The 115,343-nt window shown below is 61.5% G+C and carries 95 protein-coding genes and 1 tRNA gene (2 of these 96 cut by a window edge); 56 read left to right on the top strand and 40 right to left on the bottom strand.

Annotation, left to right across the window (positions count from 1 at the left end):
- Nucleotides 1–32: the 5' end (the start) of a LysE/ArgO family amino acid transporter gene (locus N8H74_RS10770; RefSeq protein ID WP_217832765.1), read on the bottom strand. 571 nt of this gene lie to the left of the window's left edge; 32 of the gene's 603 nt are visible here — the first part of the coding sequence; it begins with the start codon at nucleotides 30–32; its stop codon lies beyond the left edge, outside the window.
- Nucleotides 33–37: 5 nt separating this feature from the next.
- Nucleotides 38–439 (bottom strand): ACT domain-containing protein, encoded by a 402-nt coding sequence (locus tag N8H74_RS10775; RefSeq protein ID WP_262147458.1) that lies wholly within the window; start codon nucleotides 437–439, stop codon nucleotides 38–40.
- Between the two features lie 96 nt (nucleotides 440–535).
- On the opposite strand from N8H74_RS10775, the gene N8H74_RS10780 reads away from it, so the two are divergent.
- From N8H74_RS10780 to N8H74_RS10795, 4 genes are all read left to right on the top strand, one after another.
- Nucleotides 536–1,429 carry a LysR family transcriptional regulator ArgP gene (locus N8H74_RS10780; RefSeq protein ID WP_217832767.1) on the top strand — a complete coding sequence of 298 codons (894 nt, stop codon included), beginning with the start codon at nucleotides 536–538 and terminating at the stop codon, nucleotides 1,427–1,429.
- Between the two features lie 54 nt (nucleotides 1,430–1,483).
- Complete coding sequence (locus N8H74_RS10785; protein WP_262147460.1) at nucleotides 1,484–2,476, top strand: NAD-dependent epimerase/dehydratase family protein; 993 nt, start codon at nucleotides 1,484–1,486, stop codon at nucleotides 2,474–2,476.
- Nucleotides 2,477–2,596: 120 nt separating this feature from the next.
- Nucleotides 2,597–3,457: an ATPase gene (locus tag N8H74_RS10790; RefSeq protein WP_262147462.1), complete on the top strand. Its 861-nt coding sequence runs from the start codon at nucleotides 2,597–2,599 to the stop codon at nucleotides 3,455–3,457.
- A gap of 116 nt (nucleotides 3,458–3,573) precedes the next feature.
- A complete protein-coding gene (locus tag N8H74_RS10795) occupies nucleotides 3,574–4,422 on the top strand; it encodes a cache domain-containing protein (protein ID WP_262147464.1) in 849 nt (282 codons plus the stop codon).
- Nucleotides 4,423–4,447: 25 nt separating this feature from the next.
- On the opposite strand, the gene N8H74_RS10800 is transcribed toward N8H74_RS10795, so the two are convergent.
- Together N8H74_RS10800 and pobA are read right to left on the bottom strand one after the other, a co-directional pair.
- Nucleotides 4,448–5,965 carry an MDR family MFS transporter gene (locus N8H74_RS10800; protein ID WP_262147466.1) on the bottom strand — a complete coding sequence of 506 codons (1,518 nt, stop codon included), beginning with the start codon at nucleotides 5,963–5,965 and terminating at the stop codon, nucleotides 4,448–4,450.
- 79 nt (nucleotides 5,966–6,044) lie between these two features.
- Complete coding sequence (pobA, locus tag N8H74_RS10805; protein WP_262147714.1) at nucleotides 6,045–7,229, bottom strand: 4-hydroxybenzoate 3-monooxygenase; 1,185 nt, start codon at nucleotides 7,227–7,229, stop codon at nucleotides 6,045–6,047.
- A gap of 187 nt (nucleotides 7,230–7,416) precedes the next feature.
- Here pobA and N8H74_RS10810 point away from each other — a divergent pair, with 187 nt between their 5' ends.
- Nucleotides 7,417–8,301, top strand: a complete 885-nt coding sequence (locus N8H74_RS10810; RefSeq protein WP_217832772.1) for a helix-turn-helix domain-containing protein — start codon at nucleotides 7,417–7,419, stop codon at nucleotides 8,299–8,301.
- A gap of 99 nt (nucleotides 8,302–8,400) precedes the next feature.
- Here the strand turns inward: N8H74_RS10810 and N8H74_RS10815 are convergent, their stop codons facing one another.
- Together N8H74_RS10815 and N8H74_RS10820 are read right to left on the bottom strand one after the other, a co-directional pair.
- Nucleotides 8,401–8,577, bottom strand: coding sequence for a hypothetical protein (locus tag N8H74_RS10815; protein WP_217832773.1), 177 nt, complete (start codon nucleotides 8,575–8,577; stop codon nucleotides 8,401–8,403).
- A 126-nt stretch (nucleotides 8,578–8,703) separates the two neighbouring features.
- Complete coding sequence (locus N8H74_RS10820) at nucleotides 8,704–9,609, bottom strand: LysR family transcriptional regulator (RefSeq protein ID WP_217832774.1); 906 nt, start codon at nucleotides 9,607–9,609, stop codon at nucleotides 8,704–8,706.
- 115 nt (nucleotides 9,610–9,724) lie between these two features.
- On the opposite strand from N8H74_RS10820, the gene N8H74_RS10825 reads away from it, so the two are divergent.
- Nucleotides 9,725–10,603 carry an MBL fold metallo-hydrolase gene (locus tag N8H74_RS10825; protein ID WP_262147469.1) on the top strand — a complete coding sequence of 293 codons (879 nt, stop codon included), beginning with the start codon at nucleotides 9,725–9,727 and terminating at the stop codon, nucleotides 10,601–10,603.
- Between the two features lie 52 nt (nucleotides 10,604–10,655).
- Nucleotides 10,656–11,270: an NAD(P)-dependent oxidoreductase gene (locus tag N8H74_RS10830; RefSeq protein WP_217832776.1), complete on the top strand. Its 615-nt coding sequence runs from the start codon at nucleotides 10,656–10,658 to the stop codon at nucleotides 11,268–11,270.
- 199 nt (nucleotides 11,271–11,469) lie between these two features.
- Here N8H74_RS10830 and N8H74_RS10835 read toward each other — a convergent pair whose 3' ends face one another.
- Nucleotides 11,470–12,351, bottom strand: a complete 882-nt coding sequence (locus N8H74_RS10835) for a LysR substrate-binding domain-containing protein (protein ID WP_262147471.1) — start codon at nucleotides 12,349–12,351, stop codon at nucleotides 11,470–11,472.
- A 165-nt stretch (nucleotides 12,352–12,516) separates the two neighbouring features.
- Here N8H74_RS10835 and N8H74_RS10840 point away from each other — a divergent pair, with 165 nt between their 5' ends.
- From N8H74_RS10840 to N8H74_RS10865, 6 genes are all read left to right on the top strand, one after another.
- Nucleotides 12,517–14,154 (top strand): 5-guanidino-2-oxopentanoate decarboxylase, encoded by a 1,638-nt coding sequence (locus N8H74_RS10840; protein WP_262147716.1) that lies wholly within the window; start codon nucleotides 12,517–12,519, stop codon nucleotides 14,152–14,154.
- The gene (locus N8H74_RS10845; protein WP_262147473.1) at nucleotides 14,151–15,599 is read left to right on the top strand and encodes an aldehyde dehydrogenase family protein; all 1,449 of its coding nucleotides are present in this window, start codon (nucleotides 14,151–14,153) and stop codon (nucleotides 15,597–15,599) included. Before N8H74_RS10840 ends, N8H74_RS10845 begins: the two co-directional genes overlap by 4 nt.
- A 217-nt stretch (nucleotides 15,600–15,816) precedes the next feature.
- Nucleotides 15,817–16,920: an extracellular solute-binding protein gene (locus N8H74_RS10850; protein ID WP_217832780.1), complete on the top strand. Its 1,104-nt coding sequence runs from the start codon at nucleotides 15,817–15,819 to the stop codon at nucleotides 16,918–16,920.
- An 84-nt stretch (nucleotides 16,921–17,004) separates the two neighbouring features.
- Nucleotides 17,005–17,913, top strand: coding sequence for an ABC transporter permease (locus N8H74_RS10855; RefSeq protein ID WP_217832781.1), 909 nt, complete (start codon nucleotides 17,005–17,007; stop codon nucleotides 17,911–17,913).
- Nucleotides 17,910–18,758: an ABC transporter permease gene (locus tag N8H74_RS10860; protein WP_217832782.1), complete on the top strand. Its 849-nt coding sequence runs from the start codon at nucleotides 17,910–17,912 to the stop codon at nucleotides 18,756–18,758. The genes N8H74_RS10855 and N8H74_RS10860 overlap by 4 nt, the downstream gene beginning before the upstream one ends.
- A 13-nt stretch (nucleotides 18,759–18,771) precedes the next feature.
- Nucleotides 18,772–19,827 carry an ABC transporter ATP-binding protein gene (locus N8H74_RS10865; RefSeq protein WP_262147477.1) on the top strand — a complete coding sequence of 352 codons (1,056 nt, stop codon included), beginning with the start codon at nucleotides 18,772–18,774 and terminating at the stop codon, nucleotides 19,825–19,827.
- Nucleotides 19,828–20,014: 187 nt separating this feature from the next.
- On the opposite strand, the gene N8H74_RS10870 is transcribed toward N8H74_RS10865, so the two are convergent.
- Complete coding sequence (locus N8H74_RS10870) at nucleotides 20,015–20,944, bottom strand: AraC family transcriptional regulator (protein ID WP_217832784.1); 930 nt, start codon at nucleotides 20,942–20,944, stop codon at nucleotides 20,015–20,017.
- A gap of 336 nt (nucleotides 20,945–21,280) precedes the next feature.
- On the opposite strand from N8H74_RS10870, the gene N8H74_RS10875 reads away from it, so the two are divergent.
- The gene (locus N8H74_RS10875; RefSeq protein WP_217832785.1) at nucleotides 21,281–21,634 is read left to right on the top strand and encodes an antibiotic biosynthesis monooxygenase family protein; all 354 of its coding nucleotides are present in this window, start codon (nucleotides 21,281–21,283) and stop codon (nucleotides 21,632–21,634) included.
- Between the two features lie 43 nt (nucleotides 21,635–21,677).
- A complete protein-coding gene (locus N8H74_RS10880; RefSeq protein WP_262147481.1) occupies nucleotides 21,678–21,920 on the top strand; it encodes a hypothetical protein in 243 nt (80 codons plus the stop codon).
- Here the strand turns inward: N8H74_RS10880 and N8H74_RS10885 are convergent, their stop codons facing one another.
- Together N8H74_RS10885 and N8H74_RS10890 are read right to left on the bottom strand one after the other, a co-directional pair.
- Nucleotides 21,921–22,550, bottom strand: a complete 630-nt coding sequence (locus N8H74_RS10885) for a flavin reductase family protein (RefSeq protein ID WP_217832787.1) — start codon at nucleotides 22,548–22,550, stop codon at nucleotides 21,921–21,923. It abuts the gene before it with no gap.
- 135 nt (nucleotides 22,551–22,685) lie between these two features.
- On the bottom strand, nucleotides 22,686–23,003 hold the full coding sequence (locus N8H74_RS10890; protein WP_262147483.1) for a hypothetical protein: 318 nt from the start codon (nucleotides 23,001–23,003) through the stop codon (nucleotides 22,686–22,688).
- Nucleotides 23,004–23,344: 341 nt separating this feature from the next.
- Here N8H74_RS10890 and N8H74_RS10895 point away from each other — a divergent pair, with 341 nt between their 5' ends.
- Nucleotides 23,345–24,103, top strand: a complete 759-nt coding sequence (locus tag N8H74_RS10895; RefSeq protein ID WP_217832789.1) for a hypothetical protein — start codon at nucleotides 23,345–23,347, stop codon at nucleotides 24,101–24,103.
- A 112-nt stretch (nucleotides 24,104–24,215) separates the two neighbouring features.
- Here the strand turns inward: N8H74_RS10895 and N8H74_RS10900 are convergent, their stop codons facing one another.
- The 7 genes from N8H74_RS10900 to N8H74_RS10930 all read right to left on the bottom strand — a co-directional run bounded on the left by N8H74_RS10900 (nucleotide 24,216) and on the right by N8H74_RS10930 (nucleotide 40,569).
- Nucleotides 24,216–25,535 carry an MFS transporter gene (locus tag N8H74_RS10900; protein ID WP_217832790.1) on the bottom strand — a complete coding sequence of 440 codons (1,320 nt, stop codon included), beginning with the start codon at nucleotides 25,533–25,535 and terminating at the stop codon, nucleotides 24,216–24,218.
- 192 nt (nucleotides 25,536–25,727) lie between these two features.
- On the bottom strand, nucleotides 25,728–27,056 hold the full coding sequence (locus N8H74_RS10905; RefSeq protein WP_262147486.1) for a sigma-54 dependent transcriptional regulator: 1,329 nt from the start codon (nucleotides 27,054–27,056) through the stop codon (nucleotides 25,728–25,730).
- A complete protein-coding gene (locus N8H74_RS10910; RefSeq protein ID WP_262147488.1) occupies nucleotides 27,056–28,816 on the bottom strand; it encodes an ATP-binding protein in 1,761 nt (586 codons plus the stop codon). The genes N8H74_RS10905 and N8H74_RS10910 overlap by 1 nt, the downstream gene beginning before the upstream one ends.
- Before the next feature lie 85 nt (nucleotides 28,817–28,901).
- Complete coding sequence (locus N8H74_RS10915; protein WP_262147490.1) at nucleotides 28,902–31,733, bottom strand: RHS repeat-associated core domain-containing protein; 2,832 nt, start codon at nucleotides 31,731–31,733, stop codon at nucleotides 28,902–28,904.
- Nucleotides 31,723–34,476, bottom strand: a complete 2,754-nt coding sequence (locus N8H74_RS10920) for an RHS repeat-associated core domain-containing protein (RefSeq protein ID WP_262147492.1) — start codon at nucleotides 34,474–34,476, stop codon at nucleotides 31,723–31,725. The genes N8H74_RS10915 and N8H74_RS10920 overlap by 11 nt, the downstream gene beginning before the upstream one ends.
- Complete coding sequence (locus N8H74_RS10925; protein WP_262147494.1) at nucleotides 34,473–38,861, bottom strand: SpvB/TcaC N-terminal domain-containing protein; 4,389 nt, start codon at nucleotides 38,859–38,861, stop codon at nucleotides 34,473–34,475. Before N8H74_RS10925 ends, N8H74_RS10920 begins: the two co-directional genes overlap by 4 nt.
- Nucleotides 38,862–39,045: 184 nt before the next feature.
- Nucleotides 39,046–40,569, bottom strand: a complete 1,524-nt coding sequence (locus N8H74_RS10930; protein WP_217832796.1) for a fumarate hydratase — start codon at nucleotides 40,567–40,569, stop codon at nucleotides 39,046–39,048.
- Nucleotides 40,570–41,059: 490 nt separating this feature from the next.
- Between N8H74_RS10930 and N8H74_RS10935 the strand changes: the two genes are divergently transcribed.
- Genes N8H74_RS10935 through N8H74_RS10945 form a run of 3 tightly spaced genes read left to right on the top strand, consistent with a single transcriptional unit; the run spans nucleotide 41,060 to nucleotide 43,873 of the window.
- Nucleotides 41,060–42,166 (top strand): GGDEF domain-containing protein, encoded by a 1,107-nt coding sequence (locus N8H74_RS10935; protein WP_262147496.1) that lies wholly within the window; start codon nucleotides 41,060–41,062, stop codon nucleotides 42,164–42,166.
- Nucleotides 42,159–43,094 carry an iron-sulfur-binding ferredoxin reductase gene (locus N8H74_RS10940; protein WP_262147498.1) on the top strand — a complete coding sequence of 312 codons (936 nt, stop codon included), beginning with the start codon at nucleotides 42,159–42,161 and terminating at the stop codon, nucleotides 43,092–43,094. The genes N8H74_RS10935 and N8H74_RS10940 overlap by 8 nt, the downstream gene beginning before the upstream one ends.
- Nucleotides 43,095–43,123: 29 nt before the next feature.
- Entirely contained in the window at nucleotides 43,124–43,873 is a 750-nt protein-coding gene (locus N8H74_RS10945) for an enoyl-CoA hydratase-related protein (RefSeq protein WP_217832799.1), read from the top strand.
- A gap of 73 nt (nucleotides 43,874–43,946) precedes the next feature.
- On the opposite strand, the gene pyk is transcribed toward N8H74_RS10945, so the two are convergent.
- Nucleotides 43,947–45,398, bottom strand: a complete 1,452-nt coding sequence (gene pyk / locus N8H74_RS10950) for a pyruvate kinase (protein WP_262147500.1) — start codon at nucleotides 45,396–45,398, stop codon at nucleotides 43,947–43,949.
- Nucleotides 45,399–45,568: 170 nt separating this feature from the next.
- Here pyk and N8H74_RS10955 point away from each other — a divergent pair, with 170 nt between their 5' ends.
- The 6 genes from N8H74_RS10955 to N8H74_RS10980 all read left to right on the top strand — a co-directional run bounded on the left by N8H74_RS10955 (nucleotide 45,569) and on the right by N8H74_RS10980 (nucleotide 62,465).
- A complete protein-coding gene (locus N8H74_RS10955) occupies nucleotides 45,569–45,955 on the top strand; it encodes a tetratricopeptide repeat protein (protein ID WP_217832801.1) in 387 nt (128 codons plus the stop codon).
- Nucleotides 45,956–46,185: 230 nt separating this feature from the next.
- Complete coding sequence (locus N8H74_RS10960) at nucleotides 46,186–46,545, top strand: PilZ domain-containing protein (protein ID WP_217832802.1); 360 nt, start codon at nucleotides 46,186–46,188, stop codon at nucleotides 46,543–46,545.
- Between the two features lie 579 nt (nucleotides 46,546–47,124).
- Complete coding sequence (locus N8H74_RS10965) at nucleotides 47,125–50,271, top strand: hypothetical protein (RefSeq protein WP_262147503.1); 3,147 nt, start codon at nucleotides 47,125–47,127, stop codon at nucleotides 50,269–50,271.
- Between the two features lie 118 nt (nucleotides 50,272–50,389).
- Nucleotides 50,390–54,013, top strand: coding sequence for a Tc toxin subunit A (locus tag N8H74_RS10970; protein WP_262147505.1), 3,624 nt, complete (start codon nucleotides 50,390–50,392; stop codon nucleotides 54,011–54,013).
- A gap of 54 nt (nucleotides 54,014–54,067) precedes the next feature.
- Complete coding sequence (locus tag N8H74_RS10975; protein WP_262147506.1) at nucleotides 54,068–58,150, top strand: neuraminidase-like domain-containing protein; 4,083 nt, start codon at nucleotides 54,068–54,070, stop codon at nucleotides 58,148–58,150.
- Nucleotides 58,143–62,465, top strand: a complete 4,323-nt coding sequence (locus tag N8H74_RS10980; RefSeq protein ID WP_262147508.1) for an Ig-like domain-containing protein — start codon at nucleotides 58,143–58,145, stop codon at nucleotides 62,463–62,465. The genes N8H74_RS10975 and N8H74_RS10980 overlap by 8 nt, the downstream gene beginning before the upstream one ends.
- 30 nt (nucleotides 62,466–62,495) lie before the next feature.
- Here the strand turns inward: N8H74_RS10980 and N8H74_RS10985 are convergent, their stop codons facing one another.
- Genes N8H74_RS10985 through N8H74_RS11010 form a run of 6 tightly spaced genes read right to left on the bottom strand, consistent with a single transcriptional unit; the run spans nucleotide 62,496 to nucleotide 69,218 of the window.
- Nucleotides 62,496–63,827 (bottom strand): DUF58 domain-containing protein, encoded by a 1,332-nt coding sequence (locus N8H74_RS10985; protein ID WP_262147510.1) that lies wholly within the window; start codon nucleotides 63,825–63,827, stop codon nucleotides 62,496–62,498.
- Nucleotides 63,824–64,825: a MoxR family ATPase gene (locus tag N8H74_RS10990; protein WP_262147512.1), complete on the bottom strand. Its 1,002-nt coding sequence runs from the start codon at nucleotides 64,823–64,825 to the stop codon at nucleotides 63,824–63,826. The genes N8H74_RS10985 and N8H74_RS10990 overlap by 4 nt, the downstream gene beginning before the upstream one ends.
- Nucleotides 64,822–65,985, bottom strand: a complete 1,164-nt coding sequence (locus tag N8H74_RS10995) for a DUF4350 domain-containing protein (RefSeq protein WP_262147514.1) — start codon at nucleotides 65,983–65,985, stop codon at nucleotides 64,822–64,824. Before N8H74_RS10995 ends, N8H74_RS10990 begins: the two co-directional genes overlap by 4 nt.
- Nucleotides 65,982–67,532 carry a DUF4129 domain-containing protein gene (locus N8H74_RS11000; protein ID WP_262147516.1) on the bottom strand — a complete coding sequence of 517 codons (1,551 nt, stop codon included), beginning with the start codon at nucleotides 67,530–67,532 and terminating at the stop codon, nucleotides 65,982–65,984. Before N8H74_RS11000 ends, N8H74_RS10995 begins: the two co-directional genes overlap by 4 nt.
- Nucleotides 67,519–68,496, bottom strand: coding sequence for a stage II sporulation protein M (locus N8H74_RS11005; protein ID WP_262147518.1), 978 nt, complete (start codon nucleotides 68,494–68,496; stop codon nucleotides 67,519–67,521). Before N8H74_RS11005 ends, N8H74_RS11000 begins: the two co-directional genes overlap by 14 nt.
- Complete coding sequence (locus N8H74_RS11010; RefSeq protein ID WP_262147520.1) at nucleotides 68,493–69,218, bottom strand: RDD family protein; 726 nt, start codon at nucleotides 69,216–69,218, stop codon at nucleotides 68,493–68,495. The genes N8H74_RS11005 and N8H74_RS11010 overlap by 4 nt, the downstream gene beginning before the upstream one ends.
- Before the next feature lie 181 nt (nucleotides 69,219–69,399).
- On the opposite strand from N8H74_RS11010, the gene sbcB reads away from it, so the two are divergent.
- A complete protein-coding gene (gene sbcB / locus N8H74_RS11015) occupies nucleotides 69,400–70,830 on the top strand; it encodes an exodeoxyribonuclease I (protein ID WP_262147522.1) in 1,431 nt (476 codons plus the stop codon).
- 100 nt (nucleotides 70,831–70,930) lie between these two features.
- On the opposite strand, the gene mvaT is transcribed toward sbcB, so the two are convergent.
- Complete coding sequence (gene mvaT, locus N8H74_RS11020) at nucleotides 70,931–71,308, bottom strand: histone-like nucleoid-structuring protein MvaT (RefSeq protein ID WP_217832814.1); 378 nt, start codon at nucleotides 71,306–71,308, stop codon at nucleotides 70,931–70,933.
- Nucleotides 71,309–71,657: 349 nt separating this feature from the next.
- Between mvaT and purU the strand changes: the two genes are divergently transcribed.
- Nucleotides 71,658–72,506, top strand: a complete 849-nt coding sequence (gene purU, locus N8H74_RS11025; protein WP_217832815.1) for a formyltetrahydrofolate deformylase — start codon at nucleotides 71,658–71,660, stop codon at nucleotides 72,504–72,506.
- A gap of 87 nt (nucleotides 72,507–72,593) precedes the next feature.
- Nucleotides 72,594–72,800: a hypothetical protein gene (locus N8H74_RS11030; RefSeq protein ID WP_262147524.1), complete on the top strand. Its 207-nt coding sequence runs from the start codon at nucleotides 72,594–72,596 to the stop codon at nucleotides 72,798–72,800.
- Here N8H74_RS11030 and N8H74_RS11035 read toward each other — a convergent pair.
- The 4 genes from N8H74_RS11035 to N8H74_RS11050 form a co-directional block, all read right to left on the bottom strand.
- The gene (locus N8H74_RS11035; protein ID WP_262147526.1) at nucleotides 72,769–73,764 is read right to left on the bottom strand and encodes a lysylphosphatidylglycerol synthase transmembrane domain-containing protein; all 996 of its coding nucleotides are present in this window, start codon (nucleotides 73,762–73,764) and stop codon (nucleotides 72,769–72,771) included. The two genes, N8H74_RS11030 and N8H74_RS11035, sit on opposite strands and share 32 nt — an antisense overlap.
- The gene (locus tag N8H74_RS11040; protein WP_262147528.1) at nucleotides 73,761–74,537 is read right to left on the bottom strand and encodes a DUF2334 domain-containing protein; all 777 of its coding nucleotides are present in this window, start codon (nucleotides 74,535–74,537) and stop codon (nucleotides 73,761–73,763) included. The genes N8H74_RS11035 and N8H74_RS11040 overlap by 4 nt, the downstream gene beginning before the upstream one ends.
- Nucleotides 74,530–75,621: a glycosyltransferase family 1 protein gene (locus tag N8H74_RS11045; RefSeq protein WP_262147718.1), complete on the bottom strand. Its 1,092-nt coding sequence runs from the start codon at nucleotides 75,619–75,621 to the stop codon at nucleotides 74,530–74,532. Before N8H74_RS11045 ends, N8H74_RS11040 begins: the two co-directional genes overlap by 8 nt.
- Before the next feature lie 186 nt (nucleotides 75,622–75,807).
- Entirely contained in the window at nucleotides 75,808–77,697 is a 1,890-nt protein-coding gene (locus N8H74_RS11050) for a methyl-accepting chemotaxis protein (RefSeq protein WP_262147530.1), read from the bottom strand.
- 188 nt (nucleotides 77,698–77,885) lie between these two features.
- Between N8H74_RS11050 and N8H74_RS11055 the strand changes: the two genes are divergently transcribed.
- Nucleotides 77,886–79,373 carry a DUF853 domain-containing protein gene (locus N8H74_RS11055; protein ID WP_262147532.1) on the top strand — a complete coding sequence of 496 codons (1,488 nt, stop codon included), beginning with the start codon at nucleotides 77,886–77,888 and terminating at the stop codon, nucleotides 79,371–79,373.
- A 22-nt stretch (nucleotides 79,374–79,395) separates the two neighbouring features.
- Here N8H74_RS11055 and N8H74_RS11060 read toward each other — a convergent pair whose 3' ends face one another.
- Nucleotides 79,396–79,851, bottom strand: coding sequence for a DUF721 domain-containing protein (locus N8H74_RS11060; RefSeq protein WP_262147533.1), 456 nt, complete (start codon nucleotides 79,849–79,851; stop codon nucleotides 79,396–79,398).
- 307 nt (nucleotides 79,852–80,158) lie between these two features.
- On the opposite strand from N8H74_RS11060, the gene secA reads away from it, so the two are divergent.
- From secA to N8H74_RS11080, 4 genes are all read left to right on the top strand, one after another.
- The gene (secA, locus tag N8H74_RS11065) at nucleotides 80,159–82,894 is read left to right on the top strand and encodes a preprotein translocase subunit SecA (RefSeq protein ID WP_217832822.1); all 2,736 of its coding nucleotides are present in this window, start codon (nucleotides 80,159–80,161) and stop codon (nucleotides 82,892–82,894) included.
- Nucleotides 82,895–83,027: 133 nt separating this feature from the next.
- Nucleotides 83,028–84,245, top strand: a complete 1,218-nt coding sequence (argJ, locus tag N8H74_RS11070) for a bifunctional glutamate N-acetyltransferase/amino-acid acetyltransferase ArgJ (protein WP_262147536.1) — start codon at nucleotides 83,028–83,030, stop codon at nucleotides 84,243–84,245.
- A gap of 88 nt (nucleotides 84,246–84,333) precedes the next feature.
- Nucleotides 84,334–84,966 (top strand): glutathione S-transferase family protein, encoded by a 633-nt coding sequence (locus tag N8H74_RS11075; protein WP_262147538.1) that lies wholly within the window; start codon nucleotides 84,334–84,336, stop codon nucleotides 84,964–84,966.
- Nucleotides 84,963–85,907, top strand: coding sequence for a Nudix family hydrolase (locus tag N8H74_RS11080; protein ID WP_262147540.1), 945 nt, complete (start codon nucleotides 84,963–84,965; stop codon nucleotides 85,905–85,907). Before N8H74_RS11075 ends, N8H74_RS11080 begins: the two co-directional genes overlap by 4 nt.
- 93 nt (nucleotides 85,908–86,000) lie before the next feature.
- On the opposite strand, the gene N8H74_RS11085 is transcribed toward N8H74_RS11080, so the two are convergent.
- Genes N8H74_RS11085 through N8H74_RS11095 form a run of 3 tightly spaced genes read right to left on the bottom strand, consistent with a single transcriptional unit; the run spans nucleotide 86,001 to nucleotide 89,585 of the window.
- Complete coding sequence (locus N8H74_RS11085; protein ID WP_217832826.1) at nucleotides 86,001–86,582, bottom strand: cob(I)yrinic acid a,c-diamide adenosyltransferase; 582 nt, start codon at nucleotides 86,580–86,582, stop codon at nucleotides 86,001–86,003.
- Nucleotides 86,583–86,585: 3 nt separating this feature from the next.
- Nucleotides 86,586–88,622: an ATP-binding protein gene (locus N8H74_RS11090; RefSeq protein WP_262147542.1), complete on the bottom strand. Its 2,037-nt coding sequence runs from the start codon at nucleotides 88,620–88,622 to the stop codon at nucleotides 86,586–86,588.
- 45 nt (nucleotides 88,623–88,667) lie between these two features.
- Nucleotides 88,668–89,585 carry a putative 2-dehydropantoate 2-reductase gene (locus N8H74_RS11095; protein ID WP_262147544.1) on the bottom strand — a complete coding sequence of 306 codons (918 nt, stop codon included), beginning with the start codon at nucleotides 89,583–89,585 and terminating at the stop codon, nucleotides 88,668–88,670.
- A 140-nt stretch (nucleotides 89,586–89,725) separates the two neighbouring features.
- Here N8H74_RS11095 and N8H74_RS11100 point away from each other — a divergent pair, with 140 nt between their 5' ends.
- Both N8H74_RS11100 and N8H74_RS11105 read left to right on the top strand, forming a co-directional pair.
- Nucleotides 89,726–90,211 carry a YajQ family cyclic di-GMP-binding protein gene (locus tag N8H74_RS11100; protein ID WP_217832829.1) on the top strand — a complete coding sequence of 162 codons (486 nt, stop codon included), beginning with the start codon at nucleotides 89,726–89,728 and terminating at the stop codon, nucleotides 90,209–90,211.
- Nucleotides 90,212–90,347: 136 nt separating this feature from the next.
- Nucleotides 90,348–91,190, top strand: a complete 843-nt coding sequence (locus tag N8H74_RS11105) for a mechanosensitive ion channel domain-containing protein (protein WP_262147546.1) — start codon at nucleotides 90,348–90,350, stop codon at nucleotides 91,188–91,190.
- A 144-nt stretch (nucleotides 91,191–91,334) separates the two neighbouring features.
- On the opposite strand, the gene N8H74_RS11110 is transcribed toward N8H74_RS11105, so the two are convergent.
- A complete protein-coding gene (locus N8H74_RS11110; protein ID WP_217832831.1) occupies nucleotides 91,335–92,663 on the bottom strand; it encodes an OprD family porin in 1,329 nt (442 codons plus the stop codon).
- An 899-nt stretch (nucleotides 92,664–93,562) separates the two neighbouring features.
- Here N8H74_RS11110 and N8H74_RS11115 point away from each other — a divergent pair.
- Nucleotides 93,563–93,988 (top strand): HIT domain-containing protein, encoded by a 426-nt coding sequence (locus N8H74_RS11115; protein ID WP_217832959.1) that lies wholly within the window; start codon nucleotides 93,563–93,565, stop codon nucleotides 93,986–93,988.
- Nucleotides 93,989–93,991: 3 nt separating this feature from the next.
- A complete protein-coding gene (locus N8H74_RS11120) occupies nucleotides 93,992–94,198 on the top strand; it encodes a SlyX family protein (protein WP_217832832.1) in 207 nt (68 codons plus the stop codon).
- 63 nt (nucleotides 94,199–94,261) lie between these two features.
- On the opposite strand, the gene N8H74_RS29285 is transcribed toward N8H74_RS11120, so the two are convergent.
- Complete coding sequence (locus N8H74_RS29285; RefSeq protein ID WP_217832833.1) at nucleotides 94,262–94,864, bottom strand: cold-shock protein; 603 nt, start codon at nucleotides 94,862–94,864, stop codon at nucleotides 94,262–94,264.
- A 303-nt stretch (nucleotides 94,865–95,167) separates the two neighbouring features.
- Here N8H74_RS29285 and N8H74_RS11130 point away from each other — a divergent pair, with 303 nt between their 5' ends.
- The 19 genes from N8H74_RS11130 (at nucleotide 95,168) to nadA (ending at nucleotide 110,320) form a co-directional block, all read left to right on the top strand.
- On the top strand, nucleotides 95,168–95,638 hold the full coding sequence (locus N8H74_RS11130) for a Dps family protein (protein WP_217832834.1): 471 nt from the start codon (nucleotides 95,168–95,170) through the stop codon (nucleotides 95,636–95,638).
- A 245-nt stretch (nucleotides 95,639–95,883) separates the two neighbouring features.
- Nucleotides 95,884–96,228: a ribbon-helix-helix domain-containing protein gene (locus N8H74_RS11135; RefSeq protein WP_217832835.1), complete on the top strand. Its 345-nt coding sequence runs from the start codon at nucleotides 95,884–95,886 to the stop codon at nucleotides 96,226–96,228.
- A gap of 116 nt (nucleotides 96,229–96,344) precedes the next feature.
- Nucleotides 96,345–96,566 carry a zinc ribbon domain-containing protein gene (locus N8H74_RS11140; protein ID WP_217832836.1) on the top strand — a complete coding sequence of 74 codons (222 nt, stop codon included), beginning with the start codon at nucleotides 96,345–96,347 and terminating at the stop codon, nucleotides 96,564–96,566.
- A 109-nt stretch (nucleotides 96,567–96,675) separates the two neighbouring features.
- Nucleotides 96,676–98,451, top strand: coding sequence for an aspartate--tRNA ligase (gene aspS / locus N8H74_RS11145; RefSeq protein WP_217832837.1), 1,776 nt, complete (start codon nucleotides 96,676–96,678; stop codon nucleotides 98,449–98,451).
- A 129-nt stretch (nucleotides 98,452–98,580) separates the two neighbouring features.
- Nucleotides 98,581–99,327, top strand: coding sequence for a YebC/PmpR family DNA-binding transcriptional regulator (locus N8H74_RS11150; RefSeq protein ID WP_085745204.1), 747 nt, complete (start codon nucleotides 98,581–98,583; stop codon nucleotides 99,325–99,327).
- Nucleotides 99,328–99,483: 156 nt separating this feature from the next.
- Nucleotides 99,484–100,008 carry a crossover junction endodeoxyribonuclease RuvC gene (gene ruvC / locus N8H74_RS11155; protein ID WP_217832838.1) on the top strand — a complete coding sequence of 175 codons (525 nt, stop codon included), beginning with the start codon at nucleotides 99,484–99,486 and terminating at the stop codon, nucleotides 100,006–100,008.
- Between the two features lie 114 nt (nucleotides 100,009–100,122).
- Entirely contained in the window at nucleotides 100,123–100,731 is a 609-nt protein-coding gene (gene ruvA, locus N8H74_RS11160; protein ID WP_007951205.1) for a Holliday junction branch migration protein RuvA, read from the top strand.
- Nucleotides 100,732–101,793, top strand: coding sequence for a Holliday junction branch migration DNA helicase RuvB (ruvB, locus tag N8H74_RS11165; protein WP_262147551.1), 1,062 nt, complete (start codon nucleotides 100,732–100,734; stop codon nucleotides 101,791–101,793).
- 127 nt (nucleotides 101,794–101,920) lie between these two features.
- Nucleotides 101,921–102,388, top strand: coding sequence for a tol-pal system-associated acyl-CoA thioesterase (gene ybgC, locus N8H74_RS11170; RefSeq protein ID WP_007951203.1), 468 nt, complete (start codon nucleotides 101,921–101,923; stop codon nucleotides 102,386–102,388).
- On the top strand, nucleotides 102,378–103,073 hold the full coding sequence (gene tolQ, locus N8H74_RS11175; protein WP_217832840.1) for a protein TolQ: 696 nt from the start codon (nucleotides 102,378–102,380) through the stop codon (nucleotides 103,071–103,073). The genes ybgC and tolQ overlap by 11 nt, the downstream gene beginning before the upstream one ends.
- 23 nt (nucleotides 103,074–103,096) lie before the next feature.
- Nucleotides 103,097–103,549 (top strand): protein TolR, encoded by a 453-nt coding sequence (gene tolR, locus N8H74_RS11180; RefSeq protein WP_217832960.1) that lies wholly within the window; start codon nucleotides 103,097–103,099, stop codon nucleotides 103,547–103,549.
- Nucleotides 103,549–104,628 carry a cell envelope integrity protein TolA gene (tolA, locus tag N8H74_RS11185; protein ID WP_217832841.1) on the top strand — a complete coding sequence of 360 codons (1,080 nt, stop codon included), beginning with the start codon at nucleotides 103,549–103,551 and terminating at the stop codon, nucleotides 104,626–104,628. Before tolR ends, tolA begins: the two co-directional genes overlap by 1 nt.
- Nucleotides 104,629–104,645: 17 nt before the next feature.
- Nucleotides 104,646–105,926, top strand: a complete 1,281-nt coding sequence (tolB, locus tag N8H74_RS11190; protein WP_217832961.1) for a Tol-Pal system beta propeller repeat protein TolB — start codon at nucleotides 104,646–104,648, stop codon at nucleotides 105,924–105,926.
- 52 nt (nucleotides 105,927–105,978) lie between these two features.
- Entirely contained in the window at nucleotides 105,979–106,476 is a 498-nt protein-coding gene (pal, locus tag N8H74_RS11195) for a peptidoglycan-associated lipoprotein Pal (protein WP_003178634.1), read from the top strand.
- A gap of 6 nt (nucleotides 106,477–106,482) precedes the next feature.
- Nucleotides 106,483–107,328 carry a tol-pal system protein YbgF gene (ybgF, locus tag N8H74_RS11200; protein WP_217832842.1) on the top strand — a complete coding sequence of 282 codons (846 nt, stop codon included), beginning with the start codon at nucleotides 106,483–106,485 and terminating at the stop codon, nucleotides 107,326–107,328.
- Nucleotides 107,329–107,510: 182 nt separating this feature from the next.
- On the top strand, nucleotides 107,511–108,158 hold the full coding sequence (gene queE / locus N8H74_RS11205; RefSeq protein WP_217832843.1) for a 7-carboxy-7-deazaguanine synthase QueE: 648 nt from the start codon (nucleotides 107,511–107,513) through the stop codon (nucleotides 108,156–108,158).
- A 1-nt stretch (nucleotide 108,159) separates the two neighbouring features.
- Entirely contained in the window at nucleotides 108,160–108,852 is a 693-nt protein-coding gene (gene queC, locus N8H74_RS11210; RefSeq protein ID WP_262147554.1) for a 7-cyano-7-deazaguanine synthase QueC, read from the top strand.
- Between the two features lie 63 nt (nucleotides 108,853–108,915).
- A tRNA-Lys gene (locus N8H74_RS11215) sits at nucleotides 108,916–108,991 on the top strand.
- A gap of 270 nt (nucleotides 108,992–109,261) precedes the next feature.
- Entirely contained in the window at nucleotides 109,262–110,320 is a 1,059-nt protein-coding gene (nadA, locus tag N8H74_RS11220; protein ID WP_262147555.1) for a quinolinate synthase NadA, read from the top strand.
- Nucleotides 110,321–110,443: 123 nt separating this feature from the next.
- Here nadA and N8H74_RS11225 read toward each other — a convergent pair whose 3' ends face one another.
- The 5 genes from N8H74_RS11225 to gcvP all read right to left on the bottom strand — a co-directional run.
- The gene (locus tag N8H74_RS11225) at nucleotides 110,444–110,932 is read right to left on the bottom strand and encodes an RDD family protein (RefSeq protein ID WP_262147556.1); all 489 of its coding nucleotides are present in this window, start codon (nucleotides 110,930–110,932) and stop codon (nucleotides 110,444–110,446) included.
- Between the two features lie 97 nt (nucleotides 110,933–111,029).
- The gene (locus N8H74_RS11230) at nucleotides 111,030–111,242 is read right to left on the bottom strand and encodes a cold-shock protein (RefSeq protein WP_065258514.1); all 213 of its coding nucleotides are present in this window, start codon (nucleotides 111,240–111,242) and stop codon (nucleotides 111,030–111,032) included.
- A gap of 404 nt (nucleotides 111,243–111,646) precedes the next feature.
- Nucleotides 111,647–112,771, bottom strand: coding sequence for a glycine cleavage system aminomethyltransferase GcvT (gene gcvT, locus N8H74_RS11235; RefSeq protein WP_262147558.1), 1,125 nt, complete (start codon nucleotides 112,769–112,771; stop codon nucleotides 111,647–111,649).
- A 176-nt stretch (nucleotides 112,772–112,947) separates the two neighbouring features.
- Nucleotides 112,948–114,324: an L-serine ammonia-lyase gene (locus tag N8H74_RS11240; protein WP_262147560.1), complete on the bottom strand. Its 1,377-nt coding sequence runs from the start codon at nucleotides 114,322–114,324 to the stop codon at nucleotides 112,948–112,950.
- 207 nt (nucleotides 114,325–114,531) lie between these two features.
- On the bottom strand, nucleotides 114,532–115,343 hold the 3' portion of the coding sequence (gene gcvP, locus N8H74_RS11245; RefSeq protein ID WP_262147562.1) for an aminomethyl-transferring glycine dehydrogenase. The gene runs 2,041 nt beyond the window's last position; only the last 812 of its 2,853 coding nucleotides appear in the window; the start codon falls outside the window, past its right edge — the gene reads right to left on this strand; its stop codon occupies nucleotides 114,532–114,534.

Raw genomic sequence — 115,343 nt, forward strand, 5'->3', positions numbered from 1 at the left:
ACCAGCAGCCCGTTCACATAGCTTTGCCACATAACCGTTACTCCGCGTTGGCTGCGAGATCGCGCAGTACTTGCAGGGCGCGCTCGGCGTCGGCCTGGCCGACAAACAAATGGTCGTGGTAGTAGCCGGCGATCACGTTGCAACTGATGCCGGCCTTGCCGAGTGCCGTGGCAAATGCAGCGGTGAGGCCGACCGCTTGCAGCGCCGAATGCACGTTCAGGGTGATCCATGCGGCGACGTAGTCGAAGTTGAAACCGGCGCGCTCGGCGTGGGAGCGTTCGAGGATGACCGTCAGGCCTTCCTGTTCGCGGAAACTTCCCACGACTTCCAGACCGCTCGGCAACCGGCCGTCGCGCAAGGTGCAGAACACGTATTCGCCGGGATTGAGCTGCGGGCTCATGCTGCGCAGCAGGGTGGTCAACGAGGTTTCGCCCGCCATGGGAGTGATCCTTGATAAAGAGTGCTTGCTGGCTATTCTCCGGGCAGACGCTGTATAAGAAAAACCAATAGTGCTGATCGCTCATTAGGAAAACTGATGTTCGACTACAAATTGCTTTCCGCTCTGGCCGCCGTGGTCGAGCAGGCCGGATTCGAACGCGCGGCGCAGGTGCTGGGGCTTTCGCAGTCGGCGATTTCCCAGCGGATCAAGCTGCTGGAGGCGCGGGTCGGCCAACCGGTGCTGGTGCGCGGCACGCCGCCGTCGCCGACCGAGATCGGTCGACGCCTGCTCAACCATGTGCAGCAGGTGCGCCTGCTCGAACGGGACCTGCAAGGCCTGGTGCCGGCGCTGGACGAAGAGGGGCTGCCGGAGCGTCTGCGCATCGCCCTCAACGCTGACAGTCTGGCGACCTGGTGGGCCGAGGCGGTGGGCGATTTCTGCGCCGAGCAGCATCTGTTGCTGGATCTGATCGTCGAAGACCAGACCGTCGGCCTCAAGCGCATGCGCGCCGGTGAGGTGGCGGCCTGTCTGTGCGCCAGCGAACGACCGGTGGCCGGCGCCCGCAGCGTGTTGCTCGGGGCGATGCGTTACCGGGCGCTGGCGAGCCCTGCGTTCATCGAGCGGCATTTCCCCGATGGCGTGCGCGCCGAACAACTGCCGCGTACCCCGGCGCTGGTGTTCGGCCCGGACGACTTCCTGCAACATCGCTACCTCGCTTCCCTCGGTGTCGATGGCGGTTTCGAGCATCACCTGTGCCCGTCCTCCGAGGGTTTCATCCGCTTGACGGAGGCTGGCCTGGGCTGGGGGCTGGTGCCGGAGCTGCAAGTGCGCGAGCAGTTGCAACGGGGTGTGTTGCGCGAACTGTTGCCAGATAAACCGATCGATGTGCCGTTGTACTGGCATCATTGGCGCAACGGCGGTCAGTTGCTGGGGCTGCTGACCGAGCAACTGGTGCGATCTTCGGGACAATGGCTGGTGCCGTTGGACTGACGGCCAGCGTCAAGACACCCGAATCAGGCAAAACGAAAGACAGCGGAGCTTTACATGAAAATTCTGGTCACCGGCGCAAGCGGCTTCATTGGCGGGCGCTTTGCGCGTTTTGCCCTGGAGCAGGGCCTGGACGTGCGGGTCAACGGTCGCCGGGCCGAAGGTGTCGAGCATCTGGTGCGCCGGGGCGCCGAATTTGTCCAGGGCGACTTGAGCGACGCAGATCTGGTGCGTGAACTCTGCGCGGATGTCGAAGCCGTGGTGCATTGCGCTGGCGCCGTCGGCTTGTGGGGGCGCTATCAGGACTTTCATCAGGGCAATGTGCAGGTCACTGAAAACGTGGTCGAGGCCTGCCTCAAGCAGCGGGTGCGGCGGCTGGTGCATCTGTCGTCGCCGTCGATCTACTTCGATGGCCGCGACCATCTCGGCTTGACTGAAGAGCAAGTGCCCAAGCGCTTCAGGCATCCCTACGCAGCGACCAAGTACCTGGCCGAGCAGAAGGTCTTCGGCGCCCAGGAATTCGGCCTCGAAACCCTGGCCCTGCGCCCGCGTTTCGTCACTGGCGCAGGGGATATGAGCATCTTCCCGCGTTTGCTGAAGATGCAGCGCAAGGGGCGTCTGGCGATCATCGGCGACGGTCTGAACAAGGTCGATTTCACCAGCGTACACAACCTCAACGAAGCGCTGCTCAGCAGTCTGCTGGCGACTGGCTCCGCACTGGGCAAGGCCTATAACATCAGCAACGGAGCGCCGGTGCCGTTGTGGGATGTGGTCAATTACGTGATGCGCAGGATGGAAGTCCCGCAGGTCACCAGATACCGTTCCTACGGGCTGGCCTACAGCGTCGCGGCGCTCAACGAGGGCGCGTGCAAGCTCTGGCCGGGGCGCCCCGAGCCGACGTTGTCGCGCCTGGGCATGCAGGTCATGAACAAAAATTTCACCCTCGACATCAGCCGCGCCCGGCATTATCTGGACTACGATCCGAAAGTCAGTCTGTGGACGGCGCTCGATGAGTTCTGTGGCTGGTGGAAAGCCCAGGACATTCGTTGATACGAAACGGGCCGTCGGCCCGTGCTGAACCCTGCTACAGCTTGAGGGTCAATCCCTGCGGTCGCGGGGTTTATACTTCGCCGCAATCAGCCATCACCGCGTTTCCCAAAGGTTGCCTCAATGTCCATGCGTAACGATGCCCACGACGACGATTTCGATGATGTACCGAGCCTGCGCGCCGACAGCCTCGATGACGATGATTTCCCGACCACTACTCGCACCTCCGTGCACTCGCGCACGCCGCCGGTGGTCAAGGTCAAGTCCGCCAGCACCGGGCCGCTGTGGGCGCTGGTCGGCGCATTGTTCTTCGCTTTCATCGGCCTGGCCTGGTGGAGTTTTCAGCAGATCTCGCTGATGGAGCAGCAACTGGTGGCGACCCAGGAAAGTTTCGCGCGGATCAGTGAGGAAGCAGCGGGGCGCCTGCAGGACATTTCCGGCAAGGTCGTCGCCAGCCAGAGCAACGTCACCAGCGACAGTGAAGCCTTGAAGTTGCAGATCAAGCAACTGGAAAGCCGGCTCCAGGATCAGAACAAACAACAGCAGGGGCTGGCCGGGCAGCAGGCCACGGATCTGGACAAGCGCCTGGCGCAGATGGCCGCCCAGGCCACTGAGCAACAGACCGCCAACACTCAGCTGCAGGCCCAGGTCAAAGCCCTGAGCGCTGAACTGGCCACCCTCAAGAGCACACCGGCTGACACCAGCAAGATCGAGGCCGAGTTCAAGAGCTTCGATGCGCAGTTCAAGAGCCTAGGTGCGGACATCGTGGCGCTGAAAAAGCAGGGCAATCCGAGTGCCGCCATCGATCGTCTGGAACAGGAAATCGTGGTGCTCAAAAGCGAGCAGGACAATCGCCCGGCCGCAGCCCAGGGGGGCACCAACACGGCCGAGTTCGATGCCTTCCGTGGGCAGATGACCCGCAACATCAACACCCTCCAGGCGCAGATCCAGAACCTGCAACAGCAGATCAACGCCCGGCCTTGACGCCTCTTTGGCGAGGGAGGCGGCTCCCTCGCAATCTCCAGAAACCTACTGAATATTCATACATAACCCCAGGCCGTCTACGCTCTTGAAACACCAACAGGAACGAGGGATGCGTCATGGGGTTTGTGCATAAGCTGGCCTGGCTCGGCGTGGTGCTGATGCTGAGTCTCGGCCAGGCCAACGCTGCCAAAACGGAGAAGGACGACAGTCAGGCGGCCATCGCCCTGCTGGAAAAGGCCCTGGCCTACTACCACGACAACGGCGACAAGGCGTTTGCCGCTTTCAGTCGTCAGGGGGAGTTCGTCGACAAGGATCGCTACGTGTTCGTGGTCGACACCAAGGGCGTCATGCTCGCCAGCGGCGGGCCATCGTCGGCGCTGATCGGCCGGGATGTCAGCGAAGTGCTCGGGCCGGATTTGCAGAAAGCCTTCAAGGACGCCTTGAAAGTGCCGGAAGGCAACGGCATCCAGCAGGCAGAATACCGCTGGAAGAATCAGGCCGACGGCAAGGTCGAGCGCAAGCATGTGTATTACCAGCGCATCGGCCAGCGGATTCTGGCGGTCGGTTATTACCTGCCCCGGGCCTCGGCCGAGCAGGCGAAGGCGTTGCTGGACAAGGCCGCGACCGATCTGGGCAAGGACGAGAAGGGCACTTTGACGGCGATCAACTCACTCAAGGGCGGCTATCTGGTCGATGACTTGTATGTGTTCGTGGTCGACCTCACCAACCAGCGCTACGTCGCCCATGGCACCAACCTGCGTCTGATCAACACCGACTTCGGCAAGATCAAGGACCCCGAAGGCAAACCGGTGGGCGAGCCGATCCTGGCGCTGATTGCCACACAGGACGAAGGCGAATACGAATACCGCTGGAAAAACCCGGTGACCGACAAGGTCGAGGACAAGCACGCCTACCTGAAGAAGGTCGGGCATTTTCTCGTGGCGGTCGGGTATTACAGCCCTTGAGCACATGATGGCCGGTGGGAGCCGGTTACCTGGCCGAGTGCTCCCGCCCGCGCAGCAGGTTGTTCGGCATGGCAATCGCCGCCGCCAATCCCAGCAGCGACACCGCCGTGCTGACCCACAGCAAATGCCGGAACGTCACCAGCAGCTCGGCGCGAAGGGCGTTCTGCGCATCGCCAGGGGCGGCATTCAGGCCGTCGAGCAGCACGTTGCCGGAGTGCCCTTCGCTCATCAATGAACTGCTCGCCAGGTGGGCGAAACTGGAGTCCTGCAATAACGCCAGCAACAGTGCCGACATCAACGCCACGCCCACCGCCCCGCCCAGCGAGCGGAACAGGTTGGTGGTGCTGGTGGCGACGCCGATGTCCTTTTGTGCCACCGAATTCTGGGTGCCGACCAGCGATGTCGGGAATTGCATGCCGCCGGCGATACCACTGAGCAGCATGAACAGAGCGCTGAGCAGCGTCGCCTGGGGCGGACTGAGCGCCATGCCGATGATCGAGATCGGCATCAGGATCGCCCCGGTCAGGATCTGCGGTTTGTAGCGCCCGGTCACCGACGTGCGGCGGCCGGCGAAGTACGCGCCGATCGGCAGACCCATCGCCAGCGGCAGCAGGTGCAGCGCCGCGCTGTCGGCACCGGCGCCGGTGACGCTCTGGAAGCGCAGCGGCATCAGCACGATCAGCGAAATCGCCTGGAAACTGGTGAAGAAAATCGTGCACCAGCACAGCAGGGCGTTGCGATTGGCGAACAGGTGCATCGGCAACAACGGCTCCCGCGCACGGCGCTCGTGCCAGACAAACATCGCCAGCACCACCACCGCACAGGCGAACAGTCCGAGGACTTCGCTGCTGCGCCACGAATGGCCCTGGCCGACCTGGGTGATCGCGAGCAGCAGGGCCGTCAGGCCGACGATCATCAGCAGCGTGCCGAGGTAATCGATGATCGGTTTGCGCTGCGGAATCGGCAGCCCGCGCAGATTGCGTCGCGCCACCCAAAACGCGCCCAGACCCAGCGGCAGGTTGATCAGGAACACCCAGCGCCAGGACAGGTATTCGGTCATGTAGCCGCCGAGTACCGGACCGGCGACGCTGGCCACCGCGTACATACTGCTGAAGTAACCCTGATAACGCCCGCGCTCCCGTGGTGGCACGATGTCGCCGATGATCGCCTGGCTGACTGAAATCATCCCGCCGGCACCAATGCCCTGAAGGATTCGCGCCAGCACCAGTTGCTCCATGCTCTGGGCCATGCCGCAGAACAGCGAGGCGAGGGTAAACACGCCCATGCCGAACAGCATCAGTTTGCGTCGCCCGTACAAGTCACCGAGCTTGCCGTAGATCGGCACCGCCACCGTCATCGCCACCATGTAGCCGGAAATCACCCAGGCCAGCAGGCTGACGTCCTTGAACTGCGCGGAAATCGCCGGCATGGATACGGCGACGATGGTCTGGTCCAGCGCGCCCAGGAAGATCGCCATCATCAGCGCGACCAGCACGCTGCGAATGGCCGGTTTGGGCGTTTCGGGATGGTTGAGATTGGTCACGGGGAAAACCTGCGGGCTGTGAGATTCCCGCAGGTCATCTGGCGAGCGGGGATGCTCGCCAGTGTAAGTCGGTAGCAGGCTATTCGATAGCCTCATAAGGAAGTCCGACGTAATTTTCTGCAATGGTTTTCCGGCCCGCTTCCGAGTCGACGAAGTAGTCCAGCTCCGAAGCGCAGATCCGCTGACTGAAGTCATCGTACTCGTCGAAGCGATGCAGCATCGAGGTCATCCACCAGGAAAAACGCTCGGCTTTCCACACCCGGCGCAGGCAGATTGCAGAATACTTCTCCAGCAGTTCGGTGCGACCTTCGCGGTAAACCTTCAGCAGAATATTGAACAGGGTGCTGACATCGCTGGCCGCCAGATTCAAACCTTTGGCGCCGGTGGGCGGGACGATATGCGCCGCGTCGCCGACCAGAAACAGGCGCCCGTACTGCATGGGTTCAACGACAAAACTGCGCAGCGGCGCGATGCTTTTTTCAATCGACGGGCCGGTCACCAACATATTGGCGAGGCTCGCGGGGAGGCGGTTTTTCAGCTCGTCCCAGAAGCGCTGATCCGACCACTCACTGACCTGCTCCTCGGCCGGCACTTGCAGGTAATAACGGGTGCGGGTCGCCGAACGCATGCTGCACAGGGCGAAGCCGCGTTCGTGGCGGGCGTAGACCAGTTCATCGTGAACCGGCGGCGTGTCGGCGAGAATGCCGAGCCAGCCAAACGGATAGACCCGTTCGAACACCTTCAGGCATTCCTCGGGAATGGCTTGACGGGCGACACCGTGGAAACCGTCGCAACCGGCGATGTAGTCGCAGTCGACCCGCCAGGTTTCGCCGTCCTTTTCGAAGGTGACGAAGGCTTCGTCGCTTTTCATGCCGTGGGGAACGACATCGCGAGCTTCATAGATCGTCTGCCCGCCGGTCTCCCGACGAGCGGCCATCAGGTCGCGGGTGACTTCGGTCTGGCCATAGACCATTACGGTTTTTCCGCCAGTCAGGGTCTTCAGATCGATGTGTACCAGACGTCCGTCCAGAGCCAGGTCGAAGCCTTCATGCACCAGGCCTTCACTGTCCATCCGGTGGGCCACGCCGGCCTCGCGCAACAGCTCTACCATGCCCTGTTCGAGCACGCCGGCGCGGATTCGGCCGAGGACATAGTCGGGTGTCTGGCGTTCGAGAATCAGGGTGTCGATGCCGGCGTTATGCAGCAATTGACCGAGGAGTAATCCGGACGGACCGGCGCCAATGATGGCAACTTGGGTTTTCAGCGTTTTCATTGTTTTTGTCACTCGCAAGCTTCACGCGGCACGGACCGGTGAATGATTTTTATGGTTCGAGTGCTTGCATTTTTCCCTTGCGGGTCTGTCAATTGAAGGTGAAAACTGAGCCGATACCTGTACATTCTGCCAATCGGTGCGATTATCGCCCGCAACCCTCGAGGCCTGGATTGAAGTGATGAACAAGCCTGACCTGCCTTCGATTCCGGTGTTCAAGCTCTACGGTGAAAGCCTGGACTGGCCGACCCCCGACTTGCTGCACTGTGAAACCATCTCCAAACGCAGCCGCGACCATCAATGGGAAATCAAACCGCATCGCCATGCTGATCTGTGCCAGTTGCTCTTCGTTTTCAAAGGTCAGGCAGAGCTTGAAATCGAAGGTCAGCGCACACAACTGAACCAGGCCGCCATTCAGGTCCTGCCACCGCTCTCGGTGCATGGATTTCGTTTTTCCGAGGACGTCGAAGGTTTCGTCGTCACCCTGGCGACACCCCTGATCAATCATTTACAGACGCAACTGGGCAACTCGGTGTTCGCCCTGGCCCAGGCTGAAAGCTACCCGGCGGGCAAGGACGGCGAGTACCTCAACAGCTTGTTCGCGGCATTGCAGGCCGAATACAACGGCCACCAGCCGGCGCGCGAAATGCTCATGCATTCGCTGGTCAGCGTGATCATGGTCTGGGTCAGCCGCCAGGCGCTCACCCGCCAGCGCTCGAACCAGCGTCCGCAGCGTCAGCGCGAATACCTCAACGGTTTCATTCAACTGGTGGAGGAGACTTACCGACAGCACGTCAAGGTTGAAGACCTGGCCCATCGCCTGGGCATTTCGGTGTCACACCTTAACGGCACCTGTCGCGAGCTGGCGGGGCAACCGGCGTTGCAGATCATGCACGAGCGGCAATTGCTGGAAGCCAAGCGCCTGCTGACTTACACCAGCATGACCATCTATCAGATGTCCGAGGAATTGGGGTTTTCCGATCCGACCAACTTCACGCGCCTGTTCCGGCGCCGGGTGGGGATTTCGCCGAAGGCGTTTCGCGATCGCCTGAAGACCGAACCATGATCGTGGGCTTGCTCGCGAAGGCGTTGAATCAGTCGACATTCCTGTTGAATGACAAGGCGCATTGGCGAGCAAGCCTGCTCCCTCAAGAAGGCATCCGGATCAGCGCAGCGCGTTAAGCGTCGCGTTGTGCGGGATGCAGCGTTCCAGATTGCAGCTTGCGTAGTCCCGGGGCAGTTGTCGCAGTTGCTCCACCCGCCAGGCAGCGGTGCCGTAGAGCGCCAGCGTGGCCGCGCAGGTGATGAAAATCGCGAGGTATCTTCTTGTTTTGGTGTTCATGGCGTTGACCTCTGAACGAATACCCGTGGGTACTGTTTTCAGCATAGGTCAGCGCTGGGGACTTTCCAGCAAACGGGCTTGTACCCCGATATTCAGGACACTGATGCACCCGCTATGGAAGCGGGCTCACAGGCCGATATCCCATTCCGGCTGCCCGGGGAAGCGCTCCACCAGAAAATCCAGCATGCAGCGCAACGCAGCCGGCATGTGTTTGCGTGAGGCGTAGACCGCGTAAATGTTCATCTGCCGAGGTTCGGCATCGGGCAGCAGCCGAATCAATTCTCCCGTATGAATGTAGGTGCCGGCCTGATAAGTCGGCAGCATCGCCACGCCGGCGCCGGCCAGGGTGGCGCGCAGCAGGGTGCTGGCTTCGTTGGCGCTGATGTTGCCCTGCACCGGGACTGACACCGGCTCGCCGTGTTCTTCGAAATGCCACAGGCTTTTGCCGAAATACGAGTGAGTCAGGCAGTTGTGCCGGCTCAACTCTTCGACCCGGCGGGGTGTCGGGTGCTCTTGCAGATAAGCCGGCGCGGCACAGACCACCGAGCGACAGACGGTCAGGCGTCGAGCGATCAGGTTCGGGTCGAGGTCGCTGCTGGTGCGAATCGCCAGGTCGATGCGTTCATCCACCAGATTCACCGTGCGATCGAGCATTTGCAGATCGATGTTGACCCCCGGATAGCGTTTGACGAACACCGCCACGGCATCGGCCAGTTGCGCCTGACCGAAGGAGGTGCTGACGCTGATCCGCAGCAATCCGCGCGGCGCGTCCTGGGGTTCGCTGACGGCGGCCTGCATGTCGCCGGACAGCTCCAGCATCTGCCGACAGCGCGGCAGCACTTCGTTGCCGGCGGCGGTCAGGCTCAATTTGCGCGTGGTGCGATGCATCAGGCGCGCGCCGACCCAGTCTTCCAGTTCTGCCAGATACCGCGACACCACCGGCCGCGACAGGTCCAGGTGATCGGCCGCCGCCGACTGGCTGCCCAGATCCACCACCGTGACAAACACCCGCATTGCTTGGAGACGATCCATGATTTGCCCGCTTTCAGAAACAAACTATGTTCAAGCATCGCATTTTTTGTACCGAGTCTGGCAACTAAGCTCTGTACCCATCGCCAAGCATGGCATTCGGACAACGGAGCAACAGATGATCGGCTTCACGGCTCTCAAACGCGTTTTACTGGCCACCGCCACCCTCGGTTTCGCTGCGCACGCGGCGGCGGCCAACCTGACCCTCGATGTCTACAATCCGGGCACCAACGCGATTTTCCCGGTGACCTCGGTACTGGTCAGCGGCGAGAAGGACGCGATTCTGGTCGACGCCCAGTTCGGCAAATCCCAGGCCGAGCAAGTGGTCGAAAAAATCCGCGCCAGCGGCAAGCAACTGACCACCATCTACATCAGTCATGGCGACCCGGACTACTATTTCGGTCTCGACACCCTGACCCAGGCTTTCCCGAACGCCAAAGTGCTGGCTTCGCAACCGACCGTCGATCACATCAAGCAGACCGTCGACGGCAAACTGGCCTTCTGGGGGCCGAAAATGGGTGCCGACGTGCCGGCCAAGACCATCGTTCCCGGCGTGCTCAAAGGCGACAGCCTGATGCTCGAAGGGCAGAAGCTGCAGGTGATCGGTCTTGATGGCAAACAGCCGGATCGCAGCTTCGTGTGGATTCCGTCGCTCAAGGCCGTGGTCGGTGGCGTGGTGGTAGCGCAGAACATCCACGTGTGGATGGCCGACACCCAGACCGCGCAATCCCACGCCGACTGGCTGCAAACCCTGCATTCGATCAAGACCCTGAAACCGCAGACCGTGGTGCCGGGCCACTACCTCGGCGACAGCGACCGTTCGCTGAAAGCCGTGACCTTTACCGCCGACTACATCAAGGCGTTCGACGAAGAAACGGCCAAGGCCAAGGACTCTGCAGCACTGATCGCCGCGATGAAAAAACGCTACCCGACATTGGGCGAGGAAAGCTCCCTGGAGCTGAGCGCCAAGGTCGCCAAGGGCGAGATGAAGTGGTAATCGCCTGACCTGTTTATTGATGCACATACACTCAAGCCAACTGGAGAACGTCATGAGCAAGATCGCAATCATCGGAGCCACCGGCCGGGCCGGCAGCCAATTGCTGGAAGAAGCGCTGCGTCGCGGCCATAGCGTCACGGCCATCGCCCGCGACACCTCGAAGATCGGCGTCCGTGCCGGTGTGGTCAGCCAGAATGTCGATGTGCTGGACGCGGCCGCGCTGCAAGCGGTCGTGGCCGGTCACGATGTGGTGATCAGCGCCGCGCATTTCACCACCGTCCCGGCCAGCGCCGTGATTGGCCCGGTGAAGCAGGCCGGCGTGAAGCGCTTGCTGGTCGTGGGCGGGGCCGGTTCGCTGTTGCTGCCGGACGGCACACGGGTGATCGACAGCGCCGGTTTCCCGGCCGAGTACAAGACCGAAGCGAGTGCCGGGGGGGCGTTTCTTGAGGCGTTGCGTCAGGAGCAGGAACTGGACTGGACGTTCCTGTCGCCCTCGGCGCAGTTTGTCGAAGGCGAGCGCAGCGGCGCGTTCCGGGTTGGCAAGGATGACCTGCTGGTGAGTGCCGAAGGGCGTAGCTGGATTACCTTTGCCGATTACGCGATTGCGTTGATCGACGAAGTGGAAACGCCGAAGCATTCGCGGCAGCGGTTTACCGTTGGGTATTGAGTGATCGTGAGGGTGGTGACCGGCTGGAGAATCACCCCCTCACCCCAACCCTCTCCCCCAAGGGGGCGAGGGGGAAGGGAGCTGATCTTCGTGCTTTCCAAAGCCTGAGGTCGGCTCGGAATTTCAGGTCGGTGCAGTTCTCAAGCAACCGACAGTCAGTCCCCCCTCCCCCCGGAGAGAGTCAGGGTGAGGGCAAGCTTCACCGCCGATGGGCCTGCTCCACCAGCCACGTCATCAACTCCCGCAGTTTCGCCGAAGGCTGCTGTTTCTCCGGCATCACCACGTAATACCCCATCCCCGTCCGCACCTTCAGCTCAAACGGCATCACCAGCCGTCCGGCATTCAGGTCGTCGCCGATCAGGGACCAGTCGCCAATCGCCACGCCCGTGCCGTGGGAGGCCATCGACATGGCCTGGTCCAGGGTCTCGAAATGCTGACCGCTGCCAATGTTGCTCAGTTGCAAGTCAGCGGCCTTGAGCCAGACCTTCCAGTCTTGATCGTTATGGGTCGGATGCAGCAGCAAATGCTGTTGCAGATCCGCCGGGACGAGCAATGCCGGCGGGCCTTTGAGCAGCGTCGGCGAACAGACGGGCGTCAGTTGCTCATCGAACAGATGCAGGGCGGTCAACGAGTGGTCCGGTGGCGTGCCGTAGATCACGGCGGCATCGAATTGCTCGCGCTGGAAATCCACCCCATGAGCCAGTGTGGTCGTCAGTTTCACCGGCACATCCGGGCGTTCCCGTTGCCACTGCAAAAGGCGCGGCACCAGCCAGCGCATCGCGCAACTCGGGGCCTTGAGTTGCAGGGTCTGGTGCGTCTGGCCGATTTGCTCCATCCCGTCGCCAATCAGTGCGAACGCCTGTTGCACCCGTGGCAGCCACTCGCGACCCTCGGCGGTCAACTCGAGGCCGCGCGCCAGTCGGATGAACAACTCGTAACCCAGATGATCCTCAAGCCCGGCGATCTGCCGGCTCACCGCGCCCTGGGTGATGTGCAACTGCTCGGCGGCGCGGGTGAAGTTGCAGCACTGCGCAGTGATCAGAAACGTATACAGGGCGGGCAGGGGCGGCAGTCGTTTCATTTGGATCCAAGGTATGACGTGAGGACATGGCTAGTATGACTTTTTATCGATTGTTGCTGCCACCTGCCAACCGTTCAATGAGGCCATCCCACGGGCCGCTGCGAGAGCGAGCAAGCCTGCTTGCGCAGCGGCCCGGTGTCTCAAACGAACAAGAAGGGCAATGACATGGCGACGTGTGGCGAAGTACTGGTCAAGTTACTCGAAGGTTACGGGGTCGAGCAGGTGTTCGGCATTCCCGGGGTGCATACCGTGGAGCTGTATCGCGGGCTGGCCCGTTCGAGCATCAACCACGTCACCCCGCGCCATGAGCAGGGCGCCGGCTTCATGGCCGACGGCTACGCCCGCACCAGCGGCAAACCGGGTGTGTGCTTCATCATCACCGGCCCGGGCATGACCAACATCACCACCGCCATGGGCCAGGCTTATGCTGATTCGATCCCGATGCTGGTGATCTCCAGCGTGCAGACCCGCAACCAGTTGGGCGGCGGTCGCGGCAAGCTCCACGAGTTGCCGAACCAGAGTGCGCTGGTCGGCGGCGTAGCGGCGTTTTCCCACACCCTGATGTCCGCCTCTGAATTGCCCGGTGTCCTGGCCCGCGCCTTTGCGCTGTTCCAGGCCGGGCGTCCGCGTCCGGTGCATATCGAGATTCCGCTGGACGTACTGGTGGAAGAGGCCGATGAGCTGCTCGCCAGTGTCCCGGTCAGCATCGACCGCGCCGGTGCCGCGCCCGGTGCCGTTAACCGCATGGCACAGTTGCTGGCCGGTGCCCGTCGTCCGTTGATCCTCGCCGGTGGCGGCGCGATCGATGCCGCCGCCGAACTCACCGAACTGGCCGAGCTGCTCGACGCCCCGGTGGCGCTGACCATCAACGCCAAAGGCATGTTGCCGTCCAGTCATCCGCTGCTGATCGGTTCGACCCAGAGTCTGGTCGCCACCCGTGCCCTGGTGGCGGATGCCGATGTGGTGCTGGCGATAGGCACGGAACTGGCCGAAACCGATTACGACGTCACCTTCGCCGGTGGCTTCGAGATCCCCGGCAAGTTGCTGCGCATCGACATCGACGCCGACCAGACCGTGCGCAACTACCCGCCGCACGTTGCCCTGGTGGCCGACTCGCGCAACGCCGCGCATGCCCTGTTGACGGCGTTGTCGCACCTGCCGCTGGCCGGACGTCGCAACGATTGGGGCCAGGTGCGCGCCGCGCGTCTGCGCAATGATCTGGCGGCCACCTGGGACGCACCGACCCTGGCCCAGACCCGCTTCCTCGAAACCGTGCTGCATGAGCTTCCGGACGCGGTGTTTGTCGGCGACTCCACGCAACCGGTGTACACCGGCAACCTCACGTTCAACCCAGAGCGTCCGCGCCGCTGGTTCAACTCGTCCACCGGTTATGGCACCCTCGGTTATGCCTTGCCGGCGGCAATCGGCGCGTGGCTCGGTGGCCAGGTCGAGGATGGCGCCCGTCCTCCGGTGGTCTGCCTGATCGGTGACGGCGGCCTGCAATTCACCCTGCCGGAGCTGGCCAGTGCCGTGGAAGCGCGCACCCCGGTGATCGTCCTGCTGTGGAACAACCAGGGCTACGAAGAGATTAAGAAATACATGGTCAACCGCGCCATCGAACCGGTCGGCGTGGACATCTACACCCCGGATTTCATTGGTGTCGCCAAGGCCCTGGGCTGCGCGGCGGAGTCGATCCATACGGTCGAACAACTGCGCGGCGCGTTGCGTGCCGCCGCCGACCGGCAAGGCCCGAGCGTGATTGAGATCGATCAGACCCAATGGATGAAGGCGGTGGCCAAATGAGCTTTCCAACAACCCTCGACGGCCTCTACATCAATGGCCAATGGTCCGCCGGTGATGAACATCTGCGCGTCATCAACCCGGCCACCGAAGCGCTGCTGACCACGGTCAATGGCGGTGACGAACGCGCGGTCGGGCAAGCGGTGAGCGCCGCCAGCGAAGCGTTCAAGTCGTGGTCGCAAACCACCGGCGCCGAGCGCGGGGCGATCCTGCGCAACATCGCCAACGGCGTGCGCAACGGTCGCGATCACCTGATGAAGTTGCAGTCGAGCAACAACGGCAAACCGCAATTCGAAGCGGCCATCGACGTCGATGACGTGATCGCCACGTTCGAGTATTACGCCGAACTCGCCGAAGGCCTCGACGGCAAACAGGACAGCAACGTGCCGCTGCCCAGCGACGATTTCAGCGCGCGTCTGCGTCGTGAGCCGTGCGGCGTGGTCGGGCTGATCGTGCCGTGGAATTTTCCGATGGTCACCACGGCCTGGAAACTCGCCCCGGCGTTGGCAGCAGGCTGCTGCGTGGTGCTCAAGCCTTCCGAGGTCACGCCGCTGCCGGAACTGGAGCTGGCCGCGATCATCGCCGAGGCCGGTCTGCCGGACGGCGTGTTCAACCTGGTGTGCGGCACCGGTCTGGCGGTCGGTGCGCCGCTGTCGGCGGACCCGCGCATTGCCAAAATTTCCTTCACCGGCAGCAACGCGGTCGGTGTGCAAGTGATGCAGCGTGCCGCTGAAACCGTAAAGGGTGTGAGCCTGGAGCTGGGTGGCAAATCCTCGCTGCTGGTGCTGGCCGATGCCGACCTCGATCTGGCGGTGGAGCTGGCGTGCGGCGGCGCGTTCTTCAACGCCGGGCAAATGTGCTCGGCCACCAGTCGGGTGCTGGTCGCCGATGAGCTGGCGGATGAGTTTCTGATGCGCCTCAAGTCGCGAGCGGAAAAAATTCGCGTGGCTGACCCGTTCGACCCGGACGTCGAGATGGGCGCACTGGTCAATCAGGCGCAGTACCAGCGAGTGCTGGGCCACATCGATCGCGGTTTGAGTGCTGGAGCGAAGCTGGTGTGTGGCGGCAATCGTCCCGCCGAACTGTCGCGCGGCTATTTTTTGCAGCCGACGGTGTTCACCGACGTGCCCCTCGACAGTGCGCTGTGGTGCGAAGAGATTTTCGGGCCGGTGGTGTGCGTGCGCAGTTTCAGCAGCGAAGCCGAGGCGATCGCCCTGGCCAATGACAGCCGTTTCGGCCTGGTGGCCAGCGTCGTGAGCCGCGATGGCGAGGCGGCGGATCGCGTCGCCAATGCCTTGCAGGCCGGGCTTGTGTGGCTCAACGCGCCGCAGGTGATTTTCCCGCAGACGGCGTGGGGCGGTTACAAGCAGAGCAGCATCGGCCGCGAATTGGGGCCGTGGGGCCTGGCGGCATTTCAGGAAATCAAACACGTTGTTCGGGCGCTCTGAGCGCCCGAAAAAGGTGAGCGCGTGCCTCGCAACGAGGCATGCGTCGGCGTCATGGCTTCAATGAGTTTTTATCGATAGTCAGGTGTTTTGCACGACCTCAGGATGAACCCGCCGGCAGCGTTGAAGCCCTTGTGAAACGGAGCTTTCAGCGGACCCGGCCGCGCGGATGCAACGGTTGCGACCAACCTCATACTTAAAAGAACAAAGGGAGTCCTTCATGGGCAAGCATGATCTGAACAGGCGTCAATTCATTAAAACCGTCGGCGTGGCTTCCGTGGCTGCGGCCGCCATGAGCATGCCCTTCATCGGGGCCCGCGCCAGCGACACCCGGTTCGCCGGCAAGACCCTGCGTTTGCTGACCTGGTCGGATGACACCGGCCTCGCCGCACTGCGCAACATCGCCGCCACGTTCGAAGCCAAGACCGGTGCCAAAGTGATCGCCGACCGCACGGGCAGCACGTCGGAAATGGTCGCCAAGCTCAAGGCCGGCGGTGATCGTCCGCAGTACGACATCATCACCCTGGCCGGGGTCGGCGCCGAAGGCCTGGCCGCCGCCGGACTGCTGGAAAAGCCTGACCTGAACCGCATCCCCAACCTGATCGACGTGCCGGAGAAATACCGCACCGGCGCCAACGGGCACGGCATCGGTTACCTGCTGTGGTGCAACAGTCTGGTGTACAGCACCCGCACCCAGAAAGAAGTGCCGGACAGTTACGCCGCGCTGTGGGATGCCGATCTGGCGCCGAACATCTTCCTGCCGCCGCCAAACTGGACCGAGGCGATGGACCTGATCATCATCGCCGCCAAACTCGCCGGCGGTGACGAGCACAACATCGAGCCGGGCTTCAAGAAACTCGCCGAACTCAAGGACCGCGTGGTGACGCTGGGCGAAAACCCGAACCAGATTGCCGAGCTGTTCCGCACCGGTTCGCTGGACATGGGCGGCCTGTACGCACCGGCGTTTTTCCCCAAGCAGATCCGCGACCCGAATTACGGGCTGGGCGCCACGTTCGGCATGAAGGAAGGCTTCTACACCGACCTGATGCTGTCGGTGATGCCGAAAAACCGTCCCGGCGACACCGACCTCGCTTACGCCTTCATCGACCACTCCCTCGACCCGCTGGTGCAGGGCAAGATGGCCGAGGACATCTTCAACGGTCCGGTCAATGCCAAGGCGATCATTTCCGCCGAGGCTCGCAAGAGCCCGTTCATCCTAACCCCTGAGCAAATTGCCGAGAAGGCGATCATGCACGACAACGCCTTCCTGGCCACCGTGCATGACCAGTGGATTCGTCGCTATACGGAAATCTTTTCTTCCTGACGCAGGCCTCCCACGCGCCGCACGTTCACTGTGGGAGCGGGCGGTGTCTGGGAGATCCGTTTTCCATTGACGAGATCATTTGCTATGGAACATCAATCCCTGACTCAACCCGTCGGTGCGGGTGACGTGCGCGTGGCGCGCAGTGTTTCGCCGACCGCGCGGGCGTGGTTTTTTCTCACGCCTTCGATGCTGTTTCTCGGTGTGCTGATTGCCGCCAGCCTGCTGGTGCTGCGCATGAGCATCGGCACCAAGGGCGCGGAGTGGACGGGCTTCAGCCTCGCCAGCTACGCGCAACTGCTCGAACCCTATTACCTCAAGTCGTTGCTGCTGACCTTGCGTCTGGCGCTGATCAGCGCGGTGATCGCGGTGCTGCTGGCAATCCCGGTGGCCTACACCATGTCGCGCCTGACCTCGCCGTTGGTGCGGCGGATCTTTCTGGCGGCGGTGCTGCTGCCGCTGCTGGTCAACCTGCTGCTGCAAAGCTACGGCTGGCTGGTGATCCTCGGCCCCGGCGGCATGCTCAACCAGACCTTGATGGGGCTGGGGCTGATCAAGCGGCCGATCATGCTGCTGTACAACCAGAACGGCGTGCTGATGGGGCTGGTGCAGACGGCTTTCCCCTTGGCGGTATTGCCGATTGCCAGTGCCATGCGCGGTGTCTCGCGCTCGTATGAAGAAGCCGCCGCGACCCTCGGTGCCAGCCGTTTGCAGGTGTTCCGCCAAGTGGTCTTGCCGATGAGTCTGCCGGGCATCATCACCGGCGCGACCCTGGTGTTCGCCTACAACGCCAGCAGTTTTGTGGTGCCTTTGTTGCTGGGTGGCCGACGGGTGCCGATGCTGGCGGTGATGGTGCATGACCAGATCGCCCCGTTGATGAACTGGCCCGCCGCATCCGCTGCCGGCGTGGTGCTGATCGTCACCACCCTGGCGATCATGACCCTGTCCGAATACATCACCGGCCGTCGCCGGCGTCTGCTGGAGGCTTCGCAATGAGTGTCCTGACCAAGAAGCGCATGACGTTGCTGCCCGGCGACACCGGCAAGTTCGCCGGCATCCTGTCCGGGTTCATTCTGCTGCTGGCGGTGTTGCCGATCCTGACCATGATCGTCATGTCGTTCAGCGGCGCCTCGACCCTGGACTTCCCGCCGAGCAGCTACAGCCTGCAATGGTACAAAGCGGCATGGCATACCTTCGTTTCGCCGGATGCCAGCGATGTGCTGAGCCTGGGCCAGGCCATGGGCACCAGTCTGCTGGTGTCGTGCCTGACCATGATCTTCGCCACGCTGATCGCGGTGCCGGCGGCGTACGCGCTGACCCGTTGCGAGTTCCGGGGCAAGGCTGTGGCGCTGCAACTGATGTCACTGCCGCTGGTGTTTCCGATGGTGGTGCTGGGCCTGGCGTTGTTGCTGGTGTTCGACAGCCTGCCGTTCCACATGACCACCTCGCGACTGGTGATCGCCCACGTGATTCTGGCGTTGCCGTTCGTGGTGAAGAACTGCACGGCGGCCATGCTCTCCATCGGCAGCGAAGTCGAGGAGGCGGCGCAGATGCTGGGGGCTTCGCCGCTGCGGGCGATCATCGATGTGGTGGTGCCGCTGATGAAGTCGGGAATCCTGGCGGGCATGCTGCTGGCGTTCATCGTTTCGTTCAATGAATTCACCGTCACCTATTTCCTCTACACCATCGACGTCATGACCGTGCCGATCTGGATGTACAGCCGCACCGTGTCATCGCTCGACCCTACCGTGTTCTCGTTTGCCGTGCTGATCGTGCTGATCGACTTCGTCCTGATCTGGGCGTTGGAGAAGCTGGTGGGCGAGGGCGGCGTTTCCTTTTGATTTGAGGTGCAACATGACTGGTCTGATTCTGGAAAACGTCGAGAAACATTACGGCTCGGCTTGCGCGGTAAAAGACGTCAACCTGCATTTGCCGGAAGGCAAACTGGTGTGCTTCCTGGGGCCTTCGGGCTGTGGCAAGACCACACTGCTGCGGATGATCGCCGGCCTCGAAACCCTCACTGGCGGCGAGATTCGCCTGGACGGCGAGGACATCGGTCACACGCCGGCGCACCTGCGCAATTTCGGTATGGTGTTCCAGTCGCTGGCACTGTTCCCGCACATGACGGTCGGCGAAAACATCGCCTATCCGCTGAAGCTGCGCGGGGTGGCCAAGGCCGAGCAACAGGCGCGGGTGGTGGAATTGCTTGAGCTGATTCAACTGCAACCGATGATCGACCGCCCGGTGGCCAAGCTGTCCGGCGGCCAGCGTCAGCGCGTGGCGATTGCCCGGGCGATTGCCTCGCACCCGAAAATCCTCCTGCTCGATGAACCGCTGTCGGCCCTGGACGCCAAACTGCGGGAGTCGATGCAAGTGGAAATCCGCCAGCTGCAACAGCGCCTGAACATCACCACGATCATGGTCACCCACGACCAGCGCGAAGCCATGACCATGGCTGACATCGTTGTCGTACTGGGCGAGCATCGGGTGCAGCAGGTGGGAACGCCGATCGAAATCTACCGGCATCCGGCCAACGAGTTCGTTGCCGACTTCATCGGCTCGGGCAACATTTTCCCGGCCACTGCGCTGGGCGATGGCAAGGTCGGTCTGCCGGGCGGCGACGCGCTGCAAGTGCCGATCTGCAGCAGCATTGTGGTCGGGCAGAAAGTGAAGATGTTGATTCGTCCGGAAGACCTGCAACTGTCCGCCCCCCAGGCCACGGCGGGCAACCGCCTGCTGGGCAAGGTGACGTTCGTGCGGGACATCGGCGCGACCATCGAGACCACGGTGGAGTGTTCCGGGGTGACCTTTACCGCGTTGAGTACGCCGTGTCAGGGGATCGGCTTGGGGGTGGGGCATCCGGTGTCGGTGACGTTGCCGAGTGAGGCGTGTCGGGTGTTGGGCGCTTAATAGTGAGTTGCCCCCGAATCCCCCTCACCCCAGCCCTCTCCCCACGGGAGAGGGAGCCGACCGAGGTGTTTATTCGAGGTACATCGACCTGAAAAATCAAGGTGAACTCAAGGTTGAAAACAACAGAGATCGGCTCTCTTTCCCCCTCGCCACCTTGGGGAAGAGGGCCGGGGTGAGGGGGTAGCTTTTAGACCGTCAACCGCAAGCGCGCCAGATCCCGCAACGGCGGTGCCCCGAACAACCGGCTGTATTCCCGGCTGAACTGTGAAGGGCTTTCGTACCCGACCCGATACCCCGCCGCCGACGCTTCCAGCCCTTCGGCGAGCATCAGGCGCCGCGCCTCTTGCAGGCGCAGTTGTTTCTGATATTGCAGCGGACTCATCGCCGTCATCGCCTTGAAACGGTGATGCAGGGTCGACACGCTGAGGTTCACTTCCTTGGCCAGATCATCAATGCGCAGCGGCTGCTCGAAGTTGCCGTTGAGCCATTTGATCGCCTGGCTGATGCGATGGCTCTGGCTGTTGGCGATGGCAATTTCGTACAGGCGATGACCCTGCGGGCTGCGCAACAGGCGATAAAGAATTTCCCGACGGATCAACGGCGCGAGCATGGCGATGTCTTTCGGTGCGTCGAGCAGCCGGGCCAGGCGCAGCACCGCGTCGAGCATGGCGCTGTCGATCCTTTCGACATACAGACCGCGCCCGGTCGGCCGGGTGGGCACGCCCATGGGGCCGGCATCGGCGATCAGCGCGGTGATTTCCGCCGGGTCGATGTCCAGGCGCACGGCGAGAATCGGCTCCTCCGGCGAGACGTTCACCACCCGTCCGCTCAGCGGCATGGAAACCGAGACCACCAGGTAATTCAGCGGGTCATAATTGAAGTATTCATCGACCAGCCGCACCTCTTTGCGTCCCTGGGCCATGATGCACAACGCTGGCTGCGCGAGCACCGGGGCGAAGTCGTGGGATTTGGTGTGACGCGACATGACCAGCGAACCGACGGCGGTGGCATAACTGCCATCCTCCGAGGTGTTGCGGCGGATGATCGCCGCCAGTTCTGCGCGCTGTTTTTCCATGTCGGCATCGGGAGGAGCTTGAAAATGATCGAATGACGTCATGCGCGGCATCCTCGGCAAGGGCGGTGGAATGGGGCAGAGCATAAGTTTGTGCAAGCCGGAGCGGTAGACACATCCTGCGAAATGCTTGCCTGATTCTGCACGGGCTGAAAGTTGTTGCCAGTCATGTCAGGAGGCAGGCGGGCAAACTTGCTTGAAACTCGTATGACGAAACCGTGAACCTTTTTACAGGTTGTTACAGGTGCTGAATGAAGTCTCGCAGGATTGTGCAACGCGTCGGCAGGAATCGACTAACGGCGCGGGTGACCCGGCCCTTAACCTTGGATCCTGTCGCAGCCCGTCCCCCGGCTGCCTCGCGACTCCCTGGGAGGGTTGAACATGTCCAAGCAAATCCCCGTCAGTCATATGGCCTTCGTTCGAGCGCGCGCCGGGCGCTCGGCGGAACTCGGCGTGCGCCTCAGCACGCTGATCGAACCATCCCGCGCCGCCGCCGGTTGCCTGAGTTTCTCCCTGCAGCATTCGCAGGGTGATCCCGAGTTGTGGCTGGTGTCCGGGTTCTGGAGCAACCAGCAAGCGATGACCGCGTACTTCGGCAGCCCGCAGATGGAAATTTTTGCCGAGCTGGTGCAGGACCTTGTGGTCAACAGTCTTGATTTCCACACCTTCAAAGACGTCTCGGCGGCGCAGGCCCTGGGCCAGTGTCGCGCGCCGATACACAAACTCGCCGGTTGAGGGTTTAATGACCGGCTTATTTGACTGAGCCAGGACCTGCGACATGGCACGTAAAGAGTTCGAACACTTCGAAGCGGTTTCCGCTGTAGTTCCCGTCGAGTTGGGCAGCAACAAGGGTTATCACGCGGCAATCGCGGTCAAGGCCCTGGTCGACGGCGGCGCGCCGCGCTTTCACAAACTGCTGGACGAGCAGGTGTTTCCCGGCGCCATCGCTGCCGACGAAGCCGCCATCAAGGAGCTGGATCGCCTGCAGGGCGTCACTGATGACGCCGAGCTGATCTGGTAATTACTTGACCGCACCCGGTCGCCACATCTTGAACAATGCCTCTGGCCCCAGCTGGAAATAATCCGCCGGCCCGCCGCCGCGCAGAATCGGTTCTGCGGCGGCGGTGTCGTAGATGCCGTCCTTCAACAGCCATTTGGCGATGTGCACGGCGACCACTTCGCCGAGCACCAGCCAGCTCGGCACCGTCTCGCCGTCCGCGCGCTGCAATTGAATGATCTGGGTGACCTTGCATTCGAAGGACACCGGGCTCTCGGCCACGCGCGGCACGCCAATCACTTTCGACGCCACCGGCGTCAACCCCGCCAATTCAAATTCGTTGACCTCGGGACCGACCATCGCGCAGCTCTGATTCATCTGCTCGGCCAGCGGCCGGGTGGCGAGGTTCCAGACGAATTCGCCGGTCTGCTCGATGTTGTTCAGGCTGTCTTTGCGCCCGACGCTGGAGAAACCGATGATCGGTGGAATGTAGTTGAAGGCGTTGAAGAAACTGTACGGCGCCAGGTTCAGCCGGCCGTCGGCATCCTGCGAGGAAATCCAGCCGATGGGGCGCGGGCCGACGATGGCGTTGAACGGATCGTGGGGCAGCCCGTGGCCGTTGGCGGGTTCGTAGAAATGGATGTCATCGGACATGGCGGGTGATCCTGGAGGCGTTCGGAGGTGGGCAATAGTGCAAGCGCCTTGCGGCAATTTCCAGTCGATCATTAACGCGGGCTTCAGAAAACACTAAGCCCGGCCGAAGCCGGGCTGTGATGAGCATAGAGAGGATTAGCTGATGGCGGCGGCGGTGCCGGTTTTGTCGAAGCCGTCTGCAGCGATGGCGTTGGCGGTGCCGGTTTTGTCGAAGCCGTCTGCAGCGATGGCGTTGGCGGTGCCGGTTTTGTCGAAGCCGTCTGCAGCGATGGCGTTGGCGGTGCCGGTTTTGTCGAAGCCATCAGCGGCGTAGGTGCCCGAGTGGCTGCTTTCGATGGCGGCGCTGGCTTCGGAGGTGAAGGACGCGGAGCCGGTCTTGTCGTAGCCGTCGGCGGCGAAAGTGTTGGCGGCCAGTACGGACAGGGTCAGGGCGAGGATCAGTTTGGTTTTCATCTTCTTTACTCCAGGTTCGTTGGCAGGTGTGTCTGCATGGGTTTCATGCTACGCCAAATAAATTGATTAAAAAGCGCAAAATAACGGTAAAAAATATCGATTAAGTAGATGTTAAGGGCGACGCATTGAATTCGCTTTCGTTGAGAGGCGAACGTCGCGCAGGTAATCGATCAGGTGAGTGCAGAATGCGGGGCGAGCATTAATGGGGGATTAATCGCCGTTTTTGCGTTGGGTGACAGATTTTTCATACTTTGCCGACCGCTTTTTCACCGCTGCAACGCCAGTCTGCCCACGGCCAGAAAACCAAGAACCGGCCGTCATACACTGGAGCTTTGCCTGCAATGAACAAACTGCCTCAAATCACCCTGGCGTTCTGGGTCATGAAAATCTGCGCGACGACCCTGGGGGAAACTGCGGGGGATTTGCTGTCGATGACCCTCAACGTCGGCTACGCCATCAGCTCGCTGATTCTGATCAGCGTGTTCGTCCTGACCCTGGTCACGCAGTTGATGGCCAAGACCTACAAGCCGATGCTGTACTGGATCGTGATCCTGTCCACCAGCACCGCCGGCACCACCATGTCCGACTTCATGGATCGCACCCTGGAACTGGGCTACGCCACCGGCTCGATGATCCTGATCGCGATTCTGCTGGCGATCTTCGCTGCGTGGCGTCTGAGTGGCGATTCGCTCAACGTCAGCAAAGTGCAGAGCTTTCGCGGCGAGATGTTCTATTGGATGGCGATCCTGTTTTCCAACACTCTGGGCACCGCGCTTGGCGACTATCTGGCCGACGACTCGGGCCTGGGTTTCGCCGGTGGCGCGCTGCTGATCGGTTCGGCCATCGGCGTGGTCGTGTTGCTCAAGTACCTGACGAAGATGTCCTCAGTGCTGCTGTTCTGGGTGGCCTTCGTGCTGACCCGGCCGTTCGGCGCAACCCTGGGCGACTTCCTGACCAAATCCCATGAGAAGGGCGGCCTGGACTTCGGCACCATCGGTTCGTCGGCGGTGCTGGCGGGGATTCTGGTGGTGATGATCGGCGGGGCGGCCTATGCGCAGAAGCGTTATGGCAGCAATCGCAACGCTGCTGAATTGACCTGAAACCGCGCGAGCAAGCCTGTTTCCACATGAGCGCTGTAAGGCCCTTGTAGGAGCGGGCTTGCCCGCGAAGAGGTCCGTACAGTCACCGTTGCAGTGACTGCGCAAACCTCTCTCAGTCAGTCACGATCCGCGAATGTTTGCGGGTGTCTTTCATGGTGATGTACACCAGCAACGACACCGCGATGCACGCGGTCACGTACCAGTAGTAGCCGGTTTCCATGCCGATGCTCTTGAACCACAGCGCGATGTATTCAGCGGTGCCGCCGAAGATCGACACGGTCAGTGCGTACGGCAGGCCGACGCCCAGGGCGCGGATTTCGGTCGGGAACAGTTCGGCTTTCACCACAGCGTTGATCGAGGTGTAGCCGCTGACGATGATCAGCGCCGCCATGATCAGGAAGAACGCGCCCCACCAGGTCTGGATGGTGTGCAGGGTCATCAGGATCGGCACGGTGAAAATCGTGCCCAGCACGCCGAAGGCGATCAGGATCGGACGACGGCCGATCTTGTCCGACAGACCGCCGATGATCGGCTGCAGGCACATGAACAGGAACAGCGTGGCGGCAGAAATGGTGGTGGAGTCGGAGATGCTCATGCCGACCGTGTTCACCAGGTATTTCTGCATGTAGGTGGTGTAGGTGTAGAACGCCAGCGTACCGCCCATGGTCAGGCCGACCACGGTGAGCAGCTCTTTCGGATGGCGCAGCAAGGTGCGCATCGCGCTTTCCTTGGATTTCTCTTTCTTGGTGAACGACTCGGTTTCTTCCATGCCGCGACGCAGGTACAGCGCGACGATCGCACACAGCGCGCCGATGGCGAACGGGATGCGCCAGCCCCATGCGTACAGCTCGTCAGAGGTGAGGAATTGTTGCAGCACGATCAGCACGCCCAGCGCGATGAGCTGGCCGGAGATCAGGGTCACGTACTGGAAGCTGGAGAAGAAGCCGCGACGTTCCTTGGTCGCCATCTCCGACAGGTAGGTCGCCGAGGTGCCGTATTCGCCACCGACCGACAGGCCTTGCAGCAGACGGGCGAACACCAGCAGGATCGGCGCGCCGACACCGATGGTTTCATAGCCCGGGCTCAGGGCGATGATCAGCGAGCCGAAGCACATCAGGTACACCGAAGCCATCAGCGCTTTCTTGCGCCCGACCTTGTCGGCGTACAGCCCCATCAGCCAGCCACCGATCGGACGCATCAGGAAGCCCACGGCGAAGATCGCGGCGGTGTTCAGCAGTTGGGCGGTGGTGTCGCCTTTGGGGAAAAAGACTTTGGCGAAGTACAGCGAGAAGGCGGCGTAGACGTACCAGTCATACCACTCGACCATGTTGCCGACGGAACCGCTGAAGATCGACTTGATCCGGCTCGCGGTGGTTTTTTCTTTTGCCGGCACGGCAGCCGACCCAAGAGGCAGGGCGTTGGAGTTATCCATTGAAGGATCCTTCGTTTAATTGTTTTTGTGGAGCGCGTGGGAACGCAGCCTGCGAGGGCTATAGCAGGAGGTGTGCCAACGGGGAGAGGGCCGGTTTAGAGGGGGTAAGGGAATCGGGTGAGCGGAATATTGCCGAGGTATTGGACTGGGTGAGCGGATTTCCGCTTATCGGGTGCGGCGTCAGAAGCCCCCTCACTCAGCCAAAAACATCTCCCGGCTCAACCCATGCCGCTGCATCTTTTCATTGAACGTGCGCCTGGGCAGTTGCAGCTCTTCAAGCACCGCCTTCACATCACCCTTGTGCCGGGTCAGCGCCGCCCGCAGACACTGCGCCTCGAACGCCTCCTGCTGGGCAGCCAGCGACTGCCCCGGATCGATTCCCGGTGCCGGTTCGTCCAGCCCCAGGACCTGGCGCTCGGCGACGTTCGCCAGTTCGCGCACGTTGCCCGGCCAGTCGTGCCCGAGCAGGTGACTCAACTGCGCCCCGCTCAGTGGCGGAAAGGTCCGGCCCAGGCGTTCGGCGGCGCTGTGGGCGAAGGCTTCGAACAGCAGCGGAATGTCTTCGCGCCGCTCACGCAGCGGTGGCAGGCGCAGTTCGGCGACGTTCAGGCGATAGGCGAGGTCTTCGCGAAAACGCCCGGCCCGGGCTTCATCGAGCAAGTCCGGTTTGGTCGCCGCGACGATCCGCAGGTCCACGCGAATGCTCTGGTTCGATCCCAGCCGTTCGAGTTTCTGCTCCTGCAACACCCGCAGCAGTTTCACCTGCTGGGCCAGCGGCATGCTTTCGATTTCGTCGAGGAACAACGTGCCGCCGTCGGCGTATTCCAGCTTGCCGATGCGTTTGCCCGACGCGCCGGTGAACGCGCCGCTTTCGTGGCCGAACAGTTCGGCTTCGAACAATTGCTCGGGGATGGCCGCGCAGTTCAGCGCCACGAACGGTTTGTCCGCACGCGGGCCGAAGTCATGCAGGCAGCGGGCGACTAGTTCCTTGCCGCTGCCGGTTTCGCCACGGATCAGCACGTTGACGGGCAGCGTCGCCAGGTCCAGCACCTGCCGGCGCAAGGTCTGCAAGCCACGGGAGACCCCCAGCAGCGTCGCATCGAGTCGGGCACGGTTGTCGGCCTGTTCGTGCAGGGCGCGGTTTTCCAGGACCAGACGGCGCTTGTCCAGCGCCCGGCGCAGGCTGCCGAGCAGGGTTTCCGGGCTGAAGGGTTTTTCCAGGAAGTCATAGGCGCCGTCGCGCATCGCCTCGACCGCCATTGGCACATCGCCATGGCCGGTCAGCAGAATCACCGGCAGATCGGCATCCCGTCGCTGCACTTCGGCGAGCAACTCCAGGCCGCTGAGACCGGGCATGCGCACGTCGCTGAGGATCACCCCGGGAAAATGCCTGGGCAGCGCCGCCAGGCATTCTTCGGCGCGGCTGAACAGTTGCACCTCGAACCCGGACAGGCTCAGCCATTGTTCGACGGCGCTACGGATGCTGCTTTCGTCGTCGACCACCATCACCGAATTGAGCATCAGATGTGCGCCTCCAGATCGATCGGCAAGGTCAGGCTGAACACCGCGCCGACGCTGCCATTGTCGGCGCTCAGGCGGCCGCCGGACTCATGGACGATAGCAAACGAGACTGCCAGTCCCAGGCCCAGCCCGTCACCCACCGGTTTGGTGGTGAAAAACGGATCGAACACCTGCCCCAGGTGTTCTTCGGCGATGCCGGGGCCGTTGTCGATGACACTCAGGCGCCACAGTTGCTCATCGGCTTCCAGGCGGACTTCCAGACGCTTGCAAGTGGTGTCGTGCATCGCATCAAGCGCGTTGCGCAGCAGGTTGATCAGCACTTGCTCCAGACGGATCGCATCGCCGCGAACCCAGGCCGGGCGGGTCAGGTGCAGCACCAGGCTGACCTGTTCGTCGCGTATCCGCGTATCGAGCAATTGCAGGGCCTGATCGACCACGGTTGCCAGATCCAGACGTTCGCGCAAGCCGCTGGGACTTTTGCGGGCGAAGGTTTTCAGGTGGCCGGTGAGGGCCGCCATGCGGGTGAGCATGTCATCCACCGGTTTGAGCGCCTTGTAGGCATCGTCCACCCGGCCATGGTCGAGCAACAGGCGCAGGGTCGCCAGTTGCATGCGCTGGGCGGTCAGCGGCTGGTTGATTTCGTGGGCCAGCGCCGCCGACATCTGCCCCAGCGCCGCCAGTTTGGCCGATTGCACCAGACCATCCTGGGCGGTACGCAAATCGCGGGTGCGTTCTTCGACCAGACGTTCCAGCTCCGCGCGACTGCGCTGGCGCATCTTCGCCAGACGCCAGCGCTGGTTGAGAAACAGCAACAGAAACACCAGCGCCAGCCACACGCCGGCGGCGGCGAGTCCAGCGTTGCGCAGATCCTCGAAAGCCACTCTGGCCGGGCGCAGCAGATGCAGGGTCCAGCCTTCGGCGGCCAGTGGCAGGGACTCCCACAGATAATCCGCCGTACCCGTCGGGCCTTCGACCCGGGCCAGATCGCTGTTCTCGTCGAAGCGTCGCAGCGACAAGTGGGTCAGCGGCACCAGCGCCTGTTTGTCGTACTGGCGGGTGGTCTTGATTTCGGCGTGATCGCCCGGGCTCAGCGGTCGCAACAGGCGATAGCGCCAGCCGGGCTGGTTGGCGATGAAGATGATTCCGCGTGCGTCGCTGACCAGCAGGGTGTCGCTGCCCTGGCTCCATTCGCGCTCCAGTTCCGGGAATTCCAGCTTGACCACCATCGCCCCGAGAAACTCGTCGTTGTCGCCAAGCACCGCGCTGGACAGGAAGTAACCGGGAATTCCGCTGGTCACCCCGACGGCGTAGAAGCGTCCGCTGCCCTGGGTGCGGGTCTGGCTGAAATACGGGCGAAAGCCGTAGTTGTGGCCGACATAACTGCTGGGCAGGCGCCAGTTGCTGGCGGCCACCGCGAGGCCGGTGTGGTCGAGCAGTTCGAGGGTCGAGGACTGCGCCGCGCCGTTGATCTTTTCCAGTTTCAGGTTGAGCGCCGCTTGCTGCTCGGCATCGACCGGGCCGCGCAGGGCCGCACGCAATTGCGGGTCCAGCGCCAGTACGGCGGGGAGGGCACGGTAACGGTCGATCAGGGTATGCAGCGAGTTGGCGTACAGCGCCAGTTGCTGACTGGCCCGGGCGGCGTCCTCTTCCTGCGCCTGACGCTCGGCATGGCGCACGGCCAGGGTCGCGGCGATGGCGGCGCCGGCAATGATCAGCAGGGTATACAACGACAGACGCAAGGTACGGGAAGTCGGAGGCATGCTGGGCGAACGGGTGGCAGGACGGGACCGCACGATAGCATGCCGCCGTGGGGCGGCAGTGCCCTGACGGGATAAAAGCCCTCGTTTAGACCGGCGTGCCCTGATTGGCCCGGTGATTGCGAACTCGTTGCCCGAGTCCGTGAAGCAGGTGGGTGATCGCCGAGGTCTGCTGATCCAGATCGTCGATGTCGATGCCGCTGATGCTGTTCAGGGACAGCGCATCGGCGAACGCGTGAACCCTGGCCTGGTTGGTTTCGATCTCGTTGATCAGGCCGGTGATCTGCTGCTCGAACATCTGCATTTTCTCGCCGGATTTGTCGGACAGCGCGCCAAAGGTCTCGTCGATGATTTCCGGCAGTCCGATCAAGGCCGCGATACTGCTGCTGATGGCGCCCATCGCTTCGGAGGGCATGGCCGGCAGGGTCGACTTGAGCAGGTAACCCGCCGACTGGGTGGCGGCCTCCTTGGACAGTTTGAGCTGCGCCTTGCGCGAGTCGGGCTTCATGTTGCGATATTTGGCGACCAGATATTCCAGTGGCTCCATCTGTTTGTATTCGGCCTTCTGGATGATCTTGTTCGCCGTCAGCCTGGAGGTTTTCAAGTTGACCGTGGCGCTCAGACCCGAGCGTTCGGCGAGGTAATCCACCAGCCCCGAAACTGCAACCTTGGCGCCGATGCCCAGACCGACGCCCACCACGTTGCCAATGCCGGGCGCAGCGGCACCCAGTGCCTGGGCACCGACTCCGACGGCAACGCCGACGCCATAACTGATGCCTTTGCCGATCACCAGCGTCGCGGTCCTGCGCGCGGCTGCCAGGGCGACGCCGCTGCCTGAACCCATCCTGTCGAGTTGCCCCTGGGCATCGACCACCCGCCGTTTGGTCAGGCCGAGAATTTCGATGTGCCGGGTCATTTCCCGGCTCAGGTTTTCCTTGGCATGACGTGTCCCGGCGAGCTGACGGTGTCTGGCATAGCTTTCGTTCTGAGACTGAATGATCCGATGGAGGCCGGCATTGAAGTCCGCCGTCGTGGGCAGTCTGCCCTCGCCGTTGGCATCGATGTTGCCGATCGGATTGCCGCCGACGAACGCATACAGGTTCAGCCCGTCGGCATCCCCCGCCGGGTCGGCGCTGATCCAGCGGCCCAGCCACGGCGCGTAATAGCGGGCGCCGTAGAAATAAAGGCCGCTGTCGTCCATTTCCCTGTTCGAATAGCGCAGCGTGCGGTAACTGACCTCGACCGCCGAGCGCGCCGTCAGACAGGCGGTGGCACCAAACGGTCGATAGCCTTCATCGCTGATGAGGTTTGCCTGCCCGTCCAGTTCTTTCACCGCCGAATCGAGATGATCGCTCAGGGTGTAGCGCCACTGATCGGCGCCGACATTCGCCGGATCTTTTTCCCAGTGCAGGCAGCGCGCGCCGCCGGCCGCCATGCCGATGGAAATGACGTGCAGTTCTTCGCCGGTGTCCCGGGTGCGGATTTCCAGCCCCGGCAGATAGCGCACATCGTGGAAATGACTGGCTTTGGGGGTGTGGCTTTCGTGGCGTTTGCCGACCCGTTCGCCCTGGCTGTAGCGGCAGGTTTCCTGATCGTCCGGGCCGTTGCCGCGATCGATCAGGGTCACGCTCTGCAACCGGCCCCGGTTATCCCAGCGCAGCGGTTGCCCCGGTTGCAGGGCCAGCAGGTTGCCGGCGCGGTCGAACAGACTGTCGAAGTCCGGCGGCGGCTCACCCCGTTGCCGGCGCACACCCCGGTTGCTGGCGGGATCGATGAACATCTCGTGGGTATGGCTGGCGCCGTCGCGCACATGGGTGGTTTTGATCAGGTTATTGCTGCTGTCGTAGACGTAGGTCTCGACGTAATTGCGCCGGTCGTTGGGGTCGGTCGGTTGCGGTCGGCCGGGATTGTCCGAGGGCGCGGCGTCGGCATGGCCGGTGGCGCGGATCAGTCGATACAGCGAGTCGTAGCTGAATGCGCGGTGGCCGTCGATCCGCTGGTTGGCGAAAAAACGGGGGATGAAAGCGTGATCGAAAATCGCGGTGACGTTGCCCACCGGATCGTATTCATAACCGAGGTCCTGCACCACGGCGCCGCTGTCCTTGTGTGCGGTTTGTTGCAGCAGGCGTCCGTCGGCCGGGTCGTAACACCAGCGGCAGGTGAGGTTGTTGCCCGTCAACTGCTCGACGAGTTGCCCGGCAGCGTTGTATTGCGCTTGCTGCTGAATCGCCTGCCAGGTGGTCTGCCCGTTGAGCTGCAGCCGCACCTGATTGAGCTGCCCGGCGACATCGTAAGTCGACTGCTGCCGGTGGCCGGCGGCGTCGATCTGTTCCAGAGGCGTGCCGAGAGCGCTGAAGGTGCGGTGGCTGACGAGGGCCATGGCGTCGCCGAAAGTGCGGCTTTCGCGCAATGGCTGATCCGGCAGAACAAGGGCGAAACCGTCGAAGGACACTTGGCCCGAAGGGTCGCTGAGCGCAATCAACCGGCCCCGCAGGTTTCGCCCGGCATCGGCCGACGCATCGGCGTAGGTCGAGGTTTCGATGTCTGCCACGCCGTTTTCCTCGATGGCCACCGCGCGTATCTGCTCGTCGTAGGTGGCGCGCCAATGATTGCCCCGGGCATCCCAGCGTTGCAGTTCCTGCCCGGCAAGGCCCGGCAGGACCAGAAGCGGGCCGGCGTCGACGTTGTCGATCCTGAGCGGCTGGCCGTCCAGGGCATACAGGGTGGTGATATTGGGCGTGGACAGGCGCGGGTCCTGTTGCACCACCAACCGTCCGGCCGGGTCATGCTGCTGACGGCTGACCAGTGGTTGCGCCGCATCGCCAGCGACCGTGCGCAGATAGGCGATGTGTCTGACCGCCAAGCCACGGCTGTCATTGGCAATCACAGCGGGCGTGCGCAGATGAACGCTACCGGGCACTTCGCGTGAACCAGTGGGTGGGCGAAGGAGCGGGTGGATGCGCCAGGAACTGATTGTCTGTGCTGCCCATTTTCCGATACCAGGCCATGCCCCGTTGTGCGCGGTCGATGTAGTCCAGTGTCTTGCGGTTTTTGCGTTCCAGGGCTGAGCGGTGAACGGGCGCAATGAGCCCGGCAGGCGTCATGTGGTTCACGTTCGGCAACAGGTCTTGCGGATAAATCACATCGCTGCCGAGTGCGTTGAAGGCTTTTTCGGTCTGTGCCCAGCGTTCCTCCACGGCGGTTTTCCAATCGGCGAGCAGGGTGTCGATCTTGTTGATTTTTACCGGGTCGAGACGGTTTTGGATGTCTTCGGCTTCTTGAACCCGGCTCCCCATATTCAACAGGTTGCCGATAATTCCCAGCACCGAACCAACGCCCCATCCCACCAGAATATCGGGATTGAGCAGGGCGCCAGGGGCCTCGCGCCAATCCATGGTCCCTTCATCCATCAAGCCCAGGGCACTGTCGATGGCCGCTACCGAGATTTTCGAAGTCTGAGGAATCAAGGGGCGTGTCAGGGCGCCTGACAGGGTGGCGTCGACCACCGCAGCGGCCGGGTTCGCCAGCGCATTCCCGGCGGTCAGACCATCGATGTAGGGGGCGCCGCTCAGGACCACGCTCCCGTCCACGCCAGACCGCGTTGCCAGAATCGAACCCAATCCACTGGTGGCGAATGCGTTGATCGACTCGCCCAGCAGGTTTTTCGCCAGCCCGCTCTTGATGTTTTTCTGGTGGATGACGTTGTCGATCTGTCCGAGTGTTTCCTCGGCCACGCCCGACAGGACATTGATGAAGTTCGAGTAGTTGTAGATGACGTGTTCTGCTTTTGCCGTGCCTTCAAGGTCGACGTATCGCATCGGATTGTTGCCGACATACGCATACCGATTCAGCCCGTCGACGTTCCCTGCCGGGTCGGCGCTGATCCAGCGTTGCAGCCAGTCGGCGTAATACCTTGAACCGTAATCATAGAGCCGGCTGACATCCATTTCCTTACCCGAGAAACGCACGGTCTTGTAGCTGACTTCCACTTGCGAGCGCGCGGTCAGCACGGCCGTGCCGCCAAACGGGAAATAACGTTCCTGGCTGATCAATTGTGCCTGGCCATCCAGTTCGGTCAGGGCGCAACCCAAGTGATCGGACAGGCTAAAGCGCAGTTGGTCCGCTTCGATGTCCGCCGGTTTGCCAGCCACCCAATGCAGGCAACAGACCTCGCCGACTGCGGTTCTGAGCGTGAGAGTGTGCAGTTCTTCACCATTGTCGCGGGTGCGGATTTGCAGGTTGGGCAAGTAGCGCACTTCATGGACGTGGCTGGCTTTGCGGGTGTGGGTTTCGTGGCGCTTGTAGACCCGCGCGCCGCGACTGTAGCGATAGCTTTCCCGATCATCGTTGCTGCCACCGCGATCGACCAGCGTGACCGCTTGCAACCGGCCACGACTGTCCCAGTGCATCGGCAGGCCGGCTTGCAGGGCCAACAGGTTGCCGGCACGGTCATACAGACGGTCGAAGTCCGGTGGCGGATCGCCGGGCGTCCAGCGTGCTCCCCGGTTGCTGGCGAGGTCGATGAACATCTCGCGGGTATGGTTGGCACCATCACGCACGTGCGTGGTTCTGGTCAGGTTGTTGCCTTGGTCATATTCGTAGGTTTCGAGATAGTTGCGCCGGTTGCCCGGATCGCTCGGTTGTGGACGGCCGGGCGTGTCGGAGGGCGGGGCGTCGGCGTATCCGGTGGCGCTTCTGATCCGGCTCAGCGAGTCGTAGGTAAATGTCCGGTGCCCATCGATCCGCTGCCCGGCGACAAACATCGGGATGAAGACGTGATCGAGAACTCGCGTGACATTTCCCGTGCGGTCGTACTCATATTCGAAGTCTTGCAGCGCGGGGGCTGCCTCCTTCTGCGCCGTCTGCCGCAGCAATCGCCCGTCCGCCGGATCGTACAACCAGCGACTGCTGACACCGTTGCCGGTCTGCTGCTCGATAATTTGCCCGGCAGCGTTGTACTGCGCATCCACCAGCACCGCTTTCCACTCGGCTGTGCCAGCAAGTTGCAACTGGACCCGTTGCAGATGTCCGGCGACGTCGTAGCTCGATTGCTGGCGGTGGCCACCAGCGTCGGTGTGTTCGAGCCCGGCGCCCAGCGCATTGAAGGTCTGGCGGTGAGTAAAGGTCTTGCCGTCATGAAAGGTGCGACTTTCGTGGATCGGCTGATCGAGCAGGCCGTAACTGGTGATCGTGTTGTTGCCGGACGGTTCGCTGAAGGCGATCAGTTGTCCACGCAGGTTGTGTTGGTGATCGGCATCGCCCGGCGCATAGATGAAGGTTTCAGCGTCCGCCTCGGCGTTTTCTGCGACGGCCACGGCGCGCAACCGGACGTCGTAACGGGTCTGCCAATGATTGCCGAGGGCGTCCCAGCGCTGCACCTCCTGCCCGGCCAGCCCCGGCAGGCGCAGGCTCTCGCCGGCGTCAACGTTGCTGACCTTGAGCGCCTGGCCGCCCAGCGTATGAACGCTGGTCTCGTTGGGGGTGGACAGACGCGGATCCTGCTGCTCGATCAAACGCGCGGCCACGTCGAAGCGCTGTCGGGACATCAGCGTTTGCAGCGGGCCATCGGCCTCAGTGCGCAGATATTCCACCTGCCGCACCGGCAAGCCGCGTGGATCGATGACGGCCACCGAGGGGGTACGCGCATGCACGCCGGCGTTCATCGTCCGGACCTCTTCAGCGGCTTTGTCGGCGGCGACTCGTCGGTGTCGTTGTAGTCATATTTAGCCGTGAACCAGGGATGGATCAGCTCGAACGCCAGATGCCCCTTGGCATTGATCACCTGGATCTGGCGCCCGGTGGCGTCATAAAACAGTTCGTCGAAGTAGCCAGACTCGCGCATCGAGCTGTCGTTGACGCGCTGTTCGCTGTTGATGAAATACGGCTGGAAAACCCTGATCGGCTCGCCTTTATGGTTGAGTTCCGCCCGTCCGCTGACGCGCCAGCGCGGATCCGCCAATGCCTGCCGAGGAACGCCGTTCTCCAGTTCGAGACTGCCGTCGGGGGATCTGACATAGGCAAGGCCTTTCTCGACCAATTGCTTGGTCTGCAAGGTCCGGCCGGAGCCATCCACGTGCGTGATAGAGATCTGGATCTGGCGTTGCGGATCATTGAAGTAACGGTCGGCCCTCAGCGCGGCGCTGTGGACCGGTACGCGCGGCAAATTGCTGAGCAGATCGAGCAAGGCCTGTTCGCCGACATCCGGATTCTTCAGGTGTTTCAAGCGGTGCAGGACCGACGCGCGGACGCGTCCGTCGGGCTGTACCAGCCCCTTGGCGATCCATTGCAGGTGCTCGGCCAGTGCAGTGTTCAAGGGGATTTTCGGCATCCAGCTGAGCAGGTCGTAGGCCAGCGCAATGGCGGCCGCCGCCAGGTACTCCGGGGGATTGCCGAGGGCCGATTCGGGGCTCGGATCGGCGGGTATCGGGTATTCGCTCAGCGGGCGAAACCCGGCCCGCTTGCCGTCTTCGGTGCCGTAGAAACTGGTTGCCCGTGTCCGGCCATCGGGCAGGAACAATGCTTCCTGAATATTGAGGTTCGCATCGCTGACGGACTTCGGCTGGAGATGGTGATAGTCCCAGGTGATATGCGTCTGGCAACCGTCCGGCTGCTTGATGACGGTGGTGCGCAGGTGATCGGCATCGCTGCCGATTTCAGTTTCGCCATGGCTGGCGGTCGGTTGCACTTTGGTGACCTGATAGAAGTCCGCCGCAGCGGCATAGGTGAAGAATTCGCTTTCAGCCGCCCACAGTTCGCGTCGCTTGTCCGCCTCCGGATCGGCGGGGAGCGAGAAGGGCATGGGCACGTAGCCAATCCTGTCCAGCTCCAGCCGAATATCGAAATCGGGAACCGCGTCGTAGGCGGCCAGTGCCTGCTTGTCGAAAACAGCGTCATCCCTCGCGATCGCCAGTGGCGGGAAGCTGAGTTCACCTTCGGGCGATTGCTGATAGTGCTGCACCGACAGCGACGTCAATTCGCGCAACGCATTCCAGGCGTCGCTGTCCTGATGCTGGATGAAGTGTTCAGCGCTGATCTGCTCCGCACTCAGGCCCACGGGCAGTACGCCTGGCGGCAGGGTCAGGGCGTTGCTGCGCTGGCGCCACGGCAAGTTCAGCAGCCAATGCGGCGGCTCGGTCAACTGATGGAATTCGGCGCGCCATTCGCTCAGGTAAAACACGTTCTGGCTCTGATCGAAACTGTCTTGCCAGGCGCGTTTCTGGCTGTCCTCTTCAAACGGTGGATCGTCGCTTTCATTGCGGCGGCGCGCGCAGTCGACGGTGAGGCTGTGAACAGCTTGACCGTACGGGTTTCGTTCGAGGATGACGACGTGCTGGCAGCGCGGGTCATTCATGATGCGTTCGTACTGAAAGCGGCGGGTTTCCAGTTCCTGCACCATCAGTCTGGACGGTACTTCATCGAGCACCTCAACCTGATAACGCACCTCGTCGAGGGTAAACAGCCGTGCGGGTACGGGATCGTCGGCCTGGGAAGTCTCGCTGCGCAGCAAACGACCGCTCAGGACGTAAGGTATGTCCGGATGGTATTCCGAAAGTGGCGCCACTTTCGTGGCGCCCAGTGGCCGGTATTCCTGGTCCGACTCACAGGTATCGTTCAATGGCTGATCGATGGTCCTGCCGACATGGAACCACTGCTTGACCCGCATCGGCGCCGTGTGACCGCTTTCGGCCAGGCCCGGCGTCAGTTCGCTGTCGGTCTGGTAGACCCGGCCGAAACCACGCAGTTCGCGTTCCCGAGGATCGAAGCAGCCTTCGAAATACTCGAATCGTTGCATCAGGTAGTTGCCGGTGACTTCATCGTCCTGGCGCAGGTATTTGAGTACTTGCTGGGGAAACGGCAGGTGACAGACCGGCCGCTCACCGGCCTCCAGCAACTGCCGCTTTTCATCCAGCCAGCATTGCGCGCTGCTGGCATGGCCGAGGGTGGCGTCGTAACCCATGTTGTTGTTCGCGCCGCTGAGCAGGTAGGGGCGCTCGCTGACGAAGTGATACACCCAGTGTCGCGGCGTCATGTGCGGCACGGTCAGCAACAGGCTGGCGCAGCCCAGACCTTGCAGGTCAGCGAAGGTCACCTGGCATAGCGGGTCGTAGCGCACGCCGCTGGGCCAGGGCACCCGTAGCGGTTGCTGATCGAGTTCGTTGCCACCGTGGTTGAAGTAGATTTCGAAACTATCGGCACACAGATAGATCAGGGCTGGCGCGCCGGAGCCGTCGAGGTCGGCGATGCGTACCTGATCGGCATTGAATGTTGCGTAATCAAAAGGCAGGGGAGAGACGGGGTGGCCTTCGGCGAAGGTGCCATGGCCCAGATTGGCCCAGCATTTGATTTCGTCATGGCGAATGCGGCACAGCGCGACGTGATCGCTGGCATTCAGGTGGCCGAGCATTGTCAGTTCACTGGGCACGTTGCGGTCTGGCAGTGGCAATCGATCATCGGGTTCATGGGGTACATCGATGCCGGCAGCGAAACCGTCCTCCCGTTGATTGGCGTACACCCGCACGCTTTTCGGGCCGATCACCGCAAAGTCCTGCAGGCCACCACCGGACAGGTCTGCCCATTGGGTGAAGGCCTGGGCGACTTCGGCGGGAAAACGTTCGAACGGCTGGAAATCCGACCAGCTGCGATCCGGTTTGAGCGTGTAGTAACCGGTCATGCCGGGCAAAACGAAAACCCAGTTCAGGCAGCCGTCACCGCTGATGTCGGTGAGGATCTGGATCGCCGGTTTGCTGCTGTCGGCGTTGGGAATCAGCGGCAGCAGCGTCCAGGGGCCGTAGACGACTTCCTCGGTGCCGGCCTCGCCGCGCAAGGGTTCGCGGTAATACCAGGCGCCGTCGTACTGGCACAGGATGCCGGGCAGGCCTTCGCCGTAAAGATCGATGCAGTGATAAGTCTCGCCGTCGTTGAGGCCAGGCATGTGGTCGAGTGCAAGGAACGGTCGCGGTGTGGTGTCGGGCAAGAACGGGGCGTAGGAGAACTCCATCGGCGGGGTTTTCTCGACCTGGCCTTTGGCGTCGTAACCCATGACGTGCGCAGCTGTGAGCTGGCTGTAATGCAGCGGCGTGTTTTCGTATTCCAGCAGCAGACGATGGGTCAGCACCGGCGCCGGCCCGATCCTGTTGAACATCAGAAATTGCCGGCACAGGCGTCGTGTGCCCACTTCGAAGCCGTAACGGTGCATGCGCGAAGGGTCCAGGCGCAGCGGCCAGGCGTTTTCGTCGGCTGCAAAGGTCGGCGCGATGTCCGGGTCGACGCTGCGCGCGCCATAGTCCGCGACCACGGTCAGCAACCACTCCACTGTCTGCGCCGGGTCCTCGTGTGTGAGGCAATACAGTTCGTCGCTGGCGGTCTTGTTGCAGTAGCCGATCTGGCTCAGGTAGCGCTGGGCGCGGTAGTCGAAACGCGGGTCGGGTTCGACGTTGTCAGCCTGGTATTTGAAGACGATGTGTTCGCCCAGCGCATTCATGATCTCCACCAGCAGCCAGACGGCGATGCGCTCCGGTTGATCGGGGTCGTGGATGCAGGAGGCGCTGTTGTTGCCGTAGCAATACTGGCTGCCGTCGGGGTGGTAGACGATCCAGAAACCGGGCCGGCCGTTGTCGGGCGTCCAGAATTCGTAACGGTTGAAGCCGCTTTCCAGACGCGGAAGGTAGAGCGTTACGCTGTAGTGGACGGTGCCGTGGGTGTGCAGACGGGTGAGGACTTGGCCGTCAGCGTTCAGCGCGGGCCGCAGTTCGGCGCCATCGGCCAGCATCACATCGGTGTTCAGGTAGCGCGGCACGCCTTTGCTGGTCTTGCGTGAGATGGACGGATGGTCCAGGTTCCAGCCGAGGCCGCAGGGGCCGTTGCCGGCATTGCTGTCGTAGGCCAAGCGCAGTTGCGGGTTCAGCGAACGGCCTTGCAGTGTCGGGATGTCCAGGGTGTAAGGCTTTTGCCCCGTCGCGCCGATTTCTCCCCAGGCTCGGCCCTGAGTGGCGATGGACGCCGTTTTGTTGATCGAGGGCGGGGTCAGTAACTCTTCCGATGTCGCCATGGCAACGAACCCTGTGCGCCCGGCGGGAAGGGGAATGCGCCGGCAGGGTTTCAAGCTATCAGAGCGTTTACGGGGTGACACCTGTCAGATCTGACAGGTGTTTATGACCAGTCCCCAAGGCGCGGACAAAAAAAGGCCGGGCGGTCATTGCTGACCGCCCGGCTTTTTTTATCGGAGCTGAAGCTTACTGCACTTCAACCGCCAGGCTTTCGCTGATCTTCTGTTGCCAGATCGCAGGGCCGGTGATGTGTACCGATTCACCTTTGCTGTCCACCGCGACGGTGACCGGCATGTCCTTGACCTCGAACTCGTAGATCGCTTCCATGCCCAGTTCGGCGAACGCCAGGACCTTGGACTTCTTGATCGCCTGGGCCACCAGGTAGGCGGCGCCGCCGACGGCCATCAGGTACACGGCCTTGCTGTCTTTGATCGCGTCGATGGCGGTCGGGCCTCGTTCGGACTTGCCGATCATGCCCAGCAGGCCAGTCTGCTCGAGGATCTGACGGGTGAACTTGTCCATCCGCGTCGCGGTGGTCGGACCGGCCGGGCCAACCACTTCGTCACCGACCGGATCAACCGGGCCGACGTAGTAGATGAAGCGACCTTTCAGATCCACCGGCAGGGTTTCGCCCTTGTTCAGCATCTCGACCATGCGCTTGTGCGCGGCGTCGCGACCGGTGAGCATCTTGCCGTTGAGCAGGACGGTTTCGCCCGGCTTCCAGCTCTGCACGTCTTCCGGGGTCAGGGTGTCGAGGTTGACACGACGGGCCGACGGGCCGGCTTCCCAGACGATTTCCGGGTAGGCGTCCAGCGGCGGTGCTTCCAGCGAGGCCGGGCCGGAGCCGTCGAGCACGAAGTGCGCGTGACGGGTGGCGGCGCAGTTCGGGATCATGCACACCGGCAGGGAGGCGGCGTGAGTCGGGTAGTCCATGATCTTCACGTCGAGCACGGTGGTCAGGCCACCGAGGCCCTGGGCGCCGATGCCCAACTGGTTGACCTTCTCGAACAGTTCCAGACGCATCTCTTCAATGCGGTTCTGCGGGCCACGGGCTTTCAGCTCATGGATGTCGATGGATTCCATCAACACTTCCTTGGCCATCACTGCGGCTTTCTCGGCGGTGCCGCCGATGCCGATGCCCAGCATGCCCGGTGGGCACCAGCCGGCGCCCATGGTCGGAACGGTCTTGAGCACCCAGTCGACGATCGAGTCGGACGGGTTGAGCATGGCCATTTTCGACTTGTTCTCGGAGCCGCCGCCCTTGGCCGCCACGTCCACTTCCACGGTGTTGCCCGGGACGATGGAGTAGTGGATGACCGCCGGGGTGTTGTCCTTGGTGTTTTTCCGGGCGCCCGCCGGGTCGGCCAGGATCGAGGCACGCAGGACGTTTTCCGGCAGGTTGTAGGCGCGGCGCACGCCTTCGTTGATCATGTCGTCCAGGCTCATGGTCGCGCCATCCCAACGCACGTCCATGCCCACACGCACGAACACGGTCACGATGCCGGTGTCCTGGCAGATCGGCCGGTGGCCGGTGGCGCACATGCGCGAGTTGATCAGGATCTGCGCCATCGAGTCACGGGCCGCTGGCGATTCTTCGCGCAGGTAGGCTTCGTGCATCGCCTGGATGAAGTCCACGGGGTGGTAGTAGGAAATGAATTGCAGGGCGTCGGCAACGCTCTGAATCAGGTCATCTTGCTTGATCACGGTCATGAGTCGCGCTCCTCTAAAAGACGGGAACATTCAATAAGGTGCCTGCGGCTTGGGTGCATCGGTCGGTCGCAAGCACCTTTCAAGGCACGCCGGGGCTGCTGGCGCGACGCTAAAAAGGCGCGGCAGTATACCGCGCCTCCCCGGCGCTGACACGCGCCGGCAGTCATTCGTTGGTCGCATGAGTGGGCGAATATCGGGCAGGGGGATTGCACGTCGAGCCATCCCCTGGAGGCGAGGGGGAAAGCGCAAGCCGGTGTTCGGCGCGATATTTCAGGTCGGTGTATCTCGAAGGAACACCCCGGTCAGTTCCCTCTCCCTCCGTGAGAGGGTCAGGGTGAGGGGGCTTTCGGCTGCCCATGCCGGTCATGCATTTGACGCCAATTTTTGCGCCCGAAAATCGATGGTGATTTTTTTCTCACGCCACTAAAGTGGCATCCGGTCTGTAGAGTAGGACACTCGGTCAGCCTTCCATCGCACGGTGAGTCAACGATTGACCCATAACGCCATCCAGCGCCTTTTGCTTAAACGTTTCGCCCTTGCCGCAGCCACCTATGGATTGGCCTTGCTGTTGCTGTGGCTCGCGTTTTTTACCGGACATTACGAAGAACCGCTGGCAGACGTGGCCATTGGCAGCGCGCTGGTGGTCATCACTCAGGCCGGGTTGTTCTCCCTGTTCTGGTCGGGGCGCAACCTGCGCTTTCGCGACCCGAGCCTGACCGAAGCCCAAGTGCTGCTCGGCCTCGGCTGGCAGACGTGGCTGATCGCGCATCTGGACGATGCCCGGGGCACGTTCCTGGTGTTCTACGTGCTGATTCTGCTGTTCGGCCTGTTCCATTTATCCCGGCGCGCGTTCGTGCGATGCGCGTTGCTGGTGTTCTTCAGTTTTTGCGCCATTACCCTGTGGGATGGCTACCACATGCGCCTGGCGGACCCGGCGCTGTCGGCGTTGCAGGTGTGCGTGCTGCTGATGGTGCTGGCGTGGCTGGTGCTGTACGCGCGCTTCGTCCAGTTGTCGCGGCAACGCATGCGCCAGCGGCGGTTCGCCTTGCAGGCGCACCAGGACACCCTGCGCGGGATGATGCGTCAGCTGGAGGATCTGGTTGCCACCGACGAATTGACCGGCCTGTTCAATCGCCGGCACTTCCTGCGCCTGGCTTCCCGTGAGCTCAATGCGATGGAAGCCGGGGTGGTGCATGGCCTGGCGCTGATCGACCTCGACCACTTCAAACGCATCAACGACCTGCACGGTCACGCGGCCGGCGATCAGGTGCTGCAAGCCTTTGCCGGCGTGGCCGGGGCCTGTCTGCGCGACGGCGATGTGCTGGCGCGTTATGGTGGCGAGGAGTTCGTCGTGCTGCTGCCCGACTGCGACGCCGAACGCCTGACGGCCTGCTGCGAACGTCTGCGTATTGCGTTCACCGACGTCGAGCTGGTCGGGCTGAATGTGAAGAGCCTCAGCCTGTCGGCGGGCATGACTCTGCTCGAACTGGGCGATGAGCTGGACGATGCCTTGCAGCGTGCCGATCAGGCGCTGTACCGGGCCAAGCGCGACGGCCGCAATCGCTGCGCGGCCGCGTGGGAGAACGTCGATGCCTGAATTGCGGGTCGGTGAGCGGACATGGTCGGTGGCGGCGGGCAGCAACCTGCTCGATGCCCTCAACCAGAACAGCGTGGCGGTGCCCTACAGCTGCCGCGCCGGCAGTTGCCATGCGTGTCTGGTGCAATGTGTGCAGGGCCTGCCCGCCGACAGCCGCCCGGATGCCTTGAGCGTCGAGCAGCGTCAGCAGGGCTGGCGGCTGGCCTGCCAGTGTCAGGTGACCGAAGACTTGCAGATCCACGCCTTCGATCCGCAGGCCGATGGCCGTCCGGCGACGGTCGAGGCGCTGGACTGGCTCAGCGACAGCGTCCTGCGCTTGCGCCTGGTTGCACAACGGCCCCTGCGCTATAGCGCCGGCCAGCATCTGGTGCTGTGGGCCGGTCATGTCGCACGTCCGTATTCGCTGGCGAGCCTGCCCGAGGAAGACCGCTTTCTCGAATTCCATCTCGATTGCCGTCAGCCCGGCGAATTCAGCGACGCCGCGCGACGCTTGCAGATCGGCGATGCGATCCGCCTCGGCGAACTGCGCGGCGGGGCGCTGCATTACGATCCGGCCTGGCACGAACGGCCACTCTGGCTGCTGGCCGCCGGCACGGGGCTGGGGCCGTTGTTCGGGGTGCTGCGCGAGGCTTTGCGTCAGGATCACCGGGGCGCCATCCGGATCATTCACGTGGCCCATGACACCGCCGGGCACTACCTGGCCAAACCCCTTGAAGCACTGGCCGCCCAGCGTGAAAACCTCGATGTCGAGCTGTGGACGACGGCCGAGTTGCCGGGCGCTTTGGCGCAACTGCGGCTTGTTTCCCGGCAAACCCTGGCCTTAGTCTGCGGCTCGACCGCCAGTGTCGACGCCTTCGCCCGGCGTCTGTACCTGGCCGGACTGCCGCGCAATCAACTGCTGGCCGACGTGTTCCTCAGCCGTGGTTGAGCGCTGACTTTTCAGACGCGAGACACGTCATGACTGAAGCCATCCTGCTGGAACGCGAACGCGGTTTGCTGACCCTGCGCCTCAACCGCCCGGACAAGAAAAACGCCCTGACCCGCGCCATGTACAGCCGTCTCGCCGAGGCCCTGAAACAGGCCGACAGCGACCCGCAGATCAACGCCGTGCTGATCACCGGCAGCGCCGAATGCTTCACTGCCGGTAACGACATCGCCGATTTCATCCAGCAACCGCCGAGCGACCTCGACAGCCCGGTGTTTCACTTCATGCTCAACCTGCTCGAATGCCGCAAACCGGTGGTGGCCGCCGTGGCGGGCGCTGCGGTGGGGATTGGTACGACGCTGTTGCTGCATTGCGATCTGGTCTACGTCAGCCGCGATGCGCGTTTGCGCATGCCGTTCGTCAACCTGGGCCTGTGTCCGGAATTCGCCTCCAGTCTGATCCTGCCGCGTTTGCTCGGGCACGCCAAAGCGGCCGAGTTGCTGTTGCTGGGTGAAGGTTTTACCGGTGAACAAGCGGCGGCGTGGGGAATTGCCACCGAGGCGCTGGGCAGCGGGGAAGCGGCGTTGGCCAAGGCGCGGGAGATGGCGTTGCGTTTCGACGAAATGCCGGTGGAGGCGGTGCGTATCAGCAAGCAACTGATGAAGTCGCCGGATCGTGGGTTGATTCGTCAGGTGATTGAAGAGGAGGGGGCGTTGTTTACCCAGCGGTTGCGCTCGCCGGAAGCGTTGGCGGCGTTGACCGGGTTTATCAAACGGCACTGAGAAGCCAAGCCTCACCCGAAACGAAAAAGCCCCGACACTCACATGCCGGGGCTTCTGGTTTTCAGCGTGTCACTCAGACCTGCGGATCGCCAACGTGCAGGATCTTCATGCCGTTGGTGCCGCCGGTGGTGTGATAGCTGTCGCCCTTGGTCAGGATGACCCAGTCGCCTTTCTCCACGACGCCACGTTTGGTCAGCTCGTCGATGGCTTTCTGGCTGACTTCGTGCGGCTCCAGCGAGGCCGGGTCGAACGGGATGGTGTACACGCCACGGAACATCGCCGCGCGGGCCTGGGCTTCACGGTGCGGGGTGAAGCAGTAGATCGGCACCGAAGAACGGATACGCGACATGATCAGCGGGGTGTAGCCGCTTTCGGTCAGCGCGATGATCGCCTTGACGCCCGGGAAGTGGTTGGCGGTGTACATGGTCGCCAGCGCGATGCTTTCGTCGCAGCGCTCGAATTCCTTGCCGATACGGTGGCTGGAAGTCTTGCTGGTCGGGTGCTTTTCAGCGCCGACGCAGATGCGCGCCATGGCCTGCACGGCTTCCAGCGGGTACTGACCGGCAGCGGATTCGGCGGAGAGCATCACGGCGTCGGTGTAGTCGAGCACGGCGTTGGCTACGTCGGACACTTCGGCGCGGGTCGGCATCGGGTTCTGGATCATCGACTCCATCATCTGGGTCGCGACGATCACCGCCTTGTTGTGGCGGCGTGCATGCAGAATGATTTTCTTCTGGATGCCCACCAGTTCGGCGTCGCCGATTTCCACACCCAGGTCACCACGGGCCACCATGACCGCGTCGGAAGCCTTGATCAGGCCGTCGAGGGTTTCGTCGTCGGCCACGGCTTCGGCGCGTTCGATCTTCGCCACCAGCCAGGCAGTGCCGCCGGCTTCGTCGCGCAGTTGACGGGCGTATTCCATGTCGGCGGCGTCACGCGGGAAGGACACGGCGAGGTAGTCGACTTCCATTTCCGCAGCGAGCTTGATGTCGGCCTTGTCTTTCTCGGTCAGGGCCGGAGCGGTCAGGCCGCCACCGCGACGGTTGATGCCTTTGTGGTCGGACAGCGGGCCGCCGATGGTCACCACGCAGTTCAGCTCGGTGGCGGTGGCGGTTTCGACGCGCATCACCACGCGGCCGTCGTCGAGCAGCAGCTCGTCGCCCACGCCGCAGTCCTTGACCAGATCCGGGTAGTCGATACCGACCACTTGCTGGTTGCCTTCGGTCAGCGGGTGGCTGGTGGAGAAGGTGAACTTGTCACCGATCTTCAGCTCGATGCGCTTGTTGGCGAATTTGGCGATACGGATTTTCGGGCCTTGCAGGTCACCCAGCAGGGCGACGAAGCGGCCGTGTTTGGCAGCGAGGTCACGCACCAGTTTCGCGCGAGCCTTGTGCTCGTCGGGGGTGCCGTGGGAGAAGTTCAGACGGGCAACGTCCAGGCCAGCCAGAATCAGCTGTTCGAGAACTTCCGGCGAGTTACTGGCCGGGCCAAGGGTAGCGACGATTTTGGTACGACGGACGGACATGCAAGGTCTCCTGAGTTCAAGCGCCAGCGAAGGCTACTATGCTCTTGGGGTGTAGTCATTGTTCGTTTGCACTACTTATTCTTTTCTTTATTGAACACGACAATCGGCACAAACGGTTCTGAAGATTTCCCGCCCGGGGTCGATACAGAGCACAAGACAGGAGATCTCTCATGCGATTCGTGCCCATTGCCGCCCTTGCCCTTGCTGTTATCAGCGTCACGGGCTGCACCCGTTGGTCGATGAACCATCATTTGAATAATGCCTACAGCGCCTATGACCGGGGCAATTGCGAGCAGGTGATGCTCGAACTGTCCAAGGTCGAACGCGCCAGCCGTGCCCGTCCTTATGTGTGGCCGGAAGTGTCGATGATGCGCGGCCAGTGCCTGGAGCGGCAAAAAATGTTCGTCGATGCGGCGCAGACCTACCAGTTCATCATCGCCTCGTACCCCAACAGCGAATACGCCTACCGCGCCCGCGCGCGCCTGGAAACCCTGCAGAGCCTGGGCCACTACCCGACTCGCAGCGAAGCCGCCGTGGTGCGTCCGACCCGCTTCTGATGACAGATGTCATACAAAAGCTGGCTGTGTGTACAAGGTGAGCTATAGTCGAATGACACCGGTCCGGAACCTTGAATCCAGACTGGCGCAACACCTGCGACTGGCAGAAGTCGACGTGACGGCGTTGTAGCGACCGTCACACCGGGAGCGGGGAGAGCGTACCTGCCACGCAGGTTCGTTCCGAAGCGAAAGTGTGGCTCCGTCAGGAGCCTTGCAGGGCGATACTGCGCATGTTTACCGACCGTCGAATCGAACGGCACCAGCTGCCGTATTTTCTGCGAGTGTTCAACAGCGTCACCGATAAGCCCATCGGCTTTCTCGGCAATGTCTCCGAAGACGGGCTGATGCTCATCAGCCAGCTGCCGATGATGATCGGTGCCGAATTCAATCTGCGTCTGAAGATCCCGGTGGGCGAGGGCTGCCTGCAGGTGATCGACCTCTGTGCGTGTTGCCTGTGGTGCCACGAAGACGCGACCCCCCTGCATTACGACGCCGGCTTCAGCCTGCAACGGGCTCCGCCGGAATATGGACAACTGGTCGAGGCGTTGAAGCAATACTTCAGTTTTCAGCCGTTGCCTGCTTCGGCCTGAGGGCCGGCCTTTACCAAGGCCTTCGCGGGCAAGCCCGCTCCTACATCGCAATCTGTTGCCTTTGTGGGCGCGGGCTTGCCCGCGAAGGCGTCACTCCAGACACCTTTCCATTCAGCGCTGGTTATCCAGGGTTCTCTCAACACCTGACCTGTGACCAAACAGGCGGCTGGCGGCTGCAAGCAGGTCAGTCGACCGGGAGTGCACGTACCGGCACGCCCTGGGGCGTCCTGCGAACAGCCACCCTTAAGTACGGGGATAGGGAATACCCGACTGAATGACGCTGATGCGCAACGTGCTGAGAACCCCGGGCGACTGAACCCGATCGCTGATTGGCAGCGACGCGAACCAAGTTACGGGGCAGCGCCAAGGCGCACAAGCCGGCGGTTTCTGAGGAATGTGTAGGCAAAGGTGCAAGACGCCGTAGCCCCGCGCTGACGGATGAAAGACCCCGCCGGGTGGGGTTGTGGGAAAGGTTACCGTTGGTCGGGACTGTCAGAACTGTCAGGTGTGTCGACAGGAGGCTTGGGCATTCAATGCTTTTACGGATTATCAGGCCCTTGTCCGGTCACGGAGCCAGTCATGGACGCAAAAGATGATGACGTCGAAAAAGACCCGCAAGGTGAATCATCTGAGGTTTTTCAGCCCGCTGGCGATGCCGGGACGTTATCCGGGGCATCTGAGCCCTTCATGGATAACCGACCTCTAGTGTCTCCAGGTGCCAGAGCCTTTATCCCAAGGGCCAAAGGGCTTCAAGTGATCACCCCCGATATGGCGATATGGGACGTAAAGCAATTTGATTTTCACGGTCCGAACGGGGCATTTCACAGCCGGCAGATAAGAGAAGGAATTTTAACGACCGACTTCGACCTTGTTTTGGGGCAGCACGAAATTCATTACAGGAAGTGGTCTGATGGACGGTGGAGGGACTGGTACAACTCCACTCCCTTTTTTGCCGCAGATCCGCCGGTAATCACTACGCCTGCCGGGAAAGTTTTCGATACAAAAACTCCCACGATTGAGGGCAGAGGGCTGCCATGGGCCACGTTTCAGCTTTGGCGCCATCAGGGAACTGCGCTCGGTAGCCCGGTCACGGTAGGTGCCTCGGGAAATTGGTCGTTGACTGCGACGACTCCATTAGAGGAAGGGACCTATCAAATTGTCGTTGGACAAACCTATGGCGGCTGGACGGGAACCATCTGGGCGACCCCAATCATCATCCAGATACAGTTGCCCACCCCGTTGGAGCCAGTCATCCGAACGCCCAAGGAAGGTGACATCATCACCGACCCCTTGCCATGGATCATTGGCACAGGACAAACCGGCTCATCGATCCATCTCTACGAGCAAGGTGGTGCCGGAGGGGTCTATGGGACGGGGACCGTTGACGGTTCGGTATGGCATTTTCAACTGACCAAGCCGTTACCGAATCGCGCGTTTGTCTTTCACGCAGAGCAGGTCACCCCGCAAGGGCGAAGAAGTTGGTCCAACACGGTGCCTGTTGTAGTACGGCTGCAACCTGACCGCCCCGTCATCACCAGCCCGGCAGCCGGTTCAACCCAGAACAGTCCCTTCACGCTGGGCGGCACAGGCGGGGTGGTTGGAGCCCTCATGGAGGTCTTTCTCGACTTGAACCACTCCATCAAAGTCGGTGAAGCCCAAATCACCGGCAACATCTGGAGTGTGGCGGTGACAGTCGACCCGGGACGACGCTCACTGGTCGTCCGGCAGACCGATAAAACCGTTCCGTCCGACTTCAGCCAGCCGCGATCCTTTGACGTTCGTCCGCCTGCCGTGAGCAAAGTCGATGTCACGGTTCCTGGCGCAACCACCGTGAAGTTCGAGGGTGACGGTTACGAAGGCGCCACTGTCGTGATCACGGTGGTCAGCGGCCCCGGTGGCGCGGCCCCGGCGCAGGCAACGGTGGTCGGTGGCAAGTGGCAGACCAGCGCAACGAACTGGCCCAATGGTCTGTACCGGATGAGTGCGATTCAAAAGGTGCCCGACAACGCGGGTGGCTGGATCGAGTCGGCGCCCTTTGCGTTCGAGTATCTGTTCAATTTTCCGCTGCCCTACGAGGTGAGTGCTACGCCGGAGTACTGGACAACCCTGTCCGGCAAAGGTGTCTTGGGCGCTACCGTGTCGCTTTATGACGTCGACGGCACCACCCGGATTGCCCCGGATGTCCAGGTCGGTTCCGACAACCGGTGGTCAAGCAAAGCCTATGTCGAGTGGGGGCCAACCTTTGACCGGATCGTTCGCGTCCGCCAATGGTTGAATAATCAGCAATCCGCCGACGTCGAGTACAAAGTCCGCATCCCGCCGAGGGCACCTGGCATTGACAGGGTTCCACCCGAGGGGTTGTCACCCACATTCACCGGCAGCTGTGAGTCGGGCGCCCAGGTGAGTCTCTTGTTCAGCGGCAGCAGCACCTTGCATTCCGCCGTGGTGAGCGGCCGGACATGGTCGTTTCAGCGTGCGCAGCCGTTTGCTCCGGGTGTCGAACATACCGTCACCGCGACTCAAGTGGCGGCCCAGCAGACCTCGCCGGCGGCGACTGTAACTTTCCTGCTCTTTCTGCCCATGATCCCGCCGGTCATCACCGAACCGGAAAAGGATTCCGACGTCGGTCGTGACGTGACCTTCCGAGGCACGGACGGCATGAAAGGGGCCACGCTGTTCTTGTTTGATTACTTGAGCGGTAGCGACCTGGGTTCGGCCACGCTGACTGCCGACGGGCCGTGGGAAATCACCCTGGAGAAACTGAAATTCGGCCGTTGGGTGGTGCGGGCAAGACAGGCGATCGACGGCCAGGTGTCGGCGGACAGTGATTCACACCCCTTTCACGTGGTGTTGCTGGCGCCAGGTTTCACTTCTCCGATAGAGGACGGCAGGTTGCTGCGTACCTCGACGATCGAGGGGGAAGGCATGCCGCTGGGGACCGTCGATGTTTTTCTGCAAGGCGCTGCCGAGCCTTTGTTCGAAAAGCTGCCGATCGACATCAACGGCAAATGGAGGCGTGAAGTGACATTGCCGGTGGGGCATAAAACCCTTTGGGCCAGACAGTATTTCGAAGACCAGACCTCCAGGGACAGCTTGCCGCGCAACTACAGCGTGGTTCCGGCGCCTCCGGTGCTGGAGACCCCGGTGTCGGGAGCGCATGTCGGTCAGGGCGAGGTCGCATCAGGCTTCGGCGTGCCGGGGGACACCATCATCGTCTGGATGATTTATGTCGGAGTGGTGAAGGCAGGAGAAACCACGGTGCAAGCCGACCGGACCTGGTCAGTGGCCCTGGATGTCAGGCAGCCCTCGCGTGAAAACAGCTTGCATGCGACGGCCTCGTGCGACGGTTTCAGCTCGGACGGCTCCGATGCGCGGAACGTGATTCTGGGTACTTACCGGCCCGTCTTCGAGAAACCCGCCGAAGGGCAATACGTCAGTGATCCGGTGTCTTTCTCTGGTCAGGGCCGGGCCGGCACGATGCGGGTTCGCAGTTGGTTCAACCCTGAGCGGGAGTGGCTGGTGGCTGTGGTTGCCGGCGGTATCTGGCAGGGCGAGGCTACGGCCGCGCTGCCGTCTGGCGGCCATTGGTGCCAGATCCAGCAGTCCCTGACCGACGACGCGGGTGGTGCGACGATTTCCGACCGTGTCATGAGTTCGCGCTTTGAAGTGCTTGCGTCGACGCCAGAGCAAAACATACACCGATCGTCCGATAAACGGTCGACCTGACTGTCATTTCTGACAGTAGACGAAAGCGGGCGACGGGCGCCAAATCGAACCAACCGAACACATGAACTGCCGAACAAAAGCAGCTCGTCGGGATGGCTTTTGCCGCAAGGAAATCACCATGGCCAAGAACCGCAAACGTCCTGCCGAGCAACTCTATGAACAGTTGTTCGCGACGCGCACGCGCGGCAAGAAATACCCCGACTTGAGCGCCTACCTGAGCGCGGGCGGTTCGATTTTTCCTCTGGTGGAAAAGGGTGTTCACGGCCTCGTGAAGGACTACCGGATGAGCCGTGAAGATGCGCAGGTGTTCCTGCGCCAGGCCAGCAGTATGGCCATCTACGTCAGGCGCCGGTTCATCGAACATACCTTGACGGGCCGCAAGCAGGAAAAAACCGCAGCCGGACAGGAAAGCGTTTCATCGAGCGGGCTGCTGTCGATGGTTGCGGGGCCGACTTTCGAGACGTTGCTCAACCCCGACTTCGACGGCTCCTGCCCACCGACCGCGCTGGAAAGCCTCTGGTCGCCGGTGGCTTATCTGGTCGAGTTGTTGCAGTGGGTCAGTGGACGTATCGAGAGCGTCGGTGACACCGAGGCGGACTACCTGCTGCATAACCGGCGCACTGACTTGAAGCAGTTGGTGGTTGATTTCAACGCGGTTTACCAGTCGGTCTCGGCGGTCGACATCATCAACCATGTGCTGGAAGTGTTCATCACGACCCATGGCACCGCGACCAATCTGGTGGACGCCCTGATCGAGGCGCGCTACCCCAATGACCTGCCTTACTTCCAGCATTGGGTCACCGTCGATGCGATCGCCGAGCATCTGGGCCTGTCGGTGGGTAATTTTGCCCACATGGTTGACCTGCAGTTTCCTTATTTTCTGCAGGTCGATGGCTGGGACGCCGACGCCGGCCGCGCGTTGGCCCATGCCTCGCGGCTGGGGCCTTACCAGCGAACATTGTTGACGCAAGCGCGAGCGGTCTTTGCGGACCGGGAAGCCTTTTTCAACGAGAACTTCGGCTCCGATAATCTCGACAAGTACCAGAACCTCGATCAGGTCCAGTTCTTCGGTGAGCGGACTGCACTGGTGGTCGCCGATGTCGAGTCGCTCCTGGCGATTCGCGCTTTCGCACCGCAACGCTCGGCCAATGTGAAGTTCGCCGATACCGCACCAGCCAGGCCGGAAAGCGAGCGCTTCGGCGCGGTGTACGTCAACGCCGCACAAGGCCCTGCCATCGATATCGTCGAGAACGGGCAGATTCAGAAACTCAATCTGGGGCCCGACACGGAAGCCGATTTCGAGCGTTTCGATCGACTGAACCGCAAGGTGCGTCTGGACAAATGGCTGGGCCTGCGCAGTTTTGAGGTGGACACGATGCTGGTCTGCGCGATGAGCGCAGAAGTTCGCGGCGGGGCAAAAGCGGGAGAGTTGTGGATAACCGATAACGTGTTGCATGCGCTGGGACTGTTCCGGCTGCTGCGTGAACGCTATGGGTGTGCTGCTCTGGACTTCGCTGTGTTCCTGGACGAGATGCCGCAGTGGGGAATCGGTGATGAACTCTCGCTGTTTGATCAGGTGTTCAACGGCCAGGGCAACTATCGCCAGCCTTTGATGCTCGATGGCGAGGACTTTGCGGCGATACCCGCCGTGGGCAGCAGCGACCCGACCGTCATTCAGTTGTGCAGCGGTTTGCAGATCGATCTGCTGACCTACAGCTACCTGGCCGTGGCGATAGCCGAAGCGCAAGGGCTGGGTAGAAACCTGCAACGTACGCCAGCGGTGGTTTCCGCGTTTTATCGGTTGGTGAAGCTGGCGCGGATGCTGGGAGTTACCCCGGTCGAAATCGTACTGATGCTGACCTTGATGGGCGGCGGCAACAGCTGGCTCAACGGGTTGGCGGGGTTGCCAAAAATCAATACCGGCGCGGGCGATGCGCCGGATGTATTGAACCTGATCTATGCCCTGCATTCGTGCGTGAGCTGGTGCAAGGAGCGCAACCTGGCGGTACTCGGGATGCTGCAGATGGTGGCGGAGCCACCCGTCAGTGGCACAGCCTCCGCCGCGCAGCTGCAGTTTTTCGACAAGGTTGCCAGTCTGCTGCCGGCGGCCTTGTTGACCGATGCCGGATTCCTGATGGCCGACGTGCCGCCCGTGCCCGTGGGGAACTGGCTCAGTCTGCTGGCTTCGCTGGCGGACGCCGATGGCCTGGTGCTCGCGATCACCGTGGATGAATCTCAATACCTGATCGAGGCTCGTCTGCGCCTGGACCGTGCGGTGCAGGATGGCCTCCCGGCGATGGCCGCCGAACTGCGGGCGGCGATCGTCGAAAGAATGCTCGGTGTCCTGCTGCAAGCCAGGGAGGCGCAAGTCTCGGTGGCCAGGGAGGCACTGGCCGTATTGACCGGCCTTGATCCCGAGCTGGCCATGGTCGTTCTGGCCTGGGCCGATGCCTCGGTCTATCGACTGTTGCGCGCGATCACCGAGCGAGGCGCGCAGAGCCCGCAAAGCGTGCGCGGTGAACGCTTCGTCGAAGGCGATCCGCTGCTCAGGATGTTGGCCAATGTGCAACGCCTCAGCGAGGTCGTCGCAACACTGGGGCTAAGTGTCGCCGTGTTGCAGGAGTATCTGGCTTACGGTCATCGGGCCTGGCTCGGCCAGTCGAGCAAACACGAGTTTTCGATGAGCACACTCTATTACCTGACCGCGCTCACCCGTGCGTTCGAGATGAGCGAGCAGCCCGCGCAGGTTCTGCTGGACTACCTGTGCGCCGTCGACACCCTGCAAAGCAATATTGCCGGGGATTCGTTGAGGCTTGCCCAGGAGGCCAGCTACATCAAGCTGGCCGGGTTCTTTCGCTGGAGCGTTGTGGAGGTGCGCCAGTGCGTGGCCCGGATCGATCCGTCGCTCAAGATTCTGAAAACCCTGCGCCAACTGGATCTGTTGATGCGCATCCGCACGCTGGCCGCGCACAGCGGTATGGATGCCCGGACGATTTTTCTGCTTGGCAGCTTGCCGGAGGCCATCGACAAAGAGGCCTATGCCGACGCCGCCGAGCACGCCCTGCTGAGCCAGTCGCAAGCGCGAGCGGTTGATCTTCAGCTTGTCGGTGACGTGGAGCAACTGGTCGTCAGGACCTGCACGGTGGATAACACCGAGGTCGTGGCCAACTCGGATAACACCATCACCTACACGGTGACGCTGAAGGATGCCGACGGCACGCCATTGAAGGGGATCAGGGTGTTCTGGCAAGCCAGCCTTGGCACCCTCGCGACGAAGATCACCGATGAAAACGGCGAACTCAAGGCCGAGTTCGTCCCCGGCCAGGTACTGGGCAGCGACACGCCAGCGTTCTGGATGGATCTGTTCAAACCGGTCAACGCGCCGGAAGTTCGCGTGGTTCCCGACGCCTCGACACTGTTCTTCCCAGGCCCGTTGATGTCGCGAATTCCGCTGGCCAGCGTAGCGGCGGGCGAGGAAGTGCAGCTGTACGCCGAGCTGCGGGACGACTTCAAAAACCGTGGGCCGAACCAGCTCATCGAGTGGTTTGCCGAGCCTGCCGCAGGCGATGAAGGCAAGCCGGTCATCATCCGGCCAGCGGGGCAATCCTTCACCGATCAGCAAGGGCTGACCAAGGTGTTCATCCACGCTCCTGAAGGCGGGACGTTCACGTTTTCCGTGCGCAGCCAGGGCAGCAACAACAGCGCGATTTTCGAACCGATACGGTTCCTGCCGCCGGCTTGAGCCGGATCGCACGCGGCAGGTGCGGTTTCGTTCATTGCTTCAGGAGCAACGACCATGGCATCGATTGGCAATATCGGCGGGTTGCAGGAGAAGCGTCGTCAGGCGCTGCTCGCATACGCCATCGGGCAGCTTCGCAAGGACAACGTCAAAAAGTACCCGTTCGCCAGAACACCGGCCGACATGCTGGAGCTTCTGCGCCTGGATACGCTGGACAGTCATGCGGTGCAAAGCTCCTGGGTGGCCGAAGCGACGAGTTGTGTGCAGCAGTACATTCGGGCGGTGTATCACAAGCTCGAGCCAGGTTTCGAGGACACCGAGTTCGAGCCGAAGGATCTCGAGGCGTGGAAGTTTTCCGCTGACTACTCGACCTGGGCGGCGGTGAAAATACTCCAGACCTATCCGGAAAACGTCGTTCAGCCTTCGGTACGTATCGGCAAGACCAGCCTGTTCAAAACCTTTGAAAACGACTTGAACCAGACCCGCCTGACGACTGACAGCGTGCAGACCGCGATGCAGGCGTATCTCGAAGCGTTCGTCAAAATCTGTGATCTGGAGATGATCAGCGCCTACATGCACGGCGTGTCGCCGGAGCTGGCGGTTTACTACTTCATCAGTCGTACGCGCAGCAGCCCGCCTCAATTCTTCTGGCGAAAAGCCGAGGTCGAAGTGGGCGCCACTGAAACGGCCTTGAATCCGGCGGCATGGAGTGACCCGCTGCCCGTGGGTGTGGCTGTGGATGCCCAGGTGCTGGATATGCGGCTGGTGGTCTGGAATGGGCGGCTGTGTGTCGTGTGGGCCACCTGGCGCGACCGGGTCGAACACAAGGACGAGTTTCTCCCGGACAAACTGGACGTTTACCTGACCTTCAAGCGCCAGAACGATCAGTGGTCACCGCCGACAACATTGCTCACGCGGGAATTTCAGGAAAAAACCTCTCCCGTCGGCGCCCGACTGATCGTCACGGTCTGGACGGATTATCAGGTTCCCAAAGGCAAACTCGGGGTGTTGCTGACCAACGAAAAAACCGGCGTTGGCGCCATCCGGGAAAGCGTCGTGCGTGACGTGTTTTTACGGGCCATTGCCCATGACGATGGCGCCTGGCTGGAGCATGTGGCGAGTGACCGTTTCACGGGCATCGACATGATTCAGCATCCACTGATGAATCAGCCGCAGGTGGTGGCCAGTGATGCGCCGGCAGGCGCGCTGACGGATTTCCTGGGCCTGCACGCCACGGCGCATCGCGTCGGCAGCGATGATGTGCTGATTGTTCAGGGCTACTGCTGGTCGACAAGGCTTTCCGGAGCCGACGTTTCCCTGACGCTGGCCCTGCAAGGCGCGCTGCCCGGAGACCCTGCGCCACAGACCGCTGACTATCCACGGGCAGGAGGCTGGAGCACCGTTTCGCAGGTTTTCACCCGGGCCAAGGGGGCCTGGACGCAACCGGTTGTCTTCACCTTCGGCAGTACCACCCAAGGTACAAAGCGTTTCGAAGTGCGGGTCAGGGATCTGACGGATTTCGTTGTTCCGACCCTGCTCAAGAACACGCGCAACGCGGCGCAGTTTCTATCATTCAACCAGACGCACCTTGCGCTCAAGTTCACCCGGCTCAATACGCTCTTCAGTGCCGAACTGGTGGCGCGTGCCAGCATTTCCGTCGATGCCGTGCTTGACTGGTTCACTCAGTTCCTGGAAGAGCCAGGGCCTTCGAGTGCGCCGTTCGTTGAAACCAATGGCATGTTCGACAGCGCCAACGGCCGCAATGCCTGGGAATTGTTTTTTCACATGGCGCATCTGGTCGCCACGCGCCTGCGCGATGAGCAGCGTTTCCAGGAGGCGCTGGACTGGCTCAATTACCTGTTCGATCCCCAAGGGCCGGCCGACCCTGATGATCCTCCCGTGGACAACCCAAGACCGCCGTACTGGCGGTGCCGGGCATTGCACGGCGATGGCAATCCGGGACACGAAGCCTGGCGCCCGATGGACCCTGATGCCATTTGCTATGGAACCCCCCGGCACTACCAGATTCTGGTGTTCTGCGAATACGTCCAGACCCTGATTGCCAAGGGCGACTGGCACTATCGGCAACTGACCCGCGACAGTCTGGTCGCGGCCCGGCTGTGTTACGTCCATGCCGAGTTTCTGATGGGCAGGCAACCGTCGGTTCGCGCAGTGAACCGCTGGCAAACCATCCGGCTCGACGATCTCTTGACCGCCAGCGAATCACGCCCCCGGCTTGAGGCGTTTGAAAGCGCATTGGCGTTCAACCTTGGCGATTTCCCGCTGGCGACCGATGCCGATGCCCGCTCGGGATTGCTCGGCTCCGAGATTTTCATAAATCCGCTCAACGAACAGTTGCTCCGGCTATACGCGTTGCCGGGCGAGCGCCTGGATAACCTGCGTAACAATCGCAGCATCGATGGCACGCCGTTGCTCATCGATTTGTTCTCTCCCCCCGCCGACCCTGGCCAGTTACTGCTCGATCTGGCTAGCGGAAACAGTGGTACGCCCAGAGCCATGGGCGGTCGTCTGAAAGTCATCGCTTTCCGCTGGCGCATGTCGTTCGAGGTCGGGATGCGCGCTGCGCAGATGCTGTCGGACTTCGGCGCCCAGGTGTTGAGTCTGATGCAGCAGGCGGATCAGGCCGAACTGCAGGAAACGCAGCAACAGCAACTGGTGGAGCTGGGCGACTTCGCGCAAAGAATGCAGGAACAGACCCTCGAACAGCTGCGCCTGCAAGTGACCGCGCTGGAACAGAGCAGAGCCGTGGCCCAGGAACGTGCCGTCGCCTATGAGCAACGCTATGTCGAGGACGTATCGGCGGTGGAGTATGAGGTGATGGACAAGATCCAGTTATCCAAAGAGCTGTCACTGATCGCGTCCAGCATCAAACCGGTTGGCGCAGCCATTGCCGCGTTACCGAAAATTTTTGGTTTGGCGAATGGCGGACACCAGATCGATAAAGTCACCGATGCCGTGGTGTTCGGGCTGAACGTCGCTGCCTCGGTGCAGCAGATGGAGGCCGATAAGCAATCGGCGACCGAGGCCTATCGCCGTCGCCGTAATGATTGGGGCCTGCAGCGCGACCAGGCACTGGCGGAAGTGCGTGCGCTGAATGCGCAGATCAGCGCGCAGAGGCAGTCGGTCCTGGCGGCTGAAACCCATCTGGAGCAGACCCTGCGCGGGAACGCCCATGCCCTGACGCTCTACAACTTCCTGAAAAAACGGGCGACCCGGGCCGAGCTGTTCCGCTGGATGCTGGGGCAACTGAAGGCCCTGCAATATCAGGCTCACGATGCGGTGGTCAGCTTGTGTCGCAGTGCGCAGGCATCCATGAGCGCCGAGACCGGAGATTTCGATTCGCCGCGTCCCTTGCCCCAGGTCTGGCTGGACACCCGTCACGGTCTGACGTCCGGCGAGCATCTGCGGATGTGGCTGCTGGGCATGGAGCATGACTACATGCAGCGTTATCAGCGGCGCCTCGAACTGCGCAAAACCGTATCCCTGCGTCAATTGTTCAATGACACCGTGGAGCCGCAGTTCGCGCTTTACAACTGGGACGAAGCGCTGGCGCAGTTGAAAAGCAAAGGAACGCTGGATTTCTGCCTGACCCAGTTGCTGTTTGACCGTGACCATCCGGGGCATTACTGCCGGCAGATCAGTTCGGTCATGGTTCATCTGCCGGTCATGAAAGGCGCTTACCAGGATGTGCATGCGACGCTGGTGCAGATCAGCAGCAGGATCGCCACCCGGGCAACGGCACAGTCGGTGGCCCATCTGCACCAGCCCGCCGGTTCCGTGGCGCCGGCCGATGTGTTGATCAACCTGCTGGCCAGCCAGTCAATCGTTGTCTCGACCGGGATCGCCGACAACGGCCTGACCGGCCAGAAACCCGAGGAAGGCTTGCTCAATCCGTTCGAAAACACCGGGGCGGTTTCCTGCTGGCAGTTGAAGTTTCCCTGGCCGCTGAAAGCGCCGCAGAGCGCCATGCTGGCGTCGCTGACGGACATCATTCTGGAGATCTGTTTTACCACCAGGGCGGGTGAACCCACCTTCACACGTCAGGTCGAGGACATGGTGACGCTCGCCGAGAACCCCGGCAAAAACCAGAAGCGCAAAGGAGAGAGCCGCCATGTGTAAACGGAATGTACGGGCGAACCAGAGTCTGGTGATCAACGGCGCATTCCGCCAGGCGTTGACCAATTGGACGGTGTTTCCCAGAGGCAGCCCCTGGGTTCAGGTGGTGGGGCAGGAGCACAACGGTCTGCCCGTCAGAACCCTGTCAGTCGGGAATGCGGCCTCCGTCAGCCAGGACGTCGTCGCGCCTCTGGACCCCGGGCCAAAAGCGCTCTATGTCTTGAAGTTTCTGTGTGAGTCGCGCCATCCCGGCACGGGGCTGGTGCGCATCAGCAGCGAAGGGATGCCACCCCTCGACATTCAGATTCCGCCGGGGCGGCAGCGCAACGAAGGGCAGCCGCTGGCCTTTGAACCTGACGAGTACGAAGTGGTGCTGGACCCGGCGTTCCGCGCGGGTGCCACGCTGACGTTCAGTATGACCAGCCCGCCGAGCGAGCCCGATGACTATAATTTTTTGCTGTACTTCACCGACATCGTTATCGAGCTGCACCTGCAACCGTTGGTGTTGCGGGCCTTCAACCTCGACGACCAATCACACCCGCCGACGGCGTGGGTGCCGCTATGCCTGGGGGCACATAACCTTGGGGTTCATCAGCTCGTATTTGACGTCGCCGACGCCAATACCTGGCGGGGTACGGCTTACTCTCTGGAGATCGATGACAATCCACTGGGGGCGATAGCCGCCGAGCCTGACTGGCCGGTGGATCATCCGCTGGACGTGCCGCGTTCACTGAGCTGTCCGCCGCTCGCCCTGACCGCACCACACCCGCTGACCCTCACGCTGATCAACCAGTTCAGTGCCGATCCCTATGAGTTGAAGGCTTCGTTGTGGCATCACCGCCTGCAATTTCTGCAAGTGCAGGAGGCCGGGTATTTCCCGGTCCTGGAGCACAACGAGTCCGTCGAACTGGGCGTGCGCGTGGCCTCGTTTTACACGCGCGAACCCCTTGAGGGGCTGACCGTTACCTGGACCGTGGCCGGAACATCGATTCAGGTTGCGGCCGTCACGGACGCGGGTGGCTGGGCGTACTTTTCTTTCCAGCCAGATGTCGCGGGCACCTTTACCGTCGAGGCCTCGGTCGCGAGTCTTTTCTATGCGTCGGGTGTGGTGACGCAGAACCTGGAGGTGCGGGTGCTGGCGACAGATCCCTGGCCGCAGGTGATGAGCGTTGTCGCTGGTGAGGCAAACCCTTGGGCGTTAAAGACGGGGTGGCCAAATCGGGGTTCGACTTATCCCCTGTTGGCAACGGTGCCGGAGACCTTGGTGGGAAGCGAAATATCGGTCGAGTGGAAGGGCGACTCCCAGGCGCAACTGAAGGTCGGCGTCAGCCCCGCGATCAAGGAAAATGTGCCGGTAACCTCTACTCGTGAACTGCTCTGGACACTGACCAGCGCGGATGAGCGGGACGGTAACTTCGAGTTGCAGTTGACCTGCTCGAAACTGCTCAGGCCATCGCCGTATAAAAGCATGCGCCTGGCACGCAACGAGATCGAGATCGGCGCCGTGCGCGAAGCTGACAAGACGTGCGTGGTGGATGAGGGCGAGCGTGCGACGGTCCAGCTGGAGGTGTTGCATCGGCTGGCGACGGGGCAGGGTGAGCCGGTGCAGGGCGCGCTGGCCAAGTGGCGGCTGCCGGACGGAAGTTCTGTTGACTCGACGACGGGCGCGGGTGGTTGGGCGAGTTTCTCGTGGCAGCCGACCAGCGCCGGAAACCATACCGTTGCGGTACAGATTCAGGCGCACCCGGATGCGGTCCCGGTCGAAAGAGCTTTCGTCATTACTGCGATTGCGAGCAGTCCCTGGAAAAGCCACGTCAGGTTTTTTCTCGACGGTGTTGAAGTTGAGCGCAACACGCTGGGGTTGCTCTGTCACCGTGGACAGACCCACACCCTGAACGTCTTGCCGACTCCCGCCAGCCCCTGGATCGGAAAAAACATCAGTGTGCATTGGCGCAAGGCGGATCCTGTGATCGGTCTGTCCATCAGTGAGCTGGGGGCTGCGAAAACGCTGCTCGCCGAGGGGGTGGAATGGACCCTTTCATCGCCGATCGGCACCAGCCAGAGCAGGCCGTTCGAAGTGGAGTTGCGGATTGAGGGTGAGCCCGGTGTTCGCGAGTTGTCCGGACGTTTGCTGCACCCGGATCTCAGGGAGGAACTGAGCTTGCTGCTCGATCAGGTTTCAGCACACCTGAGCGGTCAGGCGTTTTATCCCTGCCTGGGCGCGCTGCACGGGTTCAGGGCGTTGCCCAACGCGCTCACGCCCTTGCTGGGACTGGACCTGTTTGTGCAATGGACGGGGACGCCGGCCGCCGAACTGGGGGCCACGATCACGCCCGTGCTGGATCGGCCACAGCCGTTGAATGCCGACGGGGCGCAGTGGACGCTGGACTTTACCGGTGCGGTGGCCGGTCAATTCAACCTGACGCTGTCTGTGCCTCAGCTCGATTTTGTCGCGACGGCCACGCCGATGCGGCTGGCGCACAACAAACTCCGGCTGATCGAGCTACGCGATCCGGCGATAGACCCGGTCATCGGATTGGACAAGGCGTGGATCCGGGCCAGGGTTGTTTCGCATTTCACCGACAGGCCGGTAGCAGACGCGTCGGTGATATGGGAAGCCGAAGGTGAACGCATTGAGGTTCAGACCGACGCCGATGGCGCGAGCGGTTTTGCCTATGAGCCGAAAGCCGCCGGTGTCCATGTGGTCACGGGCTCGGTCCGCAGCCTTTTTGACAACTTTGAAGAGTCGCGCTCGACAGCGGCCAATGCCTTGGCCGTTGATCCCTGGGAGCAGATGTTCAGCGCTTTCGACGGACTGCCTGCCGATCGACTTGGAAACAAAACCTACTTTCCGCGCCGCAAGGCAGAACATGCGCTTGATGTTTCGGCACCCGAAGGCAATGCCCTGATCGGACGCACGCTGACCTTGGGAATGAGCGGTGATGCGCCAACCGCGCTGGGGGTCGCTTTCGTCCCGGCCAACACCCTGGGTCTGGCGCAAGTGTTCCACGGTGCCTTGCACTATCCGTTTTCCGTAAAGGATCTGAAGGACGGCAGTTGCGCGCTGCGTCTTGCTGCCGAGCGCCTGGCTCGCCTGTCGCCGCCGATGCACATGTCGGTGGGTTCTGGAGCTCTGGTATTGAACATTTCGGCTGAAAGCCGCACCGACCAGGCGCTGGACTGGGGACAGGAACTGGTTGAGCAGGTACGCGTGGTGTCTGGCATCAGCGGTAAGCCGATGGCGGGATGGACGGTCACCTGGTCTGGCCTGGAGCTGGGCGACGTGACCAGCGTGACCGATTTTTATGGTGTGGCGCGGATCCGCTTCGTACCGACAGTGCCCGGCCCGGCAAAATTGACCGCCAGAGTGGGTGATCAGGGCCATTCAGCGTCGGTGTCATTGGCATATACGCTGAACCCGCCCCGAGCCATCATTGAATTGGTCAGCGATACTCCGGGTGGTTATCCGGGAGATGAAGTGTCGGCGCGAGCCATGATCGTCTCGCCAGGCACCGGCGAACCCCTGGCGGATGTCGTTGTGATGTGGACGTTTTCCGATAGCGTCCTTGCGCCAACGACCAGCAACGCCGAAGGTGTGGCCCATGTGACGTTCAAGATAACGGATGTCGGGCAGGGCGCTTTGAATGCCATCGTCAAGGGCGGGATCGGTGGTTGGGACATGAGAACGCTCGCGTTCGACATCTGGCGGCCCGAGTATTCTCCAACCCTTCTGACAACCGATGCTCCAGCCGTGTTTGTCGGCAGTACGTTGCATGCCAGCCTGAAAGTCGAAAATGCCCCGGCTGGAACCACGGTTAACTGGAGCTTCAGCGGCCTGCCGGACACCCAGTCCGTCACCGATGCAAATGGAATGGCAACCCAGGCATTCGTGCCCTTGGCGATTCCCGAGGGCAGCTTCGTGACGCTGACGGCCAGAGTGGGCGCTTCGCAGCTCTCGAAAGAGCTTTGTGTCAGCTCTGTCGATAATCCGGTTTACGCCAATACCATCGTTCAGATGAACAACATTCCTATTTTTTTGCCCCTGCAGTTTCCCGTGCAGATCAATCGCAACAGGAATATTGGAATCAAGGTCCTGGTCACTCGGGAAATGGTGAATGGCGAGCTGGCGATTTTTTCAAATGGTACATCTGTCCTGTTCGATCCCCCGGCGGGTACTTACCACAACGTCGTGGAGGGATTTACCTGGACCATGAGGGTCGACGATCCAGTAGATACCGATTTTGTCGCCGTCATTGTCGCGAAAGGGGTTGTTGGCTCGACCGGAATACGTTTCAAGATGACAGATGAAGGGGACTGAAAACAGCACGGTTTAAGGCTCAGTCATCCCTTACGACAATCCGGCCCGCTTCATTTCCAGGTATCGGGTGACCAGTGCGGCCCCCATCTCAGAGGGGCGGATGTCTAACACTGCCACTCCATGAGCGTCCAGCCGCTCATGGAGTTCTGCCCGTGCATTCAAATAGTCCACCGCCCCGCAATAGGCCAGTGCCTCGCTCAGTGTCTGCACCGGTGAGTGCCGCACGCCATCGAGCATGTCTTCGCGCAGGCTCGCAACCAACACGCGATGGTGCTGGTTCAGGCGATTGACGGCGGACAGCAGTTCCTCATCGTCTTCGTCGCGCAGATTGGTGACCAGCACCACCAGTGCCCGACGTTGCTGTCGGGCCAGCAGTTGATTCACCGCCGCCGGGTAGTCGGCGGGGTGGCGGGTGCTGGCGAGGTCGTAGACGCTGTTGAGCAGCACACTGAGTTGCCCGCTGCCCTTGACCGGAGCCACGTAGCGTCGCTGATCAGCGGCAAAGGTACTCAGGCCCACCGCGTCGCCCTGCCGCAACGCCACGTAACTGAGCAGCAGACAGGCATTCAACGCATGATCGAAGTGCGACAGCTCGCCATCCTGGCTGCGCATCTGCCGGCCGCAATCGAGCATGAAGATGATCTGTTGGTCGCGCTCGTCCTGGTACTCGCGGGCAATCGGCGTGCGGTGGCGGGCGGTGGCTTTCCAGTCGATCTGGCGCAGGCTGTCGCCCTCACGGAAATCCCGCAGTTGGTGGAATTCCATGCCCTGGCCGCGTCGTTGACGCTGGCGCACGCCGAGCTGGTTGAGCCAGTTGTCCACCGCCAGCAGTTCGCCGCCGTACAGGCGGGCGAAGTCCGGGTAGACGCGGGTGTGATCGGTCACGTTGAGCAGGCGTTTGCCGGACCACAGCCTCAGGGGGCTCGGCAGGTTGACTTCGCAGTGTTCAAAGCTGAAATGCCCGCGCTGCAACGGGCGCAGGCGATAGCCGATCTGGCTGGATCGGCCCGGTTGCAACTCGACGCTCAACGGCAGATTTTCGACGCTCAGCCCTTGGGGGACGTGGTCGAAAATCCCGGTATGCAACGGCTGCTCGAAGTCATGTTCGACCTCCAGCCGCACTTCACTCCAGCGCCCGAGCGCCAGGCTGCCGGGCATCTGCCGGCGTACTCGGGGCGCAGGCAGATTGTTGAGGCGCACGGCATCAAGGGTCGCCAGTAACAACAGCGCCAGCAGCAGTCCCCAGTTGATCGAGGACAGGGTTGCCGGCACGTCGAAGTCCAGCGCCCGCAACGCGCCCAGCACGATGCCGATGGCGAGCAGGGCGGCGAGCCAGTTCAGCAACAGGCGCGAGGGTTTCACAGACGCGGCGCCGGTACTTGGTCGAGCAACTGCTGAAGCACTTGATCGACTTGCAGGCCTTCGATGTCCAGTTCGGGGGCGATCCGCACGCGATGGCGCAGCACCGCGAGGGCACAGCCCTTGATGTCGTCCGGAATCACGAACTCGCCGCCGCGCAGCAAGGCTCGCGCCCGGGCGCAGCGCACCAGGGCAATCGAGGCGCGCGGCCCGGCGCCGAGGGTCAGGCCCGGCCAGGTACGGGTGCTGCGCGCCAGGCGCACGGCGTAATCAAGGACCTGATCGTCCAGCGGCAGGTCACTGGCGATGCGTTGCAGGGCCTGTACGTCCTTGGCTTGCAGCAGCGTGCGCAGCGGCTGGACGTCGAGCATGTCGGCGCGGGTCGAACGGCTGACCTGACGCACCATGTCCAGCTCCTGATCGGCGTCCGGGTAGTCGATGCGCACCTTGAGCATGAAACGGTCGAGTTCGGCTTCGGGCAGCGGGTAGGTGCCTTCCTGTTCGATCGGGTTCTGGGTGGCGAGCACCATGAACGGCTGGGCGATCGGCAGCGCGCGGCCTTCGAGGGTGACCTGGCGCTCCTGCATCGCTTCGAGCAGCGCGGCCTGGGTTTTCGCCGGGGCGCGGTTGATCTCGTCGGCCAGCAACAGGTTGGTGAACAGCGGCCCCTTGCGCAGCTTGAACTGCTCGGTCTGCAAGTCGTAGACCGCGTGGCCGGTGACGTCGCTGGGCATCAGGTCCGGGGTGAACTGGATACGCGCGAACTCGCCGCCGAAGCAACGTGCCAGCGCCCGCACCAGCAGCGTCTTGCCAAGCCCCGGCACGCCTTCGAGCAATACGTGCCCGCCGGCGATCAGCGCGGTCAGCACGTCATCGATCACCGGGTTCTGGCCGATCAGGACCTTTTGCAGCTCCAGGCGTACGGCCTGGGCCAGTTGAATGGCGCGCTGGCGTTGCTGGGCGGCATGAGTGGCGCTGCCGGGCTCGTTCTGTTCGCTCATAAGGCATTCCTCAAGGTTTGCAGGTGCGCGACCTGGCGACTGAATTCAGCGCTGGACAAGCGCTGCTTCGACACCGGGCTCAGGGCCTGACTGATGGCGCGGGTCGGTTGCCGGGTCAGGCGCGATAGCGCCAGCCATTGTTCGGCAACGTTCAATTGGTCGAAACCGGGGTGGCGGCGCCGGGCGCGGCGCAGCACGTCTTGCTGCAAGGCGTGCAGCAAGGTGTGCTGGCCGTTGTGGCGCAGGATGAAATCGGCACTGGCGCGCAGGTGCTCCAGCAACTGTCGACGCCCGGCGGGTGCCGGCAACTGAACCGGGCCATGGCGCACCCCGACGTGCCAGAACCCCAGCCCGACCAGCGCCAGCAACGCGATGATCGCCTGCGGGAAATAGCGCCAGAGCAGGGTCCACAGCCCCTCGTGTTCAGTGTTGAACAGCAGGGTCACGGCGGTATCGGCGCTCAAGTACCAGAGCAGCCAGGCATTGTCGTGCTTGGCGATGGCGGCGGTTTTCCACAGGTCGGCATCGGTGACCACGGTGATCGTGCCGACGCCGTAGGCCAGTTGCATCATGTGCGTGGCCTTGCCGCTGTTGGCCCAGGCCTGGGCCAGGTTCTTCGGGTCTTCGAGATGGAACGCGGTGTCGAAACCGGCATAGGCCGGCGCATCTTCGTCTTCCAGATACAGTTTGGTCAGGTTCGGGTAGGGATCGTCGGTGGGATCGGCCGGCGGATCCTTGAGATCCTGGCTGAGCATCTGATGCAGTTGCACGCGGTCGAGCAGCAGGTCGTTGCTTTGCCCGGCCTTTTCGTCCCACAACGACTCGGCGACGAACACCAGGCGCCCGCCGGCCCGTGCCCAGTTCAACACTTGATCGACCTGGCGCGGCGTCATCTTCGAACGGTCGCCGAACAGCAACAGGGTGTGCTGGCGCGGGTCGATGCCTGGCAGTACGGACAGGCCTTCGGCGTGACTGACGGTGATGCCCCGTTCGCGCAGGAACATCTCGGCGGCCAGATAGGGATTGGCTTGCGCGGTGGGCGAGGGGCCATGATCGACCACCGCCTGATAGGGCCTGGCCTTGCTATACAGATAAACGCTGACGCCGCCCAGCAGCAGGACGACCAGGGCAACCGCCAGCCAGATCGCGCGCCGGTTCAAGGGTTACCTCCGGGGCCGAACAGGACGCGCCAGCCATTGCACAGTTCCTGTTGCAGGTGCGCCGCCGGGACCCGATGCCCGTAGGCCATGTTTTGCCAATGCACGGTGAGTTGGCGGCTGTAGGCCAGCAAGTCGGGGCGCTGCAGGTGCTCGATGCGCGCCAGTACCTGGTTTTCGGTGTCAGCGGGTTTCAGGGTCAGATCGAAATCGTGCAGCAGATGGCTGAGCAATGCCCGGTAGAGCAAGCCGAGGGCCGCGCGGGGCTGGGTCTGCCAGAGCTGTTCGGCGCTGGCGGCGATGTCATCGGGCAAGGTTTCCCGGCTCAGGTCGAGGCCAAAGGCGTGTTGCGGCACGGGGCGTCGGGTTCGGCTCGGCAACCGGGGCCGGCGACTGACGAAGGCTTGCAGAAACTCGCGATAGCGCCACACCAGCCAGCCGAGCAGGGCAATCACCGCCCCCCACAGCAGCACTTCGATCAGGTTGGCCAAGGCGTTGAGCTGCTGGCCGTCGAGCCAGTCGAGCAGGGTCTTGAGCCACTGCGGGGCTTCTCCCTCCTTTTCGGGGCGGGCAGGGGCGGCGGGATCCTCGCCAAAGCGGTAGCGGGTGACGGTTTCCTTGTTCTTGAAGGGTGGCTGCTCGAGCAATGCCTTGATGCTGTCGCGGGACGCCTCGCTGGTGAGCGGCTGGTTCAACAGACGCGGTGCATCCGGGCCGCTGGCGGGCTCGTCGGCCCAGGCCGGCGACGGCAGGCCTGGCAGCAACAGGCAGGCTGCGAGCAGCAGCACCGGGACGGCGCCATTGAGGCGTTGGCGCAGGCGACGGAACACCAGTTCGATGTCCCAGGCTTCCAGTTCGGTGCGCCGGTTCAGGTAGAGACTGAAACCGCACGCCACGTAAACCGGCTCCCACACCACCAGCACCAGTGCGTAGAAAGCATTGGTCAGGTGCTCCAGCCACCGCCAGTCGTGGCCGCTGGCGAGGATCAGGCTCTGCCAGTCCCAATCGGTTTCGACCTGTTGCGGCAGGAGCATGTAGAACAGCACCATCAGGCCGATCCATAACGCCGTTTCCAGATGCGCACCGATCACGGTCAGCCAGCGCGGGGCACCGGAATGGCGTTGCAATAACACCTGCAAGCGCTGCTGGCGCTCGGTGCCGTCGAGGCCTTCGAGTTGCACCACCGGCAGCAGGAAACTGCGACTCAGGCTCAGGCGCCGCCACGTCAGACTCGCCAGCAACTGCGGTTTGAGCAAGCGCGGCCATTGGCGCAATGCCTGTTTGAGCGTGGGGGTTTCCCCGAACAAGGCCTTGGACAGGATGTACAGCGGCAGGCGTTCATAAGCCGGTTTCAACCACCAGAAAATCAACAGGGCCAGCGACGGTGAGTCCCACAGCAAAAGGCTCAACAGCGCGAACAGCGGCAGGGTGACGATCGCCCAACTGCTCATCAGCAGGCGCCGGTGTTGCTGGCTCATGAGCACGCCCAGGTCCATGGCTTCCCAGGTCGTGCGCGGGCGGATCACCACGGTGGCGTCACTCAGGCGCATGGCGGATCCTTCCGGCGAACAGCAGATAAGTCGCCACGGCCACCCACAGCGCGGCGCCGACCAGATACTTGGTGAGCGGCGTGACGGCGGTGCGCGACGACCAGTAGGCCTCGATGAACGCCGCAATCAGCAGAAACAGCATGACCCCGCACACCAGCAAGACGCTTTGCCGGGCGGCTTGCCTGAGGGCTTCGCCGCGCGTCAGGCGACCGGGGGCGATCAAGGCCCAGCCCAGTTTCAGTCCCGCCGCGCCGGCCAGGGCGATGGCCGTGAGTTCGAACGCGCCATGGCCGATCACGAATGACCAGAACGTCTGGCCGTAGCCGATTTCCGTCAGGTGGCCGGCCACCGCACCGATCATCAGGCCGTTGTAGAAAAGGAAGAACGCACTGCCCAGACCCGCCAGCAAACCGCTGGCGAAGGTCTGAAAGGCGATGCCAATGTTGTGCATGATGTAGTAGCCGAACATCACCCAGTCTTCGCTGGCCGCGCGTTCGGCCGAGCGCCCGAGGTGACCGGCGACCGGATCGTACATGCCCTGCATTTCGCGCACCTGATCGGCGGGAATCAAGTTGTAGACCAGTTCCGGAAAGACGTATACCAGCACGCCGAAACCAACCAGGCTGCCGAAGAACAGCAGCGCGGCAACCAGGACGAAACGCCATTCCTGGCGCACCAGCCGGGGGAAACCGGCGAGGATGAAACCCAGCAGATTGGCGCCGAGCCGGCTGCGATGGCGATACAGCTGCTGGTGGCCGCGCAGCACCTGCTGTTGCAGCGAATCGATCAGAAAACTGCTGTAGCCACGTTCCTGCGCCAGCGCCAGGTGGTGGCAGAGACGCCGATAGGCCTTGGGGAAAGCGGCGACTTGCGAGGTGTCCTTGCCGCGCTCGAGGCGCTCCAGCGCCAGCGCGAAACGCTCCCATTCGGCCTTGTGGCGGTTTTCGAAAAGGCTCTGTTTCATGTCGGCCCCAACAGGCCACGGGCGATGCCGTTGAGTTCGCCCACGGCTTTCGGTGCGCTGATGTGCAACGGCTGGGCGAGCAGGGCCGCCAGTTCATTGACCCGCGCCGGCGACAGTTCAGCCTGGCGTTCGGCGAAACCGAGCAGGGCGCGTTGTTCGCTCAGGGTCAGGGGAATCGGTGAGCGGCGCGGTTCTGCCTCGGGCAGTTGCGGCCGGGTCAGGGGGCGCTCGATGTGGATGACCAGGGTGCCGGCGGCAAGGTCGCCCAGGCGCTTGAAGGTCGGGTGTTGCAGACAACTGATTGCGCCGAGGAAGTAGCCGAACGGCATCAGGTCGACAAAGCGCAGCAGGTTGCGCAACAGCGAGGCCGACCAGCCGACTGGCGTACCGTCGTCATGCACCACCCGCAGGCCCATCCATTGCTTGCCCGGCGACTGGCCCTGGCGCAGCACCTCGAACAGCACCATGTACCACCAGCTCACCGCGAACAGCAGCAGCGAACCCAGGCCCATGCCGAGCTTGCCAAGAAAGGCCAGCACAATGAACAGCGCGCCGGTGATCACGGCGCGCAGGCCCAGGTCGATCGAGAAGGCCACGGCCCGCACCATCAGCCCGGCCGGACGCAAGGGCAGGTCGATGCCTTCCGGCGTTTCGACCTGATGCCGCGTGTCCAGCGGCGGAATCAGCGGTGCTTTCCCTGGCGGTGCTGTGTGCTCGAGCATGGGCTACCTGACGTTCGCCTGTTCTGGATGCAGTGGGGGCCGATGCTAGCAGCCTCTCGGGGGAAAACGACATAACTATGTATTGCACAGCATGTGGCGAAAGCTGCTCGAATGACACGGCGCTGGCCGCCACGGCGGTCGAGCGCCTAGACTTTGCCGATCTTCAGTTCAGGAACCGCCCGTGACTTCCATCTTCTGGTACGACTACGAAACCACCGGGATCAATCCCCGCTGTGACCGCCCGTTGCAGGTGGCCGGGATTCGCACCGACCATGAACTCAACGAGATCGATGAGCCGGTCAACCTCTATTGCCAGCCCAGCGAAGACATCCTGCCGCATCCGGCCGCGTGCGTGATCACCGGTATCACCCCCGGTCGTCTGGCCGAGCAGGGGTTGAGCGAAGCCGACTTCATGACCCGGATCCACGCGCAACTGGCCGCGCCCGGCACCTGTGGCGCGGGTTACAACACGCTGCGCTTCGACGACGAGATGACCCGCTACAGCCTGTACCGGAATTTTTTCGACCCGTACGCCCGGGAATGGCAGGGCGGCAACAGCCGCTGGGATTTGATCGATGTGGTGCGCGCCGCCTACGCCTTGCGCCCCGACGGCCTGGTGTGGCCGACCGATGACGAGGGCCGGGTGACGCTCAAGCTCGAACGCCTGACCGCCGCCAACGGCCTCGATCATGGTCATGCCCACGAAGCATTGTCCGACGTGCGCGCCACCATCGCCCTGGCCCGGCTGATCCGCGAGAAGCAGCCGAAACTGTATGACTGGCTGTTTCAACTGCGCAGCAAGCAGAAGGTCATGGATCAGGTTCGTCTGTTGCAGCCGATAGTGCACATCTCCGGGCGCTTCTCGGCGGCGCGGCATTACGTGGGCGTGGTGCTGCCGCTGGCCTGGCATCCGCGCAACCGCAATGCACTGATTGTCTGCGACCTGCACCTGGACCCGCAGAGCCTGCTCGACCTCGACGCCGAAACCTTGCGCCAGCGCCTGTACACCCGTCGCGAGGCTTTGGCCGAAGGTGAATTGCCGGTGCCGCTCAAACTGATTCACGTCAACCGCTGCCCGGTGGTGGCGCCGTTGTCGGTATTGCGCGCGGACGATCAACAGCGTCTCGGGCTGGACATGGCGCTTTATCAGGCCCGCGCATTGCGGCTAAGTGACGCACAACATATCTGGAAAGATAAAGTCGCGACGATTTATGCCAGCGAGGATTTCACCCCGAGTGAAGATCCGGAACAGCAGTTGTACGACGGATTTATCGGTGACCGGGATCGTCGTCTATGTGAGCAAGTGAGGGCGGCCGATCCTGCGCAATTAAGCCGAGAGCAATGGCCTTTCGATGACGAACGTTTGCCGGAATTACTCTTTCGATATCGAGCACGTAACTTTCCCGAAACGTTGAGTTCCGAGGAGCGAGAACGCTGGACGATCTTTTGCCGGCAACGCTTGTGCGAAGCGCAAATGGGGGCTCCTAATACCCTCGAATCTTTTGCACAGGCCGCAGAAGAATGGGCGCTTAGTGCCACGCCGACGCAGAATGAGGTGCTTGATGAATGGCGTAACTATGTCGAGGCATTACGCAAACGTTTGTATCTTTGAAATCGAACATGCCCGTCGACGAAATGACGGGCATAAAAAAACGCCAGCGAATGCTGGCGTTTTATTTTCGTCGCGGATCGCTCTGCGACGGGGTTGCGGCTTAGCCCAGCAGGGTCGACCAGCCTTCAACCACGTCACCGCCCCACTTGGCTTTCCACTCTTTCAGAGTCTTGTGGTTGCCACCTTTGGTTTCGATGACTTCACCGTTGTGCGGGTTTTTGTATTGCTTAACTTTGCGAGCACGTTTGGTGCCGGTAGTTTTTACTGCGCCAGTGCGTGGAGCCTTGGCTGCGCCTTGTGGATCCAACAGTGCGATGATGTCGCGCAGGGACTTGGAATATTCGCCCATCAGAGCGCGCAGTTTGCTTTCGAATTGCAGCTCGGTTTGCAGTTTGTCGTCTTCCGACAGGTTTTTCAGACGGGCTTGCAGCTCTTTGATGGCCTCTTCGGTGGCGCGATATTCGTTGATCAAGGACATGATTACTACCTTATGTAAAGTGCTGAATGGCAGGGGACAGTGGCGCAATAATAGTCAGGCTGTTTCATCAAGTAAACATTTAACCGGGGTTTTTATTTGAATTAGTTACGAAGAGAAGGCCCGAGTTGAATATTCAGTTAAATATTGTGATGCAGTCTTCAGGGTCATTCACAACGACTTGTTTAATCGTCATCTGTGGTGCGCCGGTATTCTGGCGTTAATCGCTGTCAAAAAAACTTCAACGTGGCCCGGACGAGGACTGGCGCAGCGGCCGTGGTCATCAATACTGCAGTTTTCCTGCGCAGTCGCTAGAATGGCGGCCTTTGCGAAGTTCTGGAGTTTCCCCCTCATGCGCACCTTTCGGCTGGTGATTTCTTGCCCGGACCGCGTTGGCATTGTTGCCAAAGTCAGTAATTTCCTGGCATCCCACAACGGCTGGATCACCGAAGCGAGCCACCACTCGGACAATCAGATCGGCTGGTTCTTCATGCGTCACGAAATTCGTGCCGATTCGTTGCCTTTCGGTATTGAAGTCTTGCGCGAGAAGTTCGCGCCGATTGCCGAAGAGTTCTCGATGGACTGGCGTATCACCGACACCGAGCAGAAAAAGCGCGTGGTGTTGATGGCCAGTCGTGAGTCCCATTGCCTGGCCGACCTGCTGCACCGCTGGCACAGCGACGAACTGGATTGCGAAATCTCCTGCGTGATTTCCAACCACGACGACCTGCGCAGCATGGTCGAGTGGCATGGCATTCCTTATTACCACGTCCCGGTCAATCCGCAGGACAAGGAACCGGCGTTCGCCGAAGTGTCGCGTCTGGTCAAGCAGCACGACGCCGAAGTGGTGGTGCTGGCGCGCTACATGCAGATCCTGCCGCCGGCGCTGTGCCGCGAATACGCACACAAGGTCATCAACATTCACCACAGCTTCCTGCCGTCGTTCGTCGGTGCCAAGCCGTATCACCAGGCATCGTTGCGTGGCGTGAAACTGATCGGCGCGACCTGCCACTACGTGACCGAAGAGCTGGATGCCGGCCCGATCATCGAGCAGGACGTGGTGCGTGTCAGTCACAGCGACAGCATCGAAGACATGGTGCGTTTCGGCCGTGACGTCGAGAAAATGGTGCTGGCCCGTGGCCTGCGCTATCACCTCGAAGACCGCGTGCTGGTCCACGGCAACAAGACCGTGGTGTTCTGATCGAAGCCGTTCACGGTTGAAAAAGACAGGGCCTGGGCGTTCAATCGCTCCAGGCCCTTTCTTTTATTCAGCCTCGAGGTAATACCCATGACCGATCCACTGGACAAAGCCACCTCCAGGGCACCTGCCACGTTGGGTGAGGGGTGCCTGAGCCGCTATGACCCGCAAGACATGGACGAGGAGGACGGAACCGAGTTTCCCGGCGCCGCCGAGTTGTGGGAGAAAGTGAAACCGGAGCCTGACGAACATTCCGCGTCGTCGATCACGCCTGACGAGCTCTCATCAGCTTCTTGAGCAGCGGCCGTCCCAGCATCAACAGAAACACCGGCCCGCCCACCAGCAGATAGAAGTAATAGGTCACCACCCGCCAGATCAGAATCGCCGCTGCGGCGGTGGATTTCCCCACCATGGGCGCCAGCAGCGCCGCCGAGGTCAGTTCCGCCGCACCCGCGCCGCCCGGCAACAGACTGAATTGCCCGGCCCCCAGCGACAGCATCTGGATCAGGAAACTCCACGCCCATTGCAAGTCCGCCCCCAGCCCGCGCAATGCCAGATACAGCACGCTGTAACGCAACAGCCAATGCACGCACGTCAACGCGAAGACCTTGATCAGCGTTTGCCAGGGCAGTTTCAGGGTGTCGGTGAATGCCGCGAGAAAATGCAGAAGCTTGCGTGCCCAGCGTCGACGGGTACTGCCCTTGACGTTGATGCTCGCCAGCAATCGTCCGCTCAGGCGAATCAGCGCGCGGTGATAACGCGCCAGCAGCACACAACTGAACAGCCCACCGAACAGCGACACGGCGCTGACCATCAGCAGCCATTCGAGGCGATCGCTCAAGTGCTGGAACAGCGCGTAGATCAGGATCCCGCTCAGGGCGCAGAGGAAAAACAGCAGATCGCTCAATTGATCCATGGCGAACACCGCGCTGCCACGGGCCGGGCGCACACCGCTGCGGGCCAGCAGGGCCATGATCGTCAGTGGCCCGCCGCTGCCGCCCGGCGTGGCGCAGTAAGCGAATTCGGCGGCCATCACTACGCCGAGGCTTTTCAGCGGCGTGACCCGCTCGCGTTGATCGCCGAGCAGCAGCCGCAGGCGCAGCGTGTTGATGCCCCAGCACAGCAGGATCATGCCGAACATCAGCAGCAGCCAATGCAGCGGAAAACTTTGCAAGCGCGCCCAGGTTTCGCCGCCGCCCAGCAGGATCGGGATCAGCACCGCCGCGATCAGGCCGATCAATAAAAGAATGCCGCGACTCATGCGGCGTATCCGGGATGATTGTGCTGTTGCGTCAGCCAGTCGATCTTGGTCATTGGCACGCGGCCTTCATTCAGTAAACGTTCGACGGTGTGCAGCCAGTAGTCGCGGGAAAAACGGTGGCGCATATCCACCGGATGCACGCCCAGGCGAATCACCGGGGTGTGGCGCCAGCGCTGCTCACGTTGCTCGCAGACCAGTTTAGACAAGCCGCGACGCCATGCACTGCGCGCGCTCCAGACCAGACCAGGGGCGTTGATGGCGGTGAAGTCCGGCAGGCGATAAAGATGTTGCGGGTCGCTGGTGTAGCTCAAGGGCAATTCGCGCAAGGCCTGGCGCGTGCCTTCGCTCATCAGCCATGCCGGCGCGACGAAACCGTGCAGCGGCCAGTCGTAACGCTGAAACATCTCGATGCCGGCACGCAGACGGGCGAGGGCAGTCTCGCGGGACAACTGATAAAACTCGCCTTCATGGGTGTAGACACGGCGCATCAACCAGTGCTTTGGCGTGCTTGGTCGGGGTTCCTGATCGTCATGAAAATAGCCGTGCAGTACCAGTTCATCGCCACGCGCCGCGCGCTCGCTCAGTCGCTGGCGAAATGTTGGATCGGTGTCCAGTGCATTGCGCCGATGGAAGTCCGGGACCACTAGCCAGGTCAGTGGCACGCCGCCCAGTGCATCGATGGCTTCGACAAAGGGTTGGTAATCGGCCCATGTGCATGGCGCGACGTCGTGCAGCACCAGCAACAGCGCCGGGGGACTGGTCGGTTCAACCATTGGCCACCCGGGGCAGCGAATGGCCGAGGACGGCGTGGTAATGCCCGAGCAGGCTGTCGACTACGGTGTCCCAGGCGTAATGCCGTTCGACATGTTGCCGCGCAAGGCGACCGAGAATCGCCGGATTGCGACTGAACAGCTCACGCACGGCGTTGGCCATCAACTGCGGATTGTTCGGCGCGCAGAGCAGGCCGCAAGGTTCGCTGACGATCTCCTCGAACGCGCCGGCCGCCACTGCCACCACTGGAATGCCGCAGGCCATCGCTTCGAGGATCACCAGGCCGAAGGTTTCCTGATCACCGGCATGCACCAGCGCATCGGCACTGGCCATCAACCGCGCCACTTGCGGCGCCGGGCAGAAACCATCGATGACGCTGACGTTGTCCGGGACGGCGGCGGGCATCGACGAACCGACCAGCAACAAGTGGTAGCGCGGGCCGAGGCGTTGCATGCACTTGAGCAGCACCGGCAGGTTTTTCTCCTTGGCGCCGCGCCCGGCGAAGATCAGCAGGCGTGCGTCTTCGGCAATCCCCAGTGCGGCGCGCAGGCCCTGATCGCGGGCGTCAGGATGGAACGTGCGCAGATCCACGCCCAGCGGCTGGACGAACACATTGCGCACCCCCAAGCTGCGGAGTTTGTCGGCCATCACCTGACTGGGCGCCAACACCCGGTCGAAGTTGCCATAGAGCTTGCTGACGTAGGCCTCGACATTCGGCGTGACCCAGTGGCCCACGCGGTTGCCCGCCAGCAGCGGCAGATCCGAGTGATAGAAACCGATGACCGGCACATCCAGTTGTCGCCGCGCGTCGAGCGCGGCCCAGGCGGTCAGGTACGGGTCGCCGACTTCGATCAGGTCCGGTTGCAAGTCTTGCAGAACATTGCGCCAGGGCGCCAGGCGCAGCGGGAAACGGTAACCCTTGCCGAACGGCAGGGCGGGGGCCGGCACCGTATAAACGCCATCCTGTTCACTCAGGTGCGCACCGGGGATCAGCAGGCTGTGGCGAATCCCCGAACGATGGCCCAGCCGCCGGTGCTTGGCATCCAGATACGTGCGCACGCCGCCGCTGGCCGGGGCGTAAAACATGGTGATGTCGGCGATATGCACGGTGAACGTCCCTCCGCGTTGATCTCCCTTGGTTGACCTTTATCAAGGATAGATGTTCGGTCGGGATTTCGGCGCTGGCAGGTCCGGGGCAGCCCCTCACCCTGGCCCTCTCTCTGGGAAGAGGGCCGGGCGGGTGGCGTTCCGATGAGGGGGTGGCTCTTGATCTTAAATGCGGAAACTCCCTACCAACTGTTTCAACCGCGAAGCCTGCTGCTCCAGGTCCGAGCACGCGCGCAACGTCGCCTGCAGGTTTTCCACACCTTCCTGGTTCAGCGTGTTGATCTCGGTGATATCGACGTTGATCGACTCCACCACCGCCGTCTGCTCCTCGGTCGCGGTCGCTACCGACTGGTTCATCCCGTCGATCTCGCCAATGCGCTGGGTCACGCTGTTCAGGCGTTCTCCGGCAAGGTTGGCGATTTCCACGCTGTCCTGGCTGTGACGCTGGCTGTCGGTCATGGTGCTCACCGATTCGCGGGCGCCGACCTGCAGCTCTTCGATCATGGTCTGCACCTGTTGCGCCGACTCCTGGGTACGATGCGCCAGGTTGCGCACTTCGTCGGCCACCACCGCAAACCCGCGTCCGGCCTCACCGGCCCGGGCCGCTTCGATCGCCGCGTTGAGCGCCAGCAGGTTGGTCTGCTGGGAAATGCTGGTGATCACTTCGAGAATCTGCCCGATGTTCACGGTCTTGCTGTTCAGCGACTCGATGTTGCTGCTCGACGCGCTGAGCATGTCCGACAACTGGTTCATCGCCTTGATGCTGCGGTCCACCACGTGCTGGCCGTCTTCGGCCAGGCCACGGGCGTCGCTGGCCTGGGTCGAGGCCTGGGCGGCGTTGCGGGCGATTTCCTGGGCGGCGGCGCCGAGCTGGTTGATCGCGGCGGCCACGCTGTTGGTGCGCGAGGCCTGCTGGTCGGAGTTGTACATCGACGAGTTCGACGCCGCGACCACGCGCAGGGCGACTTCGTTGACTTGCCCGGTGGCCGAGGACACTTCGCGGATCGAGCCGTGAATGCGCTCGACGAAACGGTTGAATGCGGTGCCGAGGACACCGAATTCATCCTGGTTCTGGATGGTCAGGCGTTTGGTCAGGTCGCCTTCGCCGTCGGCGATGTCTTCCATGGCACGGGTCATGACGTGCAGCGGCTGGATCAGCAGGCGGATCAGCATGCCGAGCAGGGCGATGATGATAGCCACGGCAATGACAGTGGCGATCACGGCCGAGGTGCGGAACTGGCTGAGCATCGAGAACGCCTGATCCTTGTCCACCGACAGGCCGATGTACCAGTTCACCGACGGCAGGCCCTTGATCGGGGTGAACGTGACGATGCGGGTCTTGCCGTCGACGGTGACTTCACTGAAATCGCTGCTGATGCGCGGCGTGTCCTGCGGATAGGCTTCTTTCAGGGATTTCATCACCAGCGTCTTGTCCGGGTGGACCAGGATCTTGCCGTCGGCGCTGACCAGGAAAACGTAGCCCATGCCGTCGAAATCCCGGGCGGCGAGGGTATCGATCAGGGTTTGCAGGCTCAGGTCACCGCCCACTACGCCCACGCTCTGACCGGCCTTCTTGGAGGCGGTGGCGATGGAAATGATCAACTGGCCGGTGGCGGCGTCGATGTACGGTTCGGTCAGGGTCGAGGTGCTGCTGCTCTCGGCCCCCTTGTACCAGGGGCGAACCCGTGGGTCGAAACCGTCCGGCATCTTCGCATCCGGACGGATGGTGAAGTGACCGGTGGCGTCGCCCAGGTAGGAAGCCATGAACGTCGAGGTCAGGGCTTTCTGTTCCAGCAGGTTGGCGACGGCGGAGGGTTCCGGGTTGATGGCAATGTTCTGGGCGGCGTTCTCGATCAGCAGGATGCGACCGTTGAGCCAGGTCTGGATGTTGCCGGCAGTGACCTCGCCCATCTCATTGAGGTAATTGTCCAGATCCGCGCGGATAGCGTTGCGCTGCAACCAGTCGTTGTACAGCGTGAACGAGGCGAAGGCGGCAATGACGATGAGGGCGGCGGCAAGCAAAATTTTATGGCTGAAGCGTAGGTTTTTGTTCATGGCTTGGGGTTCCGCTAAGGTCTTAATGTCCAGGGCGTGCTTTTATAAAGGCTCGCAAAATGGGCAGGGTTGAAAGCAAACTGATATTTCCGACTCTCCTTAGGGAAATGTCAGACCTGACTTGTGGTCTGGTCTCTCATCTATAGCTATCGGCCATGCCTGACAAAGATTAATCACTAGGTGACCAAATGCCTGATTCCTCGAAACTCGTTATCGGCGCTGATCTCACAGGGCAACCGATCGCCCAGGCCATGCGCCTGGCCAATCGCCATGGACTGGTGGCTGGCGCCACCGGCACCGGCAAGACTGTCACCTTGCAACGCCTGGCCGAAGCCTTCAGTGATGCCGGGATCGCGGTGTTCGCCGCTGACATCAAAGGCGACCTGTGCGGCCTGGGTGCCGCCGGCAACCCTCAGGGCAAAATTGCCGAGCGTATTGCCGGCATGCCGTGGCTCAATTACCAGGCCCGGGCTTATCCGGTGACGTTGTGGGACATTCACGGTCAGTCCGGTCATCCGCTTCGCACCACGTTGAGCGAAATGGGGCCGCTGCTGATCGGCAGCCTGCTGGAACTCACCGACAGCCAGCAGTCGGCGCTGTACGCGGCGTTCAAAGTGGCGGACCGCGAGGGCCTGTTGCTGCTGGATCTGAAGGATCTGAAGGCGCTGCTCAATCACCTCAAGGACAACCCGCAACTGCTGGGCGAAGACGCCGCGCTGATGACCACCGGCTCCAGTCAGGCGCTGTTGCGGCGTCTGGCAACCCTGGAGCAGCAGGGCGCTGAAGCGCTGTTCGGCGAGCCGGCCCTGCAACTGGAGGATATTCTGCAACCGGCCGCCGACGGTCGCGGGCGCATTCATTTGCTCGACGCCAGCCGTCTGGTTCATGAAGCGCCGAAAGTCTACGCGACGTTCCTGCTGTGGTTGTTGGCCGAATTGTTCGAGCAACTGCCGGAGCGCGGCGATGCCGACAAACCGCTGCTGGCGCTGTTTTTCGACGAGGCGCACCTGCTGTTCGCCGATACGCCGAAGGCCTTGCAGGAGCGGCTGGAGCAAGTGGTGCGGCTGATTCGCTCCAAGGGCGTCGGCGTGTATTTCGTCACCCAGTCGCCCGGCGACCTGCCGGATGACGTGCTGGCGCAGCTGGGGTTGCGGATCCAGCACGGGCTGCGGGCGTTTACCGCCAAGGAGCAGAAATCCCTGCGTGCGGTGGCGGATGGGTTCCGGCCGAATCCGGCGTTCGATAGCCTGACGGTTTTGACCGAACTGGGCATCGGCGAAGCGCTGGTTGGCACCTTGCAGGAAAAAGGCACGCCGGAAATGGTCCAGCGGGTGCTGGTGGCGCCGCCGCAGTCGCGGATCGGGCCGTTGACCGACACCGAGCGCACGGTGCTGATCGCCGGGTCGCCGTTCAAGGGGCGTTATGACAAGCCGATCGACCGTGAGTCAGCCTATGAAATCCTGATGGGGCGCAAAGGCCTCGCACCGGAGGCCGAGGCGGCACCGGGCAGACCGCCCGTCGAAGAACCGAGTCTGGCCGACCGGGCCGGAGAGTTCCTCGGCACGGCGGCGGGGCAGGCGCTGAAGTCGGCGATGCGTCAGGCGGCGAACCAGTTGGGCAAGCAATTGGTGCGCGGCCTGATGGGCTCGTTGCTGGGCGGCAGCAAACGCCGCTGAAACGATTGCTGGGGGCAGGCGATCAGGACTTGGGCTTGGCGTGTGCCGCGAGGCGCTCCAGCGCCGCGCGCAGGTTCGGATCGCTGATGCCGTCGGCGGTGGACTGAATGGTCGCCGCTGCGTCCGTCGACAGGTCGATGGTGTGTCCGCTCGGCTCGTGCTGAACGGTCGCAGGTCGCACCACGAAGCGGATCTGCATGAGATTGGCAAACTCATCGAACAGTTGCAGCTGCCGTTGCAAGCGTTTTTGCTGGTAGCGCAGGCGCGTGGCCCAGTGGCCATTGTTGACGACCAGGGTCAGCGTGCCTTCCTTCCATGACCCGACACTGCAGTGTTCGCGGGCGGCGGGTTGCAGTTGGCTGTCGAGCAGGCGTTGCAGGTGGGCGAGTCGTTGCGCATGGCCGAGAAGGGCTTTGAGCGGCTTGGCTTCGCGAAGCAGAACGGCGGGCGCTCTGGCTGTAAGTGGGCGAAATGCCATGATCGAACACCGGAAGTCACAGAGGCGCCATGGTAGCAGAAAGCACCCATTTCACTCGCCCATTGCTTTTGTCCCTGCTTTGCCCATTAAATCCACGACTGACTTCTGCCGTGAACGGCTTGAAGTTGAGCAAAACGCCCTTATTTTAAGTGAGCCCCGTCAAAGCGCTGTGCCAGCATCGTGGAATATCCCCACTTTCCTCACCACCGTTTCCGGGTAGAATGCTCGTTCGCATGCGGCCATGAGGGCTGCACGGGCGACTCACGGGGCCGCCCTCCATCCCTTTAGTGTGGAAGATCCTGCCGATATGTTTGCGCCTTTGTTAAAGAAACTTTTTGGAAGCAAGAACGAGCGTGAAGTCAAACGCATGCTCAAGACGGTGCAGCTCGTCAATGCCTTCGAAGAGAAAATGGTCGCCCTCTCGGACGATCAACTGCGCGCCAAGACTGCCGAGTTCAAGGACCGCATCGCCAAAGGGGAAACCCTCGACAAGCTGTTGCCCGAAGCCTTTGCGGTCGCCCGCGAAGCCGGCAAGCGCGTCATGGGTATGCGTCACTTCGATGTCCAGCTGATCGGCGGCATGACCCTGCATGAAGGCCGGATCGCCGAAATGCGTACCGGTGAAGGCAAGACCCTGGTGGGTACTCTGGGCGTTTACCTCAACGCGCTGTCCGGCAAGGGCGTACACGTTGTGACCGTGAACGACTACCTGGCCCGCCGGGACGCCAACTGGATGCGTCCGCTGTATGAATTCCTCGGCCTGACCGTCGGCATCGTGACGCCGTTCCAGCCGCCGGAAGAGAAACGCCTGGCCTACGCCGCCGACATCACCTACGGCACCAACAACGAATTCGGGTTCGACTACCTGCGCGACAACATGGCGTTCAGCATGGAAGAAAAATTCCAGCGCGAACTCAACTTTGCCGTGATCGACGAAGTCGACTCCATCCTCATCGACGAAGCCCGTACCCCGCTGATCATTTCCGGTCAGGCCGAGGACAGCTCCAAGCTGTACATCGAGATCAACAAGCTGATCCCGAAACTCAAGCTGCACGTCGAAGAAGTCGAAGGCGAAGTCACCCAGGAAGGCCACTACACCGTTGACGAGAAGACCCGTCAGGTCGAACTCAACGAAGCTGGTCACCAGTTCATCGAAGACCAGCTCACCAGCATCGGCTTGCTGGCCGAAGGCGAAAGCCTGTACTCGGCGCACAACCTGAGCCTGCTGACTCACGTCTACGCCGGCCTGCGTGCGCACAAGCTGTTCCACCGCAACGTCGAATACATCGTGCAGGACGGTCAGGTTGTCCTGGTCGACGAACACACCGGTCGTACCATGCCGGGCCGTCGTCTGTCCGAGGGCCTGCACCAGGCCATCGAAGCCAAGGAAAACCTCAACATCCAGGCCGAAAGCCAGACCCTGGCGTCGACCACGTTCCAGAACTACTTCCGTCTGTACGAAAAGCTGTCCGGCATGACCGGTACGGCCGACACCGAAGCGTTCGAGTTCCATCAGATCTACGGTCTGCCGGTCATCGTCATTCCGACCAACAAACCGTTGGCCCGTAAGGACTACAACGACCTGGTGTTCCTGACCGCCGACGAGAAATACGCGGCCATCGTCAACGACATCAAGGAAAGCATGGCCGCCGGTCGTCCGGTGCTGGTGGGTACTGCCACCATCGAAACCTCCGAGCACATGTCCAGCCTGCTGGTCAAAGAAGGCATCGAACACAAGGTTCTGAACGCCAAGTTCCACGAGAAGGAAGCCGAGATCATTGCCCAGGCCGGTCGTCCGGGCGCGCTGACCATCGCGACCAACATGGCCGGTCGTGGTACCGACATCCTGTTGGGCGGCAACTGGGAAGTTGAAGTCGCCTCGCTGGAAAACCCGACCCCCGAGCAGATCGCCCAGATCAAGGCCGACTGGCAGAAGCGTCACCAGCAAGTGCTGGAGTCCGGTGGCCTGCAGGTGATCGCGTCCGAGCGTCACGAATCCCGTCGTATCGACAACCAGCTGCGTGGCCGTGCCGGCCGTCAGGGCGACGCCGGTTCGAGCCGCTTCTACCTGTCGCTGGAAGACAGCCTGATGCGCATCTTCGCCTCTGACCGGGTGAAGAACTTCATGAAGGCCCTGGGCATGCAGCCGGGCGAGGCGATCGAGCACCGCATGGTGACCAACGCCATCGAGAAGGCACAGCGCAAGGTTGAAGGCCGCAACTTCGACATCCGCAAGCAACTGCTCGAGTTCGACGACGTCAACAACGAACAGCGTAAAGTGATCTATCACATGCGCAACACGTTGCTGGCTGCGGACAACGTCGGCGAAACCATCGCCGATTTCCGTCAGGACGTGCTCAACGCCACCGTCAGCGCACACATTCCGCCGCAATCGCTGCCTGAGCAGTGGGACGTGACCGGTCTGGAGTCCGCGTTGCAGAGCGACTTCGGTGTGTCGCTGCCGATCCAGCAATGGCTCGACGAAGACGATCACCTGTACGAAGAAACCCTGCGCGAGAAGCTGCTGGCCGAACTGATCGCCGCGTACAACGAGAAAGAAGACCAGGCCGGTGCCGACGCACTGCGCTCCTTCGAGAAGCAGATCGTGCTGCGCGTACTGGACGACCTGTGGAAAGACCACCTGTCGACCATGGATCACCTGCGTCACGGTATTCACCTGCGTGGTTATGCGCAGAAGAACCCGAAGCAGGAATACAAGCGCGAGTCGTTCACGCTGTTCTCCGAGCTGCTGGATTCGATCAAGCGCGACTCGATCCGTGTGCTGTCGCACGTTCAGGTTCGCCGCGAAGATCCGGCCGAAGAAGAAGCGCGTCTGCGCCAGGAAGCCGAGGCGCTGGCCGCTCGCATGCAGTTCGAACATGCCGAAGCGCCAGGTCTGGAAGCGCAGCCGGAAATCGGTGAAGAGGTCGATGTGGCCCTCGCCACCGCCCCGGTTCGCAACGAGCAGAAACTGGGCCGCAACGAGCTGTGCTACTGCGGTTCGGGCAAGAAATTCAAGCATTGCCACGGGCAGATCCAGTAAACCCCGTTTCAATCGCTGAAATACCCGCGCCGCGACCGGCATCAGCCGTCGCGGCGTTTTGCCATTTACACCGCCGCTTTCTTGTAGATAAACAGCGTAGCGGTGCTGACATCACTGATTAAGGAGCGCATTCATGGCTGTTGGTCTTGGTCCTTTGCCAACGTTGCACCCGGTTGCCGGTTTTGAACTCGGTATCGCCTCGGCCGGCATCAAGCGCCCCGGGCGCAAAGATGTGGTCGTGATGCGCTGTGCCGAAGGCTCGACCGTGGCCGGCGTGTTCACACTGAACGCCTTTTGCGCGGCGCCGGTGATCCTGGCGAAAAAGCGCGTGCAGAACGCCGTGCGTTATCTGCTGACCAACACCGGTAACGCCAACGCCGGTACTGGCGAGCCGGGCCTGGCCGCTGCCGAGCGCACCTGCGCGAAACTGGCCGAACTGACGGGCGTCGACGCCAGCCAGATCCTGCCGTACTCCACGGGCGTGATTGGCGAGCCGCTGCCGGTCGAGAAGATCGAAGGCGCGTTGCAGGCTGCGCTGGATGATCTCTCGGAGAACAACTGGGAAGCTGCCGCCACCGGCATCATGACCACCGACACCCTGCCCAAGGGTGCCAGCCGCCAGTTCCAGCATGACGGCGTGACCATCACGGTCACCGGCATCAGCAAGGGCGCAGGCATGATCCGTCCGAACATGGCGACCATGCTCGGCTACATCGCCACCGACGCCAAAGTCTCCCGCGAAGTGTTGCAGAACCTGATGCTGGACGGCGCGAACAAGTCGTTCAACCGCATCACCATCGACGGCGACACCTCGACCAACGACTGCTGCATGCTGATCGCCACCGGCAAGGCTGCGTTGCCGGAAATCACCCGCGCCGAAGGCGAGCTGTTCGCCAAGCTCAAGCAAGCGGTGTTCGAAGTGTGCATGGACGTGGCCCAGGCCATCGTTCGCGACGGCGAAGGCGCGACCAAGTTCGTCACCGTTGAAGTCAACGGCGGCGGCAATCACCAGGAATGCCTGGACGTCGGTTACACCGTGGCGCACTCGCCGCTGATCAAGACCGCGCTGTTCGCCTCCGACCCGAACTGGGGCCGTATCCTCGCCGCCGTGGGCCGTGCCGGCGTGCCGGATCTGGACGTGAGCAAGATCGACGTGTTCCTCGGCGAAGTGTGCATCGCCAGCCGTGGCGCCCGTGCGGCGACCTACACTGAAGCCCAGGGCTCGGCGGTGATGCAGCAGGAAGAGATCACCATCCGTATCGAGTTGGGTCGTGGCGATTGCAGCGAAACCATCTGGACCACCGACCTGTCGCACGAATACGTGAAGATCAACGCCGAATACCGCACGTAATCCGAAGGGTGGGAACGGGCTGCCTGCGAGACGGCAGCCTGGACACCCGAGTCTCAAGGTTTTTCCACTGACGAAAAGGCGCCACACCATGTCCCTGCACCTGATCATCGGCGACAAACTGCTCTCTTCCTGGTCGCTGCGCGCCGCTCTGGCGCTCGACCTGACCGGCGCTGCGTACACGGAGGAGTTGATCAGGCTCGGCAAGCCCGACACCCGCGAACGGATGCTCAAGCATTCGCCGACCGCCAAGGTGCCTTTGCTGAAAACCGCACACGGCACCATTGCCGATTCCCTGGCGATCGCCGAATACCTGGCCGAACAGTTTCCGGCCGCCCATCTCTGGCCGAAAGATCCCGCCGCCCGTGCCCAGGCGCGTTCCGCCTGCGCACAAATGCACAGCGGCTTCTTCGCCATGCGCAATCACATGCCGTTCAAGCTGAGCCATGACGCGCCGCTGAACCCGGTGCCACCGGAAGTGAAGGTCGATATCGAACGGATGCTTGCGCTGTGGGCCGAATGTCGCGCCGTTGCCACCGAGCCTGGCCCGTACCTGTTCGGGCGGATGACCCTGGCCGATGCCTTTTTTGCACCGATTGCCGTGCGTCTGCGTACCTATCAGGTGCAGTTGCCGGCAGTGGATGCCGCCTATGTTGAAACCGTCTACCAATGGCCAGCCTTCAAGGTCTGGCAGAAGGCCGGACTGGAGGAGTTGCAGTCGTGAAACGTGTACACGTCGCCGCCGCCGTCATTCGTGACAGCGCCGGCAAGATTCTGATCGCCCGCCGTGCCGACACCCAGCATCAGGGTGGGCTTTGGGAGTTTCCCGGTGGCAAGGTCGAGGCCGACGAGTCGGTGCAAACCGCGCTGGCCCGTGAGCTGCAGGAAGAGTTGGGCATCGTCGTCGGTGCCGCCCGGCCACTGATCAAGGTGCGCCACGATTACCCGGACAAACAGGTGTTGCTGGATGTCTGGGAAGTCTCGGACTTCAGCGGCGAACCACACGGCGCCGAAGGTCAGCCACTGGCCTGGGTCACGGCCAAGGAACTGGCAGACTACGAGTTCCCGGCGGCCAACCAGCCGATCGTCGCGGCCGCGCGGTTGCCCGGCGAATACCTGATCACCCCGGAAGACCTGGAAGCCCCGGCGTTGCTGCGTGGCATCCAGAAAGCGATTGCCGGCGGGATCAAGTTGATCCAGTTGCGCGCACCCAACGGCTACGACCCGAAGTACCGCGATCTGGCGGTGGATGCGGTCGGTCTGTGCGCCGGCAAGGCGCAGTTGATGATCAAAGGTCCGTTCGAATGGCTGGGGGATTTCCCCTCCGCCGGTTGGCACATCACCTCGGCGCAGTTGCGCAAGTACGCGGCGGCCGGGCGTCCATTGCCGGCGCAGCGCTGGTTGGCGGCGTCGTGTCACAACGCTGAAGAACTGACGCTGGCCGAGCAGATGGGCGTGGACTTCGTGACTCTGTCGCCGGTGCAACCGACCCTGACTCATCCGGATGCGCAGCCATTGGGCTGGGAGCAGGCGTCGACGCTGATCGAAGGTTTCAGCAAACCGGTGTTCCTGCTGGGCGGAGTCGGCCCGACGGAGCGCGAGCAGGCCTGGCATGCCGGGGCTCAGGGTGTGGCGGGGATTCGGGCGTTCTGGCCTCAGGGCTGATGTTGCGCTGAGGCTGCCGGTCTGTTCGCGGCAAGCGCGCTTCCACAGAGTGTGGTGCTTTTGTGGGAGGGGCTTGCCCGCGAAGGCGTCCGGTCAGGCTGAAGGTTTGGCCGCCGGCTGCCACAAAATCTCTGCAATCCCCTGGCGTCGCGCAATCAACCGCGCCGCCACGAACAACAGATCCGACAGGCGATTGATGTAAGCCAGTCCGACCCCGGCCAGTGGCTCCACGGCATTCAAGTGCTGGCAACGCCGCTCGGCACTGCGCGCCAGACTGCGGCAGACGTGGGCCTGGGCAATCAGCATCGAGCCGCCCGGCAGAATGAAATTCTCCAGTGGTCCCAACTCTTCGTTCCACACGTCGATGGCTGTTTCCAGGCGCTCGATTTCCGCCGTGTTCAGGGCCTGATATTCCGGCATCGCCAGTTCGCCGCCGAGATCGAACAGACGGTGCTGGCAGGGTGCCAGAACCTCGATCAGCTCATTCAGCCCCGGACACGCCTCTCGTTCGGCGAGTAATCCGGCCAGCAGCACACCGACCTGACTGTTCAGCGTATCCACCTCGCCGATGGCTTCGATTCGGGGGTGATCCTTGGGCACGCGGCGGCCATCGCCCAGGCCAGTTTCGCCTTTGTCCCCGGTGCGGGTGTAAATCTTCGACAAGCGAAAGCCCATGGCTTACCTCGATAATTGGTGGGTAGGGGCGGCGATGGGCGCCGGTTGGGTCAATGGCAGGCGCAGGGTGAAGCATGTGCCTTGCCCCGGCGCCGATTGCACTTCCATCTGGCCCTTGTGGTTGTTGGTGATGATGAAGTACGACACCGACAGGCCAAGGCCCGTGCCCTGGCCGATTTCCTTGGTGGTGAAGAACGGCTCGAAGGTGCGTTTGCGCACGTTCTCGCTCATGCCGATGCCGTTGTCTTCGACCTGGATTTCCGCCCATGGCGGATTGAGCCGGGTGCGCAGAATGATTCGCCCGGGTTCGCTGTCGTCCTCGCGCTGGTGGATTGCCTGCGCGGCGTTTTTCAGCAGGTTGAGCAGCACTTGCTCCAGTTCGTTGGCGGTGCCCGGCACCGGGCCGAGGGCCGTGTCGAACTGGCGGATGATCGCCTGGCCCTTGAAGTCGAAGCCGATCGCCAGATCGAAGTCGTTGCCGGCGATTTCCACCGCTTGATCGATCAGTGCCGGCAGGTCGCACGGGGCCATTTGCCGGGTGCTGCGGCGACTGAAACTGAGCATGTGGGTAACGATTTTCGCGGCCCGGGCGCCGGCTTGCTGGATGCCGTCGAGCAGTTGCGGGACTTCCCGCACTTTCAGGTAGCGATTCACCGTTTCCAGCTCGACGCCCAGTTGTTCGGCCTGTTCGAGGTTTTTCGGCAGGTCCGTCGACAGGCGTCGACGGATGTTCTGGACGTTGTGCAGGATCGCGCCCAGCGGGTTGTTGATCTCGTGGGCCATGCCGGCGGCGAGGCCACCGACCGAGAGCATTTTCTCCGACTGCACCATCATTTCTTCCAGGGACAGGCGCTGGGTGATGTCGTCGATACGGATTACCACACCGCGCCCGGCACCGCCCATCAATGGGTAGAACGTCAGGGCGTAATGCTTGGGCTCATCGTCCTTGAACCAGGTCACGCGCTCGATCTTCGCCACGGTGTGCTGCTCGACAGTCTGCTTGAGCTGCGGCAGGAACGGCTTCAACGGCTCGAAGGCGAGGAAGATCGGCTGGTTCAGCGCCTCATCCAGCCGCGTCCCGGAAAGCGCACTGGCCTCCTGGTTCCATTGGGTGACGTAGAGCTGTTCGTCGAGGGCGATCAGCGCCGACGGCATGGAGTCGATGATGCTGTTGAGGTAGTTCTGAAACCCGGTGAGCTTCTTCTCGATCTTGCTGCGCACCTGGACTTCCAGCTCCAGCTTGCGGTTGGTGTGGCGGGTTTCCTCGGCCAGGCCTTGTGCCTGATCGTAGGCGGCCTGCGAGTCGTCACGGGCGCGCTTGAGCTGCTGCTCACGGGCCTCGATGCGCGACAGCATGGTATTGAAGGCTTCGGCTAGGCTGCCGATTTCGTCGTGGTTGCCACGGGAGGCGCGCAGGGCGTAGTTCTCCTCGCGGGTCACCTGGCGTGACAGTTCTTCGAGTTGATGGATTGGCCGGGTAATCAGGCGTTTGATCTGCCGGGCAATCACCAGCCACAACAGCACGCTGAAAATCAGGATGCCCAGACTGGCCGTGAGGGTGCCGGTGTAGAACGCCACCGGCAGTTCGCTGCTTGCCACCAGCAACAGGTGCCCCGGCGCGGTGCCGGGGCGGGGCAGGGTGATCAGTTGATTGCTGCGAAACTCGGTCAGTTGCCAGGCTTCGATATGCCGGTAACGCTCCGGCAGCTTGAGTTTGTCGCCATGTTGCAACTGCGCCAGACGCTCGCCCTTGCCGTCGTAGAGGGCGGCAGCGCGCAGCGGCGAGTAACTGTCGAGCTCCTTGAGCAGGCGTTCGGCGCTTTGTTGCGACTGCAAGGCCTCGGCCACCAGGCTCGGATTGGACACCAGCCGGCCGATGGTCTGTAGGGCCTGCGGCGCCATGCTTTCCTGGGAGATATAGTAGGCGGCGCTGATGAAAGTCAGGTTGGCGACCAGCAAAACGGTGGTCAACAGCACCAGCAGGGCGGCCAGCAGTTTCTGGCCGACCGGCAGGTTTTCGAGGCGCTGGCGCAATGGCATCGGGTTTATCGCAACAAAGGAACAAGTGGGCAGCGTAGCCGCTGCTCAGTCGCTGGGCAATCCGAGGCGTTGCAGATGAGCGATCAGGCGCTGCTGCAATTGCTTGAGATGCGGCAGGTTCAGTCGATGGCGCTCGGCGACCTTGCAGGCATGACCCAGCAGATAGCTGATTTCAGTGCGGCGCTGATTGGCGACGTCCTGATACATCGAGGAGTAATTGGCGGCGGTGGCGTGGATCACCCGTTCGACTTCCGGTTGCAGATTGTCCGCCGCAGCCGGTTGTCCACAGCGCTCCAGCAATTCGGCCAGTTCCGAACACAGCGTGGCGACTTCGCAATGATGCTGCTGCAAACCGCCATTTCGGCAGTCGTGCAGCACGGTCAGCGGATTGATCGCGCAGTTGAGGGCCAGTTTTCGCCACAGGCGGGTAAGGATGTCGGCGCTCCACTCGTGGGGAATGTTCGCCGCTTCCAGGTCATCCAGCCAGAACGGCGGCACCGGATGACCGGCGTCCCCCAGCCAGGTGTAACCGTGACCGGCGAACACCACGCGCCAGTCGCCATCGCGAAACGCCCCTTCGGTGCTGGAGGCGCAGATACAGCGCGCTTGAGGGACTCGATTGGCCACCGCTTCCTGGCTGCCGAGGCCGTTCTGCAACAGGATCAGCTCGGCATCCGGCGCCAGGCGATGCGCCACGCCGGCCACGGCGTTTTCCGCATCGTAGGCTTTGCACGCCACCAGCAGGCGGCGGATCGGTTCGTCGGCGTCCGGTGTCTCGCCGGGTACGTCGTAGGTATTGGCTTCGCCATGCTCGACCAGGGTCAGGCCGCCGGCGGCCTGATAGCTGAGCAGGCGTTCGGCGTCGCGCACGATCAGCCTGACCGGCAGGCCGGCGCGGGCCAGGCGTGTGGCCCAGAGCGTGCCGAGGCTTCCGGCGCCGAGAACATGCCAGGTGGTGGACATCAGTTTTTTGCTCGATTGCGTACAGGCATGTGCGGCTCGCCGTGTCGGTAGGAAAAGACCCGTTATAATGAGCGCGATTTTAACCGCAAGCCAAGCGCGCTCCATCCTGATCGAGCGCGCCTTTTTATTGGAGAGACTACATGCCGTCGTTCGACGTGGTATCCGAACTGGACAAACACGAACTCACCAACGCGGTCGAGAACGCCGTGAAGGATCTCGACCGTCGTTATGACCTGAAAGGCAAGGGCAGCTTCGAGTTCAAGGAAAAGGACCTGACCGTCAGCCTGACCGCGGAAGCCGAGTTCCAGCTGGAAGCGATGATCGAGATCCTCAAGCTGGCCCTGATCAAGCGCAAGATCGATGTGCAGTGCCTTGAGGTCAAGGACGCTTTCGCCTCGGGCAAGGTCATGAAACAGGACGCCGTGCTCAAGGAAGGCATCGACAAGGAGTTGGCGAAGAAGATCGTTTCGCACATCAAGGAAGCCAAGCTCAAGGTGCAGGCCGCCATTCAGGGCGAGCAGGTGCGTGTGACCGGCAAGAAGCGTGATGACCTGCAAGAAGCCATTGCAGCGCTGCGTGGCCATGAGTTCGGCATGCCACTGCAGTTCAACAACTTCCGCGACTAAGCTTCACTGCGGAACCTCTCGGCGTTTAAAGCGTCCGAGGCCCAAGCAACGGCAGAAACGATTGAGCCCTAACCGGTTCAGTCTTTCTGCCGCTGACTTTTTACAGGCCGGGTAGCCGGAAATCAGGAGATAGAAGATGGATTTGAATGCTGAGGTGGACAACCTGGTCAAGGCTTCCCAGGCGTGGATTCCGATGATCATGGAATACGGCAGCCGTGTGCTGCTGGCGATCGTGACACTGGCCATCGGCTGGTGGCTGATCAACAAGGTCACGCAAAAGCTCGGCGGCCTGCTGGCCCTGCGCAATGCCGACCTGGCGCTGCAAGGTTTCATCAGCAGCCTGGCGAACATCATTCTCAAGGTGCTGCTGATTGTCAGCGTGGCGTCGATGATCGGCGTCGAAACCACGTCATTCGTGGCGGCAATCGGTGCGGCCGGCCTGGCGATCGGTCTGGCGTTGCAGGGCAGCCTGGCCAACTTCGCTGGCGGTGTGCTGATTCTGCTGTTCCGTCCGTTCCGTATCGGTGACTGGATCGAAGCGCAGGGTGTGGCGGGTACGGTCGACAGCATCCAGATTTTCCACACCGTACTGCGCACCGGCGACAACAAGACCATCATCGTACCTAACGGCAATCTGTCGAACGGCATCATTACCAACACCAACCGTCAGCCAACCCGCAAGGTTGTGTTCGATGTCGGTGTCGATTACGAAGCCGATCTGCAAAAGGCCCGTCAGGTGCTGCTGGATCTGGCCAAGGATGATCGCGTTCTGCAGGATCCGGCGCCACAAGCGGTTATTTCGACCCTGGGTGACAGTTCGATCACTGTTTCCCTGCGTGTGTGGGTTAAAACCGCAGACTATTGGGATGTGATGTTCATGTTTAACGAACAGTCCCGCGATCGTTTAAAGACTGCCGGTATTGATATTCCATTTCCGCAGCGGGTTATTCGTGTGGTTCAGGAATCGGCGGTGCAGTGATCGGTAACAGACATTCAAACACTGACTCTTTGGTCAGTAGTTTAATGTTTAGCTGGCTAACTAAATCAGCGAATTCCGTGCAATAAAAAAGGCCCATCGCAAGATGGGCCTTTTTTATTGCTAACGCAAACTAACCGGCGTCGATTACAGGATCGACAGCGGGTAGTCGACGATCAGGCGGAACTCGTCAACGTTGCCTTCGCCTTCGTCAGCATTGGCACGGTGCCAGGCTTGACGGATACGGAAGGACAGATCTTTGGCCGGGCCCGACTGAACAACGTATTTGGCTTCAACGTTGGTTTCGCGGTGTTTGCCATCTTCACCGTACAGACCGGTGTAGGCGCTGCCTGCCGGAGTGTTGGTGCCGTCGATGTCCCAACCTTTCACGTAACGGGCCATGAAGCTCAGGCCAGGCACGCCGTACTCGGCCATTTTCAGGTCATAACGAACCTGGGCAGACTTCTCGCCAGGGGCGTTGAAGTCAGAGTACTGGATGGAGTTGGCGAGGAAGATCGAGTCGCCACCGCGGTTGTTTTTACCCACGCCGATGTAGTCGAACGGAGTGTCGCCATTCACTTTCTGGAAGGCCAGGGTGATGGTGTGTGCTTTCAGGAACGACAGGGCGGTAGCCAGGGAGAACGCGGTGTTGCTGATGTCGCCCGCGTTGGCGCTGCCGGTGTCGGTAGTGCGGTAGATGTTGAAGTCGGTGTTCAGCGAAGTGTCACCGCTGAATGGGGTAGTCAGGTTCACGTTGGCGTAGTACTGGTTCCAGATGTCTTCCAGTTGTGCGCCATACAGCGATACCGACAGGTTGTCGTTGATGCCGTATTTGCCACCGAGGTAGTCGATGGAGTTGGCTTTCACGCCAGCGTAGGTAGCCCACAGGTCGCCGTCACGGGCGTTGCGGTCCTGGCTGGTGGCCGAAGTGAAGTGACCGGCTTCGAGGTCGAGGTCTTTGACTTCGCTGCTCTGCAGTTGGATACCGCTGGCAGTTTGATGAAGGATACGGGAGCCGCCAACTGCGAACACTGGTGCGGTGGAAGGCTGCATGTCACCGATTTTCAGCTCGGTCTTGGAAACGCGGAACTTGACGGCAGCGCCGGCTTTGCCCTGGCTGTCGTTGTTCTCGCCCTGGGCGTTGGTGCTCAGGTTGCCCGAACCGGAGTACTTGTCGGAACCGTCCAGTTTGATTGCCAGTTGACCCCAGGCTTCAACACCAACACCAACGGTGCCTTGGGTGTAGCCGGAGCTGAAGTTGCCCTGAATGCCCTGGGTCCAGTCTTTGTCGTCTACTGCACCGTCTTTCTTGTTACGGTTGTAGTAGTAGTTACGGATCAGCAAGTCGGCTTTTGCGCCTTCAACGAAACCCTTGGCGTCAGCTTGGTCTTCTACGAACGGTGCGGCTGTTGCCACTTGAGTACTGGCTGCTGCTGCAACTGCCAGTGCGATCATGCTCCACTTCATCACGCGCATCGTGATTTGCTCCTTTGGTTTTAGAAGAGTACTGCCGTCCCACCTGTTTTATTATCTGGGCGGCTCTTTCTTTTTGTGTCGGCGCAAACTTATATCACGCCGACATTGTTGGCGATACTTGCGAATCCATCCTTTCGGCATCTTTACGACGTTGTCGCAAATGGCTTGGTAGATGTCGCAAATTCACAGTACCAATGCAATCGGACTGACAACTTTTCAGCTGTTTTCCAGTCATCTGCATCGCTAAAAAAGAGTCCCTGGCAAAACATCTGAATCTCCATCGGGCAACCCTGCCACTGTTCTTATTGGGCTTAAGGCATTCACTTCCGGTGATGCGCTTATAGTCCATATGAGTACCAATGCAACAAGCGTGCACAAACCGCATTCTCGGTACGGTTATTTTTCTGCGCGCTTGTCTGTACCTGTAAAAACCTCATAAATACGGGGCTTCAAGCCTGTTTTTCTTCGGGCTTGACGCCGCTGTGGCTATGGTGTTGGCGCGTCGGAGGGAAGCACGCGACAACCAGAAACGTTACCGGTTCACCCCGCCTGTGAGTATTTGGCGGATGGCCGACGCACTGAGCGTAGACGCACTGTGCGGTTTTGGTGCAAAAAAAATTACGGGCTGTACCGAAATCACACAGTTCGAGTCGGTGGCGGGCTTGAACGTGTCTCGGCTTGCCGGTCCTTTCCGTGTATTCAATAGCCCCGCTGTTGCCGTGATGGTGCAGGCTGTCGACAAATGTCACATGTCGGGGCGTCGGGAGAAGGTCGCCATTGGCTGGCTCGTCGTGAAGCCGCGTGCAATCGCAGGTATGCTGCCTGCCTGTCGCTTGGTGCGCCGTCCATTGGGGAGGGCCGCTAAGCTGAATTATGTCGATCAGCCGGGAGTGCGCGCAGTGTTTGCTTTAGATTCACGACTTCAACAGGACACGCTGACCATCGGCGACTTCCCGCTCTGCCGGCTGCTGCTGTCCAACGATTCCAACTACCCATGGTTCATCCTGGTGCCTCGTCGCGACGATATCAGCGAGTTGTTTCAGTTGGATGTCGCCGACCAGCAGCAACTGTGGCAGGAAACCACTGCCTTGGCCGAGGTGCTGAAGGACTCGTTCGACGCCGACAAGCTGAACGTCGCGACCCTGGGCAACGTCGTCAGTCAATTGCATATGCATGTGATCGTGCGCAAGCGTGATGACGCCGCATGGCCGGCGCCGGTCTGGGGCAAACACCCGGCAAAACCTTACGTGGCGGATCAGGTCGAGGCCATTCGTGAGCGGCTGCGCCTGGTGCTGCCGGCAGATTTCACGTTTCTGGAGGGCTGAATCATGAGCCTGGAACAGCGTGTTACCGATCTTGAAAGCCGGCTGGCGTTTCAGGATGACACCATTCAGACGTTGAACGACGAACTGGTGGCGCAGCAGAAGATCATCGAGCGTCTGCAATTGCAGATGGCGGCGGTGCTCAAGCGTCAGGAGGAGATGGTCGGACAGTTCGGATCCTTCGAGGAAGACGCGCCGCCGCCTCACTACTGAGGTTTCATCAGGCACAAAAAAACCGCGAGCAGCCTGGGCTGCTCGCGGTTTTTTTTGCGTGGATCAGCGGCGCGGCAGCGCGGCGATCACGTCTTCGGCCTGCAGGCCCTTGTCACGGTTCATCACCGAGAACTCCACGCGCTGGCCTTCGACCAGAACGCGGTGGCCTTCGCCACGGATGGCGCGAAAGTGTACGAAAATATCATCGCCGGAATCCCGGGAGATAAAGCCAAAGCCCTTGGAGGTGTTGAACCACTTGACGGTGCCGGTATCGCGGTTGCTCATGTCGTAGCTTTGCGCTGCGGCGGCCGGTGACGATTTGTAGAAGCTGACGGCCAGGTGCAGGACCACGGCTACCAGGGCGATCACCAGGCTGAACAGCACGGCGGGCTGACCGGCGATGACGGGCATCGGGGCGATCAGGGTCAGGGTTTGCAGGACGACGGTCAGTACCAGCAAGGCGCTGACCAGATTTTGCAGATGCTGGCGCGGACCCTTGTTCCAGTACGGAATGACTGGCGCGAGGATCAGGTTCAGCAGGCCGAAAAAGGCCAGGTAAAGTGCATCGGGTTGTTGCAGGTAAGGTACGGCTTCAGGTTTCAGGCTAGGTATGAACGACAGCAGCAAGGCCGCTGCGCCCACTAGCAGATGGACGATTTTCAACATTTTTAATGACTCACGTTATGACGGCTCACAAGGAAGAGCTGAAGGCGCACGGTTCGCTTCGAAACAATAAGAGGCGGTGGACACGTACCCGGTATCAGCCTATGCGCAGCCCCGGATTACGGGGCATGGCACGCCGTCTATTTAACCGCAAAGCCTGCGCCTACTCAAATCAGCCCGGCCAGTGGCACTTTGCCGGTCAATTGGTCGCAGCTATCGCCTCGATTTGGGGCTGCGACAGGCGGATTGCCTTGCTAGAGTGGGTCGGCATCCGTTGGATGAATTCAATCGCCTTAGGGGGTAAGCATGGCAATCGATATCGGTATCAGTGAAGAAGACCGCAAATCCATCGTCGAAGGGTTGTCCCGTCTGCTGTCGGACACTTATGTGCTGTACCTGAAAACCCATAATTTCCACTGGAACGTCACCGGGCCGATGTTCCGCACCCTGCACCTGATGTTCGAAGAGCAATACAACGAGCTCGCGTTGGCCGTGGACTCGATTGCCGAGCGTATCCGTGCGTTGGGCTATCCGGCGCCGGGCGCCTACGCCACGTACGCGCGCCTGTCTTCTATCAAGGAAGAGGAGGGCGTGCCCAGCGCCGAGGAAATGATCAAGCAACTGGTGGCGGGGCAGGAAGCCGTGACGCGCACCGCCCGTGGCATTTTTCCGCTGCTGGACAAGGTGAGCGACGAACCCACCGCCGATCTGCTGACCCAGCGCATGCAGGTACACGAGAAGACCGCATGGATGTTGCGGGTGCTGCTGGAGGGCTGACGATGTAAGGCGCACGGATAAATGATGTCCGTGCGCTTTTGCGCCTTTGGTGGCAGGAAAGAGCACCTGATCTGGTAGGAAATCGAGAAGCGCAGCTGGCGCTCCATGATCTGCCTTGTATTGTCGGCTTATCCTACGTTGCCGGTCATAAAGTCGTCTGGATATGCCTTTGCCTCTGCGCCTTTAATGAGGGCACAGGATGTCGCCTGGATCACAGGCAGAGATGGCAAAGGAGTGTCAGCGATATGGTAGATGGAGGCAGGCGAGAGGACAGGATTGCCGGTACGCGACAGCACATGGCTGTCGATCCGTTTCTCGATGAGTTTGATATGGGGCTGATCCGTCCGTTGTCGCGGTCGGTACGCCTGAACGGTTTTGCAACCTGCATGCGTCTGGAGCAGGTCTACTGGAATATCCTCGGCGGCATGGCTGAGGATAACGGCTGTTCGGTCGGTACATTGCTGTCCAGGGTGGATCGTGAAGTACACCTGCGCCACGGCGGGGTGAAAAACTTCAGCGGTCTGGTGCGGGTGGTGTGTGTCATGCATGGCCTCAGGGATTCTCCGGGGGACAGTGCAGGGCGGTGTTGACGAGTAGACGGCCTGTGCAGTCTTCCGGCTGCACAGGCCGCATTTAATCGATATAATCCCGCTCTTTCGCCGCACGGCCCTGCTTGCGGCAGCAATCTGATCGCCGAGACACCTCCATGCCGATGTACGATTACCAATGTGCTTCCTGTGGTCATCAGTTGGAAGCCATTCAAAAGATCAGCGAGGCAGCGCTGGTCGACTGCCCTGCCTGCCAGGCGCCAGAGCTCAAGAAATTGCTGTCCATGCCGGGCTTTCGCCTCAGCGGCAGCGGTTGGTACGAAACCGATTTCAAGACCGGCGCGAAGAAGAATCTGGCCGGTGGCGACAAATCTGACTAGGGTTTAGGCCCGGGTTGAACGACACGCGTGAGCTTCCACATGTTGCACAGTGCTTGAGTGCGACGGGATCTCCACCGAATTTCGAATTACGAGAAGCGAAACCACTACCATGATGCGCAGCCATTATTGCGGCCAACTGAACGAAAGCCTGGAAGGCCAGGAAATTACCCTTTGCGGATGGGTTCACCGTCGTCGCGACCACGGCGGGGTGATTTTCCTCGATATCCGTGATCGTGAAGGTCTGGCCCAGGTGGTGTTCGACCCGGATCGCGCCGAGACTTTCGCCGCTGCCGACCGTGTGCGCAGCGAATACGTGGTCAAGATCACCGGCAAGGTGCGTCTGCGTCCTGCCGGCGCCGGCAACGCCAACATGGCTTCGGGCATGATCGAAGTGCTGGGCTACGAGCTGGAAGTGCTGAACGAAGCCGAAACCCCGCCGTTCCCGCTCAACGAATACTCTGACGTCGGCGAAGAAACCCGCCTGCGTTATCGCTTCATCGACCTGCGTCGTCCGGAAATGGCCGAGAAGCTGCGTCTGCGTTCGCGCATGACCACCAGCATCCGTCGTTATCTCGACGAGAACGGCTTCCTCGACGTGGAAACGCCGATCCTGACCCGCGCCACGCCGGAAGGCGCTCGCGACTACCTGGTGCCGAGCCGTACCCACGCCGGTTCGTTCTTCGCCCTGCCGCAATCGCCGCAGCTGTTCAAGCAACTGCTGATGGTGGCCGGCTTCGACCGTTACTACCAGATCGCCAAGTGCTTCCGCGACGAAGACCTGCGTGCCGACCGTCAGCCGGAATTCACCCAGATCGACATCGAGACCAGCTTCCTCGATGAAAAAGACATCATGGGCCTGACCGAAGGCATGATCCGCGCCCTGTTCAAGGAAGTGCTGGGTCTGGAGTTCGGTGAATTCCCGCACATGACCTTCGAAGAGGCCATGCGTCGCTACGGTTCCGACAAGCCTGACCTGCGTATCCCGCTGGAACTGGTTGACGTTGCCGATCAGCTCAAAGACGTTGAATTCAAGGTGTTCAGCGGCCCGGCCAACGACCCTAAATGCCGTATCGCCGCGCTGCGCGTTCCCGGCGGGGCGAGCATGCCGCGCAAGCAGATCGACGACTACACCAAGTTCGTCGGCATCTACGGTGCCAAGGGCCTGGCGTACATCAAGGTCAACGAGCGTGCTGCCGGTGTTGACGGTCTGCAATCGCCGATCGTGAAAAACATCCCGGAAGCCAACCTGAACGTGATCCTCGATCGCGTCGGTGCAGTCGATGGCGACATCGTGTTCTTCGGCGCCGACAAGGCCAAGATCGTCAGCGAGGCCCTGGGCGCGCTGCGCATCAAGCTCGGTCACGACCTGAACCTGCTGACCTGCGAATGGGCACCAATGTGGGTTGTCGACTTCCCGATGTTCGAAGAGAACGACGACGGCAGCTTCACCGCCTTGCACCACCCGTTCACCGCGCCGAAGTGCACGCCTGAAGAGCTGGAGGCCAACCCGGCCACCGCTCTGTCGCGCGCCTACGACATGGTTCTGAACGGCACCGAGCTGGGTGGCGGTTCGATCCGTATCCATCGCAAGGAAATGCAACAGGCGGTATTCCGCCTGCTGGGCATCAACGAAGCGGAACAGGAAGAGAAATTCGGCTTCCTGCTCGACGCCCTGAAGTACGGTGCACCGCCGCATGGTGGCCTGGCCTTCGGTCTGGACCGTCTGGTGATGCTGATGACCGGCGCCCAGTCGATCCGTGAAGTGATCGCCTTCCCGAAAACCCAGAGCGCGGCGTGCGTCATGACGCAGGCACCGGGTCTGGTGGATGCCAAGGCACTGCGTGAGCTGCACATTCGTTTGCGCGAAACGCCAAAGGCTGAGTAAGACGGGCCTGAAGGCGCATCTTCGGATGCGCCTTTTTTCTTTCTGTGGAAAACAGATCGAGATTTTTTGTTTGCCGGCCGGCGCGGTTCGCGCGGCGGGCGACGTTTCAAAGAGAATTCGGAGCGAGTTATGGCAGGTCATTCCAAGTGGGCGAACATCAAGCACCGCAAAGAACGTCAGGATGCCAAGAGAGGCAAGATTTTCACCAAGTGGATCCGTGAGCTGACCGTTGCGGCCCGTCAGGGCGGTGGCGATCCGGGTTCCAACCCGCGTCTGCGCCTGGCGCTGGACAAGGCTCTGGGTGCGAACATGAGCCGCGACATCATTGATCGCGCAGTCGCTCGTGGCGCCGGCGCGACCGAGGCTGACAACGTTGAAGAGCTGACCTATGAAGGTTACGGTCCGGGCGGCGTGGCGGTGATGGTCGAGTGCATGACCGACAACCGCAACCGCACCGCGGCAGCCGTGCGACATGCGTTCAGCAAGTGCGGCGGTAACCTCGGCACCGACGGTTCGGTGGCGTACCTGTTCGAGCGCAAGGGGCAGATCAGCTTCGCGCCGGGCGTGGACGAGGATGCGTTGACCGAAGCGGCGCTGGAGGCCGATGCCGACGACGTGGTCAGCCACGAAGACGGTTCGATTGACGTATTCACCTCGTTCACCGGGTTCTACGCGGTGCGCAATGCTCTCGAAGCTGCCGGCTTCAAGGGCGACGACGCGGAAATCGTCATGCAGCCGACCACCAGCGCCGAACTGGATCTGGAGGGTGCCGAGAAAGTGCTGAAGCTGATCGACATGCTCGAGGATCTGGACGACGTGCAGAACGTCTACTCCAACGCAGACATCCCGGAAGACGTGGCCGCTCAGCTCGGCTAAGAGCGACTACGATTGAATGTGGGAGCGGGCTTGCTCGCGAAGGCGGCGTATCAGCAAACATTGATGCTGAATGACACACCGTTTTCGCGAGCAAGCCCGCTCCCACATTGGTTATTCGCTGTTTGAATTTATGTGTTTACCGACTCCACAGGCGTTATGACTTTAATTCTTGGTATCGACCCCGGTTCGCGCATCACCGGTTACGGCGTGGTACGCGATACCGGGCGTGGTTGCGTGTACGTGGCTTCGGGTTGCATTCGCACCGGAGGCGGCGAACTGCATGAGCGTCTGCAAATCGTCTACCGCGGCGTGCGGGAGATCATTCAGACCTACGGCCCGGTGACCATGGGCATCGAAAAGGTGTTCATGGCGCGCAACGCCGATTCGGCGCTGAAGCTCGGCCAGGCCCGAGGAGCGGCCATCGTTGCCGGCGCCGAGGAAAGCCTGGAAATCGCCGAGTACACGGCGACCCAGGTCAAGCAGGCGGTGGTCGGCACCGGTGCGGCGAACAAGGAACAGGTGCAAATGATGGTCATGCACATGCTCAAACTCACTAGCAAGCCGCAGATCGACGCCTCGGACGCCCTGGCGATTGCCATTTGTCATGCCCACACCCGGGCGAGCCTGTTGCCCCATGGGTTGGGGACGGCACGCAGTCGTGGCGGACGCCTGCGTCTCTGATAGCATCAGCAGTTATTTTTACGCAAGGCGGGTTTTGCGCCTGGGTCGTCGGCCCGAAACCCGGCCTCTGTCAGTCGCCAGCCCACCGCTGGCCAACGCTCAAGGATCTGAAACGTGATTGGACGCTTGCGCGGCACACTGGCTGAAAAGCAGCCGCCGCACCTGATTCTGGATGTAAACGGCCTCGGGTATGAGCTGGAAGTGCCCATGACCACCCTCTATCGTCTGCCGTCGGTCGGTGAACCGCTGACCTTGCACACCCATTTGGTCGTACGTGAAGACGCGCAGTTACTCTATGGCTTTGCCGGCAAGCGTGAGCGAGACTTTTTTCGTGAGTTGATCCGTCTCAATGGTGTCGGGCCGAAACTGGCCCTGGCCTTGATGTCGAGCCTGGAAGTCGACGAGCTGATCCGTTGCGTGCAATCCCAGGACACTTCGGCGTTGACCAAAGTGCCGGGGGTCGGCAAGAAAACCGCTGAGCGTCTGCTGGTCGAGCTCAAGGATCGCTTCAAGGCGTGGGAAACCTCGCCGGCCATGTTTGCCCTGGTGCCGAACCAGCCCGATGGCCCGGCGCCGGTCAACACCGCCGAAAACGACGCGGTCAGCGCGCTGATTTCCCTGGGCTACAAGCCGCAGGAAGCGAGCAAGGCGATTTCCGCGATCAAGGAGAAAGGCTTGAGCAGTGAAGACATGATTCGCCGTGCCCTGAAGGGAATGATTTAAGTGATTGAAGCTGATCGTCTGATCGCCGCCACGCACAGTCCGCGTGAGCGCGAAGAAGTCCAGGATCGGGCGATTCGCCCCGTCAGTCTGGCCGAATACATCGGCCAGCCGACCGTGCGCGAGCAAATGGAACTGTTCATCCAGGCCGCCCGTGGCCGCAGCGAGTCCCTCGATCACACGCTGATCTTCGGCCCGCCGGGCCTGGGCAAAACCACCCTGGCCAACATCATTGCCCAGGAAATGGGCGTGTCGATCAAGAGCACCTCGGGTCCGGTACTTGAGCGGCCGGGGGACCTGGCGGCGCTGTTGACCAATCTCGAGCCCCATGACGTGTTGTTCATCGACGAAATCCATCGGTTGTCGCCGATCGTCGAAGAAGTGCTGTACCCGGCCATGGAAGATTTCCAGCTCGACATCATGATCGGCGAAGGGCCGGCGGCGCGCTCGATCAAGCTCGATCTGCCGCCGTTCACCCTGGTGGGCGCGACCACCCGGGCGGGCATGCTGACCAACCCGTTGCGCGACCGTTTCGGCATCGTCCAGCGTCTGGAGTTCTACAGCACTTCGGACCTGGCGACCATTGTCAGCCGTTCGGCGAATATCCTCGGCTTGCCGCTGGATCCGGAAGGCTCCTTCGAAATTGCCCGTCGCGCCCGTGGTACGCCGCGAATCGCCAACCGGCTGTTGCGGCGGGTGCGGGATTTCGCTGAAGTCCGGGCCAAGGGCCACATTACCAAGGCCGTGGCCGATCAGGCACTGAATCTGCTGGATGTCGACGAACATGGTTTCGATCATCAGGACCGGCGCCTGCTGTTGACCATGATCGAGAAGTTCGATGGCGGCCCGGTGGGCATCGACAGCCTGGCGGCGGCGATCAGCGAGGAGCGTCACACTATCGAGGACGTGCTGGAGCCGTACCTGATCCAGCAGGGTTACATCATGCGCACGCCGCGAGGCCGGGTGGTGACCCGGCACGCGTACCTGCACTTTGGTTTAAACATTCCGACACGAATGGGCGAGATGCCCGTGGTAGACGAGTTTCTCGATGCCGTGGACGATTAATACACATTTATTGTCGATTTATTCAGCGTTTGTACTGTCTCAGGACGGTACTTTTGCGGTAAAGCCTTCGAACAATGAAAAACAGTTGCCTGGCCGGATTGGCAACCCGAGGAGTAAGCACTAGAGTATGCGCGCGCAAAACGGGCTTGAGCCGTTCGCACATCGTTGTCGCGTTTATTACGAGGACACCGATGCGGGCGGCATCGTGTATTACGTTAATTACCTCAAGTTTATGGAACGGGCTCGAACCGAGCGGCTCCGCGAGCTGGGCTTTGCCCAGTCGGCGCTGGCAGGGGAGGACCTGTTGTTTGTCGTGCATTCCAGCGAAGCGCGTTATCACGCGCCGGCGCGACTGGACGACGAACTGCTGGTAAGCGCTGATGTAATCGAATTGAACCGTGCCAGCCTGCGCTTCAGACAGCAGGTCAGGCGGGCGACGGATAATGTGCTGCTCTGCGAAGGGCAGTTTCTGGTGGCCTGTGTGCGCACTAACAGTTTGAAACCCCGGGCCCTTCCCGAAGACCTGCGTGCGGCCTTTGCCGACGCGGTCGGCACGGGTACACACTCAAAGCAGGAGATAAAGCGTGGAAGCTAACGTCGTCGACCATTCCTCCATGTGGAGCCTGGTCAGCAATGCCAGCATCGTGGTGCAGTTGGTAATGTTGACCCTGGTGGCCGCATCGGTGACCTCATGGATCATGATCTTTCAGCGCAGCAATCTGCTGCGCGCCGGTCGACGTGCCCTGGAGAGCTTCGAGGAGCGCTTCTGGTCGGGTATCGACCTGTCCAAACTCTATCGCCAGGCCGGCAGCAACCCGGATCCGGATTCGGGTGTGGAGCAGATCTTCCGCGCCGGTTTCAAGGAGTTCTCCCGTCTGCGTCAGCAGCCAGGTGTCGATCCTGAAGCGGTGATGGAAGGCGTGGCCCGTGCCATGCGCGTTGCCATCTCCCGCGAAGAAGAGAAGCTGGAGCAGAGCCTGCCGTTCCTCGCGACCGTTGGTTCGGTCAGCCCGTACATCGGTCTGTTCGGTACGGTCTGGGGCATCATGAACTCCTTCCGTGGTTTGGCCAGTGCGCAGCAGGCGACCCTGGCCACCGTGGCTCCGGGTATCGCCGAAGCTCTGGTTGCTACCGCTATCGGTCTGTTCGCCGCGATCCCGGCCGTTATCGCTTACAACCGTTTCTCTGCCCGCAGCGAAACCTTGCTGGGCCGCTACTACACCTTCGCCGATGAGTTCCAGGCGATCCTGCACCGTAAAGTGCACACCAGCGAAGACTGAGCAGGTAATTCCCGATGGCTTTAATCGCTCGAGCCCGAAACAAGCGCAAGCCGGTCGCCGAGATGAACGTAGTGCCTTACATCGACGTGATGCTGGTGCTGCTGGTCATCTTCATGGTGACGGCTCCGATGCTCAATCAGGGCGTGAAAGTGGATCTGCCCAAGGTTTCCAGCGAAGCCTTGCCGCAGGACAACAACACCCAGGTGCTGACCATCTCGATCAAGGCTGACAAGACCTACTACTGGAACCTTGGCAGCGAAGTCGACACCGACAAGCAGCAGGACAGGGCGATGACCCTGCCGCAGATGACCGACGCGGTGACCAAGATCATTCGTGTCGGCAATGAAAACGGCAAGCACACCCAGGTCTTCATTCGCGGCGACAAGAGCGTCGACTACGGCGCCGTGATGGGCGCAATGGGCGGCCTGCAAAAAGCCGGGGTCGGTAATGTTGGTTTGATTACCGAGGCCCCCTGATGCAGCAACAGCGAGAGCCGTCTGCCTCGGAAAGCTACTTCTGGCCCAGTGTCTGGGCGATTGGCTTGCACGTGCTGGTGTTCGGCATGCTGTTCGTCAGTTTCGCCCTGACGCCGGAGCTGCCGCCGGCCAAGCCGATTGTCCAGGCGACCCTGTACCAACTGAAATCGAAAAGTCAGGCAACCACCCAGACCAATCAGAAGATTGCGGGTGAGGCGAAGAAATCCGCCGCGCGCCAGACCGAAGTCGAGCAGATGGAACAGAAAAAGGTCGAGCAGGAAGCGATAAAGGCTGCGGAACAAAAGAAAGAAGAAGCGGCTCAAAAGGCCGAGGAAGCCAAGAAGGCCGATGAGGCGAAGAAAGCGGACGAGGCGAAAAAGGCTGATGAAGCCAAGAAAGCCGATGACGCGAAGAAAGCCGCCGACGCCAAGAAGGCAGAAGAGAAACAATTGGCTGATATAGCCAAGAAGAAAGCTGAAGAAGAAGCCAAGAAGGCTGCTGAAGAAGAGGCCAAGAAAGCGGCCGCTGAAGAAGCCAAGAAGAAGATCGTCGAAGACGCGAAGAAGAAAGCCGCCGAAGACGCCAAGAAGAAAGCTGAAGCTGAAGAGGCGAAGAAGAAAGTCGCCGACGAAGCGAAGAAGAAAGCTGCTGCCGATGCTGCGAAGAAAAAATCGCAGGAGGCGGCACGTAAATCCGCCGAAGACAAAAAGGCTCAGGCCCTGGCAGATTTGCTTTCCGACACGCCGCAGCGTCAGCAGGCCTTGGCCGATGAGCAGGGTGACGAAGTCGCGGGCAGTTTCGATGACCTGATTCGTGCGCGAGCAGCGGAAGGCTGGGCACGTCCACCTTCGGCACGCAAAGGCATGACGGTCGTGCTGCAAATCGGCATGTTGCCGGACGGTACGGTGACTTCGGTCAGCGTGGCCAAGTCCAGTGGCGACGGTCCGTTCGATGCTTCGGCAGTGGCGGCGGTCAAGAATATTGGACGTTTGACGGAAATGCAGGGAATGAAGCCGAGCGATTTCGCTCCGTATCGTTCGTTCAAGATGACATTTACACCTGAGGATCTAGCCTTGTGAGAAACCTTCTTCGAGGAATGCTCGTTGTGATCTGCTGCATGGCAGGGATCGCGATGGCAGATGAAAAGAACATTCTGGTTACCAGCGGCAGTGATCGGGCCACCCCGATCGCGGTTGTGCCGTTCGGTTTCCAGGGCGGTGCCGTCCTGCCGGATGACATGGCTGAAATCATTGGTAACGATTTGCGGAACTCGGGCTACTACTCGCCGATTCCGAAGCAGAACCTGATCGGCCAGCCGAGCCAGGCCAGCGAAATCATCTTCCGTGACTTCAAGGCACTGGGTGCGCAGTACGTCATGGTCGGCAGCATCGTTCCGGCCGGCGGCAAACTGTCGGTGAACTATGCGCTGTTCAACGTCGCGACCGAGCAGCAAGTGCTGACCGGCTCGGTGTCGGGCGGTGTCGATCAGTTGCGTGACATGGCGCACTACATCTCCGACCAGTCGTTCGAAAAGCTCACCGGTATCAAAGGTGCATTCTCCACTCGCCTGCTGTACGTGACGGCCGAGCGTTTCTCCGAGAAGAACACCCGTTACACCCTGCAGCGTTCGGACTATGACGGTGCCCGCGCCGTGACCCTGCTGCAATCGCGCGAGCCGATCCTGTCGCCGCGTTTCGCACCGGATGGCAAGCGTATCGCCTACGTGTCGTTCGAACAGAAGCGTCCGCGCATCTTCATGCAGAACATCGACACCGGTCGCCGCGAGCAGATCACCAACTTCGAAGGCCTGAACGGCGCGCCGGCCTGGTCGCCGGATGGCAATCGTCTGGCGTTCGTGCTGTCGAAGGACGGTAACCCGGACATCTACGTGATGAACCTCGGTTCGCGTCAGATCACCCGTGTGACTGCGGGTCCTGGCATCAACACCGAACCGTACTGGGGCAAGGATGGTTCGACCATCTATTTCACCTCCGACCGTGGTGGCAAGCCGCAGATCTACAAGACCAGCGCCGGTGGCGGTGGTGCCGAGCGCGTGACGTTCGTAGGTAACTACAACGCCAACCCGAAGCTTTCGGCGGATGAAAAGACCCTGGTGATGATCCATCGTCAGGACGGTTTCACCAATTTCAAAGTGGCGGCTCAGGATTTGCAACGCGGAAGTGTAAAAATCCTCACTGATAGCACTCTGGACGAGTCGCCTACTGTTGCGCCCAACGGCACCATGGTAATCTACGCCACCCGCCAGCAGGGCCGGGGAGTCTTGATGCTCGTGTCCATTAATGGACGCGTGAGGCTCCCGCTTCCTACCGCTCAAGGCGAAGTCAGAGAACCGTCCTGGTCCCCTTACCTGAACTGACGCGGCGCTTTACGTTTTACTTAACACACTGGGGTTCATTAGGAGTTTCACGATGGAAATGCTGAAGTTTGGTAAATTTGCTGCGCTGGCTCTGGCCATGGCTGTAGCTGTAGGTTGCTCCTCCAAGGGCGGCGACAACGCTGGTGAAGGCGCTGTTGATCCAAACGCTGGTTACGGCGCAAACACTGGTGCAGTTGACGGTTCCCTGAGCGAAGAAGCTGCTCTGCGCGCAATCACCACCTTCTACTTCGAATACGACAGCTCGGACCTGAAGCCAGAAGCCATGCGCGCTCTGGACGTTCACGCCAAAGACCTGAAAGCAAACGGCGCTCGCGTTGTTCTGGAAGGCAACACCGACGAACGTGGTACTCGTGAGTACAACATGGCACTGGGCGAGCGTCGTGCGAAAGCCGTTCAGCGCTACCTGGTACTGCAAGGTGTTTCCCCAGCTCAGCTGGAACTGGTTTCCTACGGCGAAGAGCGTCCAGTTGCTACCGGCAACGACGAGCAGTCCTGGGCTCAAAACCGTCGCGTCGAACTGCGTAAGTAATTCGATATGCGAACGTGCCGTCGTGCTGTAACTGTTCTGGCTCTCAGCCTCGCGCCGCTTGCGGCGTGGGCTGCGGTTCCTGTGGTCGATGACAACTCCGGTTATAACAATAGCGGGAGCAGTTATCCGCCTGCGGGTTACGGTACGAACGGCGCCTATGCCGGGGGAGCGGCTTCGGCCCCTGCCTCGGCAAACGGCATGCTGTTCAACCAATTGCAACAGATGCAGGATCAGATTTCGCGCCAGCAAGGCGTGATCGAAGAACTGCAGAATCAGGTTGCGCGCATGAAGCAGGAATCCCTGGAGCGATACCAGGATCTTGATCGGCGCATAGGATCCGGTGCTGCACCTGCCGCGACTCCTGAGAATTCTTCTGCCGGTGGCGATGCAAGTGCTGCCGCCGGTGCTGCGGGTGCCGCCGCTGGCGCCGGGGCTGCTGCAGCCCAGGCACCTGCCGCTGGTGGTGAACCGGCTGATCCGGCCAAGGAAAAGCTGTATTACGATGCTGCTTTCGACCTGATCAAAGCCAAGGATTTCGACAAGGCCAGCCAGGCTTTCTCGGCATTCCTGCGCAAATACCCGAACAGCCAATACGCGGGCAACGCCCAGTACTGGTTGGGTGAAGTAAACCTGGCCAAAGGTGATCTGCAAGGTGCGGGTCAGGCCTTCGCCAAGGTTTCGCAGCTGTATCCCAAGCACGCCAAGGTGCCGGACTCGCTGTACAAGCTGGCTGACGTAGAGCGCCGCCTCGGTCACACCGACAAGGTAAAAGGCATTCTGCAGCAGGTCGTGGCCCAGTATCCGGGTACGTCCGCCGCTCAGTTGGCCCAGCGCGATCTGCAGCGCATGTAAGGCGACTGCCTTGTAAAAAGAGTTACCCCGTTTGGAAGAAACCCGCGCCTGTCGCGGGTTTTTTCGTTAGAATTCACGCCCTTTTTATGAAACACGCTTCTGGTGATCTGCGCGTTGGCGGGGTTGCCTGAAGTGCCTGACGGAGGCGGACAGCCTGTTTAGCTGTTACGCCCGTGGCGACTATGCAAGACACATTGAGAATCACCGAAGTTTTCTACTCGTTGCAGGGGGAAACGCGGACTGCCGGGCTGCCCACGGTTTTTGTGCGCCTGACCGGTTGCCCTTTGCGTTGCCAGTACTGCGACAGTGCCTACGCGTTCAGCGGCGGCACGATCCGTACCCTCGACGACATCCTTGAGCAAGTGGCCGGATTTCGCCCGCGTTACGTCTGCGTCACGGGTGGCGAGCCATTGGCGCAGCCCAATGCCATTCCTTTGCTAACGCAGTTGTGCGATGCCGGTTACGAAGTGTCGCTGGAAACCAGCGGCGCCCTCGATATCTCGCCGGTCGACCCGCGCGTCAGTCGTGTACTCGACCTGAAGACCCCGGGTTCGAAAGAAGCCCATCGCAATCGTTACGAGAACATTGAACTGCTGACCCCCAACGATCAGGTGAAGTTTGTCATCTGCTCGCGGGAGGACTATGACTGGGCCGTGTCCAAGCTGATTCAGTACGGTCTCGACCGGCGTGCCGGCGAAGTGCTGTTTTCTCCGAGCCATCACGATCTCAACGCACGGGATCTGGCGGACTGGATAGTCGCGGACAACCTGCCAGTGCGTTTGCAATTGCAGCTGCATAAATATCTTTGGAATGACGAGCCGGGGCGCTGAGATGACTGAACAACTGAACACCACTGAAAAGCGCGCGGTCATTTTGCTGTCCGGCGGACTGGACTCGGCCACCGTCGTGGCGATGGCTCGTGCTGAAGGCTATAGCTGCTACACCATGAGCTTCGATTACGGTCAGCGTTCCCACGCAGAACTGCACGCCGCTGCACGGGTCGCCCGTGATCTGGGCGTGGTCGAGCACAAAGTGATCGGCCTCAACCTGAATGGCATGGGCGGTTCGGCGCTGACCGACAGCGGCATCGACATTCCAGAAGAGCTGGGCGAAGGCATTCCGGTGACCTACGTACCGGCGCGCAATACCGTGTTTCTGTCGTTGGCATTGGGCTGGGCCGAAGTGCTGGGCGCCCGTGACATCTTTATCGGGGTCAACGCGGTGGATTATTCCGGTTACCCGGACTGCCGTCCCGAGTTCATCGAGTCTTTCGAGCGCATGGCCAATCTGGCGACCAAGGCGGGCGTGGAGGGCAACGGTTTTCGCATCCAGGCACCGCTGCAGAACCTGAGCAAGGCGCAGATTGTCGAGGCGGGCGTGAAGCTGGGCGTCGACTACGGGCTGACCGTTTCCTGCTATCAGGCTGACGATAATGGCCGTGCTTGCGGCAAATGCGACAGCTGCCGCCTGCGTGCTGACGGCTTTGCAGCAGCCGGAATCAGCGATCCAACACCTTATTTTTGATTATTTTCAAATTAGGTGTTGAATAGTCCTTAAAAATCAGTATTATACGCGCCACCACACAGCGGGTCGTTAGCTCAGTTGGTAGAGCAGTTGGCTTTTAACCAATTGGTCGTAGGTTCGAATCCCACACGACCCACCATATTTGGCGGTTTAGAAAATCCGGAAGGCCCACGAAAGTGAGGATTTCCGGGTTTTTTTTTGCCTGCGATTCAGCATTTCTCCGTTCGGCGCCTGCTGCGCTGACACAGGTCAGAATCATCTTTTGCATCAGCGGGATATTCTGTAGCCTTGCGCAGCTTCAACGCTGTCCGTGCCTGATAATACTCACTCTCCCGGCGGTGCCCTGAATGGGTCCGGAGCCGGGTGTATACTCGACTTTCGCGCGAATGCGCCTGCAGGTCTTGCGAACATGACGCAGATTTCCGAACGCCTCCTGGTACAAGCCCACCTCGATGCCAAGCAGCCCAAGCCGCTGTCGGCCGAGGAGGAGGCTCATTACCGTTCCGCCATCGCCGCCGAGCTCAAGGCTCAGGACGCGGTGCTGGTGGCCCACTTTTATTGCGATCCGATCATTCAGGCCCTGGCCGAAGAAACCGGCGGCTGTGTTTCCGACTCCCTGGAAATGGCCCGCTTCGGCAATGCGCATCCGGCCAAGACCGTGGTTGTTGCCGGCGTGAAATTCATGGGTGAGACCGCGAAGATTCTCAACCCGGAAAAACGCGTGCTGATGCCGACCCTGGAAGCGACGTGCTCGCTGGATCTGGGTTGCCCGGTGGATGAGTTCTCGGCGTTCTGCGATCAGCACCCTGAGCGTACCGTGGTGGTTTACGCCAATACTTCGGCGGCGGTCAAAGCCCGGGCGGACTGGGTGGTGACCTCCAGTTGCGCACTGGAAATCGTCGAAAGCTTGATGGATAACGGCGAGACCATTATCTGGGGGCCGGACAAGCACCTGGGCACCTACATCCAGCGTCAGACCGGCGCTGACATGCTGCTGTGGGACGGTGCCTGCATCGTCCACGAAGAGTTCAAGTCCAAGCAGCTGGAAGACATGAAGGCGCTGTATCCGGATGCGGCCATTCTGGTACACCCGGAGTCGCCGACTTCGGTGATCGAGCTGGCGGATGCCGTAGGCTCCACCAGTCAATTGATCGCCGCCGCCCAGACCCTGCCGAACAAGACCCTGATCGTGGCCACCGATCGCGGGATCTTCTACAAGATGCAGCAATTGTGTCCGGACAAGGTCTTCATCGAGGCGCCAACCGCCGGTAACGGCGCGGCGTGCCGCAGTTGCGCCCATTGCCCGTGGATGGCCATGAACACCCTGGAGCGCACGCTGAAGTGCCTGAAGGAGGGTTCGAACGAAATATTCGTCGACCCGGCGTTGATTCCCCAGGCGATTCGCCCGCTCAAGCGCATGCTCGATTTCACCCAGGCGGCGCGGATGAAGCTGGCCGGCAACGCTTAAGCGGCAAAAAAACTGTGGGAGCGGGCTTGCTCGCGAAGAGGGTTATCAGTCGACATCAAGGTTTACTGATACACCGCCTTCGCGAGCAAGCCTGCTCCCACATTTGTTTTCGGCGTCGGAAAATTATTTGCTCTTCTTCGGAATCCGCACCACGCGGGTATCGGAATAGATGTCATGCCAGGTGCGTTTCTGCTTGTCGAACAGCGACCAGAAAAAACCCACGCCCAGACACAGCCACGACGCGATGGACACCATGAACCGCAGCAGCGCCTGCCACAGGCTGATTGCGCGGCCATCGGCGTTCTGCACGCGAATGCCCCACACCTGCATGCCCAGCGTCTGGCCGGCGTGGGTCCAGAATTTGGCGAAGAAGGCGAACAGCACCAGCAGCAGCACGGTGGAGTACAGCGGGTCGCCATCCAGCTTCCCGGCATCGGTCAGGACACGCAGGCGCTCTTCGCCGATGATTGCGGCCTGAATCATCTTGTAGATGCCGCCGGTGACGATCAGCAGGGCGGTACACAGGAGGAAGTCATAGAACATCGCTGCCAGGCGACGGCCGAGGGCAACGGGGGGGAAGTCGCCCTGGGGGGTGAGCAGGTGTTTCGACATGGCAGCCTCTGGACCGGAAATGAAGCGCCATTTTACGGATTCGCGCGCACAAAAAAGCCCCTGATATCAATATCAGGGGCTTTTTCGTTACAGAAGATCAGGCTTCTGCGATGACTTCATCAGCCTGCATGCCTTTCTGGCCTTGCACGGCAACGAAGGTCACTTTCTGGCCTTCTTTCAGGCTCTTGAAGCCGCTGCCTTGAATGGCGCGGAAATGCACGAACAGATCCGGACCGCTTTCTGGAGTGATAAAACCAAAACCTTTCTCGTCGTTAAACCACTTGACGGTACCGCTCTGACGTGTGGACATTTCTTATTTCCTTTGACGCAAAAATTGATGACAGTCTCTTTCTCATGAAAGAGTACTGGGGCTGGTTGCAGGAGAGTAAGAAGACGTCGAACGGGATGTAGCTAACTTGTAGGCTACTGCCCAGGTCACGATTCCAAGCTGACCCATGCAAACACAGTGGACAAACTCTACGCCAACTACGGGAGGAAAAACAAGCCCCGTGAAGGCCCCGGTTTTCCTGCCCCTGATGGCAGTTAGTCGATTTGCGGAAGTGGCTTATACGATTAGCTTGTTCAATTGTTTTCGAACGTTATAAGCCAAGTTCATATTCGAATCGGATGTAAAAACAATGCACTATTTTATGGCGATTGCGTTACACATTAGTGCACGCATAACGCAATCGCGTTACTTATAGAAACAGTCAATCAACCGCGATAGTAGCGTTGTGGAACAAATGGCATTTTGCTTACAAGCATTTGCACCTTTTTCCCACGAACGATGGCCCAGACTGGCGTCTCAAGTGCGACATAAGCGCTGTCGAGGTAACCCATGGCCAGCGGTCCACCCAGGGTCGGGCCGAAACCGCCGCTGCACACGCTGCCGATGATTTCGCCGGCCTCGTTGACGATTTCCGCGCCTTCACGCACCGGGGTGCGTTCCTGCGGCAGCAGGCCGACGCGTTTGCGGGCGACGCCGTTCTGTTGCTGGGCGAAGATGTTTTCCGCCCCCGGGAAGCCGCCGGCCCGTGCGCCGTCGGCGCGCCGTGGCTTGGAGATTGCCCACAGGAGGCTGGCTTCGATCGGCGTGGTGTCGGTGTTCATGTCGTGGCCGTACAGGCACAGGCCGGCTTCCAGGCGTAGCGAGTCACGGGCGCCGAGGCCGATGGCTGCCACTTCCGGCTCGGCCAGCAGGGCGCGGGCGAGTTTTTCCGCGTCGGCGGCAGGCACCGAGATTTCGAAACCGTCTTCACCGGTGTAGCCCGAACGGCTGACGAAGCAATCCACGCCCAGCAATTGCACACGGTTGAACTGCATGAAGGTCATCTTCGCCACTTCCGGAGCCAGGCGTGCCAGCACGGTCACGGCGGCCGGGCCTTGCAGGGCGAGCAGGGCGCGGGCTTCGAACAGCGGCTCGATCGTGCACTGATCGCCGATGTGCTTTTGCAGATGGGCCAGGTCCTGATCCTTGCAGGCAGCGTTCACCACCAGGAACAGTTCGTCGTTGCCGAGATTGGCCACCATCAGGTCGTCGAGGATGCCGCCGGTCTCATGGGTGAACATGGCGTAACGCTGCATGCCCACCGGCAGGTCGATGATGTCCACCGGCACCAGGGTTTCCAGGGCTTTGGCGGCGTTGGCGCCGGTCAGGCGGATCTGGCCCATGTGCGAGACATCGAACAGCCCGGCCTGCTCGCGGGTGTGCTGGTGTTCTTTCATCACGCCCAGCGGGTATTGCACCGGCATGTCGTAGCCGGCGAACGGCACCATGCGGGCGCCGAGTTCGATGTGCAGAGCGTGCAGCGGGGTTTTCGACAGTTGTTCGGTGGACATGCGGGACTCCTTTCAAAGTGGGTTCCGGGTCAGGAGCAAAAGCCCCTCACCCCAGCCCTCTCCCGGAGGGAGAGGGCGTTGATTGTGTTTACCTCTCCCGGAAGGAGAGGGCGCTGGTTACCTTTGCTTCTCCCTTGGGGGGAGAGGGGATGAATACGTTTGATCCGGGTGACGGATCAGCACTCGATAATGTTGACCGCCAGGCCGCCGCGGGCGGTTTCCTTGTATTTGCTTTTCATGTCGGCGCCGGTCTGGCGCATGGTGCGGATGACCTTGTCGAGGGAGACGAAGTGTTGCCCGTCGCCGCGCATGGCCATGCGCACGGCGTTGATTGCCTTGACCGAACCCATGGCATTGCGCTCGATGCACGGCACCTGCACCAGCCCGCCAATCGGGTCGCAGGTCAGGCCGAGGTTGTGTTCCATGCCGATTTCCGCCGCGTTTTCCACTTGTTGCACGCTGCCGCCGAGGACTTCGCACAGTGCGCCGGCGGCCATCGAGCAGGCGACGCCGACCTCGCCCTGACAGCCGACTTCGGCGCCGGAAATCGAAGCGTTTTCCTTGTACAGAATGCCGATGGCGGCGGCAGTCAGCAGGAAACGCACCACGCCATCGTCGTTCGCGCCGGGGATGAAGCGCATGTAGTAATGCAGCACGGCCGGAATAATCCCTGCCGCACCGTTGGTCGGTGCCGTGACCACGCGCCCGCCGTTGGCGTTTTCTTCGTTGACGGCGAGGGCGTAGAGATTGACCCAGTCGAGTACTGACAATGGATCGCGCAGCGAGGATTCCGGGTTCTTGCACAGTTGCCGATGCAAGGCTGCTGCCCGTCGTTTGACCTTGAGCCCGCCCTGCAGGATGCCTTCGTTGCGGCAACCGGCGGTCACGCAGTCCTGCATCACTTGCCAGATTTTCAGCAGGCCGGCGCGGGTTTCCGCTTCCGGGCGCCAGGCGCTTTCGTTGGTCAGCATCACCTGGCTGATCGACAGACCATAGGTGGCGCAATGACCGAGCAAGTCCTTGGCGCTCTTGAACGGGAAGGTCAGTTTGGTCGTGTCTTCGACGATGCGATCGGCGCCGGCCGCGTCCTCGTCGACGACAAAACCACCGCCGACCGAGTAGTACTCGCGGCTGCGGATCTGCAATCCGGCCGCGTCGAAGGCACGAAAAATCATGCCGTTGGGGTGATAAGCCAACGGTTTGCGGATCATCGCCAGATGTTCTTTCTCGTTGAACGCGATGCCGTGTTCGCCGAGCAGATTCAAGCGACCGCTGCCACGAATGTCTTGCAGGCGGGCGGCGACGGTTTCGGTGTCGACGGTGTCCGGGTGCTCGCCTTCAAGGCCCAGCAACACGGCTTTGTCGCTGCCGTGGCCCTTGCCGGTGGCACCGAGGGAACCGTACAGCTCGACTTTGACGCTGGTGGTGGCTGAGAGCAGGTTGTCCCGGCGCAGGCCTTCGACGAAGCGCGCGGCGGCACGCATCGGGCCGACGGTGTGAGAACTTGAGGGGCCGATGCCAATCTTGAACAGGTCGAACACGCTTAACGACATGAGTTGTTCTCCGGTTTCTTGTTATAGGAATTGGCGAAACGTCAGGCTTGGTGCAACTCCCCGGTGGAGGCGGGCTTGCTCGCGAAAACGGTCGGGACAGACAGCATCGGTGTGACTGACAAACCGCTTTCGCGAGCAAGCCCGCTCCCACGAAGAGAGTCGGGGTGTTCTTGAAGTGTGGGGCGAGCGAACCCGCCCCACACAGTCTTAAGCGTAGCTTTCGATCGACGGGCAGGCACAGACCAGGTTGCGGTCGCCGAACACGTTGTCGACGCGACCGACCGGCGGCCAGTATTTGGCTTCGATCAACGAGGCCACCGGGTAGACGGCTTGCTCGCGGCTGTACGGGTGAGTCCACTCGCCAACCAGTTCCGCTGCGGTGTGCGGAGCGTTTTTCAGCGGGTTGTCATCCTTGTCCAGGGTGCCGTTTTCCACCGCGCGGATTTCTTCGCGGATGCGGATCATGGCGTCGCAGAAGCGGTCCAGTTCTTCTTTGGATTCGCTTTCGGTCGGCTCGATCATCAGCGTGCCAGCCACCGGGAACGACATGGTCGGGGCGTGGAAGCCGAAGTCGATCAGGCGCTTGGCGACGTCATCGACGCTGATGCCGCTGCTGTCTTTCAGCGGGCGCAGGTCGAGGATGCATTCGTGTGCCACCAGGCCGTTGCTGCCGGTGTACAGCACTGGATAGTGCTCTTCGAGGCGACGGGAAATGTAGTTGGCGTTGAGGATCGCCAACTGCGAAGCACGCTTCAGGCCGGCGCCACCCATCATGCGAATGTACATCCAGGTGATCGGCAGAATGCTCGCGCTGCCGAACGGTGCCGCGCAGACCGCGCCTTCCTTGCGTTCCATCTGGGCGTGGCCCGGCAGGAACGGGGCGAGGTGCGATTTCACGCCGATCGGGCCGACGCCCGGGCCGCCACCGCCGTGCGGGATGCAGAAGGTTTTGTGCAGGTTCAGGTGCGAGACGTCGCCGCCGAACTTGCCTGGCGCGCAGAGGCCGACCATCGCGTTCA

The organism is Pseudomonas sp. B2M1-30, assembly GCF_025447575.1.
Taxonomy (GTDB): Bacteria; Pseudomonadota; Gammaproteobacteria; order Pseudomonadales; family Pseudomonadaceae; genus Aquipseudomonas; species Aquipseudomonas botevensis.

Coding starts and splice junctions, on each gene's coding strand:
- N8H74_RS10775 (WP_262147458.1), bottom strand. CDS start 439: ATGGCGGGCGAAACCTCGTTGACCACCCTGCTGCGCAGCATGAGCCCG.
- N8H74_RS10780 (WP_217832767.1), top strand. CDS start 536: ATGTTCGACTACAAATTGCTTTCCGCTCTGGCCGCCGTGGTCGAGCAG.
- N8H74_RS10785 (WP_262147460.1), top strand. CDS start 1,484: ATGAAAATTCTGGTCACCGGCGCAAGCGGCTTCATTGGCGGGCGCTTT.
- N8H74_RS10790 (WP_262147462.1), top strand. CDS start 2,597: ATGTCCATGCGTAACGATGCCCACGACGACGATTTCGATGATGTACCG.
- N8H74_RS10795 (WP_262147464.1), top strand. CDS start 3,574: ATGGGGTTTGTGCATAAGCTGGCCTGGCTCGGCGTGGTGCTGATGCTG.
- N8H74_RS10810 (WP_217832772.1), top strand. CDS start 7,417: ATGAACAAGCCTGACCTGCCTTCGATTCCGGTGTTCAAGCTCTACGGT.
- N8H74_RS10815 (WP_217832773.1), bottom strand. CDS start 8,577: ATGAACACCAAAACAAGAAGATACCTCGCGATTTTCATCACCTGCGCG.
- N8H74_RS10820 (WP_217832774.1), bottom strand. CDS start 9,609: ATGGATCGTCTCCAAGCAATGCGGGTGTTTGTCACGGTGGTGGATCTG.
- N8H74_RS10825 (WP_262147469.1), top strand. CDS start 9,725: ATGATCGGCTTCACGGCTCTCAAACGCGTTTTACTGGCCACCGCCACC.
- N8H74_RS10830 (WP_217832776.1), top strand. CDS start 10,656: ATGAGCAAGATCGCAATCATCGGAGCCACCGGCCGGGCCGGCAGCCAA.
- N8H74_RS10835 (WP_262147471.1), bottom strand. CDS start 12,351: ATGAAACGACTGCCGCCCCTGCCCGCCCTGTATACGTTTCTGATCACT.
- N8H74_RS10840 (WP_262147716.1), top strand. CDS start 12,517: ATGGCGACGTGTGGCGAAGTACTGGTCAAGTTACTCGAAGGTTACGGG.
- N8H74_RS10845 (WP_262147473.1), top strand. CDS start 14,151: ATGAGCTTTCCAACAACCCTCGACGGCCTCTACATCAATGGCCAATGG.
- N8H74_RS10850 (WP_217832780.1), top strand. CDS start 15,817: ATGGGCAAGCATGATCTGAACAGGCGTCAATTCATTAAAACCGTCGGC.
- N8H74_RS10855 (WP_217832781.1), top strand. CDS start 17,005: ATGGAACATCAATCCCTGACTCAACCCGTCGGTGCGGGTGACGTGCGC.
- N8H74_RS10860 (WP_217832782.1), top strand. CDS start 17,910: ATGAGTGTCCTGACCAAGAAGCGCATGACGTTGCTGCCCGGCGACACC.
- N8H74_RS10865 (WP_262147477.1), top strand. CDS start 18,772: ATGACTGGTCTGATTCTGGAAAACGTCGAGAAACATTACGGCTCGGCT.
- N8H74_RS10870 (WP_217832784.1), bottom strand. CDS start 20,944: ATGACGTCATTCGATCATTTTCAAGCTCCTCCCGATGCCGACATGGAA.
- N8H74_RS10875 (WP_217832785.1), top strand. CDS start 21,281: ATGTCCAAGCAAATCCCCGTCAGTCATATGGCCTTCGTTCGAGCGCGC.
- N8H74_RS10880 (WP_262147481.1), top strand. CDS start 21,678: ATGGCACGTAAAGAGTTCGAACACTTCGAAGCGGTTTCCGCTGTAGTT.
- N8H74_RS10885 (WP_217832787.1), bottom strand. CDS start 22,550: ATGTCCGATGACATCCATTTCTACGAACCCGCCAACGGCCACGGGCTG.
- N8H74_RS10890 (WP_262147483.1), bottom strand. CDS start 23,003: ATGAAAACCAAACTGATCCTCGCCCTGACCCTGTCCGTACTGGCCGCC.
- N8H74_RS10895 (WP_217832789.1), top strand. CDS start 23,345: ATGAACAAACTGCCTCAAATCACCCTGGCGTTCTGGGTCATGAAAATC.
- N8H74_RS10900 (WP_217832790.1), bottom strand. CDS start 25,535: ATGGATAACTCCAACGCCCTGCCTCTTGGGTCGGCTGCCGTGCCGGCA.
- N8H74_RS10905 (WP_262147486.1), bottom strand. CDS start 27,056: ATGCTCAATTCGGTGATGGTGGTCGACGACGAAAGCAGCATCCGTAGC.
- N8H74_RS10910 (WP_262147488.1), bottom strand. CDS start 28,816: ATGCCTCCGACTTCCCGTACCTTGCGTCTGTCGTTGTATACCCTGCTG.
- N8H74_RS10920 (WP_262147492.1), bottom strand. CDS start 34,476: ATGAACGCCGGCGTGCATGCGCGTACCCCCTCGGTGGCCGTCATCGAT.
- N8H74_RS10925 (WP_262147494.1), bottom strand. CDS start 38,861: ATGGCGACATCGGAAGAGTTACTGACCCCGCCCTCGATCAACAAAACG.
- N8H74_RS10930 (WP_217832796.1), bottom strand. CDS start 40,569: ATGACCGTGATCAAGCAAGATGACCTGATTCAGAGCGTTGCCGACGCC.
- N8H74_RS10940 (WP_262147498.1), top strand. CDS start 42,159: ATGCCTGAATTGCGGGTCGGTGAGCGGACATGGTCGGTGGCGGCGGGC.
- N8H74_RS10945 (WP_217832799.1), top strand. CDS start 43,124: ATGACTGAAGCCATCCTGCTGGAACGCGAACGCGGTTTGCTGACCCTG.
- pyk (WP_262147500.1), bottom strand. CDS start 45,398: ATGTCCGTCCGTCGTACCAAAATCGTCGCTACCCTTGGCCCGGCCAGT.
- N8H74_RS10955 (WP_217832801.1), top strand. CDS start 45,569: ATGCGATTCGTGCCCATTGCCGCCCTTGCCCTTGCTGTTATCAGCGTC.
- N8H74_RS10960 (WP_217832802.1), top strand. CDS start 46,186: ATGTTTACCGACCGTCGAATCGAACGGCACCAGCTGCCGTATTTTCTG.
- N8H74_RS10965 (WP_262147503.1), top strand. CDS start 47,125: ATGGACGCAAAAGATGATGACGTCGAAAAAGACCCGCAAGGTGAATCA.
- N8H74_RS10970 (WP_262147505.1), top strand. CDS start 50,390: ATGGCCAAGAACCGCAAACGTCCTGCCGAGCAACTCTATGAACAGTTG.
- N8H74_RS10975 (WP_262147506.1), top strand. CDS start 54,068: ATGGCATCGATTGGCAATATCGGCGGGTTGCAGGAGAAGCGTCGTCAG.
- N8H74_RS10980 (WP_262147508.1), top strand. CDS start 58,143: ATGTGTAAACGGAATGTACGGGCGAACCAGAGTCTGGTGATCAACGGC.
- N8H74_RS10990 (WP_262147512.1), bottom strand. CDS start 64,825: ATGAGCGAACAGAACGAGCCCGGCAGCGCCACTCATGCCGCCCAGCAA.
- N8H74_RS11000 (WP_262147516.1), bottom strand. CDS start 67,532: ATGCGCCTGAGTGACGCCACCGTGGTGATCCGCCCGCGCACGACCTGG.
- N8H74_RS11005 (WP_262147518.1), bottom strand. CDS start 68,496: ATGAAACAGAGCCTTTTCGAAAACCGCCACAAGGCCGAATGGGAGCGT.
- N8H74_RS11010 (WP_262147520.1), bottom strand. CDS start 69,218: ATGCTCGAGCACACAGCACCGCCAGGGAAAGCACCGCTGATTCCGCCG.
- mvaT (WP_217832814.1), bottom strand. CDS start 71,308: ATGTCCTTGATCAACGAATATCGCGCCACCGAAGAGGCCATCAAAGAG.
- purU (WP_217832815.1), top strand. CDS start 71,658: ATGCGCACCTTTCGGCTGGTGATTTCTTGCCCGGACCGCGTTGGCATT.
- N8H74_RS11030 (WP_262147524.1), top strand. CDS start 72,594: ATGACCGATCCACTGGACAAAGCCACCTCCAGGGCACCTGCCACGTTG.
- N8H74_RS11035 (WP_262147526.1), bottom strand. CDS start 73,764: ATGAGTCGCGGCATTCTTTTATTGATCGGCCTGATCGCGGCGGTGCTG.
- N8H74_RS11040 (WP_262147528.1), bottom strand. CDS start 74,537: ATGGTTGAACCGACCAGTCCCCCGGCGCTGTTGCTGGTGCTGCACGAC.
- N8H74_RS11045 (WP_262147718.1), bottom strand. CDS start 75,621: ATGTTTTACGCCCCGGCCAGCGGCGGCGTGCGCACGTATCTGGATGCC.
- N8H74_RS11050 (WP_262147530.1), bottom strand. CDS start 77,697: ATGAACAAAAACCTACGCTTCAGCCATAAAATTTTGCTTGCCGCCGCC.
- N8H74_RS11055 (WP_262147532.1), top strand. CDS start 77,886: ATGCCTGATTCCTCGAAACTCGTTATCGGCGCTGATCTCACAGGGCAA.
- N8H74_RS11060 (WP_262147533.1), bottom strand. CDS start 79,851: ATGGCATTTCGCCCACTTACAGCCAGAGCGCCCGCCGTTCTGCTTCGC.
- secA (WP_217832822.1), top strand. CDS start 80,159: ATGTTTGCGCCTTTGTTAAAGAAACTTTTTGGAAGCAAGAACGAGCGT.
- argJ (WP_262147536.1), top strand. CDS start 83,028: ATGGCTGTTGGTCTTGGTCCTTTGCCAACGTTGCACCCGGTTGCCGGT.
- N8H74_RS11075 (WP_262147538.1), top strand. CDS start 84,334: ATGTCCCTGCACCTGATCATCGGCGACAAACTGCTCTCTTCCTGGTCG.
- N8H74_RS11085 (WP_217832826.1), bottom strand. CDS start 86,582: ATGGGCTTTCGCTTGTCGAAGATTTACACCCGCACCGGGGACAAAGGC.
- N8H74_RS11090 (WP_262147542.1), bottom strand. CDS start 88,622: ATGCCATTGCGCCAGCGCCTCGAAAACCTGCCGGTCGGCCAGAAACTG.
- N8H74_RS11095 (WP_262147544.1), bottom strand. CDS start 89,585: ATGTCCACCACCTGGCATGTTCTCGGCGCCGGAAGCCTCGGCACGCTC.
- N8H74_RS11100 (WP_217832829.1), top strand. CDS start 89,726: ATGCCGTCGTTCGACGTGGTATCCGAACTGGACAAACACGAACTCACC.
- N8H74_RS11105 (WP_262147546.1), top strand. CDS start 90,348: ATGGATTTGAATGCTGAGGTGGACAACCTGGTCAAGGCTTCCCAGGCG.
- N8H74_RS11110 (WP_217832831.1), bottom strand. CDS start 92,663: ATGCGCGTGATGAAGTGGAGCATGATCGCACTGGCAGTTGCAGCAGCA.
- N8H74_RS11120 (WP_217832832.1), top strand. CDS start 93,992: ATGAGCCTGGAACAGCGTGTTACCGATCTTGAAAGCCGGCTGGCGTTT.
- N8H74_RS29285 (WP_217832833.1), bottom strand. CDS start 94,864: ATGTTGAAAATCGTCCATCTGCTAGTGGGCGCAGCGGCCTTGCTGCTG.
- N8H74_RS11130 (WP_217832834.1), top strand. CDS start 95,168: ATGGCAATCGATATCGGTATCAGTGAAGAAGACCGCAAATCCATCGTC.
- N8H74_RS11135 (WP_217832835.1), top strand. CDS start 95,884: ATGGTAGATGGAGGCAGGCGAGAGGACAGGATTGCCGGTACGCGACAG.
- N8H74_RS11140 (WP_217832836.1), top strand. CDS start 96,345: ATGCCGATGTACGATTACCAATGTGCTTCCTGTGGTCATCAGTTGGAA.
- aspS (WP_217832837.1), top strand. CDS start 96,676: ATGATGCGCAGCCATTATTGCGGCCAACTGAACGAAAGCCTGGAAGGC.
- N8H74_RS11150 (WP_085745204.1), top strand. CDS start 98,581: ATGGCAGGTCATTCCAAGTGGGCGAACATCAAGCACCGCAAAGAACGT.
- ruvC (WP_217832838.1), top strand. CDS start 99,484: ATGACTTTAATTCTTGGTATCGACCCCGGTTCGCGCATCACCGGTTAC.
- ybgC (WP_007951203.1), top strand. CDS start 101,921: ATGCGCGCGCAAAACGGGCTTGAGCCGTTCGCACATCGTTGTCGCGTT.
- tolA (WP_217832841.1), top strand. CDS start 103,549: ATGCAGCAACAGCGAGAGCCGTCTGCCTCGGAAAGCTACTTCTGGCCC.
- tolB (WP_217832961.1), top strand. CDS start 104,646: ATGCTCGTTGTGATCTGCTGCATGGCAGGGATCGCGATGGCAGATGAA.
- pal (WP_003178634.1), top strand. CDS start 105,979: ATGGAAATGCTGAAGTTTGGTAAATTTGCTGCGCTGGCTCTGGCCATG.
- ybgF (WP_217832842.1), top strand. CDS start 106,483: ATGCGAACGTGCCGTCGTGCTGTAACTGTTCTGGCTCTCAGCCTCGCG.
- queE (WP_217832843.1), top strand. CDS start 107,511: ATGCAAGACACATTGAGAATCACCGAAGTTTTCTACTCGTTGCAGGGG.
- queC (WP_262147554.1), top strand. CDS start 108,160: ATGACTGAACAACTGAACACCACTGAAAAGCGCGCGGTCATTTTGCTG.
- nadA (WP_262147555.1), top strand. CDS start 109,262: ATGACGCAGATTTCCGAACGCCTCCTGGTACAAGCCCACCTCGATGCC.
- N8H74_RS11225 (WP_262147556.1), bottom strand. CDS start 110,932: ATGTCGAAACACCTGCTCACCCCCCAGGGCGACTTCCCCCCCGTTGCC.
- N8H74_RS11230 (WP_065258514.1), bottom strand. CDS start 111,242: ATGTCCACACGTCAGAGCGGTACCGTCAAGTGGTTTAACGACGAGAAA.
- gcvT (WP_262147558.1), bottom strand. CDS start 112,771: ATGTCCACCGAACAACTGTCGAAAACCCCGCTGCACGCTCTGCACATC.
- N8H74_RS11240 (WP_262147560.1), bottom strand. CDS start 114,324: ATGTCGTTAAGCGTGTTCGACCTGTTCAAGATTGGCATCGGCCCCTCA.